Origin of the sequence: Microbulbifer sp. TYP-18, assembly GCF_040932045.1 — a bacterium.
Taxonomy (GTDB): domain Bacteria; phylum Pseudomonadota; class Gammaproteobacteria; order Pseudomonadales; family Cellvibrionaceae; genus Microbulbifer.
In genome coordinates, this window is record NZ_JBFRBC010000025.1 from 1 (window position 1) to 84,824 (window position 84,824).

Consider the following 84,824-nt stretch of genomic DNA (forward strand, 5'->3'; position numbering starts at 1 on the left):
CTTGAAGGTTCTGAGTCGGTGTGGTTTCAGATCTGCAGCGTTCCAGATTTGCCTAACCTGCCATGTGGTAACACCGGCGTACTTCGCCATCAACGAGACACTCCAGTGAGTGGACTCATGAGGAATGCGGCTCGTCGTCAATGTGAGAACACGGTTCACAATTTCGGCGTCAATTACCGACGGTCGCCCTGGCCTTGCCTGGTCAAGCAAACCCTCCGGGCCCGATTCGATAAAGCGCGTCTTCCACTTGTGGACTGTCTTGCGAGACACGCGCTGGGCCGCAGCCACGTCCATCACTGGCATGCCTTCCGACAGAGCCAGAATAATCTTCGCTCGGGTAATTTGACCCTGCTGAAGCGAGGTGCTGCGAATCCAGCTTTCCAGGATCGCTGCATCATGAGCGGTAATTGTAAAAACGCCAGGAGTATCCATGGGGCAAGTATACATGAAATCAAATTACGTAACCTTATTTTCCGCATGGCCCACTAGCTGGTCTGTCAAACCTGCTTCGCAGTCAAAAATATCTTCTGGCTTAGGGCCAGTGCACCTGGAATCTGCTGAGAAGTAGATTCCAGGTGAAAAAACAAACAATCTCAGAGTTGTTTTGGTCAAATTCAGGCCCGCACCAGAAAATACTGATACTGCCGTAGCGATTGTTGAGTTATTCAGACGTTCCCTAGAGTAAAAAGCCCTGTCTGATCAATCAAACAGGGCTTCTAATATGAATTAGTTCAGACCAAATCTGACACATCCTCTTGAAAAGAAGGGGTTTACCGGTTTTGATGAAGGTGACCAAACCTGAAACCAAAACCAAGGATAAACCCCATGATCCATACTAATGATCGCATCATTAAACACAAGACCGGGCTGCTCAATCTGGCGGAAGAACTCGGCAATATCTCCAAAGCCTGAAAGATGCTCGGCGTGTCGCGAGATACCTTTTACCGGTACAAAGAGGCGGTTTCCAGTGGCGGCGTGGATGCGCTGCTGGAGAAGAATCGACGGGTACCAAACCACAAGAACCGCGTTGATCTCGCAATCGAAGAGGCGGTGCTCTCTTACGCCGTTGAGGAGCCCGCTCACGGCCAGGTACGAGTGTCCAATGAGCTTCGCAAGCGCGGTGTATTTGTTTCATCGAGTGGGGTTCGCAGTATCTGGCCAAGACCCGATTTGGCCAACTTCAAGCTTCGACTTAAAGCACTGGAAACGAAAGTGGCTGAGGAAGGCCTGATTCTGACAGAGTCCCAGGTGCAGGCCCTGGAACGCAAACGTCATGACGACGAAGCCTGTGGTGAGATTGATACCCAGCATCCGGGCTATCTGGGGTCACAAGACACCTTTTACGTCGGGACATTCAAAGGCGTTGGCCGCGTGTACCAACAGACCTACGTTGATACCTATGCGAAGGTGGCGCACTGCAAACTGTACACAACCAAAACGCCTATCACCGCTGCGGACCTGCTGAATGACCGAGTGTTGCCGTTTTATGCAACTCAGGAGCTGCCCGTACTACGCATCCTGACTGACCGTGGTACCGAGTACTGCGGGAAGCTGGAGCAGCACGATTACCAATTATACTTGAGTGTGAATGAGATCGAGCACACGAGAGCCAAAGCTCGCCACCCGCAAACCAATGGCATCTGTGAGCGCTTCCATAAAACGATTCTCCAGGAATTCTACCAGCCCTCATTACGACGCAAGATATACGAGTCGATCGAAGAGCTACAGGCAGATCTGGACGAATGGCTCGCTTACTACAATAATGACCGCACGCACCAGGGTAAGAAGTGTTGTGGCCGAACTCCAATGCAAACGCTGGAGGACGGCAAAAAGATCTGGATGGAAAAGTTCGTAAACTGAGCCTGACCTGACAGAGCAGCTTCTGAAAAACCGGTAACTGTCAGATCAGGTATGAACTACTACATCTAATATATCGTTTGTGGCAACTATGAAGCTCCCCCAAGCCAACTTTGGCTAACCGTTAAACCGCTCATTGGCACTTGAGCGATATAGAGTACCTTATCCAGTATGGCGAGCTTCCGACGTGAGCAGACCCCACTCCTCAGAAAGCGCCATAGATCCACTTTGTTACCAGAATCACAGGCAGAGGTTCTAGCCATGTCCCAACCAAAATTAACAGGTCTACAGGTTGGGGCTACCCGGCGACCGAGTGGGGGAGCTTGACATTTTAACTCGGGCAAATATACATAAAATCGAGTAAAATCAAGGGGTTGAGTAGAGTTACAAAATGTTTAACGCGGATCTCTATGGTAGACCCGAGCGGACTTGAACCGCTGACCTCTGCCATGTCAAGGCAGCGCTCTAACCAGCTGAGCTACGGGTCTCCTTCACCGCTCCCGGGAAGTGGCGGGGCTGCAGAGGACGCGAACTTTAGCACCAGAGTCCGGCCTTTTCAACAAGGGCGGAAGACTTTTCGCCCCCGATTTTCCACCGGCCAGTGGGCCAAACCCGAAGCCTGGCGCTCGGTGAATCTGGATTCACCCAATAGTCGAAGTGTCCGATGCCTACTGCCCCGCCTCCTCCTTCAGACGAATCAGCTCGTCTCGCAGTTTGGCCGCGGCCTCGAATTCAAGGTTCTTGGCATGGTTGTACATCTGCTCTTCCAGCTGTTCAATCCGGTTCCAGCGTTCCTGATCTGAGAGCGGCTGCGGTTCCACGTCATACCGCCCCTTGTCTTCGGCAACCTTGCGTCGACTTCGGCCCGGTGTGCCGGGGGCAACCGCCCCCTCCATAATATCCGCGACACTCTTGCGAATACCCTTGGGAGTGATGCCGTGCTCCTTGTTATAACTTACCTGTTTTTCCCGTCGGCGCTTAGTCTCATCCAGTGCACGCCTCATAGAATCCGTAACATTGTCCGCATAAAGAATGGCCCTGCCATCGAGATTGCGGGCTGCGCGTCCAATGGTCTGGATCAGTGAACGATCCGAGCGCAAAAAGCCCTCCTTATCCGCATCAAAGATAGCCACTAGGGCCACTTCCGGCATATCCAGTCCCTCCCGTAGCAGGTTGATACCCACCAGCACGTCAAACTTGCCGATGCGCAGGTCCCGGATAATTTCCACACGCTCGACAGTATCAATATCCGAATGCAGATAACGGACCCGAACATCATTGTCGCTCAAGTATTCGGTAAGGTCCTCGGCCATACGTTTGGTCAATACCGTAATCAATACCCGCTGATCCGCATCGGCACACCGCCGAATTTCCGACAGGCTGTCATCCACTTGAGTGGATGCCGGTCGCACTTCCACCACCGGATCCACCAGCCCTGTGGGCCGCACCACCTGCTCCACCACCGCGCCAGCATGTTCATGCTCGTAAGGGCCCGGTGTGGCAGAAACAAAAACCGTTTGTGGCGACAGCTTCTCCCACTCTTCAAATTTCAGCGGCCGGTTATCCAACGCCGATGGCAGGCGGAAACCATATTCCACCAAAGTCTCCTTGCGCGATCGGTCGCCGCGGTACATGCCGCCAATCTGCGGTACCGTGACATGGCTCTCGTCGACAAACAGCAAGGCATCGTGCGGCAGGTAATCAAACAGTGTCGGTGGTGGCTGGCCGGCAGCTCGCCCGGAAAGATAGCGGGAATAGTTTTCCACACCGTTGCAGTAGCCAAGCTCCTGCATCATCTCCAAATCGTAACGGGTTCTTTGCTCCAGACGCTGCGCTTCCAAGAGTTTGTCATTCTTGCGGAGCTGTTCGAGACGCTGTTGCAATTCCTCCTTAATCTGATCAATAGCTTTAAGGATGGTTTCCCGGGGAGTTACATAGTGCGACTTGGGAAAAATGGTGATACGGGGCACCTTCTTGAGCATTTCCCCCGTTAAGGGATCAAAAAGCGTCAGCTCTTCAATCTCCTCATCGAAAAGTGATACCCGCACCGCTTCCAAATCCGAATCCGCTGGGTAGATATCAATCACATCGCCACGCACACGATAAGTGGCGCGCCGAAAGTCAGTATCATTGCGAGTGTATTGAAGCTCCGCCAGGCGCCGCAGTAAAGTCCGCTGATCAACCAAGTCACCCCGATCCAGGTGAAGCACCATCTTCAGGTACTTGTCCGGGTCACCCAGGCCGTAAATAGCAGATACCGTAGCCACAACAATCACGTCCCTGCGCTCAATCAGTGCCTTGGTGGCCGAGAGCCGCATCTGCTCGATATGTTCGTTGACCGACGCATCCTTCTCGATAAAAGTATCTGAAGAGGGTACATAGGCCTCCGGCTGGTAGTAATCGTAATAGGAGACGAAATACTCCACCGCGTTCTTGGGGAAAAACTCCTTAAACTCCCCATACAGCTGAGCGGCCAGCGTCTTATTGTGGGCCATAACGATTGCTGGCCGTTGAAGCTCCTCTACCACATTGGCCATTGTGAACGTCTTTCCAGATCCGGTCACACCCAGCAGTGTCTGATGGCTGAGACCGTCCCCAATGCCCTCGACCAGGCTCCTGATAGCGGACGGCTGGTCACCCATAGGCGTGTAATTACAAACTACTTGAAAAGGACGCGAATCCATAATTGTGTCAGCCTGATCACCGGAAATACGGTCCCGGATTGTAGGCCTTCTGGCCCCTTGACGACAATTCCCACAAAGACAGGTTGCGAAGGTCCCCCATAGGGATAGCGATATGCTCTTCCTGCCCCTGGATGAGTGGCCTTAAAAATGGCTAAAGTATCGACAAATCAAGGAGTTAAAGTTGAAAAAAAGAGTTGACCTACCCAGCCCCCCTCTATAAGATACGCGCCATCTGAACAGCCAAGCTGCTAAGAAAATCCGCCTTAGCTCAGTTGGTAGAGCAAATGACTGTTAATCATTGGGTCGCTGGTTCGAGCCCAGCAGGCGGAGCCAAAAAATGCTTGTAATTCAATGAGTTACAAGTCAAAAAGGCAACATCAATCGCTTGATGTTGCCTTTTTTCGCTTTAGCGTCCACAATGTGTCCACACAGCTTCAGCCTGTTAAAGGTCTACGCCCATATTGACGGACAGATACGAGGTAGCTCCCCTCGACCTCCCTGTAGCGCTTGAATCCACGCCTGCTCATCTACTAAAAAATTTAATGCAAAACACCATCATTCCCCGGAAAGCCCCGTTGCCCCTGACCTGAGGCTATTTTGGGCTGTGAAAAACCTTTTCAAAACTCTTCATTTTTCTTCAATTTGTGAAATCCTGAAAATCGCTACAGCTCACGGCTGGCGAGGATTTGCGGTGTTTTCCGATTTCACTGGCTAAGGAAAAGCGCAAAACCGGCAGGCGTGGGGAGGAGTGATCGCCGGGCTTTTTGGGGATTTCCTTATTGTTGGGTTAAGCGTCAACTACTTAGTTAAGTATTTGAATTTTCGAGACTTGTTCGATGTGGCGGAGTAATAAATCTCCACCGCTGGCGGTAAAATGCAATGAAAAGAAATGAAATCAAGATAGCTCCAGCGGCTCGCCGGTGTAGTGCGTAGAAGTCGCCCTTTCCACCGGCCGTACTGACAGCGGATGAGACATTCATCTCGAAACTTGCCATTGAAGCTCTCGATGTAACCATTCTGCATCGGTTTTCCTGGCTGAATCAGCTATAACTCAACGCCGTTGTAGTATGCCCATTGGTCGAGCACCTTGCTGGTGAACTCCGGTCCCTGGTCCGTCCTGATGGCCTTAGGATAGCCACGAAACGAGGCAATGGCATCTAGCGTCCGTGCACCCTGTGGCCCCGATATGCCATTGGCCACCGGGATGTCGGGGCACTCCTTGGTGAAGTCATCGATGATCGTCAGGTATTTGATACGGCGGCCACTGGCCAGAGCACCCATTACAAAGTCCATCGACCAGGTATGGTTCGGAGCCTCTGGAAGTAGCAGAGGCTGTCGTTCAACCATAGTGCCTTTGCTACGCCTACGCTTGCGAACCCTAAGTCCCGCCTCGCTGTATAACTGATAGACCTTCTTGTGATTCACCTGTAAGCCCTCCCTGCGCAGCATCTGGTGCACTCGATCCTCCGGGACTGATATCGCATAGATGCGCGGGATAATCCGACGAGTGAACAGGCCATACGTTCCGAGATAGTCGTTTCCAACTGTAAGGTTCGCACGGCCTCGCGCTTGTTCTCGACAGTTAGTACTTTCGGTTGAGAGCAGCCTTGAGCGCTTCCTGATTGAGCATGGACTCCGCCAGCAGCTTCTTCAGACGGGTATTCTCTTCTTCAAGAACCTTGAGGCGTCGGGCTTCAGCCACCTCCAGGCCACCGTACTTCTTCCGCCAGGTGTAGAAGGTGGCATCTGAGATGCTGTACTTGCGCAGAGTTCCTTGACTAGGATGCCGACCTCGGCCTCCTTGAGGATCGAGACAATCTGGTTGTCCGAATATTTTGATTTCTTCATGTCGGCCTCCTGACCATAGCTTGTCAGAATGCGCTAAGTTTGAAACTGTTTACTTATAGGGGAAGCTTACGCATGACACAGTAGTTGTCGTAATAGCCATGGAAGAAGCGCTGCTCCTGCTCGTCATATACTGGGATATCGGTCGCATCAAAGTCCAGGGTGAGTCGCCGTGGCGGTTTGCTATGCCTGACAATGAACTGGTCCAGCAACACTTTGTGTAGCTCTACCGCAACAGATCGATCCTGCCCCTGCACGAAGCGGCACAGGGTGGCGGTACTGGCAAGTGTCTTCGTGCGCTAACACCCGGCTTGCAGGGCTGTATCAAATCGCAGCTGATCGTGATCGTTGAGATCTCCATACCTAGCAGCAATCGCAAGCAAACGCTGTCGCACCAGCTGTTCGGCCTGGTGAGCAACTGAGGAAATGCGACAGGGATCAATAACGACATCGGCCACCGCATGGGATAGGCCAAGGCAGCGATCGCATTCAGGAAGCAGCAACAAGCTGGCATTGGAGGTTAAATCTCCACCAGTGAAATCTGCGGTGATTTTGCGACGGGAAAGGGATGAAAAACGGATCTCAGGCTGGTAGCATTTGGTCACGGTGGAATTTCTTATCAGACTGTTTTAAGCACCAGCGATGATATGAATTAGTTCAGACCAAATCTGACACATCCTCTTGAAAAGAAGGGGTTTACCGGTTTTGATGAAGGTGACCAAACCTGAAACCAAAACCAAGGATAAACCCCATGATCCATACTAATGATCGCATCATTAAACACAAGACCGGGCTGCTCAATCTGGCGGAAGAACTCGGCAATATCTCCAAAGCCTGAAAGATGCTCGGCGTGTCGCGAGATACCTTTTACCGGTACAAAGAGGCGGTTTCCAGTGGCGGCGTGGATGCGCTGCTGGAGAAGAATCGACGGGTACCAAACCACAAGAACCGCGTTGATCTCGCAATCGAAGAGGCGGTGCTCTCTTACGCCGTTGAGGAGCCCGCTCACGGCCAGGTACGAGTGTCCAATGAGCTTCGCAAGCGCGGTGTATTTGTTTCATCGAGTGGGGTTCGCAGTATCTGGCCAAGACCCGATTTGGCCAACTTCAAGCTTCGACTTAAAGCACTGGAAACGAAAGTGGCTGAGGAAGGCCTGATTCTGACAGAGTCCCAGGTGCAGGCCCTGGAACGCAAACGTCATGACGACGAAGCCTGTGGTGAGATTGATACCCAGCATCCGGGCTATCTGGGGTCACAAGACACCTTTTACGTCGGGACATTCAAAGGCGTTGGCCGCGTGTACCAACAGACCTACGTTGATACCTATGCGAAGGTGGCGCACTGCAAACTGTACACAACCAAAACGCCTATCACCGCTGCGGACCTGCTGAATGACCGAGTGTTGCCGTTTTATGCAACTCAGGAGCTGCCCGTACTACGCATCCTGACTGACCGTGGTACCGAGTACTGCGGGAAGCTGGAGCAGCACGATTACCAATTATACTTGAGTGTGAATGAGATCGAGCACACGAGAGCCAAAGCTCGCCACCCGCAAACCAATGGCATCTGTGAGCGCTTCCATAAAACGATTCTCCAGGAATTCTACCAGCCCTCATTACGACGCAAGATATACGAGTCGATCGAAGAGCTACAGGCAGATCTGGACGAATGGCTCGCTTACTACAATAATGACCGCACGCACCAGGGTAAGAAGTGTTGTGGCCGAACTCCAATGCAAACGCTGGAGGACGGCAAAAAGATCTGGATGGAAAAGTTCGTAAACTGAGCCTGACCTGACAGAGCAGCTTCTGAAAAACCGGTAACTGTCAGATCAGGTCTGAACTACTACAGCTTAAGGATTGTGTAGAAAAGGAGCATCTTTTCATTTGAAATTTCTATTTCATTCTAAATTTATAGACCATAAAAAATTGACATAACTTTCACTGTAACCGCTATTAGCTTCATCACTATTTTACAATCAATCCAGCATTTTTTTGGAGGAATAGAATCCCTTTCACTCCCCAATCACCACCCTCAGATTGACCGTACGCTGGATGCATTCCATACGCCAGACCCCTTTGTTCACTTCTTCATTCTCGGTGCCCTCGGCCACAGCACTGGCCTGTAGGGTCTCCACCTTGCCGGGGGTTTGCCAGGGGGTGCCGGTGGTATTGTTGCGCACCTGATTGTCCGTGGTGACAAAGGCACCAATCATCTTGTAGGCAAACTGATCGGGGCTGCCATCTTGGTCCAAATCGATAGGATTTCGCACCTGTGAGATTCGTACAATATCGCCGGTATAGATGCCGCTGGTCAACTCATAAAAGTGTTCATCTTCTCCGGCGTTGCTGATACCACTTGCTTGAATATATTCGACCATACGGGCTCCCTCAGGGCTTGTGCGGTTGGTTATGGGTAATCACCCGGTGCTGTGGATCAATACCAGCCGCATAGCTGATTCCACCCACACTGATCTTGTACACGGTGCGCAGGCCGGTGCACTCCACCTGGGTGACGATTTCCCAGGTCAACGGCTGGTCTTTGTGCAATACACCCAGCAGGACACCCCGGGTGTTCTGGGCTTCGTAGACGATACCCTCGCGGTCGAACACTTCGGAGTTGTTACGCATTTAAGCCACAATTTCCAAGATGGTGAAACTGAACACAAAGCGCCAGCCGAGCCGACGCTGTTGTTTGAACGAGCGGAACTTGAGCTGTACATCCCGGGGGGCATCCGGTGCGGCCTGGGTGCCGAAAGGATCGAAACTAAAAAACTACCCAGCTCCGCAGCTGGCGGCAAAGCTGTCCCAAACGGCAAGGCCAGCGGCACTGAGTTTGATGGGTGCCGCCTGGCACTGGTATTCCCGCTCTATTCGATACACAGTGTGCTCGGTGTAGCCGGATAATGCCTTGTGTTCCTTGCCCTCGACCCTGGGCGCACCACCCTCGTACTGTTTCAATACAGCTTTCAGGGTGCTGGGGTCTGTGGTGCCCAGGCGTGCGGGTATAAACTGGATAAACGTAATTGTCTCAAGCGACAGCCATAAAAAAACCGCCCGGAGGCGGTTACGGAGTGAAGTGAATTAGTTCAATTCATGGGGAGCAGTTTGCATTTAGCCTACATGCTTGCTTGATAAAAGCTTTGGTTTGATTGGGTTCAATGTCTTTTTCAGAGGTGAATTTTAGATGCCGACGGAATTTTCCTTTTCCTTCAAGAAGGCCATCCGGATCATCAAATTCTGCGCCCTGACCGAACTCTAAGGACAGGTGGTTCTTGTAAATGAAAATCCCACCGACCAGTCTTTCATTTTTAGCAAATACAAGCCCACCATACTTAATTCCCTCAGCTAAATCCTGCCCACAGGATCCAAATAATTTGCGTAGTTCTATAAGGATTCCATGTAGATTGGCATTGGAAATAGCGATATCTTGAATAAATTCTTCAACGTTTTTAGCCATAAACTTTCTCTTTTTTCTCTATGCTTTAACGCTTGACTCGATGAGCAGGCCCCAATTATTGACTATCTCCTTCACATCGTCTACAAAACGACTGATACCATTATTAGCTTGAATGATGATCCAAGCTTGTACCACTGTCTTCAATGAACTATTGGTGACAACTTAGTTGATATCGGCGAACCTGGCGCCTTGATCAACACGAGTCTTCTCAAAAACACCTCTGGTACTCATGCTGGATAGATAGATTTCACTTTGCCCTTGCGATTTGGGATAAATCCGATAAATACAACTACCCCTTTAATTCCTGAGCTTGGCGGGAGTTGCGACTAAACAGCACCACATCCTGCTCTTCGAGCAAATTATGAAGCTGATCCATCACCAGTGCACCATGCTCGCCAATCACGTCCCCGGCGATATTAATAACCAGCTGTCCCTTCGGTTGCTGCGGTTCGTCGTTATTGGCAAAGGTATCCAGGCGTGCAGCAGTGGCGCCATTGGTAGTGGGCAGGGGTGCGGCGCTGCCGCCACCACTCACACTGGCTGCGGTGCCGCCACCCGAGAAATTGGCACTCTTGATTTGCGCAATCTGGGTGGCGCCGGCTGCAGCCATCGCAATCGCTGCCGGAATACCCCAGGGATAGCCGCCGCTGTTGTGGTAAGACTCGATGATTGCCGACGGCAACGTAGCCACGGCTTTGGCCAAGCTCAGGGCCTTTTGCAGTTTGAACAGTTTTTTGCTGCCGGTGTTTGAAACTCCCAGCATCATGTCGAAGGCACCGCTCACCGCCTTCCTGCGCGCCTTGCTGGTGGCCTGCTCCAACTTCTCTCGCTCCTTTGTATGCTTTTTTTCTAGTTGAAACAGTGAGCGCTCGTATTCATCGTGGGCGATCAGCTTGCTGGCATAGGCCTGATCCAAAATCGCCATTTCCTGATCCTGCTTGACCTGCAGCTGTTCCAGTTCCGTAAGCCAGGACAGCTGGAGCGTTTCCAGGCGGGTGGCGATACGCTGGCGTTCGGCATCGGTCAGACCATCGGGGCCAACTTGGTTGCCTTCCCCTTCACTGAGGGACTGCACTGCTGCCTGATAGCGGGCCGTTTCCCGCGCGGCATAGTCTTCCCGTAGCGCTTCGATGGAGTCGAAACCCCGGCGGCGCAGTTCCTCTTCGGCAATCTGCAGGGCGGCGATCTGCTGCAAGCGCTGTTCGTGGTCCAGATCGATTTTGCCGCGCTGGTCGGCCAGGAAGCTGTCCAGCTGCACCAACTGTGCCGCCCCGGCATCCTGTTGGCGTTTGAGTTCGTTCTCGGCCCGGGCCCTTTCCACCGCCTCTCTTTCCAATGCCGCTTTGAATTCAGCCTGGGCCTGTTCTCTAAAGCGCTGTGGATCCGGCTTGCCCAAGTTAGCAAGCTTGCGATTGGCGCTATCGAGCTTTTGGTTCAGGGTGTCGATCTGATCATTGAGCTCGCGCACACGGGGATGTTCATTGCCCAGTGCCGCCTGAAAGCCAAAGCGGGTGCCTTCCTTGGTGCCCCCATCGCGGAGCAGGTCCCGTTGTTGGGTGAGCTGTTTTAACTGGTCTGCAAGGTTATCCCGGTCGGCCAGGACCTTCTGCTCACGGTTGATGCGCTGGGCCTGGGTCAGGGCTTTCCAACTGCGGGTCAGTTCATCGATCCTGCTGGTGAGGCTTTGGGCTTTTTGTTCGGTCGTGGGCTGTGCGGCATTCCAGGCCACCATGGAGGCCACTGCGATGGTAATAACCCCTACGGGCCCACCCAGGAATGCGTAAGCGGTTTTCAATCCGGTGGCGGCCACAGCAGCGGCGCGGGTGGCCGCGGTTGTGCGCCCGATCACCTGTCCCAGTACATTAGTTTGCACGGTGGTTTTGTAGGTGGCCGCATTCAGCAGCGCCATCTGGGTTACCTGAGCGCTGACGGCACCGGCAAAGCGTCCACCCAATAAGATCGCCAGTGTGGTCACCGCAGTTTCCAGTCCCTCAGCCACACCACGCCCGTTGTTTAACACACCAGTTAATTGCTGGATGGCACGGGTGGCGAAGGCAGTGGAGCCGGTGGTCTGGCTAAAATCCTCCAGAAACTCCTGCCAGGATTGCCCCAGGGAATCCACCGCACCGGTCAGGCCACCGGCTTCGCCGGCACCGGCGCCGCCCACCTGCTGCGCCAGCTTATCCAGAATCAGCCGCTGGGCCTCGGCCGCCCGGCCCGCTTCCTCCATGGCTTTAATCTGTTGCTTTTCCGCCTCGGTAAAACTGACCCCGGAACGGCGCAGCATGGTCAGGCCGATACTGGGTTCTTCCAGCGCCTTGCCCAGTTGCAGCGCCGCGCTCTTGGCATCGCTACCCATCACCGCGGCCAGATCCTGGGATAACCGAATGGCGCGGTCGAAGGTCTCGCCCTGTACGGTTCTGAAAGTGAGCAGTACCCCCTGAGCCTGGCGGATACCGCTGACACTGGCCAGGGTATTGCGGGCCACAGAGCGCGCCTGCTCATCCAATTGTTGGGCCGTACGCCCCGAGACGCCGCCGGTGGCTTTGAGCAGGGCTTCGATCTTGAGCTGCTGCCGCTCCATCTCCTCGCCGGCACGGATGCTCTTGTACAGTACCGCGGTCGCACCGGCCACGCCGGCACCAAACACCGCCCAGGCCCCGGCACCGCTGTGCAAAAAACCGCTCAGGGCGCTGACGCGACCGGAAACCCCACCGAGGGGTCCATCGATGGAAGCCACCCCTTGAGCCGCCCCGCGCATGGAACGGGAAAAGGCATCGCCGGCGGCACCGCTCTTTTTAATCTCCCGCGCCAGCATTTTGTTGCGCGCAGTGGCCTGGGCCATCTCGCGCTTGTACTGGTCCGAACGCAGTTCGAGCTTGGCCACCATGGTGGCCATGGACGCTAGTGTTGTCATGACTCAGGCCATGGATTTCCAGATTGCGATTTGATCCTGCACGGATTTGGGTTTGCGGTTTTCCGGCAGGAAGTCGGATGGCTTACCGCCACAGGTACCGGCGGCGATATGGGCCAGCTGCCACTGCTGGACCTGGGACGGTAAGGGGCGCTCCCGATAAACTTCGTACCAGTGGTCCAGCTCGGTCGAGCTCATGCTGCGCAGCATGTTGAAGTAGTCGGGGCGATTGAAATCACGGGCCAACTGCCGGGCGAAGACAAAGCCCGGCACTAGCCTTTTTTTACTTCGTCCTCCATACCCTTCGCATCCGCTTCCTGTTCTGGCTCTACCAGTAATCCGGACAACTTGGCGGCGGGGAGATAGAGCTCGTCGATACGCGCCAGGGGCACGGCCCGGCGCAGCTGTGTATGCAGTGTTTCCAGGGACTCCTCCCGCCCGGGTTTGAGGGCATAGGCCACCAGCAGCAATTTGCTGTCGGTATCCTCGCGGCGAAAGGCCCACAGCTCTCCCAAACGTTCGAACACCGGCGGTTGCACCTCGCCGTCCTTGGGCATGGCGATACTGCCCGTGGTTTTTTCCAGATACTCACAGCGGTCATAGGCACTGAGCTCATACAAATCGAACTCCGTATCGCCGAGACTATGGGTTTCCCGTTGTAGCAGCGGGGTTTCAAAAAAGCTCATGGCTCAATCTCCAGGCATAAAAAAACCCGCAGAAGCGGGTTTATCTAGTCGATTTAAAACTACTAAGAAGTCAAATTAATTACCATTCTACTGAACAAATAATACACATATTCGATCAAATAAACTCCTGCAGCGATACCTAATAGCAGCGGAATTACCGAGTATTGTAGAAAATAAAAATCCACCACATTCAATCTAATGCTGTTCAATATTAATAACAAAATCCCAATTAACAGGCCAATCGAAAAAACTCGATATCGCGATACTTTTAACCTTCTAGAAAATTCAAACCCCAGCACTCCGGAAGCTATCCCCTGGACAAAATAACTTCTTATATCCAAATACCTATCAAGATGAGCTGGCAAATCAAAGATGTCCGAAGGGCTAATATAAAAATAAATACAAGCCATTGCACCGCTCATAATAACCAACAAGACCAGGTTGCTTTTAGTGGTATTTAATTTCATTGCTATCCGCCCGCTTAGGCCTTTAATGCTGTTTTACTTCTTTAGAAAAATCATTCAGCTAAGATAGATTATGGCAATTACTTTCTCTGAGCTTTTTTAACGCAAATCTACCTCTTTCTGATACTGGGCTTGCGCTATCTAAAGAAAATTTTTGCGCAAAGTAATAGGCATTATCTCCAAGGTTTTCTAAATTCCGTATCAAAAATTCCGCTGAGATGCGCCTTACAAAAGAGGAGCGATCTTCTGATGATTTTTCCAACAAATTCATTAGCGATACAGGTATATCCAGTATTCTTTCAGAAAGGATCAGTTTCCGCTTCCATTCACTACGATAAATATCTTTCCACTCCCATTTCCAACCCTCAATCCACACCATACGTCCTTCAAAAAGACTGCGGTATGCTTTAGCCCTAACTGAGGGCTGAATTGCACGCTCTGCAATTTCGAAAAGGTTACTATCAAGAGTTGTTGTCCGGCCAAGCTGAGCGAATACAGACGGCATTGGTCCAGAGGTAGAAAATATCAGTTTTTCCTTAAAGGGTTCTGATACCTCTTCTACAGAAGCTATTCGTAATAGAGCACGTTTTCCAGCCTCTTCAATCCTCCCCCAGGAATTCCAATTTGAAAAGGCAACACAAAGAGCTTCTACAACGTGGCTTGGTTTCGTTTTTTTAGCTATTATAGGAAGTTTTTCTATCGCAGCCTTGCGCACCTGTGGAACCCAATCATTTAACCTGCGCAAAGCCATAGAAAAGAAAAACGCGTTTGGTGCTCCTTCTGATATTGCTCTTAGGGCCCTCTCGCGTCTGTAACCATCCCAGCTAATCAAATCTAGCCAAGTCAGCAGTTCACGTCGTTTTAACCAGAATCTAAGTCTTTTCCGGGTACTACGTTCCAGAACCATCTCATATTCAGAGCGAATTAATCTTTCCCAATAATTGAATTTTGACAAAGGGAGTTGAGATGTGGCGTCAACAAGTGCAGCCATATCAGTAACACTCGTATCTCCTGATTTCACCACATATGCAAAATTTTTTACTGATGAGGAAAGTTGTTCTTTAAGGTTCGCCACCGCACAAAGCCGCTCTTCTCTTTCGTTATATGATATTCCATAGCACCTCCATTATGCTGATTATCACTTCAAATGTACATTTTCACCAGCCATCTGAATCAGAATAATTTTAGTTCACTCTAATCACTTTCTCTGGACTTGAGCCTCCCATCGCCCATCCAGTCAGCTCCCAGGGGTCACCGCAGGCTTACCAGATATCTTAAACTTCACTGTGCGGGTGATCTTGGCATCCTTTGGGGAGGCTTTCCCCCAGCCGGTGATATGACCGACAAAGGCCACTTCGGTCCCCTCGGGATAGACCACCTTGTAATAGACATTGTCGTCACCATCAAAATCGGCCCGCAGCGCCTGTTGGCCGGTGTCGCCCGGGTTCCAGATAAAGGTACAGGACACCTCGCCGGCATCCCGCAGGCCCACGGGATCAAAGTCCATATAGCCACTGGTGCCGTCGATGGGGGTTACATCGTCCGAAGCCCGGGACTCCTCGCCCGGATCGATATCCAGCAGACCGGCGACCTGGGTGTAGACAGAACCATCATCGCTGCGGTGGAATTGGGTTTTATAACCTTGGGCCATGATCTTGGTCTCCATTGTTGGTTGAGAGGATTTCGGCCTGATCGGCAGTGCTTGTGGGCTTGGCCTTGTTATTGCGGTCCCTGCCCTTGCTGGCTACCTCAACAGCCTTGGCCCGGCCAGTGCCGATCAGCTGGTTGGCCTCGCCGATGTCCAGTGCCAGTTCTTTGCCCACCGACGCGGGTTTGCCGGCAGCCATACAGGGTTTGGTGATTTGCACTTTTTTCAAGGTGTCGTTAGCCATGGTGGTGGCCTCCGTTATTCACTGTCGGTGGAATAGCTAGCGGAATAGACCAGCCGCACTTCGCCCAGCGGCTGCTCGGCATCCAGGGCAAACTGGGTCTGGCTGAGCAAAAATCGCTCGGCACCCCCGAGTGCACTGTCTGTCAGCGCGGATTCAATATCGGCGGCGGCCTGGTCCAGTGCGGCATACACATCGCCGCGGCTTTTCACCACGGCGGATACGGTGATTTCCAACTGCCGCTCGGTACCACCGTACAATTCGTGTTGAATAGCTTCAGTGGCAAAGCCCACTACCAGGGCCGGCAGACTGGCCGCGTCTATCTCTTCGGTGGTGCCGGGGGCGACCAGGGTGTAGCCCTCCAGGGTATTTAAGGCGGCATTGACCGCGTCGCGGATCGCGATACGTTGGCTCATATCAGGTCTCCGCGACGACACGGCGCACAGTGCCGTCGTCTTCAAGCAGGTGCCGCACTGTGTACTCGACACCGGCCAGGGTGACCAGGGCACCCGGCTTATGGACACCCACCTCGCTGACCAGCAAACTCAGCTCGAACCGCGGCACCCGCACACGCTCCTCGGCAAACTCATCGACACCCTGATCCCGAATTACCCGACAGGTCTGAGGCTCGCCACCGCTGCCGGCGTCATAGACGGCAGGCTTGCCCCAGCGCTGAAAATTGCGTTCGGCCACCCGTTGCTCCAGATTCACAGCGGTTCCAATTACGGGTTAGCGACGACGCCGGGCACACCGGTAAAGCACACCGCCAGGGCGGTGGCGCCGGCACCGGCGGTCTGCGCGGCAAAGGCCGTAGGGCCGGTAACGTCTCCGGCAGCCGCTGCCGCGGCGTTGTCGTCGAAGGCACTTGCAGAGATATCCCAGGTAAGGGATTCGCCCTGTTTGATATCGGCGGCGGAGACTTTAGGAACCACAAAGACCCCACCGATTTGCACATTGCCGGGTTCACCATTGGCGATATCCGCCAGCGCGATACCCAACACTGCCCCCATCACCACCACGGAACCCGAGGTGATATCGGACCCTGTGTCATTCATAAAAGAGAGTACCTTGCCCTGCTGCTCGTAGTTCTTTGCCATAATCATTTCTCCCGCTGGGATTTAGGATTTGCAGAATAAAAATAAGAGGAATAAAAAAACCGCAGATTGCGGCTTTGGTTTTGGAAGCGGCGAAGAATTACTGCTTGGGTATCTTGACCATGCCTTTGCTGTCCCAGGCTTTAGTCGCGGCATCCATGCGCACCTTGAACTCGACGCCGTCAATACTCCAGCCGTTCTGCTGTTCCAGCACCGGCGCCTGTTGCCCATCCAGGTAGAGCACTTCGATGGTGTCGTGCATGGCGGGACTGGTGGCCAGGTACCAACCGTTGTGGCCGCTCAGGCGCGCATCGGATATCACTCTGGCGATACCCCGCACACTGTTGGGCACGGTGTTGTTCTTGCTGTTGGCACCGACTTCAAACTCGGATTCCAGGGCAACCTTGGCCTGGCCCTCGTCGGCCACATCACAGATCAGGAAGCCGGGCCGCAGGTTGAGTGTGGCATCGCCGTCTTTCTGTTTGGCCATCTTGACCCGGGCGGCGTCGATACTGGCGGTATTGATACCGCCGGCGCCGGCGATATTGCCGTGGTCGCTATGGAATAAGTTCTTGCCGTCCGCCATGACGGGGTTGTTGAGGAATATACCGAACACCAGATCGCCGACGGTGCGGATGGCAGCGCGGCCCATCTTCATGGGAATGCGGGTGAATACGCCCAGGTCGTCGTTGATAATGGCCTGGCGGGTGATACTGAACAGCTTGCCGTAGGTGGCCAGCATGGCGGTCTCGGCACGCTCGCCCATGGTGACGTAATGGAACTCAGCGCCTTCGGCCACCTTGGTCAACGTGGGGAAAGAACCCAGATCGGTGCGGGTGGCAATCTTAAAATCACTCAGATTGCCAACGCCGGTGAACTGCGGAAAGACCTCCGCGGCTTCCTCGTAACCTTTGAGCATGGCTTTGTTGGCGGTATTGGCCAGCACGCTGCCGAAATCGCTGGAGGTGTGGGTAAAAGCCGCTGCCACCAGGGCCATCTTGTCCATACCGGCGATATCGATACGGCGGGACTGCAGCATCAGGCGGGCAATCTCCATCATGGTGTAGCCGGCCAAGCCATTGCCCTCCGCCCGTTGTTCACCAAAGGCACGCATGGCGATGGCATTCTCCGCATCGGCCCGCATGCGCTTTAACCCCTCACCTTCCTGTACAACCAGGCCATAGCTCTGTACAGGGGTTGCAGTTTGTTTGCCGAGGGCCTCTAACAGCCTATCCTTGGCTTGAGAGACGTCGCACTGCATATCGTCCAGGCAGGACTGCAGAATGGCGTTGTGGGCTTCGAAGCCTTTAAACACTGCGCGGATGTCATCCTTGCGCTTTTTTTCGTCGGCCACAAACTGTGCCTGTGCATCAGCGGCAATCTGGGCTTTTATTTCCGGTGTGACCCCGTTGTCGGCGGTTGCACCCGGCGTGGCGGGGGTGGATTTAGGCATGATGGTAGCCTCCTGTTTTACGGGTGGGGTGCCTGCAATCGCAGACGGGAATCGAACTTCACTTGAGTTCTGTGTGAAGAGCGCACGCACCGGCTCGGGCGCATGGTTAAATTGCTGCAGACATTCACCGCCAAAACAGGCGGCCATCTCAATTTCGGCGGTGGTATCAGTGGCGAAGCCGGCGGCCACGGCTTCCCCTCCGGTGTACCAGGTTTCTTCGTTCATCACCTGGCTGACTTCGTCATCAGTCATGCCGGTGCGGGAGGCATACAGACTGACCATGGTGGTCTTGACCTTGGCCAGCAGACCCTTGGCTTTTTCCAAAGCCCGCTCGTCACCCCGGGTGGCGATACTGGGGTTGTGCACCATGAAGTAGGCGTTTTCCGCTATATGCACGGTGTCCCCAGCGAGCGCGATGACACTGCCCATGCTGGCGGCAATTCCTTCAATCCAGGTTTCCACTTCGGCGCTGTGTTCCCTGAGCAGGTTGTAAATGGCGGTGCCATCAAACACATCCCCACCGGGGCAGTTGATATGCAGATTGATCTTGCTGAGCTTGCCGAGCGCTTTTAACTCTTTGGCAAAATCCTTGGCAGTGACTCCCCAGTAGCCGATGGTGTCATACACATAAATATCGGCGGTGTTGTTGGCGGCAGCAGTGATGCTGTACCAGGATTGCTTTTTAGGCATGGTGCCTCCTATTCGGATTCAGGTGCGGATTCAGGTTCGGAATCAGTCTGTTTTGTGGGAACTGCGGGGCGCTTGGTTGGTGTGGTGATGCCGCTGGCTTTAAGTTTTTTCTGCCAGGCGGCGGTCTGTCTGAGCACATCCTCGGGCTTTTTGCCGCGGCGACGGATGGTCTGCTGGGGGCTGGCGAGAATATTTTCCAGCAGGGTTTCATCGGCACCGGCTTCGCGGCCCGGATCGATCCAGGGCATAACCGGGGTAATAAAGTCGAGATGCAGCAGGCTTTCAGGATCCAGGTCGCCGGGTAGTTTGAGTACCTCGGTGAGTAAACTCATCTGCACCCAGCGACGCACCACCGGCTCGACAATCTCTTCGCAAAACTCCAGGCTCAGGGTTTCATAGGCGGACCACTGTTCCACCAGTTCCTGGCGCTGGGCGCTATAAGTACCGTTGTAGTTTTTACTGATGCTGCTAAAACTGGCCAGGGTGCCCGCAGCGGCCATACGCTGCATGGTTTCCAAAAATGGCGTGAGCAATCCACTGGGGCGGTTGCTCTGAATGGTGCCGACGGATTCACCGGGGCGCAGGTCGTCGTAAATGGCACCAGCGCGAATAGAGAGGGTGCGGTTGCCTTCCTCGGTCCACTTTTCATCTTCTTCGTATAAATCGGGACTGCCCTTTTGAATAAAGCCCACCATGGCGGAGGCGATCTTGGCGGCAACGCGCTCGTTCTCCTCATAGTCCTTGATATCGTTGAGGCGGTTCATGACCGCGGCGAAGATAGAAACCCCACGGGTCTGGTGCAGGCGGCGCACAAATTTCAGGTGCTCGATATGCCCGGCACTGTGGCGGCGGCGCTTCATACGCCAGTTCAAGCTGGCACCCGGGTGCTCGTCATAGAGCCAATAGGACTTGGCCTCGCCCCAGGCTGATTTCTCCACGCCCTGTACGATGCGCTGGCCGGGATCGTTGTAATCCACCGGCAGAAAATCCGGCTCCAGGCACTCAATGCTGTAGGGCACACCGGTAGTGTGTTTTAGACCTGGCACACTCCCCTGCAGATGGCGCAGCAACACTTCGCCATCGCGCAACCAGGTATTGCACAGCAGCCGCTGGGTTTTGGCCCAACTGAACTGCCTTGTGCACTCGGGGCGCCGCTCCCACTGCTTGAAGGCTTCATTCATCTGGCCAGCGAAGTCGTCGTGTATCTCGCCGGTCAATGTCTTGGGCTGAAACTCCACGGTGATCCCCCGCGGACCCACCACATTGTTGACCAGTGTGCTGAGGATGCCGAAGGCGAAATCGTGGTTTTGCTCCAGGTGCCGGGCCATGCCGCGCAGGGTTTCCACATCCCCTTCGGCCACCAGGTCCCCACTGCGGTTATCGGTGGGGTTCTTGCGCAGCCGGCTGGGTTTGGCGGCCTCATAGGCGGCGGCGACCCGCAGCGCCCTTCGCGCCTGCACCCGGCGCAGGCCAGCCACGGGCGAGAAAAACCCGATGAGGGAATCCAGTGTGTTCATGAGCTGAAGTTCGCTAAAGCGGGGCCGCCGCTTTTTCTTCCAGTGGCCCGTAATCGTTCCTGCAGCGCCCGACGCTCCCATTCCTGGCGACCATCGCGGATCTCTTGCAGGTTCTCTGTGGCAAAAGTACGGCCATTGATGGTGGTGCTCTTGCCGGCCAGTACATCCTTCTCGGCCGCCAGATAGAGGTCTACCATGGCTTGCGCGGATTGGGTCATGTCAGTCGTCCAGCAGTGAGCCCGCCGGCTGCGCCGGTCGCCGTGGTTGGCTGGGCGCGGGCTGCGGTTGCTCGTTAAGTTGCTCGTGCGGTTGTGCGTTAAACAAGGTGCGCTGGCCGAGACAAGATTCGATCTCGGACCATTTGGTGTCGGTCAGTTTGTGCATGCCTTTGGCGTGTGCCGCATGCAGGGCATAGACTTCGGTATCGAGGCCTTCGTTGGGCTTGCCGGGGCGCGGTTGCCACAGCAGTTTGCCGCGATGCTTTTTACTGGGTGCTTTGACTTCCGCGGTGACCTGCTCCCAGTAGTCCTGGCGCACATGCCTACAGCTGTGCATATAGGCGCTGGTACCCAGCAGGCGTTTGGCAATCAGGTCCTTGGCTTTGTGAGTGCCGACGATATAGACCCGTACACCAAAGCGATCCGCCTTGGTCCGCCGTTTTGGGTTGGCATAATCCACCTGCCGCGGCTGGGTAAAAATTTCCTTGGTGCCCAGGTCATTGCTGTCGCCCTTGATGGCCATCACCAGGGTGCCGCGGTACCGCTTGGTGCGCGTTCGGACCCAGTGGTACACCGCATTACTGGTGGCACCGTCGGATGCGTCGATGCTCACCGAGGCGGCGCGGATTTTTCCAAAACGCTCGTGCTCGAAGGCCTGAAAGACCAACTTGTCCAGAGCAGCCCAACAGTCGTCACGCTTGTCGGCGGTATCGCCGTCGATCTCACCCCAGTACAACTGCCAGCTTTCCTCGTTGCGGCCAAAGGCGCGGAGGGTGATGGCCAAGCGGTTATGCTGAACATCGATGCCGGCTGTTACCAGCAGGCCGCCCGCAGGACAACATAGCTCAGGGTAATCCTCCGCAGCCTCCTGGAGCTTCTCGTGATCCAGCAGTTGATTGGCGGCATACTGATAGGGCCGCCCCAGCTTGTTGTTCTGAAACACAATGCGGGCGGACTCATCCCCAGCCCTGGCTTCGTGCTCGGCTTCCAGATAATCCCGCACAACGCTGGCCAGGCCGGTACCGGGAATACAGACATAGAGCTCTGACAGCTCCATAAAGGTTTCTATGGGTTCAATTTCACCGGCTTCGAAACCCTCACCACACTGGGTTTTGACCCAGCCGGCGAAGGGATCGCCGCTGTCTCGCGCAGCCTTGCAGGTCTGCAGGATGTTGGCTTGGCGCCGATAGTCATCCCAGGCACTCCCGCAGTGTGGACAGCTGTACACGGCGGTATCCGGCTGGTGCAAACCAAATACCGGGTGCGGAGTACCACCCTCCTTTTGCAGCCAGCTCACGTTCTCCCAGTCCAATAGATGCGACTCACCACAGTCATGGCAGGCCACCGGCAACACGCGCATGGTGCCGAGCTTGGTGTAGTGCTCCACTTGGGATAAATCGGCCACCGCCGGGGTGCCGCCAATCACCAGCTTTTTATTGCGCATACGTTTGAGGCGTTCACGCAAATGGCGAATGGCATCGCCCTGGTCGCCGACATCCTTGTTGGTATCGTCCGGCTCCTCCACGTAGCCACGCTTGGCCGTGGTGGACTTGACGTTGGAAACCGAGTTGGAACCCACCGTGCGGACTTCCCCACCCGGGAACACCTTGCGCGTGGCGGTGCTTCCCGATTTACGGCTGGTATTAACTTCGACCACACCCGCCACCTTCGGCGAGCTCTCCACGATCTTCACAAACTTCTCGTCCATGAAGTTGCGACCCTTCGCATCTTTGGGGAAGAGCATCAGCACCCGGGCCGGATCCGTCACCGCCACCTTGCAGATATCCGCCGCCAGCAATACCGTCCAGCCGATCTGCGCCGCCTTTTGCATCACCACCATCCACGACACCGGGCTATCCAGCGCGTGCATCACCCCCCAGAAATAGGGCACAAACTCCACTCGATAGGGGCCGGGGTTATCGCTGTCTTCCGGCGGCAGACGAATATGTTCTGGCAGCCACTCGATCAGAGGCAGCTTAGGTTGTGGTATCCAAGTTCCCCGAATCTCCTGTACCAGCCGCTGCAGGTTCAAACCCGTAGTCGCCAATAGCTCTGAGGGCAGCGTCAATATTGGGCTGCAGAGATTCACGCTCGATGGTAATGGCATATTGGCTTTCGATCGCGGTAACGATACCGTCCACCGCGCCTAGAAATTCGTTCTTCCCGACTGAGGCCCATTCCAGCATGGCTTTGCGCACGGACTCCGTATCGAGAATCAACTGATCCTCCCGGTAGAGCTCGCGCATTTTTAGCTGCGCATTGACCTCCGCCTCCTGGGCCTGCGCCATATCTTTGCGCTCACGGGAATTGCTGGGCCGCCGGCCAGCGGCCTCAATGCGCAACCGCTCGCAATACGCCAGCAGCCAGGCTTCGTAACTTGCCCCTCGAACCAGCACACCGGCTTCCACATGCTTGTTGATGGCTGGCTGCGACGTCCCAACCAGACGGGCAAACCCGGACTGAGTCGCCTTATCGCCAAGCACAACAGAATCCGCCAAGGTATAACCCCCTATGCAATTTGAGAGCGCTGTTAAAAAAACGCGGTCCGAACTCCCCGTGGGAAGGGTTTTCAGGAGGACCCGTTGGCGTGTGATTTAACGCTGACGCGCGGTCGCCAGCGCCTGCTCCATCGCTTTGCCCAGCTCTGGCAGCAGGTGCCGTTGGGCAACACTCCGGGCAATCTTGAAGAATGGGAAGCGCTTTCGGTACTGGGGTCTCTTGCTCACAAAGATCAGAACTGGCCTGACCGATCGGCGACGCCGATAACCCACCCGTTGCCATACACCCCAGGTGTCCTCGATCTTACCCACAAAGTAACCCTTGGTTGCCCCCCGCTTTGAGCGGCTGCGAGTACTGTTGCTGGCATTCTGCATCGGGTCCGAGCTAGCTCTAACCTGGGACAGGATCTTACTGTAGGTGCCGGCGGTGATATTACCGTGCCGGTTGAGCTTGGCCCCCTCACCCGGGACCACGTACATCCTTGCAGGCAATAAGCCGGCATGGCGTAAGGCCCGCTCAAACCGCTTCACATTACGATTGGTGCCAAACACCGCCGGCGCTAAATACTTACTGGGTGGGGTGCCCTTAGTGGCCTGGTCCCGAATAAAGACTTTGGCCACCCCAGTGCGCTTGGTGGCTTTCTCCACCAACGTCGCATTTAGTGTCAGTCGGGTGGGATTGGCAAATACCCGGCCGATGGCCGCACGCTCCTCCCCACGAATACGGAAGGCCACATTGTTCAGTGCCACAGCCCCGGCAAAGGGCAGCTGCCGTTGTACCGCCCGGGAGGCCCGGTCAAAGGCCGAGGCGTCGAAGCTCAGCTTCAGCTCAGCCACCCGAATCACGCCCTTGCTGCTGTCTGGCCAGCTTGTGTCGCTGGTGGCTGTAGTACCAATTCATCACAAAGGAGGCGACCGCTACCAAAGCACAGATAAAGCCAATGGGGTTTTGGACAAACAAGCTGTAGAGGCTGCCAATGGCACCGGCGGTTACCGTAGTGGCGTGGCCAGCCTTCTCGGCCAACTCTCGCATCAGGTCGTGAACGATCATGACTGTTTCCATGTCTTGATGGCTTTTTCAGCACTGCGGCCCACCACATAACCACCCAGGCCGATCTTTACGATCTCCAACAGTGCCAACGTCTGCTCCTCACTAAGGTTTGGTGCAGTCCAACCTAACCAATGCGCCACCACGAGACTGACAAACGTCAGCATGGCAATAGGACGCCAGCAACGCTGTAGCCAGCTATCACCACCCGCTTCCGCCGTAATCACACTGGTCGCGGATTCCAACTCCTTGAGTTCCATCGCAATCAACTGGCGATCGATCTCAGCCTTGAGCCTATTCGCTTCGGACTTGTCCGGGAACGCCTTATCAATGGCCTTGCCAATCAGACCAGAAATAGCACTAATTGCACCTAGCATCAGTAGCTCCAGATTGTAGGACCTGGATAATTTAGCTTTCTCCAGGCATAAACAAACCGGCTCAGGGGCCGGTTTGTTTATTTAGGTATCAAATGTTGCAGCAGGTGCAACATATCCTTATTTGTTAGGCATTACGCTGCCTTGTATGACTCTGTTACACATGAGTTTTCTAAAAGATTTTTGAATGTGGCCATTAACCCTATAACCTCACCAACCATTTCAAAGAAATCTCTAACCTCTACTTCCATAGATTCTCCATGTGCCACATGATTTCTTCTACCTACCAGCTTTAAATCAATGATATTTTTTTTTGTTTCGAAATGATCATAATTCAAGCCTAAGCACCAAATAATTTCTTTAAGTACATTAGTTGAAAGATTAGATTTTGTATCAACAACATTTTTTACGGGAAATCGAGCTCTCGAAGTTTGATTATCAATAATGTACCTAGTTACTTCAGCAAATGCAGAATACTTGTTTGACTCACTAGCCTTATCAATTTTCCCTCTAACCAGAAGAGTTACAAAATTACTTCTTAGCTCAGAGATATTGTGTCCTTGTGCTGCAACATATTGTAAGAAATATGTACCTGACTTTTTAACAAAGCCTTCCCAGTGAGCATATAACAAAGCCACACCAGCCCTACAAAGAACTCTCTTTCTTAATTCAGATATTGTTGTATCTTCAATTAAACCTCTTAATTCAGAAATTTCTCGTAGTCGCCAAACATGATCTTGGCTAATTTTATCAACTAGATTTTCTTTGGTTCTAATTGCCGTCATTGAAGACCTCTCGCCCGAAAGGAAGAATTCTCGGTAGTCGTCTAGTTGCCGTTATCCCTGAGCCCGACCATTCGGTATACCTTAAATCACTCCAAATACCAGCTGCTGTATCAGGAATTTTTTTTAATTTGTTACGGTTTGCAAGATTGTAACCCAGGCCATAAGCTACAACTTCGAATTGTGACAACAAAAAACCACCTGTGAATTTTTGTTTGGAAACGTTGTATCGCTTGAATGATTCTTCATTTAACTCATTCTGTAGAAGGTCAAATGTTTGCATGAATAAATTTTCCCACATAGCTGTGTCAAAAGCATCATCAACAGCTATAGTTCTCATTTTTTCTGTGATAAATATCCCCACATCACTTAACTGCTCTAACTCCCCTTCTTCAATGAGGGTGAAAATTAGGAAACGAAGTGCTAATTCTAGGTCATAAGACTCTTTCAAAGGCCTGTCGCTGAGAGAAATACATTCTTGGAATGGCTCATATGATGCAAGCCTTTGGAGCCAAGTATAAAAATCTCTATTGATCATGACCAATATACAGTTACGAACTTCCTGCGGGCTCAAGTCAGAACCACCTGTGTTCAAGCGTTGGAATAAATCATACTTAGCAGTTTCGTCACTCTCTTTTAGAATAATACTTACATTAATTTTTGATCTCTTAATAATTAATCTAAGTTCTTGACTAAACGAGTTGTCTTCATCCTCAGGGCTGTTCCACTTTTTTCCTTCAAGACTGGGTAGATATTTCGTACCAGTAAGAGTTAATGGGTCGATCGTATTCTGGTTCTCATCTTCTAGAATTCCCATAAACTGATAAATTGTTGATAAGCGTTGCAATCCGTCAACTACATCCCATATTCCATCTTTCCTTTGGCTTACAAATACTGGAGGGATAGGTATCCCTAATAGAATTGACTCAATCAAATTTGTTTTTTGGCTATCGCCCCAACGATAGAAACGTTGAAATTCAGGATGAATATCAATTTCTTTACTTTCATATAAAGAAGCCCACTCACTTATAGACATCGCATAGCCATCGGTGCGAATTTCTTTTCTTTTTTCATTTACTTCATCAATTAATGACATTCTATTTCCTTTTCATAAATCTAGGTTGTGAGGGTGCCTAACATTTAAATACTGATTTCCTTGATCAGTATTTCTGGATAAATTTCGCACAAGATTCTCAAAAATTCTCTATAAATCAGTCAAATACAGCAATTTTCCACTATCGTCACATATGGAAAAATGGTCACTCTGACCAGTATCCCAATAAACACCAAAGAATGTAACCCCCTGTATTCATTAGTTTTTTAGGAGAAATAAGCCTCCCTGAAAAAATAACAGTTACAGTGATCGAAATTCACCCTCCCATTTGGTCACATTATCTATGGGATCACCCTCACAAAGCTGCTCACCATGGTGCCGCGAGGGCCGATAGTGACCTCGCGGCAATCCGAGCACTGGGTTAGACGGTAGGCAGTGCAACTCATTCTTGCCACGCCCTTCAAGCACTTGTGCACGGCGATTCAGCTGTAGCAGGAATTCGAGTGCGTATACGCGTGCTGCAATGCGCCCCACAAAACAAATTTTTTTGAAAAATAATTAGCGGTAGAAAGCGGAAACTATGGGGCCAAGGATTACTGCCCAGCTTGAACACTGAGCCCTCTACACGTCCCCCTCAATAACTCCATACAGTAGGCCGGGTCCGCTCGCCCGGTACGGGCTCAAGGTCATCCATGTGGATGAATCGGCCGCCATGAGCGCCTTTCTGCTTCACGCCGATACCGGTAAACCCTTCCTCCTGCGCGATACTCAGCAGCTCATAGGCCCGCCCACCAGCAACTGATACATCCACCGCCTGCCCCGTGGTGTGCGTCATGGTGGAGCCGATCTTGGCGCAGTGCGCGGGGCAGCGATAACCCGAGTTGATCACCATCGGTTTGGCAAACCGCTCCCTCACCCTGATCAATCGGTGCAAGGTCTCATCTGAGAAGTGGTTTTTGCCACAACAACGGCAGGCCAGCTCAGAATCCGAGAAGTAGGGATTGTTGAACATGGCAGTCACCTAAAAGAAACGGCGCCCGGAGGCGCCGCAAAGTACAGGATGGATTCCCAATGACCAAGAACGAAAAACCCGGCTCGAGAGCCGGGTTCCTGTTTACCCACCTATTGCGTAGGTTACCTGAATTCAATCACTTCATTGTCACGCTGTCAATACTTTTTTAGGAAACCCGTGGCAGTGCACCGAGAAAAATTTCCGCATTGAACAGCACATGCACCCCATCAATGCGCCGGTACAGCGTCGACTTGGAAATACTCAACTTCTTCGCCGCCTGGTCATGGGTCAGATACGGCGGCAAATAGAACAGCCGCACTGTATCGCCAAGATCCCGCGGCAACGCCAGAACGAACTCCTCCACTTCCAACACGTCCGAATCAATCGGGATAACGTGCCCGCCCTGACCCGTTCCAGATACGAACACCCCGCCGTTGGCCTGTAGGCGCCCCAGTAGGCAATTGCTGCTCACGCCGCCCTCCATCGCTGCCGCCCACTCCTGGAACCGCAAATGCACACGCTCAATCATCACACCCCCCCTCTGGTTTCACCCATATCACCTAACCCGTATACCCCCGTATAGGGCCCGTACATCAAAAAAAGCAGGTATACGGCTCTACAGCCCGCATGGTTACTGCACTTTCTCAGTGTCCCGTATACCCGTAGGGCAAATTGCTGCCCCTCGCGCGAGAAAAAAATCTTCGAGTCCACCAGCTGGGGAACCGTCACGGGTTACGCGCGCGCGGGCGCGCGCGATATGGCTATACAGGTATACGGGAACCGCAAAAACGCCAGCAACGACGCGGCCTGCAAAGCCGTATACTGTATATCCGTCATGTACGGGCCCTATACGGGGGTATACGGGGCTCATGTCGGCTGCTCCTCATGGAAGGCCCCGATCTCATCGCGGAACGTCCTCACGCACTCCGACAGCCACTCCTTCTGTGTTTTCCCACCTGGTGGCGCGTGCATCAGGAAGAAGGTACCTTGTACCCCCTTCTTGATTCCCCTGCCGAATCCACCAGGGCTGTCGTACTCAAGCCGGTTCTTTTTCTTCACCCTGGTCGCCATCGCCTCTGAAAAGCGGTTCATATCCATCTGGTGAAAGCCCCCCGCCCTGCACCACTTGCGGTACACATGGTAGAGATCACCGCTGAGGCAGGTGTGGAAAGGCGCATCGGTTTCCTTCGACTCCCAAGCCCGATAAAACACCTCCCAACTGGGCAGGCCGAAGCTGATCAATCGTTCTTTGGCCTCGGTCATTGGCGGCTTGGTCCGGGTATGGAAATCCCCCAGCTTCTGGTCCAGCAGCCAGCCGTAGAAGGCCTCCGCGCCGCCGCTCTCCAGCTCCTCACCCACACCCTTCTGCAGTTCCAGTGGCAGCGTTTTCTCCGGCCACACCACCAGGAATCGCCGATCTCTAGGCTCCACCGGGAATGGCAGCACCTCATTGGAGAGAAAGGCGCTATTCATATAGTTCGCCTCCTCCCACCCGCTGACAAATTTCTTCTCGATGCGGGTGGTGGCGCCGGTAATCATCTGTTTGATGTTACCCGTCTGGGAATACTTCTTGTCCCGGGAAAAGATTTCTTCAAACACACCCCACAGCAGACTCGACTTCCAGTCCGTATAGGTACTCTCAATCTGGTGCTGACCCAGGGTCGCACTGTATTCCCCGTAGACCCTGCGCATCACCACATCGAAGAACAGCGACTTTCCCGACCCATGCACATCAGAGTGCACCAGCAAGGCCGTATCCATCTTTGAGCCCACATACTGCAACGGGTAGGCCAGCCATCGCACCATCCACCGCCACACCTCGTCATCACAGTTGCACAGGTGCCACAGCAGCGCGCGGATATTCCGGCATTTATCCAGGTCGCGCACCGGATTCAGGGGTAGCCGCTGGAAGGTATTGATATGCGTCTTGGGATCCGCCTTGCGGGTAGGGTCAAAAACCACGTTCTTTTTTGGCACCATTTTTCGGTCAGGATGCCGGTACCAAATGTCATAGGTATCCGGGAAGATATGTTTTATCACCTTAAGCGGGTTGCGCTCCCAATGCTTGCGGTCCCACACCTCCTCCGTGCCCTCCAGCAACGTGAATCGCCGCAGCATCTCGCCGACTCCCCCTGCCCCCTTCTGGGCGGCCTGGCGCGCAGCGACGAACTGGCGCACGTCCTGCTCCAGCACCTTGCGCTTTTCCGCGGCATCCATGAACTGCTTCGCTACGGCGGCGCCAACTTCGGCCCGGAAAGCCGTCGACTTCAGCTCCCGGTGCAAATGCTCGTCCCACACCTTGGTAGTGCCGGATATCAAGGCAAAGCGCTTGCGTGCATCCTCAAGTGTAATTTCGCGCGCCTCTGCGATCAGTGAGGGTGCGGGAGATTCCGGCGGCGGCAGATCAACAGCCGCGGGCGCCTCATTAGGTGGGGAGCGGGGGAGGAAGGACACATTCTCCATAAACACATCGAACTGGCGGCGGACTTCCGCTAGGCCGTGCGCCACGTGTATATCGTTGAAATCCAGATTGGTCTTTTTCTTATCGGCACTCACGCGACCTTCTCCAGCTCTCCATTTAGCGATGGAATCCAAACGCCACCGCCCACGGCTTTCGCCGCCTCAGTGGCCTTGGTGATGCCCGGGTTGCCCTCAGTACCGCAGTCATCGTCCGCAGCGAACACCATATGCTGCTCCGGGTAGCGCTCCCGCAGCTGCATCGCCACCGACATCAGGTTGCCGCAGTCGAAACAAACCACAACCGGGCATTCGTAGCGCTCGCCGATCGTGGTCGCTTCGCGGATGCTGGCACCGGTTGCATAGCCCTCTACAAGAATCAACGGCTTGCCCGGATCCGGCTTGCCGATCCAGTAAAAGAGCCCTGACTTGCGCCCGTGCCGAAGGAACGTCTTGCTGTTTTCCGTCAGTACCTGCAGATTCCAGATCTTGCCGTCGATATCCATTAACGGCAGCGCCGCATGCTTCTTTTTGAAAAACTGGATTTTGATGCCCTGGCGCTCACGCTCCTCCTTGGGCATATCGAAAATTGGCTTGATCTTTGCCCAGTCCGTGAGCATCTTGACCTCATTCCCACGCTCCACCAGTAGAAGTGGCCCGGAGAAGAAGCGCAACCCGTAAGCCTTTACTTTCTTGCGGCCCAGGTAGGGGCTACGCCCCATTGGCTTTAGATTGGCCCATATGGACTGCGCTATCACGGCGATACGTTCAGACCAGGCCGTCTCCTCCGCTGCCTGCCGTTCAGTATCCAACGCCCTCTGGCGTTCACGTGCTACGCGCTCCTGAGCGGACTGTTGCTTTTCTTTCGCAGTTAGCGCCCGACGCTCAAATACAAATCCGCATTCCCTGGCCAGGGAAAACAGAGTGCCAATACCAATACCACCGCCGGCCTTAAAACTTTTCCAGCTAGACTTTACGGAAGCGCAGTTGTAGTTATCGGCTCCCTGACTCCAGCAATCCCAAAGATCAAAACCATCGTCACCAAACTCCGACTTGATGGCCATACCCACCTTGATCCAGATATCGCGCTCATCCGCCCTGTCCAGGAAATCCAGCGCTCGACGCACATCCTCCAGCGTACATTGATCGTGCATGGTTCAAATCCCCCTAAGGCGGAACCCCACTGAATGCAAAAAAAGAGCCTTGTTAATCGCTATGCAGCACAGGCCATAATCGGCAGCTCACGAAGTAATTCCTTTGCCTTTCGACGCGCTTTTGGCAAATTGAAGCGGGGCGGCCATCGTCTCCGGCCACAGGTATCCAGCCAAACCCGCAGGAAAAGCTCCGCATCGAATACCGGAATTTTCCATGACTTCTGCAGGGGTTCCGGTAGCCGGCGACCGTGCCTTTTGGCTACAGATTCCAGGTAGCGGAGTTCATCCGTAGTGGTCCAACCCCGAGACTGATTTAGTCTGGTCATAAGTCCTCCTGAGACCTCCCATATTTCACTGGGCAGGTTCGTCATTGCGCGTTGAAATGGCCGTCTCTCCGGCTGTCGCACCACTGTGCAGGTGTCACGCTCCCCGGTATCCTGAAAGCTCCCAAGCCAACAACTAACAAGAAAGAACTATGAAAGACATCAAAATCAATTTGGACCTCACAGAGGTGGTCGCCATTCAGGATGCAAAACTTCAAGGTGTTTGTCTCGCCCTGGTCTGTTTAATCCTAGAACTTTGTAAGACCGAAACGGTGGATCGAGAAAATCTTTACAAGCGTATGAGTTCGGTAATCCGCAACTCAAATAAGCATAAACACGAGGAACAAGTACGAACGTATATTGAAATCATCCGCAGCTTTATTTCCCCTGATCAAAAAATGTCAGACGGGGTTGTCGTCAACTTCCCAGAACCGGCCCCTGAGACCCCATGAGGGATTTCAGCCTTTTGGCAACCTGCTGAGCGTTCTCTCCCTCTTCTTCTGCACTAACAGCAAACAGAGTCTGATCCATGCTAGCGAGGTGGCCAGAAAGGCATTCGGCCACCATTGCTGCGCCCTTCTCTGATGTTAAGAATTCCTCAACTGCATTCTGCACGTCTTGCTTATCCACCCTTCTCCCCCTGTATGAAATTCCATAGGTATAGGCCGATTAACCGAACCGCTTTTGGTTGGCAGACTGGGCGCTCCACCAATCCGGAGGCGTCATAATGATCGTTGTACTGCTATCACCTACCAATCCCAGGCCGGTCAACTTGCCTGCTGGACTTCTTCAACTATTGGGAAAGCTATCTGCTCCTCTAAAGGGCCAAAAATATCCGGCCTCAGATCATAGCGAGTGACAGCACCGCTGGTTGCCTGCTCAATTCTTCTACAATGGCGAGGAGGGACTTTCCGAACCCCTTTACACCACTGCGATACACATGCTGGCGGAATCTCCAGCATGTCAGCTATTTTCTTCTGTGTTCCGACCAGGGAGACGGCCTTGGCGATAGCGTTCATACATTTACGATAGCGTATGCTATCGATCTTGGCAATAGCAAACATCAGTTTACGTTTTGCTAATATCTGAAAGAATTGCAAGATGGATATAAGCGAGATCAGGCGGGAAAATCTCCGCCAACTTGTCAACAAACACAAAACTACCGCTGAGTTCGGCCGCCGATTTGGGGTGGACCCCACCTATATTTCTCAACTACTGAATAAGCATCGAAATTTTGGGGAAAAGGCCGCCCGAAAGATGGAGGAGAAGCTGCAACTAAGTAGCTTTGACCTCGACAAGCCGCATAGGGAAGATTTTGCCGTCAAAGAGGAGGCGGAGACGTACCACTCCAACGTGGCTCCTGGGCCCAGAATTCGTGGCAGGGTCCCATTAATCAGTTGGGTGCAGGCCGGTGACTGGGAGGAGATTGTCGATAATTTCCGACCTGGCGAGGCTGATGAATGGCGCGAAACCTCCGCTCGTGTAGGTCCACACGCTTTTGCATTACGCGTCAAAGGAGATTCGATGACGGCCCCAACTGGAATCTCTATTCCTGAGGGTTCTGTAGTAATAGTGGATCCTGACGCAGACTACTCAAGCGGTTCCATCGTCATTGCTAAGCTAGTGGACACACAAGAAGCCACTCTTAAACGTCTAGTAATTGATGGCCCCAATAAGTACCTAAAGCCACTTAACCCAGCTTACGCCCCCATCCCTATAAATGGCACTTGTCGCATTATCGGGGTAGCTAAAAAGGTAGAGCTTGACCTGTAAGCAATGGATGGCTGCAGGAAACAGCAAGTCGTAACTCCGCACCCTACCCCGCACTAGATCAACTAAATACACCCCAAATCCTGACCAAATTCAACATGATGGTCGCCTTTTTGCCAAAATGAATAGCAATTGCTATTGTATTATCTGATAGCGTTTGCTATTTTTCTTAGCAACAAGGAGAACAGCCATGCACATCACTAACTTATTCCCCATGCAGCAAGGTCCTATAGAGGGATCCAGGTGATGAAGTACAAGCCACTGGCTCCGCGCCAGGCAGAAGCCCTAACCCACCGGGCACGCGGCCTTTCTTATGCTGAAACGGCCGCCGCTATGGGGTGTTCTGTCGCCAATGTCGACAACTTGTTGAGCGAGTGTTTTTTTAAGCTCCGCGCCCGCAACAGCACCGATGCGGTTGCCAAGGCTATTAAGCACGGCCTGATTCAATTTGCCCTGTTGGCAGCAGTCATTGCCGGTGCGGGACCAGACGCCAACGAATTGATGCGCACCCGCTTCCAACGTCGCCCCACCATCAGAACCACCCGTATCCGCAACCGGGAGAACCTGGCATGACCGCCACTGTGTTTATACACCCGACCGCAATGAACGAGCGCAGTATCCAGCGAATTCAGCGTTGTACCGGCCACATTGTAGTTATCGAGGGCAACGGTCGTCGTGTGCGCTTAATACCTTCACCGAGGCGACAGTCAACACACAATGATTGGCCACCCATCAATCCTTTTGGTGGAGATGCCGCATGACAACCTTTACCGCGGCCGCTAGGAACGCCGAAGACCCCCAGTTGACAGCGATCAGAGAACAGTGCAATGCTTACCCCGCTCCCGCAAAATCGGGAGCCGGGATTGAGACCCCGTATTTCGAAGGCGCCAGGAAGACGCCTCTAGCAGTATGCGTCTTTTTTTATGCGCGAAACCTTGTAGTTATGGTGGGGTATTCGGGGGGCCTTCGGGCCCGCCGTTTCCTTCGAGCGGTAGTCTCAACCCGTCTACCCCGCCGCCCTTCCGAGATTGAGACCTCCTGGGTGGCGGACAATCCGCTATCGAAGGAGGCTGCCATGCCTAATCCCTCTGTCATTCCGTTTGACTTCCACTCCCATGCTGTACGCGTCATAGAAGTTGATGGCGAGGTCTGGTTCGTTGCTACCGATGTGGCGGCGGCGCTGGAGTATGCAACTGCTAAAGATTTAACCCGGAACTTGGATGATGATGAAAAGGGTGGGCACATTGTGCCCACCCTTGGTGGCGCTCAGGAAATGAACGTCATCAATGAATCCGGTCTATACCATGCGGTGCTCAAGAGCCGCAAACCCAAGGCACAAGAGTTCCGCCGCTGGGTTACTTCGGAAGTCCTGCCCGCTATCCGAAAAACCGGCGGCTATCACTCCCCTCAGTCTACCGATGTAGAAAAATATGCCCTGCTAAATGCAATGGTGGCTCAGATGCGCCTGGCAGATGATCCGGTCCTGGTGCCTTGCATTGCCCTAATGGAGTTTGCCGCCCGTTGCGATGCAATGATCAAGATGAATCGTAACGCCGCTGCGCTGGCTGAGCACCTCGTGCGGGATCTTAAAAAATTCAAGGCCATCACCGGGCGCGGGCTACTCCTGGAGGATGGCGTATGAACCGCAATCAACCACAGCCCGCGTCAGGGCTCCGCACTCAACAAAAAGCGGTGATCGGTCAAAAGCACGACGAGGGCAAACCCCGCTGGGAGCTTCTGCCCTGGAACGGCATGGAAGAGGTCGTACAGGTACTTACCTATGGTGCCGAAAAGTACGCCCCGGATAACTGGCGCCAAGTGCCCAACTATCAGAGTCGCTACACCGCCGCCGCCCTGCGCCACATCAGTGCCTATATGCGTGGTGAAGAACAAGACCAGGAGACCGGCCGGCATCACCTGGCACACGCCACCTGCTGCCTGCTGTTTCTACTGGAACTGGGTTCCAACCCAGCCCAACCGGTGCCCCGCCATGAATGAGTTCTCGCAGCTACTGGAGATCGTTGCAGACCTCAAAAGCACTGTGAAAGGGCAGCAGCTGCAAATTGAGAGTCTGCGCGAGCACATTGCCGAACTTAGTGAGGCAGTGCATGGCGAAGCAGAAATCAACGCAACCGAGGATCAAGCCGCATGAAAAAGGAAAAGATGCTCACCCTCACCCAGGCCGCGCGCACGGTCGGTATTGGTAGAAATACCTTGCTACAGAAACTGCGTGACAATGGCCTGCTCTGCGACCAGGCACCGATGCGAAACTCACCAACAAAACATGCTGTTGAAGAGCAATTACTCTTCCCCAAGTGCACGCAATACTTGCGCGGCTCGGTACAGGTACAACACATCACCGCATTGGTCACGGCCAAAGGCATGGTGTGGATTCGCAGCCTGATCGATTCTGAAGTTACAGAAAAAGCAGCCAATAGCAACTGAGAGCTTCTATAGCGCACCGGCGCTTTCAATCAGAGGTAATTATAAGTCAGTCGAATTTTAAATTAAGGAGAAGGACATGTACGTTCATATGCAAAGCGAACCCGGACTTTGGACCGTTGGATTCTATACACCAGATGGTCAGTGGAAGCCGGAGTCAGATCACTCAAACCAAGAAGATGCAGCCAATCGTGCAGCTTTTTTGAATGGCGGCAGTCCTGAGAAACAAGAACAGCCCGAAACCAAACACTACTACCTGCAACTGGACAATAACCCATTGTTTGTTAGTGGACCAGAAACAGCAATTATCATCCTTGGGTATTCCCCCACGCATGAAGATAACAGCTTGCGCCTCATTTTGAAGGGGGACCACTACAAGGAATTAGCCAAGCGACAGGACAATGGCGGATTTGAAGCCTGCCTTGCATATTTTGAGGAACACATTGACCAAGCCTCGCCCTACAGTGAACACCATATCCCTACCAACAGAAAAATAATCACCAGGGTCAAAGACGATTTTGGTTCACGGTAGTGGTAATACATTTTATCCAGCGCCCCGGCGCACTCAGTCAGCAGTAACCGTTAGGGCCGCCAGTACGGGGCCCATTTTTAACCGGAGGACATAATGCAAAAGCCGAATGTCAAAACCACCACAACTGAAAGCGCCGGCAACCTTGAATGGAGCAGCACCCTCTTGGACGGTGCTGCCGTCACCTACGAGGCAGCCGAGAACGCCGTGACTGAGCTAGGCAATGGCTGGCGCCTGCCCACGCTCGACGAGCTCGAAACCCTGGTAGACCGCTCCTGCTACGATCCGGCCATCGACACCGAAAAATTCCCGGACACCCGCAACCAAGCCTACTGGACCAGCACCCCCTTCGCCTGGAATGAAACTGCTGTTTGGGTGGTCAATTTCAACCACGGCCATGTCGACATCGACCACCGCAGCCACTGGGCCTGTGTTCGCGCGGTTCGCACCGGTCAGGGAAATGAAAAATGAGCGGCGTAAACGCAATAAAACTGCCGGCCTGCCTGCTTCGAGCAGCTGCGATATTCAGGGCAAAAGATGACGCCCGGTATTACTTAAACGGGATACATATAAACCCAGCGGGTTTTATCGAGTCCGCTGATGGCCCCACCGCATTTCGGGGTGAGTGTGAGAAGGCCACGCTTTTGAGTGAGCCATTGATCCTGGATATTAATGGGAATATTCCAAAGGTTGCCGATACCACCGAGTTGGTCCCGATTTCCGAGGATGAGGGCTTTCTGTGGTTCTTTAAGGCCAACGGCAAACTGGTGCAGAGCAATGGTTTTCCTATACGCCTTTGGACCCGCATTGTGACCGAAGGTCGGTTTCCCGATCTGGGGGCGCTTATAGATAAGCACGAGCCGGCACCGGCCAAGCGGGTACAGTTCAATACCAGCTATCTGGTGAGGCTAGAAAAAGCAGCAAGAGCAATGGGGTCTCCATACTCATCGGCCATCTTTGAGCTTGCCGGAGAGCGTGGGGCTGCGGCGGCCACTATTCGAGCTAAGGGCCACACAGCCAAGGTGCTGGTGACGACGATGCGACCATGAAGGGCCCAGCACAGTGATTACACAGAGCCGAAAATATGGCAGCGTGCGCAAGCGCAGTAGGTTAGCCGAGCCCCAAATGGGCTTTGAATTTCACGACGAGCTAATTGTTGACAACTTCGCCGGCGGTGGTGGAGCCAGCGAGGGGATCGAGCAGGGGTTTGGCCGTCCGGTGGATATTGCCATCAACCATGACTCCGAAGCGATTGCCATGCATCAGGCAAACCACCCACACACGCGGCACTACTGCGAGAGTGTGTGGGATGTGGACCCTCGCAAAGTAACCCGGGGCCGGCCCGTTGGGTTGGCGTGGTTTAGTCCCGACTGCAAACACTTCTCCAAGGCCAAAGGCGGCAGGCCCGTAGAGAAAAAGATCCGGGGCTTGGCCTGGGTTGCTATTCGCTGGGCGGCAACCGTTCGCCCGCGCGTGATTATGTTGGAGAACGTCGAGGAGTTTCAGACCTGGGGGCCATTGGATACCGCAGGCCGCCCCTGTAAGGAACGCCGAGGCCAAACATTCCAGCAATGGCGGCAACAGCTTATCGACCTCGGTTATCAGGTCGAGCACCGCGAACTGCGCGCCTGTGATTACGGTGCGCCTACCTCGCGCAAGCGCCTATTTTTGATAGCCCGCTGCGATGGCCGCCCAATTGTCTGGCCCGAGCCTACCCACGGTGAGGGGTTGATACCCTACCGAACTGCGGCTGAGTGCATTGACTGGAGTATCCCCTGTCCAAGCATCTTTGAGCGTAAACGCCCGTTGGCAGAAAACACCCTGCGCCGTATTGCTCGCGGAATCCAGCGATTTGTGATCGACAATCCCGCGCCCTTTATTGTGCGTCTCGGCCACACCGGCTGGGGCCGTGACGGTATGCAGTACCGGCTAAACGAGCCACTGACCACTATCACCAGTAAGCAGGAGCACTGCCTGGTAGCGCCCTATATCCAGCCTTACTACGGTGATAAAGGGGGCCGGGCTCGTGGTCGCACCATGGATCAGCCGCTGGCCACGCAGACCACGGAAAACCGCTTTGCACTGTGCGCCGCTTTTCTCGCCAAACATTACGGCGGCAACTACACCGGCCCAGGCTGCGACCTGCAGCAGCCGATAAGCACTGTCACCGCCACCGATCACCACGCGCTGGTGACTAGCCACCTCCTGAAACTGCGCAACAACTGCGACGGCCAGGACTTGCGCGAGCCAATGCACACAGTCACCACGGGTGGGCACTTCGGCGAGGTGCGCGCTTTCCTTGTGAAATATTTCGGCACGGCAGTAGGTGCAAACCTAAATGATCCTCTGCACACAGTTACCAGCAAAGCCCGGTTTGGCTTGGTGACAGTTCACGGCGAGCCTTACCGCATCGTGGATATCGGTATGCGAATGCTGGCACCGCGAGAACTCTACCGCGCCCAGGGCTTTCCCGAGGATTACATCATAGACGCCACTCACGAGGGCAAACCCCTATCAAAGACCGCGCAGACCCGCATGTGTGGGAACAGTGTCAGCCCAGCTGTGGCTCGCGCCCTGGTGCGGGCGAATTGTGGTGTAACCGTTCCCGAGCAAGAAAGGAGCGTAGCGTGAAACTCTTGCAATGCCCGTTTTGTGGGGACGATGCTGAACTAAATGATTATGACGGAGGCTATTGGATAGAGTGCACTGGTTGCCATGTATTCACAGAACCCACGCTAGCCGATGAAACGGATTTGTTGGTGGAGAAGTGGAATTCACGCGTAAAGGGATTAACTAGCGTCCAGACAGCCGCACTCAAATTATTAAAAAAGCATGGTTCTCTCGACTACAACGAAGTCCGGTACAGTTTTTATGTATCTGGGAGTGTCAAGCATGACCGTAACCGTATACAAATGGGAACCGCAAAGGCGCTGGTAAGGAAAGGACTAGCCAAAGTATCCAGAGAAAAGCCCTTTAGAGGGAAGGCTAGTATCGACCAAATTTCCAGTACTAATGCAGATTGAGTGGAAATGCACATGAGCGATAAATTTAAAGAGCGCCCCATCTTATTCAATGGGCCAATGGTTCGCGCGATTCTGGAGGGTAGGAAAACTCAGACGCGCCGCATTATAAAGCCACAACCATTTAATGGTGCCAGTGGTGAATCCGCCATAAAGCAGATAGGTGGCTTGAGAGATGAACAAACGCTATCCCAAGTGATGACTTCCGCTTGGCAAGCAGGGTTTGTAGATACTACCTGTCCTTGTGGAGAAGAAGGCGACCGTCTGTGGGTGCGGGAGACGTTCAGGCTCTCTACACACAACGACTGCCCGCACTATGAACCGTGTAATTGCCGATCTGGCGTACCTTTCTATCGTTCTGACGCGGAGATCGGTGAAGAAAAGTGGAAACCCTCGATCCACATGCCCCGCTGGGCCAGCCGTATAACCCTTGAAATTACCAATATTCGAGTCGAGCGTTTGCGGGAAATGAGCCAAGAAGACGCTTACTGCGAGGGCGTCACTAGGGAATTGAGGAATAGCTTTGGCTATGCGTGCGATGAATCGGAGGAGATATTCAATACACGCCAGTCTAAGGAAACATTCAGTTTTCTTTGGGAATCAATCTATGGGGATGGCAGCTGGGATGCCAACCCCTGGGTATGGGTTATTGAATTTAAGCGAGTGGAGGAAAAGCCATGACAGAGATAGTTAAAGGAACCTGTAGCCGCTGCGATGGCCCTGTAACAGTACCGGCTATCTGGCTAGGTATAAATCCACCCACCCCGTCCTGCAGGAGGTGCGGAGCAGTTCCTGCAACGCCTTACGGTAAGGTTATTCCAATGGTAAATCCAACACCCAAGCAACCCTTACCGTGGTTAGTTGGAAAGTAGGAGCGGGGTTGATGCTCCAATCAATTGTAGGATGAACTATGAGCGAACTCCTAGAAGAAGATCAGCTGAAGGCTTGGCTTAATTGTGAGCGTCGCAAAGACTTAATACGTTTGCTGAACAGGGCCAGAATACCGTACGTTGTGGGTATTGGTGGCTGCATAGCAACATCGCAAGGTGCAATTGACGGCACGCTACTGAAATCTGTAGAAGCCCAAGACTCAATATCTGAATGGGACAATGTGAGGGTTGGCAGATGACTCGCGGGCGAAAAAAAAATGGAGAGTTCGCATGGCTCCCTCGGCACTGCACAGTAAAACGCGGGAAGGTCATCTATCGGAAGTATGAAAAAGGGCAATGGTTCGCCCCAATTCTAATATGTACTGTGGATGAAGCACGCGGTTCACAAGCTTTGGTCTATGATCGCCTCGCAGCAATACTCGGAAAGCAGGTAGCACATGATCTATTCTGGCTGCTTAAGCAGTACCATAAAAGCCCACAGTACCGCGAGCTGGCCCTAAGTACACGCAAATCCTATGAAGGGTACCAACGAACAATCTGCAACTTCCCTGTCAGTAATGGCCGACTTCTCGGAGAGTTCCCGCTCGATAAACTTAATACTCGCCACATGCGGGGCTATCTTGACACATACCCGAGCAAAGTTGCTGCAAACCGGCATATTCAATATCTCTGCGCAGCTTTCAATTGGGGTCGTCAGCGCCTGTCACCAGTCAAGTTTAATCCTTGTGAGGGTGTAACCAGAAACAAGGAGACCTCGCGCGATCGCTATATTGAGGATTGGGAATACGCTTTGGTTTACCAAGTCGCAGCAAGTATGCGCACGCCTATCTTTGCTCCAGCAATGGAGCTTGCCTACCTATGTCGCGCACGCCGTGGAGAAGTATTTGCTTTTACAGAGTTAGACATCCAGCGGCAGGGGCTATTCCTACGTCGTGGAAAGGGTAGCAAGAATGAGATCACGGCCATGAGTGATCGCCTCCAGGCCGCAATAGCTAATTGTCGCAAAATTCACCCAGAAGCCCCTGATAGGGGGTTTCTATTGCACCGTAAAGATGGCACTGCTTATACCAAGAATGCTCTCGACAGCGCCTGGCAGAGACTGGTGAAGAAGGCACTTGAGACAACCTGGGCTCTACCCGCGGCCCTGGCGGATGAGGCGAGACAAGATGGCGCAGCAGCATCGAATGGTAAGTTCTATTTGACCGAGGCTTTTACCTTCCATGACATCAAAGCTAAGGGGATCACCGATCACAAAAACAACGAGGGTGGCCATCGCAGCAAGAAGATGGAGGCCGTTTACAATCGCAAAGCCAGAGTGATTCCTGCGACAAGATAACCTCAAAACTTGTCGAATGTAACCTACTAGGTTACACTGAATCATCAATAAAGGACAAAAAATGATCAAGAGCTTTAAAAATAAAGGGCTCGAGGAGCTGTTTAACCATGGAAGATCTAGCCGAATAGACGCACGTCCAGCGATTCAAAAGAAGATGCGTGCGATCATGCACGCTATTAACAGTTCGACAAATACAGAAGAACTGCGTAATGCCGGCAAAGGGGTACATCCCTTGAAGGGTAGGAAAGGGAAAAACTTCGGCGATTGGGCAGTGTGGGTGACAGGCAACTACCGCATCACGTTCAATTTTGACGGAACTGATGCCCATATTCTGGACTACGAGGACTATCATAGCTAAATCTGCTCAAAACTTGCTTCAGACACGCGACAATCGGATACGGTACGGAACTATGACTATCAAAAGAAAAGTTGCCCCAATGTCGGCTGGTGCTACGCTGAAATACTGGCAATTTGCGGACTTGGAGCTATCCCAAGACGAAATTGCTAAACGTCTGGGAATATCACGTAAACACCTTTCAGAGGTACTAAACGATAAAGCACCACTAAGTGAAGAACTGGCAGTTCGAATTGAAAAAGTGTTCGGATTTTCAGCAAAGGTACTGATGCGTATAGAGATGGATTACCGCCTCTATCATATTCGCGAGAGAGATGATGCCAAAAAACCGGTAAAGGTCGCCAGGGCAAGTAGACCGGCTCTAGAGCCAGCATAAAATCTACCCCCTAAGACCCCAGAATTATTCAAGACCAAAATGAACGCCAAATTGGCCAAAACGAATCAGAACCAGGGGAGCTGTAAAAGTGTACAATCCCCATGGTGCAAAATCAGAGTTATAGGTGGGTGAAGCGAGGGGTTACGTAGGCGCTGTCGGTGCAAAATATCAGCCTAACTCATTGATTCCATTAGGAATTATGTGGGCCTACGAACCAGGCGGTCGGAGGTTCGAATCCTCCCGAGCGCGCCAGTAAAATATAACAAAATCAAAAAGTTATAGACGCTAAAAGGCGATATCAATTTAGTTGGTATTGCCTTTTTTCGTTGAAGAGTCCACATTGTGTCCACGCAAGATTAAAAACGACTGACAACTGAAAGCTTAAGTAGAAGCTTTAATCCAGCCTGAAAACCTTCCAGAAGCTCCACGGATTGCATTGTTTTTTGCAGACTCTCCGTGGCTCTCCTGAATTAGAACGGCTTTAACCAGAGCTTAACTTTTTGAGCTGCAGGTCCATATTTGTGTTTGCTCAGCAAGGGCCTGGGTCAACAAGGTTAAATTCTTATCGATGATTTATTCGAATTAGAGTGGGCGGACATTATTTGCACATGGACCTTTTTGGCCTTGGCCTATTTCATATTCAACCTGCTGCCCATCGTTGAGCACAGCAAAGCCACCGCCACTCTTAATTTCTGAATGATGGACAAATAAATCTTTGCTTCCATCCTCCGGGGTAATGAAGCCAAAGCCTTTATCTGCATTGAACCACTTAACCACACCTTTATTCATAATCTGCTCTGTTATTTAGTGGTGAGCCGTAGAGAATTTTCTACTCACGAATTCACCATTGTTAAAAAATAAACCTTCCATCTGCAAAACCTGTGTTTTTCAGCGAGGTGATCACTTTCACCGGCTTTACCATTACTGATTGTCTCCCAGATACGGCTTGATTGCCAGCCGGAAAGTTAAACTAGGCGCCGCTTACCTGATTTTAGATCCGTAGAGAATGGTCAAAATTCTGTTGACGACCTTTGAAGAGCGAGCAAGACTAAGAAAATACCTCAAACTGGCAAGCGCGAGCAGGAGGGACATAGCCTCCTGTCAGCGCATGTACAGGTCAGTTCACACATTTTCTTAAAACGTATACAGTTGCACGTCATCCCAACCGACTCCGGATTATTAACCCGGCAACCAAATTATTTTCCGGGTTAATAAATAGCAGCAGTAAAATCTTACCCACCGACAGTGTCGTGGTTGCTGGCAATCAGCTTTTATTTTTACTAAATCCTGGAAGCTTGCCAGTAACCCACCCAGCAATAGATAAGAGAAATGGTATTCCTAATAACAATCCTCCACTCCTCCCTATCTTATAACCAATCTCATACTGTGATAGTTCCGGATGGGATTGACTAACTGTAAGGTAGGCAATCCCAAGGCCTATCAGGAAAAAAAGAAAATACCAGAAAATGAAAAAGAATATGTCTCTCAAGTCTCTCATATGCTTTGAGTATACTTAACGTCTATCTTTGGTCGGGCTAAAAGGCCAGCCTAACTTCCAGAGGGAGAGCAACTGCCGATTAATACTTATTCGAGGAATAAATCCCCCGATTATTATACCGCTAATAATAACCGTTAAACCGACACCACTCTACCCTTATATAGTTGTTCTGGTTTCCAACTCGATCGCCGTGGTAAAACCCTGGCCCCCGACAATGTGGCGGCAGCTGGCAATCAGCCAGTCGGTTTGGTCGATTTCCGCTTTGAAGCCTTCGAGCCGCACCGGCTGTTCCGGGTAGAGGTCGGCGCGGCCCAGGGCCAGTTGGTAACTCATGGTGGCCAGGCTGCGCTGGATGCGTTGCCACTCGGCTCGGGCCGCCTGCTTGGCTTCCTGTTCGCTGGCAAAGCTTTCCTTGAGTTGTTTTGCATCGTCACCGTCCCCCACCAACACAGTTTTGCGCTCGGCGTTTTCGCTGTCATGCCAGTCGGCGCGCACGCCGGTGTAGCTGTCGCGGTCGGCGATATGGTAGCGGTGGCGGTCGCCATCGCTGCGACGAATCGTGGCAGTGGGCAGCGGCTGGCCGCTGGCATTGGTCCCTTGCCCCACGGGAAAAAACAGCAACCGGCCGGCCTTGATGGTGGCGACGGCGTCGTGGCGCCTGCCGAGGCGGGTTAGCAGGTTGGCGTCGCTTTCGGTCTGGTCCAGGTGGGGAATGGCTATCTGGGCCAGGTCAGCGGCGATGCGCGGGGTAAGTTGGTGTTCGCCGGCGAGGGTTTTCAGGATTTGGCCCAGGGTGGTCTGATCCCAGCTGCGCTCGCGGCGGTTGCGCAGGGCGGCAGTGAGGTCGGCGCTGCGGGCGCGCAAGGTGAGACGATCGGGAGCGCCGCTGTGCTCGATTTCATCGACACGAAAACGGCCTTTGTTCTGCAGGCCGCTGTCCTGCCAGCCCAGGGCGACGGTGAGTTCTGCACCGCGTTCGGGCAGCGCCAGACGGCCGTCGTGATCCTGCAGCCGCAGGGTGAGCTCGTCGGCTTCGCCACCGCGGTGTTCGCTGAGGCTGAGTTCAATAAGACGCGGGGCCAGGGTGTCGGTGAGATCGCGCCCGTCCAGGGTGACACGCCAGGCGGGTATTCTGTGGCCGCTCATAATCCGTCCACTTGTTTGAGCTGCAACTTAAATTCAATGCGCCGGGCGCTGCCGTCGGCAAAAAACAGGCTGCGACTTTCCTGCAGGGAATCAATCACCCAGGCACCGTGGACATGGCCATTGCCGTCCACCAGGGTCCAGGCTTGTCCCCGGTCGGCCATGTCCCGCAAAGTATCGAGGGAGGCGGGGTCGCCGGTGAGGTCGGGGGCGATTAATCCGCTCAGGGTAATGGTGTCACTGCCGGGGCCGAGAAACTGGGTGGCGGCGCGGGCGCCGATGCGGTCGCTGCCGGCATGACGCCAGGCGGTTTGCCGCTGCAGATCCCCATAGGCGGCGGAGGACAGGGAAAAGGCGAACAGGCCCAGGCTCATCATCATTTTTTTTTGCCTCAGTCGTAGTCGTGCAGGCTGGCGCGACGGCGGGCTTGGTGCTCCCGCTGCAGGTTTTGGATTTCCTCGCGCACCAGGCTTGCGATGGCCGCGGCATCCATACCGGGGGCGGGATAAATATTGATGGTGACCGGCCCGATGGACGCTTCCGCGGGGGCCTGGCGCTGGGCGGAGAGCGGCGGGCGCTGATCGATGGCGACGGCGGGCATGGTGGTGGCGGCGATAGCGAGGCCGGCACCGAGGCCGCGCAGGCGGCGGTTAAAATGATCCAGTTGACGCAGGGGTTGGTTCTGCCGTGTGTTTAGGCCGCGGCTAAAACCGTCCATGGTGTCGCGACCAAAGCCGGCAAAAACCCGGCTGGGGGAACGGATGCCCAGCTTGTCCTTAAAAAATTCGATGGCGCTGCCGGCGGCGCCGGTGATGACATTTTTGAGGTCACCGATTTTGGCTTTGATGCCGGCCACCAGGCCGTCGATCAGCGCCCCGCCCCAGGCCATGAGTTTGTCCGGCCAGCCGCCGAGAATATCGTTGATGATGGTCCACAATTGCGCGAATCCCGCGCGGATGCGGTTGCCGTCCCCGGTAAAAATCCCGACGATCACCTCCCATACAGCGCCAAAATAATGGGTGATCCCCTGCCAAAAGACCCGCACGCCCTGAACCAGTTCGCCCCACAGGCCGGCAAAAAATGCCCTGATGGGTTGCCAGTATTTCATCAGCAACAAAGCGGCGCCGGCGATGGCCAGCAGCACCCAGCCGATGGGATTGGTGAGCAGAAAAACGAACAGGGTTTTAAAACCGGCCAGCAGCGCGGGAATGACACTGGCCTTGAGCCATAACAGCAGGGTTCCCAGGCCGCTGAACACCGGCGCGGCGGCAGCCATGGCAATACGCAGGCCGGCGGTGGCCATCATCAGGGCACCAAAGCTGAACACCAGGGCGCCGCCCAGGGTGAGCAGTACCGCGAAAATGGCGGCGATGGTGCCCAGCACTTTCGTCAGTTGCGGATAGGCTTTGAGGGCCTCGCCGGTGCGGCGAACCAGGCCGGTAAACATGCTACTGACTGTGCGCAGGCTGGGCTCCAGGGATTTGAACAAAGTGATGCCCAGATCCTGGGTGGCGGACTGCAGGGATTTGAGGTCGCCCCCCAGGTTGTCCATTTTGACTTTGGCCACCCGCTCGGCGGTGCCGGCGACGTCGTGCAGTTGCGCCGCGTATTGACTTAGCGCCCCCTGGCCTTCGCGGGTCACCAGGTCGGCCATGCCGGCGCCGGCGCGCTGGCCAAAAATCTGTTTGAACAAGGCGGCGCGATCGGCGCTGCCGATGTTTTTGGTGGCCTCGCCCACGTCGGCGATGATTTCGACAATATTGCGCAGGTCGCCGTTGGCGTCCGCGGCGCTGACGCCGATGGAGGCCAGGGCTTTGCCGGACATGCCGGCGGTGTCGCCCACCCGGTTGAGCACTTCGCGCAGATTGGTGCCGGCCATGCTGGACTGGATGCCGATATTGCCCAGCAGGCCGGCCATGGCGGCGGCGGTTTCCAGGTCGACGCCCATGGCCCTGGCCTGGGGGCCGACGTATTTCATGGTTTCGCCGAGCATTTCCAGGTTGGTGTTGGAGGTGACGGAAGTGGCGGTGAGCACGTCGGCGACGCGCTGGGTGTTTTTGGCTTGGATGCCGAAAGCGCCGCTGATATTGGAGACGATATCGGCCACCTGGGGCAGCGCCATGTCCCCGGCCAGGGCGGTGTTGAGCATGGCGGGCATGGCGTCGCGAATGGCCTGCGGGGTAAAACCGGCCTGGGCCAGAAACACCTGGCCCTGGGCCGCCTCGGTGGCGGTGAAGGCGGTGGTGGCGCCGAGCCGGCGCGCCTGGGTTTCCAGCATTTTGAGGCGCGGGTCGTTTTTTTCCAGGCGGGTTTTGGCCTGCACGTCGGAGATGGCGGTGGAAAAATCCAGCCCCGGCACCAGGGCGGCACCCATGCCGCGCAGGGTGCGCTGTCCCAGGAAGGCGGCGCCGGCGCCGTGCAACAGGGCGCTGCGCCCGCCCTCGTGCAATCGCCGCGCACTGGCCTGGGCGCGGGCCAGTTGTTCCAGCCGCGCTTTTTGCAATTGCATGGCGCGGTTGGCCTTTTGGGTCTCGGTACGCAGGCGCCGCTGTTCCTGCACCAGGTCGCGGGTACTGACCCCGGCGCTGCCGAGCCGGCCGCGCAGTTGCTGCAGTTTGCGGATCTGCTGCTGGTGGCTGTGTTTGAGCTTGCCCGCCGCTTTCTGGGCGCGCTGGAAATCCCGGCGCAGTTGCCGGCTGGGATTGCTGGTGTCGCGGATTTCCCGGGCCAGTTCATTGACCCGCTGCCGGGCGGACTGCAGGGCATTTTGGGAGCCGCGCAGATCTCTGTTCAGGCTGCGAAAACCATCCAGCGTTTTTTGGGTCTGGTTGAGTTCCTTTAAACGCTCGCGGGTTTCGCGCAGGGCTTTGGCGGTGCCGGTACTGCCCTGCATCACCTGACGCAGGGGTTTGGTGGCTTTGTTGACGGTGCTGAGCAACAGCTGCAGGCGGAGGTCGGCCATCTCAGGCCACCCCCGGACGCGGGATCAGTGTTTGTCGTGGGGATTGCCGAACCAGCGGCCGCCGCGGCGCACAAAGCCGGCCCAGAACAGCAGCAGGCCGAGGCACGCCAGTAGGGCGATGCCCAGCAGCAGGTACAGAAACAGCATGATGATCAGGTCCATGACCGCAGTATAGTGGGCTCACTTTTCACTGCCACTCCGCTTTCTGGCACGTTCGCGCCATTGCATCAGTTCCTGCAGATCCATCTGCGCCATGGCCGCCGGTGACCAGTGGAATATTGCGGCAATATCCGCCATGGCATCGTCTACCCAGTTGGGTACCGGTCCATCCTGCGCGCGAAAAAACCCGCGATCTCACCGCCCAGGGCCAGGAGGTCGCCGGGTTCCAGCTCCGCGACGTCCTGTTCGGTGAGAGTGGGCGCGCTGATACGCGGCAACAGCTTCTGCATGGAAATCACATCCAGGTTGGCGATATCGATCAACGCCAGGCCGCGCAGTTCTCCCGCCTTGGGTTTGCGCAGGGTGATCTCTTTAATCACCTGGTCGCCGCGCTTGATGGGGTGTTCCAGCGTTACCGGTTCGCTGGTTTGCGCTGTTTGTTTGCTGCCGGCCATAGGGCCCCTCCTCTGTCAGTGGTTTGGCGATGGTTTTTTACAGGCCGATGGCGCGGCGCTGCTGGGCCAGGCGGTCCGCGCCGTTGACGTTTTCCACCAGGTTCAGCAGATCGATTTCAATCACGGTGCTGCCGTTGATGCTGAGCTTGTAGTAGCTGCAGGCGGTGGTGACACTGAACTCGGTGTCCTCGCCGGCCTGGGCGTCGCCAAACTCGATTTCCGAGTGGCGGCCGCGGATCACCACTTCCACCGCGTCCACCGCGCCGGTGTCGTCGCGCTGGTAGGCACCGGCAAAACGCAGTTGCACGCCGTCGTGGCTGGTGATGCCGTACTGTTCCAGCACTTCGCGCATCAGGCCGCCGTAGGTGGCGGACAGTTCCAGCGCTTCCTGGCCGTGGTCGATTTTGACCGGGCCGCTCATACCGCCGCCGCGGTAGTCCTCCATGCTGCGGGTGAGCGTGGGCAGAGTGACGCTGTTGACCTGGCCGAGATAGGAATTGCCATCGTTAAACAGGTTGAGGTTTTTGAGTTTGCGGGGCAGTGCCATGATAAGCGCTCCTGTTTTTTCCCTAACCGCTGACGCGGTCGGCGAAGTCGGCCAGGTATTGATCGGTGATGCGCTGTTGCAGCAGCAGGTTTTCCAGCGGCGGCACCGGGGTGTAGTCGTAGTCGATCACCAGCCGGCCGTCGGCCAGGCTCTGGCTGGTGTTGGCGTTTTCGTCGTACCAGCAGCGGGCATCGATCAGGGCGCCGAGGGTTTTGAGCTGGCGGAACTTGGCGTTGATGCCCTCGATAATGTCTTTTACCAGACTGGGGTGCATGGGTTTGTCGACAGCCCAGGCGACGCTTTCGGCGATGGTGTCCGCCAGCACCTGGGCGGTGCGGGTGGCGGACTCGAAGGCGAACAGCGGATCGTCCGCACAGGTGCGGGAACCCCAAAAACGAAATCCGTTGTGATTGACCAGGGTGGTGACGTCGGCGGCATTTAAAAAACCGGCGTCGGTGTTGGGATCCTGCAGATCCCAATGCACGTCGGCACTGATTCCGGTGACACCGCTGACGACGACATTGGACAGGGTTTTGTGCCAGCCCTGTTCCTGATCGATGCGCGCGCGCAGGCCGAGGGCGCGGGCGGTGGCAAAATCCGGGCTGTTGTCGCTGCCGTCCCAGGCGAGGAAGTCGGGCCAGATAATCATCAGCTCGCGGTCGGAGAAGTTGCCGCGATAATCGCTGACCTCTTCCTTGGTGACACTGGGACCGGCGCTCACATAGGCCATGGCGCGCAGCTTTTTCGCCAGCACACCCAGGGCGGCGGCCACCTCCTGGGTGTCGAGTCCTGGGCAGCCCAAAATACGCGGCGTGACTCCCAGCTGTCCCTGGGCGGCCAGCAGCGCCTGCAGTCCGGTGTACTGGCCGTCGACGCTGCCACCGATCACATTGGTGCTGGTCTCGGCCGCGTCCAACCCTTCCTCCACCCGCACCGCCACCACCAGGGGACTGGCCTGGTCGGCGATGGCATTGAGGGTTTTGGCCAGGGTGCCGCTGGTGCCGGCTTTTTCGAGGGCGCCCTGCACGTCGGTGATCAATACCGGTTTGTTCAGGGGAAACATTGTCTCGTCCGCGTCGACGGCTATGGCCACCAGGCCGATCACGGCAGTGGAAATGGTGCGGATGGGACGCGCGGCTTCATTGACTTCGACAACGCGGACGCCGTGGTGATATTCAGTTGCCATAAGGCCCTCCGGTTTCCGTGCCCAAGGGCACGGTGATTTGTGTGGGGACGCGGTCGACGGTACCTTCCAGCCGCAATAAAAAAGCGCCGTCCCTGTCCAGGGTAAAAAGTTGTACCCGGGTCAGGCGCAGGCGCGGCTCCCAGCGCATCAGCGCCATGGCGGTGGCGCCATAAAGGCGCGCGCGGGTGGCGGTGTTGAAAGGCTGGTCCAGCAGTTCCGGAATCAGCGAGCCGTAGTCCCTGCGCATCACCCGGCTGCCCAGCGGCGTCTGCAGTATGTCGGCGATGGACTGGCGCAGATGCGCTTCCCCCTGCAGGGCGCGGCCGTCACTGGCGCTGGTGCCTTTCATTGCAACGGCTCTCCACTCAGACCGCCACCGGGGGTGACGCCAGTGGTCTTGTGATGCGCGAGGCTCACGCCCTCGCCCTTGACGTCGCCGGTGGCCTCGATACCGCCGTCCACTTCGACTTCACCCTTGATGCCGGTAGCGCCCTCGATCTGTGTGGCGCCGACAATTTTGGTATCGCCATTCACCGTCAGGGGACCGTTCAGGGTCATGCCGCCGCCGGCGGTGATCGCGGCGCTGCCGCCTTCGGGCAGTGTGGCGCTCAACTGGTGTGCCTCGTGGTCGTAACGGATTTCCGCACCGTCCGGATAGCGCACCAGGTGGCTGGTGCCGACGTTGTCCGGCGCCGGATTGGCCTGGGAATACAGCCCCCGCAGCACCAACCCCTGCTGCAGATCACCGCCGGGGGAAAGGAGCAATACCTGCTCGCCGATTGCGGGGGGATCCCACTGGGTGGTGGCGCCGGCGCGCAGGCTGATCCAGCGCAGCGGCGCGGTGGCGAGCTCGCCGGATTGAACCCGACAGCGCGCCTCCCGGTGCTGCACCTCAACAATGGTGCCGAGGCGGATCAGGTTGGCGAGCAGGCGGTACAGTTGGGTGTGGGATTCCATGGGGGGGATGGTGCGGCACCGGCGCGGCCACCGCAGTGAGGCGGGTTTGTAGCGGGGGTGATTACAAGTCGGGGGCCCTGTTGCGCATTTTACCCCAGGGCTTGGCAATATGTTTTAACCGCGCATTGATATTGGGCAACTGTCTAACCCGGAGATTGCAACACTACCTATTTTTCGCACACGTAAAAGCTGGCCCAACTTGGGAAGTCACCGTAGGACCCCTTCAAGGCTGGAGGGCTTACTGATTATCATTTACAACCCCAAAGCTGTAACACACAGCCTCTAGCGTATTCAAATCTAATATTGTATGCGCTGCATATTTTATAATTTTAGTATCAGGTGATACTGCTTGCTTGAATTTGAAACTACCACTATTTGAACCATTAGGTTTTTCAAAGCTCATCTTTATTTCTAGCACGCCATCTTTTTCATAGAAAGTGGGCGCGCTAACAGCCCAAAAGCTATCAGCTATCATTCCCTCGAAAAAAATATTTGCACCACTCTTTTTAACGCAAAAATTGGAAAATTGTCTGAACTCGATAGTATTTACTTCACATCCCAATAAGAAGATAAAAAAAACGACAAATATTCTCTTCATATTACAATCCCGGAAAATTGTTCGAATTTCTTATAGATTCATTTAGGTTGTCAGGGTTACATGGAAACCCACATGACAAACTCGACCCAGTTACTTGATTATACACATCAGTAGCATAACCTGAACAAGGTGAACCATAACTCCAGGCATCTTCCCCTTGATCACTATATTGGTTTATTAGATTTAGCAATAATGCTTCTTGGCTATCATTAATGTAAGAAGTTTGCGATACCAGATTTAGGTAATTTGGATTATACAGCCAGCCATCTTCTAACCCTATATGAAGCCCATTCCCTTGACCATTTGGATTATTCCCCCAAGTACCGGATGTAATGGGATTTCCATACGATCCATCCGTTTTTAATGGTGTATATGATAACCAGCTATGCCCTGCAACTAGATGACTTCCTGACGTGGCGCCATTGTTATGGCTAGCGATAGTCAGTAATCCGTCCAACCCTAGTGGATCAACCCACATCATTGGACTACCGCTTACATAGGCATAGGTATTCAATCCTCCACCTAATCCAATCGGATCACTCTGAATATAGCGCCCCAATGTGGGGTCGTAATCCCGATAGTAGTTGTAATAGTGCGGTGCTTCCTCTCCCTTGATCTGTCCCGGAAAACGCAGGTTGACCGTGGTCGGATTGGTATCGCTGTCCGGATCATTATTCGGTGCCAAGCGCCCAAAGGCATCGCTGTCCCAGCGCCAGACAATGGCTTCGCTGCTGTTGGTACCGATACGCGGGGTGTTGAGGTGGTCTGTGTGCAGGTAGGTCAGGGTTGTGCCCTGTACCTGGCCATCGTTGTAAGTGACCTCGACCTGTGCGACCGGCATGGTGTCCCGGTAGATATAATCAATCCGGCTCTGGATGTCGGTGCCGTTGCTGGCGTACCTGGTTTCACCCAGGTATTGGCCGCCCAGGCCATAGTGCAGCAACGAGTCCTCGGTCTTGTCGGTGCGTACCCGCTGGCCGATGGCGTTGTAGTAGTAGGTACCCTTGAGTGTGCCGTTTTCGGTATAGGTCTTGAGACGGTTGGCGTGGTTGTAGCTGTACTGCTGTTGTCCTCCGTCGACGCTGGTGGTGTTGCCAGCGGCATCGGTTACCCAGGGCTGGCTGTCTCTTTGGGTGAGGCGGTTGGAGGTAGTCTCGTGGCTGTAGCTGGTGGTGCTCAGGGTGCCACCGGTGTTGGTGGCGTCCTTCTGGGTGCGGTTGCCCACCGCATCGTACTGGTAGTCGTTCTGGCCGGCGATATAGCCTTCGCCGGTGAGGCGGTTCAAATTGTCGTAGACAAAGGCCCTGTCTTTGCTGGTATCCAAGCTGTCGGCGATACCGGTGATGTTGTTGGCCAAGTCATAGGTATAGAAGTCGGAGCGGACATTGCCGATGCCGCTGGCGGTGACGGTTTCCAGGCGTCCGTCCAGGTCGTAGCTATAGCTCTGGGTGATGCCGTTGCCATAGTCCATGGAAGAGATACCGCCATAAGGCTGGTACTGGATATTGCTGACCAGGGTCTGGGCCGTGGCCTGGGCATTCTCCCGGCTGGTGATGGCGTTGATTCGGCCCAATGTATCGCGGCTGTAGCTGACAATACGGCCGGAGGGATAGGTGATACTGGTGACACGACCCAATGTGTCATAACTGTACTGGGTGCTGAAACTCCAGCTGGCGATGGTGTCGTCCTGCCGGGTGATACGGCCCAGGTCGTCGTAAGTGAGGGCGGTAGCGCCGGCATCGTTGCTGAAACCGGTCAGCCGACCCACGCCCTGGTTGCCGTTGTCGGTGTTGTCGTAACTAAAGGTCGCGTTCTCGGCGGTGCTGCCGGGATAGGTGATGGCGGTGAGGCGGTTGAGGGCATCGTAGCTGTAATTAGAAACTATACCGCGCGCATCGGTGCTGGATGTGCGGTTGCCAGCGGGGTCGTTGTCGTAGCTGGTCACGCCGGTATCGGGACTGGTGAGTTTGGTGAGATTGCCGAGGAAGTCGTACTCATAGCTGGTGGTATTGCCACGCTGATCGGTGACCGAGGTGATACGGTCGGCGCTGTCGTAGGTGTACTGGATCTGATTGGTGTCCGCGTCAGTGACAGTCTTGACCCGGCCCAGGGCATCCCGGGTCTCTCCGGTGGTGTTTTGGTTACCGTCGGTGGCGGAGACGCGATTACCATTCTTGTCGTAGGCGATGGAGGTGTTTTGGCCGTTGTTGCCATCCACATCGATCAGGCGACTCAGCTCGTCGTAGCTGCGGCTGACGGAGCGCACCAGTGTGGTGCCGTCGGCGGCATAGATCTTTTCCTGCAATACATTGCCGGCGGCGTCCAACGTATATTCCATCCGCTCGCCCAGGGCATTCTCCACCGCGGTGAGACGGCGGGCGTCGTCGTATTCAAAACTGATGTCGGAGCCGTCCGGGTAGGCGATATTGGTGACCTGCCCTACGCCATCGTAGGTGTAGGTGGTGACCTGATCGCCGGAAGCCGCCTTGGCGGTGGCGGTTTTCAGCCAGCCGCGGGGGGTATAGGTGTAGTGGGTTTGCAGGCCATTGGCATCCTCTATTCTGAGAGCCTGGCCGGCGGTATCGTATTCGAGCACCGACTCCACCTGGCCCAGGGCATTGGTGGTGCTGATGCGGCGGTTGTTGGCGTCATAGCCGTAAGTGGTGATGTCGGAGACATCGGTGCGCGGGCCGTTGGCGGTTTCCATCTTGCCCGCCGCGGTGTAGGTATAGGACCAGTTCTGTTGTGTGACGGCCGCGCTGGTGCCATGGGCCACCAGCAGGCTCAGCGCCCCCGCGAGGACGGATTGGGTATAACGCATAACAATTCCTTTCTACTTATTGTTGTTCAGCAATCAAAAATCTCTGACCGATTGATCCATTCAGCCACTCAAGGGCTGGGCACGGGTGTGATCTGCTTGCTCAATTGGCGGCCGGCGCTGTCATAGCTGTAATCGGTTACCGATTCCGCTGTGGTGATCTTGGTGGGCAGGTTCAAAGTGGCATGCCACTGGGTGGTGATCACTTTGGCCTCGGGGGTGCCGGCCGCCTCGGTGCGGGTCAGCTCGCGCCCCAGGTTATCGCGGGTATAGGTGGTGGTATTCCCCTCCCAGTCGGTTTCGCTGGCGATAAAACCATTGGCGTCGTAGGTATAGCCTTTGTTGGCGGCGGCACAGTTAGCCGAAGCTTCACCATCGATGGAGGTGATACGCTTAACGCCGTTTACATCCCCATAGTGATAGGTGGTTTGCTTGCCCAGGGCATTGGTGAGACGGCGTGTATTGGCATCCACATAGGCCACATCCACCGACTCGGCACCACTGTTGTGTTCGGTGCGGATGGCCCGCCCCTGATCGTCGTAGGCAAAACTGCTGTAGATCTTACCGGTTTCATCGGTGACACCCGTGAGCGCATTGGGGAAGCGACTGTCCTCGTAACGGAAGACCCGCTGCGGCGAAGTACTGCCGGGAAAAGTGATGGACGCCAACAGTCCGTTGCCATTGTAGGCGAACTGGTACACGGAATTATCGTTGCGGGTGATCTGAGTCAGGTTGCCGTCGGTGTAGGCCAAGGTAACACTGTTGCCATTGTCGTCGGCGATGGTTTCCTGCTGGATACCGCCGGTATCGTAGCTATAAGTGATACCCCGGCCCTGTTCATTTTCCACGCGCAGAATACGGCCGGCAGTGTCGTATTGCTCGGTACGGGCATCCACCTTCAGGGTCCAGCCGGTATGCTGTTGGCTGGCATCCAAATTCCGGGTTACCTGCCAATCACGATTGGCCTCTGCAACGAAAGTACCGCTCTCGTCGACAAAATGCAGATCACTGCCATTGGGGCGATAGGCGATCAGTCGCTCTGTCACACCATCGGGCAATGTGTAATGGGCCAGGAAATAGCTATGGTTGTGGCGCCAGTGCTCTGTGGCGCTACCGGTATATTCCAGGGTTGGATCTCTGTCCAATGGTAAGGAAATAGGCTGCTCGCCGGCAGGCAATGGCTGCTCGGTATGTATCGTGGTTGCGCCGCTAACGCCGGCACCAAGGCTGTACCCGGCGCCGCTCTTTTGATGATTGCCAAAGCTGTTGTAGCGCCAGGAGAAAGTCAGCGGGAAATCCCCTTCCGCCTCGAAAACGATTTCTTCCTGTCGTTTGTGGCCATTAAAAAAATTGATTGGATTGCCGGCCAGATTATCGCAGTTTTGCGGTTCAGGTGGAGCTACACAGTCTCGCGCAACACTGTCCCAGGGATTATCGGCTGGGCACTCTTTTTCACAGAGGCCGCTGTCAACGCTATAAGTGGTTGGAGGCTGACAATCTGGGATTTTTTCACATTGGATATTATAAGGAGCAACTTCTTGCCCACTTGTTTGAATATATCCATCTTTACAAGAATATTCATGCGGAGTAATAAACGAGCCTACGTACGTCCCGATCACTTCTCCATTAGCTGGATTAATAAACTGCATTTCGACTTCCATGTAATAAGTTTTTAAAATATAATATGTACCGTTTGAAATGTATGTATTTGTAACCCCAAGAATAGTGCACTCACGATTAGCGAGAGAGTCACATCTAGCTGCACATTGTTCAGCCACTTCATTGAATGTAAACCCTACAATTGGAGGTAAGATTGGATTTGTATGACCTGAGAAATTGCTACAAGTATCAACAGCGTTCATAAAAGTTTCTGAAGCAGTTGAATTCATACAGAAAAACAAAGTCGAAATTATGATGTATTTGACTTTGTTCAAAGCTAGATTTTTTAACCAAACAATTTTTTTATTCAAAATTAAACCCAATCTATTTATTTTATATAAAAAATCTATAAAGTAGATCTTAAAAAGATTTTTTGCGCGAATAACGAGTCTTGCTTTTTAGGAAAATTCTATAATTATTTATTGTGAATTCGACTTCAAGTAGAAGCTCGCGGTTTCAACTAATTACTTTTTCAGCAATAACGACTCGTTAGCTATTTATCTCTCCTTAGCTATCAGCCCCTGATTGTCGTTGGAGTAGATTGCAGAATTTCCTTTCCTATGCATCTTACTAATGGCAAAGCTCTCGCTCACTATCGTGGAATTGATTAATATTCTACCATCGAAATATTGAAAGATAGTTCATACGACTTGTCACCGAAAGTCAATTACAGGTCATTACATCCAGAGCATAAGGTGAATTGCATCACACTTATTAGAGCCATAGCGACAATGCGCTTGTCCAGATACTCCTCTTAAGTTAAAGGCGGGATTTACCGCCTGTAGCCGCTATCAGAGAGGGCCGCCCCCAAGGCAGGTGGCCTTGACCCGTACCACTTTGTCGATCAGCCAGCTGCCGTTCTTTTTGCGGATGCGCACGCGCACATCCGAGAGTTTGGTGATGGTGGGCTTGTGGATTTGCGATTGATGCGCCGTTACGCCGATAGTGCGTGAGCCGTTGATTGTGTACACCGTGGCCAGGTCGCAGTTGCCGTAGGTGAGCTGGGAAGAACTGGAATCAAAACGCACCTCAAAACCATCGCCAACGGTGCTGCTGACAGGCTCCACATAGTTGGCGCCACCACGCGCGGAACCGTTGCGATAGATCCCCACATAGGCGTGTACATAAGACGGCGCGACATCGATATTCTCGTGGTCCACAATCGCCGCCGGGTTGAGCCGGTAGTGGGTAAAGTTGACGGTGATATTGCCGGTGTAGATGGAGGCCCCGCTGCCATCGGTAATTTTGCAGCGATACACCGAGGTGGTATTGACGCCCCCGGCGCTGCGCGCAAAGGTGGTGGCGGCGGCCCCCTGGCTGTTGACGGTCAGTGTGGTGCCGCTGACTTTCTGCCAGGTATAGGTATAGGGCGCCTCGCCGCCGCTGACACTGGCGGTGACCGAGTCGCTGGTCAAATTTATGGAACCGGTGCCCGCGCCTTTTTTACTGGAGCTGCTGCGGGACAAGGTGGCATTGCTCATGGGCGTGTAATAACTGGCGGTGCCCGTGGCCGCCCAGAGGGTGTTCAGGTCTGCGCCGCTGGCCAGTTTGATCCCGGTGGACGCGGCCGCGCTGCCAAAGGACAGGGGTGCATAGCGCTGGTTCAGATCCCGGCCGTCGCTGGTCTGGTAGCCGGTGGCCGCCGGTTTGGTGCCCTGGACATAGGGATCAAAAACACTGTCCAGGTCGCTGCCGCTGCTGGTCTGGTAGCCGCTTGCCATGGTGTACGCTAATTCAAGTCGGGTATGGGTTTATCCCCGGCGGGGCTGAATTCTTTTTTCTTTTCGTCCCGGTCGGCCAGGGCCGCGGCCAGCGCGTCAAAATGCCGCTGCGCCATGGGCTCGTAGCAGACACGCGCGGACACCGGCAGGGTGCCGCCAAAGTCCATTAATACCTGACGGATAAAATCCAGTTGTTCCCGACATTGCATGGCCGCTCACTCCCCCTGGGCTTCGTTGTAGAGTTTGTCGAAGGCGTTTTTGATCAGCAGCATCAGACCCGCGGGGGTGACGCCGCCGAGATCCACTCCGGTGACCGGGTCATTGAGCCCGCTGGCGAAGGTGCGGGTGCGGATATCGGCGAGATTTAATTCCAGCACCTGGCCGCCGACGGCGTCGGGCACCAGGGGTTGCCACTGCCCGGCGACGCACAGGTGTTCGCTGGTCTGAAAGGCGATGCTGGCGCTGTCGTCGGCGGGATTCCAAAACAGGTGGACCTCTGTGGCCAGGCGTTCGGCCAGGACACCGGGGGCGATTTCGCGCAGGCGCGCGTTGGTTTTAGGCATGGCCCTTCTCCAGTTTTAACAGTCGCGAATCCAGCAGCTGCAGCCAGCCGACCACGGGAGCGAGCATCTGGTCGTAGTCCATGGCGGGCAGGCTACGCCCGTCGTCCGCCACCGGCTCCGACAGCAGGGGTTTGACCTCCTCGGCGACAAAACCCAGGCGCGGGCGCTGGTCGCGGCAGATATTTTGACGGTATTGGTAGCGCACCGGGCGCAGTTTGCGCAGCACCTCGAATCCCAGCTGCAGTGGCCGAATATTTTTTTTCGTGAAGCGGGAGGAATAAACCTTAAAACCACCGTTGGCCTGCACCTGCTTGTCGAAATAGTGACGGCTGGCGGGGGTGTGATGGTTGCCGGAATTGGACGTGATGTTGTTAAACGTGACGCTGGCGCCCAGGGAGGCTTTGGCATCGAGCGCGGCTTGCAGGCCGCTGATCTTGCTGGTGGACAGTGTGGGAATACGGGCGGCGTTAAAGGTGCCGCTGGTGATTTTACTGGCGCTCAGCGAGGGAATGCGCGCTGAGCCCAAGGTGCCGGTGGTGATTTTGCCGGCATCCAGCGCGGGAATACGGGCGGTGTCAAAGGTGTCGCTGGTGATTTTGCTGGCGCTCAGTGGGGGGATGCGCGTCGCACTGAAGGTGCCGGAGGTAATTTTGCCGGCATCCAGCGCGGGAATACGGGCCACAGCAAAAATGCCGCTGGTGATGGAAGCGGCGGCGTGGCTGTGGGCGGCGGGCGGGTAACTGAGCGGCTTGTCGGTAAAGTTCTCCCAGTTGAGGTAGTAGCTGCCCTCCTCGCCATCCAGTTTGTCCGCGTGAAGGCCATTGCCGGGGCCCTGGTTTTGGGTGGCCGCGTCCCCCAGTCCCAGGTGTTGGCGCGCCCCGTCGGCGTCGTCCTGGGCCAGCAGGGTTTTGCCAAAACTTTTGGGGGCGCCTTGTCCCAGGCGATCATCCAGCGCGGCCTTGACGCCCCTGGGTGTGGAGGCGCGGCTGGCGTCCGCACCTTCTATCTGTTCCGCATCGGTGGCCAGCTCCGCCACGCCGGGGGTTTCGGTGGTGGCCGGCGGGTTGATCCAGCTGGTGTCGCCAAAACTCAGGTCGGTGGCATTTATGTCGGTAAAACAGACGTCCGCGGCCAACAGCAGGGTGGCCTGGGTGGATTTTTCCAGTATCACGCCGCTCTGGCCGTAGACCGCGAACAGGGTGCCGTCCTGCAGGTAGAGGCCGAAACCGCGCAAGGTATAGGTGTCCGGTCCATCGTCGCGGATGATGACATGCAGGGTATTGTCGGCCACCGCGTTGCCGGCAAAAGTATCCAGTTGTTTGATCTCACCGGGCAGCTGGGTCTGGGATGCCTGCGGCACAAACACTTCGGCGGTGACACCGATGCTGGCGATGCGCACCGGCAGCGTGCCGGTGTTGTCCGCATTGATCAGCGCCTGGCGGCCGGCGTCGGTCACGATGATCTGCAATCCGCTCATAAAAGCTCCTCAGACCGCCTGCAGTTGCAGGCGGCGGTAAACGGCGGGCCGGGCCGCGGCCGCAAAACCGATACAGCCGCGGGCCTCGACGCCCTGGGTAAAACTCCAGTGGCTGCGCACGGGCTTGGTGCGCTCCACTTCCGCGATCACGTCGTCCACGTATTGGGCGCTGGCCTCCTGGCCGCCGGAGCCGTTGAGGGTGAGCCACATCGCAAAGGTGTGCGGCGCGCCGGGCGGATCCTGCTGCCACCACTCGCTCAGTTGCACGGCGCCGCCAAAACTCTGCACCACTGTGCAGACGGAATAGGCGGTGCCCTTGGTGCGCTGAATCTGGATGGCGTTGCGGATACGCTCGCGCTTCACCTGTTCCGGCCAGTAATCCTTCCAGGCGTCGATGGACAGGGCCCAGGCGAGCCAGGGCAGCAGCTCCGCCGGGCAGCTGTCCGGATTCCAAAGTTGCCGCAAGGGCACCGGCACCTCGGCGATGCGCGCGGTGGCGGCTTCCAGGGCGCGCTCGACATCGGTGGCGTTGGCGGGCAGCAGGCTGGCCACGAGGCTATTCGTCCACGCCGCCGTGGGTGACGGTGGCGGCGGTGCAGTGGGTGGCCTGGGTGCGGCTGACGACGATATCGGCAGTGGGCTGGGTGAGCGCCACCCGCTGCACCCCCTGCACATGCAGGGCGGCGTAGAGACCGGACAGGGTGACGTCGCGGCCCAGGCGGTGGCTGTCTTCGATATAGGTTTGCAGCTGCGCCCGAGCCTCGGCCAGCACCACCGCGGCGCCGGGGCCGGCGTAGGTGTAGAGGGTGGCCTCCACCACATAGGAAATTATTTGCGCGGACTGCACGCTCACCCGGTCGGTCATGGGGCGCACATGGTCCGCCTGCAGCACCGCGGCCACGCTGTTCAGCAGGGCCGTGCCCGCTGTGCCGTTACCGTCCCGGGCGAGGATGGAGACCACCACATCGCCGGGGCTGGGGCTGGTGGCGCTGGCATCGAGGACACCGGGATCGGCGCCCAGGGCGTGATAAATATAGGCGCCCTCCGGGCCGGCGACACTGAACCCCTCCGGGGCCAGCTGGATGCGGCGGCGGAATTCGGTGTTGGATTCCACGGTGGGGTCGATACCGTTCACCGGGTCGCCGGGGTCCAGCACCAGACGCTGGACCCCGAACAGCGCGCCTATCTGGTCCAGGTCCGCGTCCTCGGCGTAGGCCAGCATCACGGCGCGGGCGGCGTTGTTCACCCGCTGACGCAGCAGCAGTTCCCGGTAGGCGGCCACCTCAAGAATTTTATAGGCGGGGTCGGCTTCGGTCAGGGCGTCGAAGGTGGTGTCGCGGCTCTGCAGGTCGGACAGCATGGCGCTGAAGATGGACTCGAAATCGAGCGCTTCCACGACGTCCGGCTCCGGCAGCCGGGAGAGATCCACAGCGGTAAAGGTGTTGGCCATGCCCGCGATGGTGCGCGAGCGCCGGCATGACCGCAGTGGCGGCGGCTTGTAGCAGTGCTGGTTACAAAGTATATTTGCTCACATTGATCTGCAAAGCTACGTCAGATTTCTGCCAGAGAAAACTGCTATCCCACTGAGTTTTATGGGGCTCCAAAGTGATCAAAATAAAAGAAAATTTCTGGGTATGAAGTAATTACTCTGGGGCAGTTTTTTAAATAAACTATTACGTAAAAACACAAAAGAGAAATATATGAAAAAGGGTTTAGGATTAGTAACCATTGCAACAGTAATATCAGCCTTTTCGAGCACAGCTAGCGCGGCGCGGGTTTGGGGAACAACACTTACTGAATGGACTTTGGAGCTTAATAATGGTGTTGCATACATCACCTCCCCTCAATTCTATTCAAATTGCTCCTTCAGTCGAGGACAAATCAATATGGATGGCACCGAGTTTAATAAAGCCCAATATGCTTATGCTTTGTCTGCAAAAGCAAGGGGTAAAAAGCTAGCGTATGTTATCGATGACGAGGAAACCACTTGCGTCATCACTGCGTTGCGGGAAATGGATTGACTAATTACATAGTGAGCAATTAAAAAATGCTTTCAACTTGCAGCAATATACTTTGCAGTGGGAGGTAGTTTATCGGGCCAGAGCTGTCACCTGAATACTGTGGTGTAGCCCTGGCCCGACTGACCGCCGAAAATACGGTCTTTCTTAGGCTCAAAATCCCCTAGAAAATCACCCGATATTACTTAATTCGCAAAACATCATCCTTTGCATCACCAACAAAATCCCGAACAACGAGATCACTTATAGCATAGGTTGAGTTCCCTATCGGCTGCCAAGACCCAACTCCACTTTCTGACACCAGCCACTTTCCGTTCTCCGAAATTAAAATATCACCTTTTTTATCGCCCACGACATCCCCAACATTCAATTGACCAACTAGTGATTGCGAGGTAGCCAATGGTTGCCAGTTTGGGGTACCCTCCGATGCGTACCATCTATATCCCGTGGCCATAAAAAAGTCATCGCCATTTGCACCTATTATATCTGTCACCAAAATATCATTAGGCTTTACAGTGGACGCTCCCAAAAAAGTCCAGCTTGACTGTCTCCCATCAGTCGCAAACCATTGTGAGCCCGACATATAAATCACATCATCTTTAGCGTCACTTATCACGTTGGCAAATACAAGATCATCAAGTGAATAGCTAGAGTTCGCTATACTAACCCAGGATTTTGCTGCACTTTCAGATACCAACCACTGGCCATTTTCTATACTGAATACATCTGTTTTCTCATCACCAATAAGATCCGCAAACCTCAAGTCAGAGATGGCGCGCGCAGACTGGGCTAATGGTTGCCAAGGTTTAGTGCCAGCATCAGATACGTACCAACGACCTTGAAAGCTGGTGAATACGTCAATTTTTTCATCTCCAACAAAATCGCCATAACGAAGGTTCTCTTTAGCAATCCGGCTAGCATTTATCATCCTCCAAGACTTTGAAGCAGATTCTGAAATCATCCATCCCCGTGTATTTCCCAAATTACTGGAAACATAAAATCGGCCACTCTCATAAACTTGAACTGCCGATTCAGAACTGGTTTTTGGAAAGCTGTTATAAGAAATAAATGCACCAGTATCAGGAATCCCACGTATCACAACATTTGGATAATCAGTTAAGCTAAATGAATTGTGATGAATACGAATTAGATCACCACCATTTTTGTATCCGCCTTTTCCACCATTTTGTCTGTGCATATCAAAATTGTGGCTGTTCCCCCCTGGACCCACCAAATTGTAACGAGCTTCGTAAGTTTGCCCGGGGTCACCAGATCCAGCAATATCATGACGATTAAAGTCAAAATAGTTCGCCTCAACTAAAACATTGCTATCGCCATCCACCAATACACCATATCCAAGTCCTTTTCTTCGATTGTGATGGATATAATTATTCTTAACGATTACGGATAACTCACCCAAACCATTACCGTATCCTCTCTCTGTTCCAACGCCATAGTAACTAAATCCGGTTATTTCATTATTGGATACTATAACTGGATTTTGAGCAGTAATCTGATTATCTTGAACGTATATTCCTGCTATAAGTGGCTCATCATATGTACTCTCTAGATAATCCCTGATCTCAGGATCTTGACCATCTAATCGCAACCCTGTGACCGTAATCCCTTCTCCCAGCGCATTAAACATAATGTCATTGCTACCACTATGCGCTTTAGTGATTTTTCCTCCAAGTGATCCGTCACGCCCTCGACCACTGCAAATTGTAATATTTGCAGGAATATCAATGGTGCCAAGCCCAGTCAAGTCTATTGTGGCATCATCATCGATGTAGATAACATCTCCGGCAACCGCGTTATTAATGGAATTGATAAATTCCCCCAAAGTACTGACAACTGGCTTGTTACTAATACAATAGTCGTTGTAACCTTGCCCCCCACCAATAATGGATGCCCCTGCCGTCAAATAATATTGGGAGGCACCAAGGTCCTCAAGAGCAAAAGCTGAAGGAATGGAAAAAGAAAAAACCGCGAAAATAAGATTTTTGTAAATTGATTGCATGTCACAATGCCTTGAAAATTTATAAGTTTTCGACGACGCTAAGCTTAACACAATTAATAAGTAAGGCGCCCATTCAAACGAACCTGTATATGCTTACGCGGAACTCTAGCTGAGGCATATGCTCTACTGATAAAGCAAGTCCTAAGCTTTGCCCTTGCTCCTTTTTACTTGAGTAATAATTAACAAATTTGGTACTAAGGTCTTAATCTAACCGAAATATACGCGCCGTACACCTGAGTAGAAATTGCTTAAAAGCAATCTCAAAAGGAATTCATGCCCTCGTAAGAAAATAGCATCAAAAAGTACCGGTATAGACGCCTGAGACTTCGCCCGTCTTGGTTCCCATCAATCAGCGAGGTGCTTCAACAACAAATCCCGCACCAATTCCTGATCCGCGTGGCTAAAACCCAGAAGCTGTCGCTGCGGATACTCGATACCCTTCTCGCGCAGGCCATAGTGGTGCACCCTGGCCACCCGGGCGGCGCGGCCCAAAAAACCGACAACGGCGCCGTCCGCCGTGGATTGGACCCGGAGGTGTTGAGCGTTGCGTAGCTTGGGGAACATTTTGCGGCGGCGTTTGAGGCGGTTGGCCTTGCCGCGCAGCTCGCGGGTTTTGCGCGGCGCAAAGGCACTGCCGTCGGGGTTTTTCTGTTCGGCGATGCGCTGGCGTTGGCGGCGGCGCACCTGGGTGCCGATACTGCGCGCCAGCTTGCGCTGCTCGGCGGGCGTCAGTTTGGCCAGCAAGGGCGCGGCCCAGGTTTCCAGCTGCCGCAGCGGGTCAGACACTGTTTTGTCCGCCCTCGATATCCCACTCGGCGATCAGCTGGTCCCGCAGGTAGAGTTTCCAGTGGGTGGCGGGCCAGGGCGCTGCCTCCTGGGGCTCCGGATAGTGTTCGACACTAAAACCCCCGGCCTCCCGGGGAGTCACGCCGACGCGCTCGGTGAGGGGGATCTCGAAGGAGAGGTCCATTTTATCCCGGTCGAGTATGTCCGCCTCAAAACGGATCTGTTCCCGTTGATTGGGGTTCTGAAACAGTTCCGGCTGCTGCTCCCGCAGCCACACCAGCAGCGGCACCACCAGGGCATCCCGGTGGCCGGCATAGTCGGTGACCAGCAGGTTGAGGGTATAGCGGTACTCGAAGGCGAAACCCGGGGCGCCGGTGCTCACCAGGTTGCCCCTGTCGATAAACACCTGCAGCGCATCGGGGTTGCGCCGCAGGTGCGGGACGGCTTCCAGAACAAAAGCCCGCAGGCTGTCGGGCTTGATCATTTAAGCAGGTCCGCGAAGGCGCCCCTGATGCCGGTGACCAACAGGGTGCAGGCGGAGGTGATAACAAACAACAGCAGCGCGCGGCGGGTCCAGGTGCCGATTTGCTCGCTGGCTTTGCGCTGGGTGCGCAGGTGGGCAAAATCTTTTTGTGTCTCGCGCACGTCGACGGTATCCACGCCCAGTTTTTGCAGTAGATCCTCCACCGCCGTGCGCGCCGCTTCCCTGCTCGCTTTCCGCATCAGCGCTTCCATTTGCTGTTCACTCAGGTTCATTGTCATCCCTGCCCTTTGCCGAACATCCGTTTTCCGGCCCAGGCTTCCACCGCGGTGCGCAACATGCGCCGAAAGCCAAAGGTGTCGATATAAATGGCCGCCAGTGCCCACCAGTAATATTCCGGGGTGGCCTTGAGGGCGGTAAAGCGGGCCATCACCGCCCGCTGCAGATCACCCGCCCGGTAGTGTTCCGCAATCACCAGTTCATACAGTGGGGCGATAAACAGGAGCACCACCGGCAGTGTGGTGAGCAGTAGCAAAAAGTCATCTTTCCAGCCGCGCTGCCCCACGCTTTCCAGATCCATGGCGGCGGCGTGGTTGTCACCCGTCTGCGCGCGTTGTATGCGCGCGCTGTTGGAAGCCTTTTTCAATTCCAGTTCGCCGCGTCGCTCTTCCGCCTTGACCGCGCGGCGGTGTTTTAGGGTCTCAAACAGGCCGCCGAGCAAAAACTTTGCGGCGCTGGCAATGACTGTTGCACTCACAGGTCGCCCTCCTCGATCAGGGTGTAGGTGAAGCGGTTGCCCCACAGGGGTTCCGCGCGCCGGCACAGGGCCATCAGCAGATTGAAATCCAGCGGGTCGGCCAACACCTGGCAGCCGGCGCTCCAGCGGTCCACCTGTTGGCTGTTTTGGTGGGCGGACGCCCGGTGACAGTTGATCCCGAAATAGCCGCCCTCGATGGGGGCGTCGGTATCGAGTATCCGGTCGCGATTGCTGTCCCGATAAACCCGCACCGGCCCGCGCTGCACCAGTGCGGTGTAGCTGCCCTGGTGTTTGCCGATCTGCCACAGGCCCGGGTACTGGCCGGGCACCAGGATGGCGGTGCCCTTGACGTTGGCGGGCTGCTGGCGCCAGTACAGGCCCGGGTCGGTGGTGGCGGGAAACAGGTAGCAATGCGGCGCGCCGTTGAGACGAAACGCCACGGCCAGGTGGTCGTTAAAGGTATTGGCGCTGGTGTCGGCTTTGCGGATGCCCACCAGGTTCAGGTTGTAATCACCGCGGTCAAAAAATCCATAGGCTTTGCGCGTCATCACGCTTTGCAATTGGGCATAATCGGGTAACTGCATCATCCTCTCCTGTTTCTCTCCTCCCGCAGGGTCCGGCATTCGCCACGGCGCGATCTGTCCATCAGTCCCAGAGCTGTACCAGTGGTTGCTGTTCCGCCGCGGCTTGGGACGGTTCCGGCAGTGTCACCGAAGTGCCGTTGGGCAGCAGCGGCCCCAGTTCGGCCAGGGCCGGGTTGAGGGCCAGCACCTGTTCCAAAAGTCCGGCGGTGCGCCCCAGGTGCCGATGGCAGAGAACATCCAGTGTGTCCCCCTGCAGGGCGCGCACGCGCATCAGATCAGCTCCACGGTGCTGCGGGACAGCCCGAGGATTGCACTGATGGCCCAGCGGGCGTTGCGGCGCTGTTCGTCGATGCCGGGGCTGAGGTCGTCGGCGCGATCGTGGCCGGCGCCGGTGCTGTCGTGGTCGCGGTAGCGCTCGGTCAGATCCGCCTTGACGGTGCTGTACACAGCGCGGCGGTAGAGCATCAGCAGTTGGCTCTCCCCGCCCATCTGGGTGCCGGGCACCTGTGCCAGGCTGCTGTAACCGCTTTCGATTTGTTGGCTTTGCCAGTCCCGCAATTCTCGGTTGACGCTGGCCATGGCGTAGAGACAGGCTTCCCTGAGCCGCTGCTCGGGAATATCACCGTGAATCCGCACACTATCGCGCAGGTGTTCCTGGTCGATATCCGGGAACCAGCCGTCATTGCCAAACGGCTCGCCGCTGGTGGGCTGGCTGTCCGGGACATTGACGACAAGTGGGTTCATGGGGTTGTTCCCTGCTGCCGGCGAAGTCGGCGGTGGGGGGCGGAGCCCTGGAATCGCTGTGCGCTATCGCGGGCTCCGCCCCGCCGCCGGGCGCGGTGGGTCGCTCGGTTCAGCGGCGGGAGAGCAATCGCTCAATCAGTCCCGCCGGTGGTTTTTTTTAACGCGCGTTCCAGCTTTTCAATGTCCTTTTTGACACCGACGCGGTCGTGCAGACTCAGGGCGCGACGCAGGTGTTCCAGCGCCGCCTGGGGATTTTCTTCACTGAGCAGCAGACCGGCGGCCTTGTGCAGTTTGGCGCGGGCCTGGTCGGGCATGTCGCGCTGCCTTGTGAGTTGATCCGCGTTCAGCACCACCGCCAAGTCGAACGCCTGGCCGGCACCGAGGGCGGCCAGCGCGGCTTCGGCAATCTCTTCGGCGATCACGGTGGCGGTGTCGCGCTGGTACTGGTCCGGCAAGGTCAGATTGTGGGCCAGGGCATAGTCGGCGATCCGCAGTGCCCACCCATAGTCACCGGTGTCGATATGCCACACCAGCGCGGTCATCAGCACATCGTCCTGGGCGCCGTCTCCGCCCTCCAATGTGCCGGCAATCCAATCGTGATAACGGGGCAGCAGCTGGCGCTTGAGTGCCACCTTGCGCTCCACGGACTGCACCTGTTTTAGCCGCCGGCGATCCTCTGTCAGCTGCATCAACATTCGTTCGTAGGCGTTGGCGTGGTGGCTATGGCTGTTCTCGGTAGCGGCCTGCGCGGCGAGGGTGCGTTCATAGTGGCGCTGGGCTGGGCTTGTCATGGGGTACTCCGCTTGCTGTCGATTTGAAAAGCGCCCGCCGGCGCAGCTGAGGCTATCGATTGGCTGCCCGGCTACTGGATAACGATATTTTCCACCAGGCAGCCGGCCCCAAAATCCTCGACCACATAGGCGTCGTTGGAGGATTCGTAATTCTCGATCTGGTCGCGCTTGGCATTGTCCACCAGGGTGCGGCGGCGCGAGCTCTCCTGCCAGTAGACGGAGAGGTTGTCGAAGCGGGTGATCAGCAGTTTGTTGTCCGGAAAGCCCGGCACCCGCGCGGCGGGCAGTCCGCCCAGACGTTTCTGGCTGAGGATAATGTCCGCGGCCAGTTTTTCGGTGGGGGCTTCCTGGGTGCTGACCAGGGGAAAATATTTGTCGTGCAACAGCCTGCGCCCACAGATCACCACCAGTTCGGTGTCCTCCTGATACCAGGGATCCAGCAGGCTGCCGGTGGCGTCGTACACCAGGGCATCGAGGTTTTTGTAATCGCCGTCGGCGCCGACGCTGATCTGGCCGGAACTCTCAACCACTTCCGTCATCACGCGCTCTGCGGCCCGCTCGCGGTAGTGCTGCAGCCAGCCTTTGTTGACATCCTGCAGCAGCGGGTTGGCGACCGGGTCGGAGGTGGCGGCGCGGCTGAGGCCGTTAAATCCAATCAGTATCCGGTCCAGGGCCTGGCGGCGCAGTATGGCGTCGCGCACCCGGGTCTGGAAATCGGGAAACTTGGCCCAGGCGTCCAGCTTGGCATAGGTGATATGGGTGTCCGAGTTGGTCTGCTCGCAGCGATAGCGCTGCGCATCCAGTGTGCTGGGATCCTTGGTCTGGCGATCCTGGTCGGCGGTGTTGGTGGTGCTGGCGATGGGACTGCCGATACCCAGGCCGAGCTTTTCCCCTTCCTGTTCCCGCACGCCGATGACGTTGATGCGACCGAGGAATTCGGAGGATTCCTGCATCTTGGTTTCCAGGGTTTGCTGCACCGAGGGGTCGACGGCAAATTTCTGTGTGGCCTTTTCCACGCCGTTGAGCCTGGCGATCTGCTCCAGGTAGGCGTTGTAGATTTTGCGGGTTTCGTTGCGCATCTTCTGTTGCTCCTAAGTGCCGCAGCGGATTCCGATGGATTCCACCGCGGCGTTCGGGTTTTTCCGGTCAGCAGTCGGTCAGTGCCTGGCCGTCGCCACCGGCGGCAGCGGGACGCCGGCCGGCCGGGTTTTCGGTGTGATCGATTTTCTTTTCCAGCGCCGCGGTCTGGTCGCGGGCGGCGGCGAGCTGGGTGGCGAATTTGCGGCACTCTTCCCTGAGTGCGGCAACTTCGTCCCTGAACTTTTCCAGTGTGTCCACCGTGTTGCCCGCCACTTCTTCGACGGCGGCTTCCATGTTGGCAAAGCGGGTGTCGTCACTGCGGTTTTTCTGCTTGAACAGCTCGCGGATGCGGGATACCAGTCCCTCGCCCGGCTCTTCCACTTCCTGAAATTCCAGGGTGACTTCGGTGGCGGCGGTAAACAGATTTTCCGGACGCTGTTTGCGCGCGGAGAAGGGATTGGCATCCGGGTGCTGCGCGGAGAATTCCAGCATGGAGGTGCCGAGGCTCGCGGGAGAGTCGGTGACCGCCATGCCCACCAGGTAGGCTTCGCCACTGCTGGCGAAGTTGGGATCAATTTCCACCGAGGAATACAGCTTCTGGCGTTTCTGGTTCATCTGCACCAGGTCTGCGGTGGGATCTATCTGGCCGAACAGCGCCATTTTCCGTTCGCCGTCGATGGTGACCTCTTCCGCCTTCACCGCCAGGATATCGCCGTAGGCTTTAAAAGGGCCGTCGGGCAATATGCCGCGGAAATGCTCCAGCCAGATCCGCGCGCCGTATTTTTCCGGATCGAAGTTGGCCGCCATCTGCTCGATCCATTGGCGCTGGATGGCGCGGCCGTCGGTGGTGTCGCCCTCGACGGCGATACGAAACCATTTGGAGTTGTATTTCTTTGCCATGGGGTGGCCCTGTGTCAGTTCCGGCTAAAAGCGGTTGTGGCTGATAGTCGGGAGCCGCGCCGCCTGTCTCAATGCGCGCGGCTTGTAACGGCGCCGGGGACAAAGGGGGCAGAGCCCGGCGGTGGCAAACGGCGGTATAGGCTGCCGGCATGTTCATCACCGCCCCCACCACGGATCCGCGCCGGGCCGCCCGCAGCCTCTACTGGCAGGGCTGGCGCACGCGGGATATCGCCCGGCACCTGGACCTGCCGCGCACCACGGTGGAGAGCTGGAAGACACGCGATCGCTGGGGCGAGGCGCCGGCCATAGAGCGGGTGGAAACCTCCCTGGAGGCGCGCTTGATCCAACTGATTGCCAAAGAGCCCAAGACCGGCACCGATTTTAAGGAAATCGATCTGCTGGGCCGGCAGATTGAACGGCTGGCGCGGGTGCGCCGCTATGCCCGGGAAGATGGCCACGAGGGCGACCTGAACCCAAAAGTGGCCAACCGCAACACCGGGTCGCGCAAACGGCGCCAGCGCAATGCCATGACGGAGGCGCAAAAGGAAAAACTCCTCACCCTGTTTCGCGACACCCTGTTTGAATACCAGCGCGACTGGTACGGTGCCGGGCTGCAACACCGGATCCGCAATATCCTCAAGTCGCGGCAGATCGGCGCCACCTGGTATTTCGCGCGGGAGGCGCTGGCGGATGCCATCCACTCCGGGCGCAATCAGATTTTTCTCAGCGCCAGCAAGTCCCAGGCCCATGTGTTCAAACAGTACATGGTGCAGTATGCGGCCGAGGCGGAGGTGGAGCTCAGCGGCGATCCAATGATTTTGCCCAACGGCGCCCACCTGTATTTTCTCGGCACCAATGCGCGCACGGCGCAGAGCTATCACGGCAATCTGTACTTCGACGAATATTTTTGGGTGCACAAGTTCCAGGAGCTGCGCAAAGTCGCCTCGGGCATGGCGATGCACAAAAAATGGCGGCTGACCTATATCTCCACACCCAGCGCCATCACCCACGACGCCTATCCCTTCTGGGCCGGCGAACTCTACAACCGCGGGCGACCCAAAGCGGAGCGGATCGCCCTGGATCTCAGCCACAGCGCACTGGCCCCGGGGCGGCACTGCGAGGACGGACAGTGGCGGCAAATCGTCACGGTGGAGGACGCCCTGCGCGGCGGCTGCGATCTGTTCGATCTGGACCAGCTGAAACTGGAATACAGCGCCGACGAATGGGCGAATCTATTGCTGTGCCAGTTTATCGACGACACCGAGTCGGTGTTTCCCCTGGCGATGATGCAGCGCTGCTTTGTGGACAGCTGGGAAATCTGGGAGGACATCAAACCCTTTGCCCTGCGCCCCTACGGCGCGCGCCCGGTGTGGATCGGTTACGACCCGGGCCTGGACGGCGACGGTGCCGGCTGTGTGGTGGTGGCTCCGCCGGCGGTGCCCGGCGGCAAGTTCCGGGTATTGGAAAAGCACCGCTGGAAGGGCCAGGACTTTGAATCCCAGGCGAAGCAGATCCGCGCAATGACCGAGCGCTATGCGGTGGCCTACATCGCCATCGACACCACCGGCCTGGGCACCGGGGTTTACCAGCTGGTGCGCAAATTCTTCCCCGCCGCCGTTGCGCTCAACTACTCCCCGGCGGTGAAAACGGAACTGGTGCTGCGCGCACTCAACGTCATCGGCAACGGCCGGCTGGAATTCGATGCGGGCTGGACCGACCTGGCGCAGTCCTTTATGCAAATCAAAAAAACACTCACCCCGAGCGGCCGCCAGGTGACCTACCAGGCCGGGCGCAGCGAGGCGACCGGCCACGCGGAACTGGCCTGGGCCACCATGCACGCCCTGGGCAATGAACCCCTGGGCGCCGGCAGCGAGGATAACTACAGCAGCGGTTTTATGGAGATCTATTCATGAGCAGAAAGAGACGGCGCAAGCCAGGCCCCGGCGCTTCAGCGGCAACGGCAGCAGCAGCGGCGACCCCGGATACCGGCACCCGCATGGAGGCGTTTAGCTTTGGCGAGCCGGTACCGGTGCTGGACCGGCGCGAGATCCTGGACTATGTGGAGAGCTGGTACAACGGCCGCTGGTATGAGCCGCCCATCAATCCCCACGGACTGTCAAAAAGTTTTCGGGCCAGCCCCCACCACAGTTCCGCCATCTATGTGAAACGCAATATCCTCGCCTCGACCTTTATACCGCACCGGATGCTGAGCCGCGCGGCCTTTTCCCGCTGGGCGCTGGAATACCTGATTTTTGGCAACGGCTATCTGGAGCGGCGCGACAACCTGGCGCGCCAGCCACTGCACCTGCAGCCGGCACTGGCCAAGTATGTGCGCCGCGGCCAGGATGAACAGTATTTTTTTGTGCAGGGCTGGCAAGAGGAGCACGAATTTCCCGAAGCTTCCATCTTCCACCTGGCCGAACCGGATATCAACCAGGAGATCTACGGCGTGCCCGAGTACCTGAGCGCCCTGCAGGCCGCCTACCTCAACGAATCCGCCACCCTGTTTCGCCGCAAGTATTATCTCAACGGCAGCCACGCTGGTTTTATTCTCTATGTGAGTGATCCCGCCCAACAAAAAGAGGATATCGACAATATGCGCGAGGCCCTGAAGCAATCCAAAGGCCCCGGCAACTTCCGCAACCTGTTCCTCTACAGTCCCGACGGCAAAAAAGACGGCATCCAGGTCATTCCCATCAGCGAGGTCGCGGCCAGGGATGAGTTCCTGCACATCAAAGACGCCAGCCGCGACGACGTGCTCGCCGCCCACCGCGTGCCACCGCAACTGATGGGGATTATTCCCAAGAACAAAGCCGGCTTCGGCGACGTGGAGAAGGCGACCCGGGTGTTTAACGAGAATGAACTTAAGCCTTTGCAGGCGCGCTTCGCCGAGCTCAACGAATGGATTGGTGAGGAGGTGATCCAGTTCCAGCCCTACCAAGTCGACGTCGGTCCCGAGCCGTCCCCCCAGCCCGCCTAAGCCGTCCTCACCGCTCTCGCTCCTTTTCCTCCCCGGCCGCACCAGGCGGCCTTTTTTCCCATCCGCCACCGACCGCCCCTGGCCTGCCGCAGGCCTGCGCCGCCCCGGCGCGCGCAGTCAGCCCCACGCCTCGCCTGCGGACTTAATGTGTTGATTTTGACTTGCTGGCGGAAGTCAGCCCGGCCCAGCTATGGCGGGGGCTGCAAGGGAGTTGGCAATAGCTTGCGGGCGACGCAAAACGACGCAGGCTCGGGGTGCCCCAAGGGCACCCATAGCGACTGGATCAGTGGCGTACAATTCTGGGGGACAGAGGGATATTCACGTCGGGGTTTGGCTTGGCGCTCGGGGATAGCGTGTGCAACACCGAGAGTGCGGCGACGTAGGTGTGCCCGCATTCCACATCCGTGCACTGGAAATAAATTTCCCGATACAACGGTGTGATCTGCTGACTGGTCCGCGCCCGCGCCTTGGCGCCGCAATGTGGACAGCAAAGTCCGATGCGCATGGGGGTCATATCCATGACCGGCTTGGCGTGAGCTGTATCGTTTGCCTGTGTTTCCATCACTGAGCCCTCGATCGGTTATCCGGGACAATTTTACCAAATAAACCCGCAACAGGCAGCCGAGACCTGAATCACATAACAGCAGGGAAATCCATTTTAGATGCCCCAGGGACCCCGTATAGCTAAACGCTCTTCCTCAACTAAGCGCCTAGTCTGTCCTGCAAACTGGATAACTCCGCTTTCCCCTCCGACTCCAACCACACTAGTCGCTCGTCAATAAGGTGCAGAAGCGCCACTTGCGCCTCATCAGGTGCATCCAGATTCAGCGCACAGAGCGCCAAACGTATATCCTGCACAGCTTGAATAAAGCAGAGGTAACGTTGTTCGACTAATGCAATTGCTTCTATTGACACCTTGGCTGGCTGAGTAACACATTCGGATTCGGGCATGCTGATGAACTCCGTCTCAGTGATCAAGTTCCTAGCTTCTATGCACCAATACGGCCCTCCTATTTAGCAGTAAATTGCCATATCTGTATAGCTAAAAACCCGGATTTCCAGATTTCGCCATAAAAGAACCCGGAAGTTCCAGACTTGTCCACAGTTGGCCATTTTTGGCCCTGATTTGCCATTCAATTAATTGAGAATTCATGACCGTAAATAATGTATTTTCATGATTCGTTGACAACTAATTAGTTAGTATGCAGCCTATACATAACCAAATCATATTGCAAAAATAAGTACTCATAAAGCTCTGATGAATATTCGCTATTTAGAAAAATAAATAACGTAATGCCCAAAATTGGCATTAGTGGAACTAAAACAGCACTTAATCGACTAAAAGGCGCAATCTCTAAATATGCAATTTCATTGACCCTTGGGTTTACCCTGGCATTAACAACGTCACCAGGACGATATTTATTCGTAAGATAAGCCTCGTACGCTAAACTAGGAAATAAGTCATAGCCTCTTAAGGCCGGAGTTTCGGACTTATACTCCTTACCTTCAAATTTATAATTGAATGAAATTATCGCCTCAATCATTTCCCTGCCATTGAGATCCAGCTGATTCAATAGTCTAGAATGAGTGATTTCTCCAGCCACTATAGGCCAATTAGCGAACGTTTTACGCAGTCTCAAGTAAACTATAGTTTGGAAGAAGCCAAACAAAATCATCAGTGTCGGGATAACTAATTGTAGGAGTTTGAACGTCATTACTTCAGATGCCTAGATTTCACGCTTAGCGGGAGCTTTCTTTATGCACATTTTCAGAGGAAATTAGGGCGAAGTGACCTGAACATGCCCCCGCACAGAGTGATATCCATATTCAACAGTTTCTTAAGCGCCTTAGATGTAGTCCACCTTGGTACCCAGAATGTGATCATGTAAACAACGCTTATCTTTTCTGAAAATTATCAATTTGTTAACAAGATCTAAAGGAAGAAGCATCCCAAAAAACACTTTTAGCAAAGGCCGGAAAATAATGAGAGTGTTAAAGCTCGGAAGATTTCCTTGTAAATCTCTTATTGAAATTCCTAAAATCTTCTTTCCTATTGTTTGTCCTCGATCAATTAACAATGAGCCATTTAAAACTAAAAATGAAAGACATACATATAGTATGGAAAACAAAGAAAAAATGATGGGATTGCTTTCTGAGTATTTTGGAGCCAGGAAAATTGCAATAGGTAGAAATGCGGCACTAACTATTGCTCCATCAATTATGGCAGATAATAAGCGCTCCCATCGACCTGCAACACCAACTTTTGGAATAGGAATTTCTTCTGGGTGAGATAGCTTTCTTTGTTCTATCCTATCCAAAATTTCTTGAGCCCTTTCCGGGTAAACTTTTTTATTAACCCCAAAATATGCTTCTTGAAGCTGTTGCAAATTGTATTTTCTAAAATCTGGACAGTCAGCCATCTTTATTACTTGTATGTTGCTTAAAATTTATACAGAGATCCCCACGGCTACTATTATCCGGATTACACTCACGAAAGCAATTCTGCGCCAGATCTTCAATATCTATTCGAACGAGTCGAATTGCGCAAATTCTGTACAATCCGCCAAATTAGAAAAACGGTCACCGCGACCGCTATCCCGAAATATATAAACTCTCGTAAGTCCATGTATTGAAGCGCTTATTGGGCACAATCCCGCCTTTCTTCAAAACAACGGATGCGATGATTGAATTTCTTGTACAAAAAAAGCAGCCTTCGTCGACTTTTCCGAAGCGGGTTCTGATGGAAATATTTGGAACCCTCACAGATGGCCGCATAAAGTTGAGTCGTCATGGTTTCGTTCCTCTCAATGCAGCGCCCGCTGCTGCGGATCGGAGATTGCCATCACATCGCAGGCAAATGTCGCCAGGCGGGCGTTGATCAGAGCAAGTTCGTCGGTTTCCAGTGGAGACAGTGATCGGCATTCCCTTTGCGCCCACAGTTGCTCGCGGCGTCGCACTAGAACTCGCAGCTGACAGAGCAGATCCGGATAAATTTCGACCCGGATCTTAAGCATTTGCATGGCAGCCTCCTTGCAGTTCCCGGTTTAGTACCTGGAGTTGTTTGGCCCGCGCCTCGTGATCCGCAAAGATGTCCTGGGCGGCGCGCAGCTCGCGCACGGCTTCATCCCTACTCACCGTGGTGGTTTCCGGGCAGGCGATAAGTTCGCGGCACAGGGCCAGCGCCAGGCGCACTAGCCGAGCCTCGGCCAGATCCAGCACAAATACGGTCTTATCTGTGTTGTGTTCCATCTCGATTCCCTCCAGGGGTGAACAGTGCCACGGGCGCTGCCCGCGTGCGGTATAGGCGGCCTCGCGGGCGAGACAGCCAAACAAAAGTTCGTCCTGCACCAGCCCGGCCCAGCTGGATGCGCCGCGCACCGCGCTGTTGTCCAACCAGGCGTGATAGACCTGGATTTCCCCCACCCGGTGGTACAGGGGCAGCAGGCGCTGGTTCACAACTGCCTCCTGTTGCTGGTTGAAATACGCTTTTCGGGTGTGCACGCCAAAAAAACCCGTGACATCTGTGACAGGGCAGGAAAATCAACTTTAGGGCCAGTATTTATGCGGGTTGCAGGTATGCTGACTTGTCTTATTTTTTCTGTGACAACTTGTGACAGGGTTTTGGGGAATTTCCCTGCAGACCCCGTGGCTACTGGCTTTGCGGGCATTTCTGGTTGTCTTATTTTCTGAGACAAACCTGTGACATTGCACAAGACCCTTGTCACGGGCTGTCTTGCTTTTGTCTTGGATTTGTCACAAGCCTTCATGCCACTTAACTCCATGTTTTAATTACTATTTCTGACTTATTTTTCCCTTGTCACAGGTTGTCACGGGTTTTTCTAGGGGTATCACCCCCGCGCGGCTTCCCTCCTTGTAGGTCAAAAAAAACACAAAATTGAAGCTCATCGCTCTACCCCGCCGTATTTGTGAAAAATCCAACACCAGAGCCTGCTGCCTTGCTCCCGCTTAGATCGAACCTGCTTGTAGCCGGCAAACTGGTAGCGTTGACTGGTAGGCAGCAGCTGCTTGAGATCGGCCACTGGCACCAGTTCCTGGCCGCGTTTGCGGCAGTGCTCCAGGTACTCGTTGAGGTTGATGGCGATTAAGGCGGGATCGATGCTGTGGTTCAGGCGTTCGATTTGATTAATGCGCTCGCCGTCCTGGTCGTCGACGTACATCACCTGGTCATTAATAAAGTGGTAGGCATCCCAGAACTGTTCAACGATGGGGTGGTCGCTGTTGAGGCGGCGCTGGCGATCGCGGGCACGCTCCTGCAAATATTCCTGCACCTGACTGCGCAAATCGCCATTAAATTCACGTAGCAGCACCTGCAGGGCGTCCACCGCAGCCATCAATTGCGCGTGGCAGTCGATCACACGGCCCTGTGTAATCCCGCTGTCGGCACTGAGGGTTTCCCGGTGCCGATCAAAGGCGGCAAAAAAACCGGCCAGCCATTCGTTTTCCCGGGTCAGTGCGGTGTGCAGGTAACCGGCCAGGTTTTCGACCGGTTCCCGCTTGAGGCGGTCGGCCAGGGGGCGGCTCTCGGGGCGCTTGTGAGCGGTGGTGCAGTGTAGGTGCACGATGCGGGAGAGCATGGCCGCGGAGGCCTGCACGGTGGTGTTCTGGCTGATGACCAGGGTCCCGCGAAACAGGCGGTCATGGGTTTTGTTGTCATTGGTCTTGACGCCGCGGGTGTCGATCACGCCGTCCAGGTCAAAGACCTTTTTGAAGAGATCCCAGTCGAAGGGCTTACCCGGCCGGCCGCCGGCACCGGTGCTGATTTCCCGGTCGCTTTCAATCACCACCATGGGCAGATTGCTGACCTTGCCCAGGTGTCGGCCGTAGCTGGATTTGGAGGTGCTGAGCATATCCACCCCTTCGTAGTTGTCGCGGCCCAGCAGTTTCCATAGGAAACGGATCAGGGTGGATTTGCCCGCGTCCGCTTCACCGGTGAGTTCCAGGAAGTGAAACGCCTGGTGCTGCTCTTTGATCTGGCGGGCAAACAAGCTGGCGGTAAAGTAAGCCAGGGCGGCAATGCCGTTGAGGTGAAAGACCTTGACGAAATCCGGCCACCAGCTGCCGTTGAATTGGTCGCTGTGGTGCACCGGCATATCTTCCAGGGTGGTTTTGATGGCGGTGTCGCCCAGCTGCAAAAAGCCGTGCGCGTTGGCGGGCAGCAGCTGGCCCTGGCGATAACCGAAGCCGGGAAAGATGTAAGCGCGGGAATCCTCGTCATAGCCCATATGGGGCAGGGTGGTCACACGGGCGACTTCCCCGTCCAGCCAGCGGGCCTTGAGGGTTTTTAAATCGCCGGCCCCGCCTTCAAAGCTGCCGCCGTCGGTATGGGACAGCAGGGCAAGGCCAAAGGCGCGGGGATCGGAGAGGGCATTGGGTGAAAAGGCTCCCAGGTAATTGCGGCTGCTGTTCGCCTTTTTAATCTGGAAGAAATAGCGGCGCTCGCCAGTGAGCCGGTCGATCTCGGTGTATTGGAAGCTGGGCACACAGTTGGAGATCTCCCACACCTTCGCCGCCTGGTTAAAGGCATCCCAGCTTGAACCCCAGGCGAAAGGCTCTCCCTCGCTGGCTTTGTTGAAATCCTCCAGGGAGAACCGGGCGGAGTAGAGTTTGTCGCGGTGCTCTATGACCGTCTTGCTGAACGGTTTCCACCCATACAAGGCATAGGCTTTCTTTTTCGGAGTCTCGGCGATAAAGATCCGTCCCCGCCACTGGCATTCCTCAATGGTGGTATCGTTGAGCCGCTTTTCCCGATACAGATCATCCCAGTCTTTGTAGCTACCGGTCAGTGCCACTTCCACTGTCTCGCCCTGGTCGACCAATTCCCGGTGGTACTTGACCAGGTGCTCGTGCGCACCGGGTTCATCGTCATAGGCCAAACACCAGGTTATCCCCTGGCCCGCAGTTTCCTGGATCAGTCCCCTCGGCAGATTGGAACAACTGAAGGCGGCCACGGCTTTGTATCCCGCCAGGTACATGGCGATACAGTGGAAAATACCCTCGACAATAAAAACCTTGTTCCCGGGCTCAATGACCTGCGGCGGCGGCGCCCAGTGCTTTCCGGCAACACTGGTACCAGACTTGAAGCGCGCCTTCTTGCCCCCGGCCTTTTGCATATGGGCCTTGTCGATGATGCGCTGCCAATAGTCCTGCTTACCCTCGAAAAGATAAAACCGCACCGTCTCGGCCCAGGTGCCATCAGGCAGTTTGTAAAAACCCTGGTCGAACCAGTCCTCGATATCGGCGGTGGGAAAGCCGCGGTTGTGTGACAGATAGGCCCTGGCGGTGGCCTTGGGGTCTTCGTCGCTGGAGGGGAAGCGCTTGGAGAAGTTTTCAAACAGGTCCGGATAGCGATCCCGAACCCGCTCCCGATAACCGCACTTGTCCTCGCGATCACAGCGCAACGTGATCGGCTTGTCGGCACTGATCCAGACCGTCTTGCGTTCGCAGTCCGGACAGATCCCCTGGCGGTAGGTGTTGGATGTTTCCTTGAGCACCAGGTTGAGTGACTGGTCCCGCTCCAGCGCCGCCACCACATCCCGGTTGATCTGGCTGTAGTCCATGACGCCGACTCCGATTATTGCAAGGATATTTCGGTCTCGTCGGTTTCAAGACACCGATGGGCGATTCGGATCACGTTGATCATCCGGTAGCGCCCTACTTTCACTGTTGGGTAGTAACCCCTTTGCACTTGGCGTCGGACGGTTGGCAAGGTCAGCCCTGTATCTAGCGCGAATTGCTCCATGGAAGATACGGGGGACTTGACGGGCGGTGGGTCTAGTTTCTCAGTCACTGTTCGAACTCCATTACTCTTGTTAGGGTTGTAATGGAGTGTATTTAAGACCCATAACAACGTTATATCAACACTTTAAATAGTTCATTTACATTTTAAGGCGCATAAAACATCTTATTTCAAGTTATTGGAGCGCTTTTTCTTGTAATAGTGATGCTCAGTAGGATAAATTTCGCGCGAAAGTGGTAATAAAGGAGCGCAAAGGTGAGAGAATCACCGGAAAATAGCGCCGGGGGACGGCTGCGGATCATTCGTGAAACGTTGGGGTTTACTCAACCTGAATTCGCGGAAAAACTTGGACTCAAGTTCCACCAAATTCAAAATATAGAATATGGACGACACCGAATTACCGAGGAAGTGTTCGCAACCGTAGGTAAAAATATGCCAGAGTTGCTGCCATGGGTGGCCTATGGCGGACAAACCGACATTGAGGTGGTGCGAAAAAGCGATAATCCTCTCTGTAAGCTGATAGCTACCCGAATCGATATCGGATTAGCTGCTCCTGCGTTTCTGAAATCTACGCACGATGGCAATCAAGAAAACTGATAGCGGCCGTTGGCAGGCTGACTGCCGACCCCAGGGACGCGACAGTAAGCGGGTACGTCGTACATTCAACACTAAGTCCGAGGCTGTACGCTGGCAGCGCGCCCAGCTTGCAGCCGCTGACAGAGGTGAATGGGTGCCACCTCAGCGAGACAATCGGCAACTTAGTGAGCTGGTAAAGACCTGGTATGACTTACATGGACATACACTAAAGGGGGGAAGAGAACGGCAAGATTACTTGCTTGCCTTGTGCCAAATGATGGGTGATCCCGTCGCAAGCAAAGTCACCTCGGAACTCTACACCGAATTCCGCAGAAAGCGACTGGCTGGCGGCCTAGAAACAACCCCTGGGGGAAGGGGCAAAAAGCGAAAATCTTTGCCGTGCACGGAAAACACCTGCAATCATGATCTGAGCTATTTCAAATCCATGTTTAACGAGTTGATCCGCTTAGATAACTGGCGAACAGAAAATCCCTTAGCTAAATTACGCCCTCTTAAATTTGACCAAGCGCAACTGACATTCCTAAGCCTTGAGCAAATCCAGAGTTTATTGTCAAAGCTGACGGAGAGCCGGTCAAAATATGTGCTCCGGGTAGCAAATATCTGCCTCGCCACGGGCGCTCGCTGGGGCGAAGCAGAAAGCCTGCGTGGTGAGCAGATACGCAACAACCGCATCACTTACGCAGGCACGAAGAGCGGCAAAACCCGAACAGTCCCAATTTCGAATGAGCTGGAAGCAGAGATATTCGCTGATGGGCCTCGCACAGGCCCTCTCTTCCAGGACTGTTATAGTGCCTTTGTACGCGGGCTGGAAAAGAGCGGTATTGTACTGCCCAGGGGACAGTGCACTCACGTATTAAGACACACTTTCGCCAGCCATTTCGTAATGAACGGCGGAAACCTGCTAACCCTAAAAGAAGTGCTAGGCCACACGGATATCAAGATGACGATGCGATATGCACACTTGGCACCAGAACACCTTGAGGATGCCGTCACCAGGAACCCCCTGGCCCACATACAGAACAGGCCAAGATGTCCACAAAGTGTCCACGTGGAACAACGTCCAAAGGGTATAAAGGAGCTTGAAGGCTAGATTTCATGCGGGTTTGCAAGCCGTTAGAATCCATTGTACACTCTCTTCCAAGGACTACGAACCAGGCGGTCGGAGGTTCGAATCCTCCCGAGCGCGCCAGTAAAATCAAAGGCTTACATCGGAAGGTGTGAGCCTTTTTTCGTTGCGATACCAAATAAAAGAGCAATCGCCTAAAAGCTGTATAATAATCCAGTATCAATAAACCCTCTGATTTTCACAAAAAAATCATTCAATTCTTATTTCTAAAAGCCACTCGCCACTATAAGAAAATGAAAAGAATTATTCTTACCCTGCTTTTACTTCCTACCCTCGCTATCGCTCGCCCCATAGAAGTAGTCTCAGTCTACGATGGGGATTCCTTCACCGCCAATGTTCCAGGATGGCCCGATATAGTAGGTAAGCGAATCGGCATCAGAGTCAAAGGGGTAGACACCCCGGAGTTACGGGGCAAGTGCCAGGCTGAAAAGGAACTGGCACGAAAGGCCAAGCAATTCGCCGCCACCCTGCTCCTGGTGCCCAGGAAGTTCGCCTTGAGGAGATAGAGCGGGACAAGTATTTCCGGCTGCTCGCTGAAGTATGGGTCGATGGGCAACGCCTTGACCAGCTGCTCATAGGTGCTGGTCTCGGCTACGAATACCATGGTGGCAAGAGGCGAAATTGGTGCACTTAATTAAGGAGCTGGTTGCCGAGACACATCCCCTTCCCCGTCATTTGAAGCAGCATAAACGAGGCCGCCAAGCGCCGCACACATCTCATCTGCAATGACCCGCACCATTTCTCGTCGCGGTTCAGGTCTCGGACATTGGAACGCCCATTCCAAGGCATCGTTGAGGTGTTCTACCGTTTGCAATAGGTCTTTGCGCGTCGACATCATCCTTATTCTCCGCTCCTGAATTGCTAACAGTCTCTTTTATGAGAGACCCTCTCGACTTAGACAATGCATCTGCTGGCAGAAATGTGGCATTCCGATGAAGAAGTATGACGAATTCTAGTAAATCCAGGCTTTGCTACTGGAATAACGATCTAATCCCCCCCATTAACAACACCTTTTTGTCAACAATTTCACTGCAAATTTAAAACCAAACTCCAATTCTTGCCGTTACCACATACAAATCTAATGATATCTACAATCATCGCAAGCATTTTTTTCTTAATTCCTCCTTTAGAAACAATATGTTATGGAAACTTTCTATAATCGATTTTTCTGCAAATAATAATAGAGTAATGAGGTGTCGGACCTGACCCATAACATTGCCAAAAGGTTAAAAGAGGCACGAAAGCAGCGGGGATTGAGGAGTGCGGAGTTAGGTAAGCTACTCGGACTATCCGCTTCTCAAGTCTCCAAGATCGAAAATAGTCAACAAAAACTACCTGTGGAGCTGTTACCCACCTGGTGTGAATCTGTAGGTATCAATTTGGCTGTAGTATTTGGAGAGGAATATGCTCACCATTTCTTGAGCGTACCTTTCCCTCCGCATATTGCCCAACTATACGTCCAGTTGCCATCGAACTGGCAAGAACACCTGCAGCAGATGGTGGCAAGCCTCCATAGGCTCTACCAAAAACACAAAAAAGCTATGATTAAATTTGCAAAACTAAAAAGTAGTCTAAGATAAATCGGCTACCGAGCTAGCTACACATAACTTTAGCTGGTAAGCTGATAGATTCCAATGAGTATTACCGACACTCTCACAACCAAACGAGCTGTATAATAATCATAAGGAAAGGATTATGAAATTTAAACCCATTACCCTGCTATGTTCATTAATTGCCTCACTTGTCAGCGCACCCAGCTTTTCCCTTGAAGTAAGTCTAACGTGGTACGCTTCAGCTTTAGGAAATAATGTCGTAACTGAAACCTCGGCAGGTTGTATTGACCGTGACACAATGTGGGAAAGACATGTTATTAAAGCCAATACCTGGAATGGCCAATGGGGCTTATCCGGCGATAGAGAGTGGACCTTTGCTATTTTCAACTCTCAGCGTCCTGGCGCATCTTTAGACAGCCCAGAATTTGTGCTTGATACCAGTCGGTTACATGATGCCTCCGGCTCAACCTTAGATGCCCAGGGTAATGATATTTCAGTGACGTTTTATGCCATACGCCCCTATGAAGATATGACCGCTAGAAGGGAAATAACTAATATATCTCCTTCTACCACAATAGGTTTTTTCAAACTGGATGCGGAATGTGATTTTTATTAATGGATTTATGTCAATACTTAATACATAACATTTGATAGTTAGAATCAACCCTTCGCCAAGGTTATTATGGTAAAGGGTTGAAGCTTTAAATAAGAAAGCAGCCAGGCTGGCGATATGGTGTCTCTTACACAGATGGAGCAGGGATCACACCCCACCCTGCTCGGCGAGTTCCAGGGTGGGGTGCTAGGGACATCCCCGTCGGAAATCACATGGTTGACGTAAGTCATTGACTTTTGGTAGCGATGGTAAGCCTGGAGGTAAAGAAGAGCATGAGCGTGATATTTACTATGAATCAACAGCTGGGAACTGCATAACAAAGTAAGGCATAGGGCACAGCTAAAGCTGCGCCGACTCCCTTATTTACTATGAGTATACAAAGTGTGGCACTTAGCCCGCGAGGTAAAAGTCCTTGCGCAAGCAGTGAAATGGATAATGAGCAATTGGCTCTTTAATAAACTTTTATAATCTAATCAGACACAAGAGGTAGGTTTGAGAGTAGTTCACCTAGTACTGACAGCTGCTATTCCAGCTAATGCCTATGCGTGTTTTATTCAACCTGAAGGATTAGCCGAACAGCACGTGTCAGAATTTTTCCTTTTATTAGGAAGCTCTGCAACGATTCTAGCTCTGACCCTTTCCATACGTTATTTAACAAATAAGAAACGCCTTTGGGTACCAATAATAAGCGCACTAGTTTTAGGGTACATTCCTGTATGCATGTACATTCTTTTCATGGCAGGTGTCGCAGGTCCCGGAGGTGCTTGCGGTAGACCTGAACTTTTACAGGCAGGGCAAACGCTCTTAGTTAGTTTTGTTGCTATCTTGGTGTACGAGATTTTTAAATATTGGAGAGCTAAACAAGCCAATGAACCATAACAAGTTACTGAAATACGTTTCGGTTGCGAAAATCGTGCCCTTGACCGGGCAGCCTACACTAGCTTTCGGCTGCCGTTAACAAAGCGCTAACTTCATAAGGCATTAAGATTGAGCACTAGGGAACGTCTGAATAACTCAACAATCGCTACGGCAGTATCAGTATTTTCTGGTGCGGGCCTGAATTTGACCAAAACAACCCTGAGATTGTTTGTTTTTTCACCTGGA

General features: G+C 54.6%; 98 protein-coding genes, 2 tRNA genes and 2 pseudogenes. 30 read left to right on the top strand and 72 right to left on the bottom strand.

From position 1 onward, the window contains the following. The coding region (locus ABVT36_RS15885) for a helix-turn-helix domain-containing protein (protein WP_368457415.1) at positions 1-432 on the bottom strand (432 nt) is incomplete at its 3' end. 483 nt (positions 433-915) lie between these two features. On the opposite strand from ABVT36_RS15885, the gene ABVT36_RS15890 reads away from it, so the two are divergent. Beyond that, entirely contained in the window at positions 916-1,860 is a 945-nt protein-coding gene (locus ABVT36_RS15890; protein ID WP_368457416.1) for an IS481 family transposase, read from the top strand. A gap of 408 nt (positions 1,861-2,268) precedes the next feature. On the opposite strand, the gene ABVT36_RS15895 is transcribed toward ABVT36_RS15890, so the two are convergent. Both ABVT36_RS15895 and uvrB read right to left on the bottom strand, forming a co-directional pair. Then, positions 2,269-2,345, bottom strand: a tRNA-Val gene (locus ABVT36_RS15895). A gap of 180 nt (positions 2,346-2,525) precedes the next feature. Further along, complete coding sequence (uvrB, locus tag ABVT36_RS15900; RefSeq protein WP_368457417.1) at positions 2,526-4,541, bottom strand: excinuclease ABC subunit UvrB; 2,016 nt, start codon at positions 4,539-4,541, stop codon at positions 2,526-2,528. 257 nt (positions 4,542-4,798) lie between these two features. Here uvrB and ABVT36_RS15905 point away from each other — a divergent pair. Continuing rightward, positions 4,799-4,874, top strand: a tRNA-Asn gene (locus ABVT36_RS15905). 636 nt (positions 4,875-5,510) lie between these two features. Here the strand turns inward: ABVT36_RS15905 and ABVT36_RS15910 are convergent. Both ABVT36_RS15910 and ABVT36_RS15915 read right to left on the bottom strand, forming a co-directional pair. Beyond that, positions 5,511-6,389 (bottom strand): annotated as a pseudogene (locus ABVT36_RS15910) (DDE-type integrase/transposase/recombinase); the annotation flags it as partial. 53 nt (positions 6,390-6,442) lie between these two features. Beyond that, a pseudogene (locus ABVT36_RS15915) lies at positions 6,443-6,991 on the bottom strand (transposase). A gap of 236 nt (positions 6,992-7,227) precedes the next feature. Here ABVT36_RS15915 and ABVT36_RS15920 point away from each other — a divergent pair. Then, the gene (locus ABVT36_RS15920) at positions 7,228-8,172 is read left to right on the top strand and encodes an IS481 family transposase (protein ID WP_368457416.1); all 945 of its coding nucleotides are present in this window, start codon (positions 7,228-7,230) and stop codon (positions 8,170-8,172) included. A 228-nt stretch (positions 8,173-8,400) separates the two neighbouring features. On the opposite strand, the gene ABVT36_RS15925 is transcribed toward ABVT36_RS15920, so the two are convergent. From ABVT36_RS15925 to ABVT36_RS16060, 28 genes are all read right to left on the bottom strand, one after another. Next, positions 8,401-8,766 (bottom strand): hypothetical protein, encoded by a 366-nt coding sequence (locus ABVT36_RS15925; RefSeq protein WP_368457418.1) that lies wholly within the window; start codon positions 8,764-8,766, stop codon positions 8,401-8,403. Positions 8,767-8,776: 10 nt separating this feature from the next. After that, positions 8,777-9,016 carry a hypothetical protein gene (locus tag ABVT36_RS15930; protein WP_368457419.1) on the bottom strand — a complete coding sequence of 80 codons (240 nt, stop codon included), beginning with the start codon at positions 9,014-9,016 and terminating at the stop codon, positions 8,777-8,779. Positions 9,017-9,160: 144 nt separating this feature from the next. Further along, positions 9,161-9,346, bottom strand: coding sequence for a hypothetical protein (locus ABVT36_RS15935; protein ID WP_368457420.1), 186 nt, complete (start codon positions 9,344-9,346; stop codon positions 9,161-9,163). Between the two features lie 133 nt (positions 9,347-9,479). After that, on the bottom strand, positions 9,480-9,845 hold the full coding sequence (locus ABVT36_RS15940) for a DUF1801 domain-containing protein (protein WP_368457421.1): 366 nt from the start codon (positions 9,843-9,845) through the stop codon (positions 9,480-9,482). 289 nt (positions 9,846-10,134) lie between these two features. Further along, a complete protein-coding gene (locus tag ABVT36_RS15945; RefSeq protein ID WP_368457422.1) occupies positions 10,135-12,762 on the bottom strand; it encodes a phage tail length tape measure family protein in 2,628 nt (875 codons plus the stop codon). Positions 12,763-12,765: 3 nt separating this feature from the next. After that, on the bottom strand, positions 12,766-13,032 hold the full coding sequence (locus tag ABVT36_RS15950) for a phage tail assembly protein T (protein WP_368457423.1): 267 nt from the start codon (positions 13,030-13,032) through the stop codon (positions 12,766-12,768). Continuing rightward, the gene (locus ABVT36_RS15955; protein ID WP_368457424.1) at positions 13,032-13,445 is read right to left on the bottom strand and encodes a hypothetical protein; all 414 of its coding nucleotides are present in this window, start codon (positions 13,443-13,445) and stop codon (positions 13,032-13,034) included. The genes ABVT36_RS15950 and ABVT36_RS15955 overlap by 1 nt, the downstream gene beginning before the upstream one ends. 62 nt (positions 13,446-13,507) lie before the next feature. After that, positions 13,508-13,912: a hypothetical protein gene (locus ABVT36_RS15960; protein ID WP_368457425.1), complete on the bottom strand. Its 405-nt coding sequence runs from the start codon at positions 13,910-13,912 to the stop codon at positions 13,508-13,510. A gap of 58 nt (positions 13,913-13,970) precedes the next feature. Continuing rightward, a complete protein-coding gene (locus ABVT36_RS15965) occupies positions 13,971-14,984 on the bottom strand; it encodes a hypothetical protein (protein WP_368457426.1) in 1,014 nt (337 codons plus the stop codon). A gap of 162 nt (positions 14,985-15,146) precedes the next feature. Beyond that, complete coding sequence (locus ABVT36_RS15970; RefSeq protein WP_368457427.1) at positions 15,147-15,560, bottom strand: phage tail tube protein; 414 nt, start codon at positions 15,558-15,560, stop codon at positions 15,147-15,149. Beyond that, positions 15,544-15,801 carry a hypothetical protein gene (locus ABVT36_RS15975; protein WP_368457428.1) on the bottom strand — a complete coding sequence of 86 codons (258 nt, stop codon included), beginning with the start codon at positions 15,799-15,801 and terminating at the stop codon, positions 15,544-15,546. The genes ABVT36_RS15970 and ABVT36_RS15975 overlap by 17 nt, the downstream gene beginning before the upstream one ends. A 14-nt stretch (positions 15,802-15,815) precedes the next feature. Next, entirely contained in the window at positions 15,816-16,214 is a 399-nt protein-coding gene (locus tag ABVT36_RS15980) for a hypothetical protein (protein ID WP_368457429.1), read from the bottom strand. A 1-nt stretch (position 16,215) separates the two neighbouring features. Continuing rightward, a complete protein-coding gene (locus ABVT36_RS15985) occupies positions 16,216-16,509 on the bottom strand; it encodes a hypothetical protein (protein WP_368457430.1) in 294 nt (97 codons plus the stop codon). A gap of 11 nt (positions 16,510-16,520) precedes the next feature. Further along, the gene (locus tag ABVT36_RS15990) at positions 16,521-16,895 is read right to left on the bottom strand and encodes a capsid cement protein (RefSeq protein ID WP_368457431.1); all 375 of its coding nucleotides are present in this window, start codon (positions 16,893-16,895) and stop codon (positions 16,521-16,523) included. A 97-nt stretch (positions 16,896-16,992) separates the two neighbouring features. Then, complete coding sequence (locus ABVT36_RS15995; RefSeq protein ID WP_368457432.1) at positions 16,993-19,035, bottom strand: ClpP-like prohead protease/major capsid protein fusion protein; 2,043 nt, start codon at positions 19,033-19,035, stop codon at positions 16,993-16,995. 8 nt (positions 19,036-19,043) lie between these two features. Then, on the bottom strand, positions 19,044-20,552 hold the full coding sequence (locus tag ABVT36_RS16000) for a phage portal protein (protein WP_368457433.1): 1,509 nt from the start codon (positions 20,550-20,552) through the stop codon (positions 19,044-19,046). After that, positions 20,549-20,770 (bottom strand): primosomal replication protein PriB/PriC domain protein, encoded by a 222-nt coding sequence (locus ABVT36_RS16005; protein ID WP_368457434.1) that lies wholly within the window; start codon positions 20,768-20,770, stop codon positions 20,549-20,551. Before ABVT36_RS16005 ends, ABVT36_RS16000 begins: the two co-directional genes overlap by 4 nt. Position 20,771: 1 nt before the next feature. After that, positions 20,772-22,802: a terminase gpA endonuclease subunit gene (locus ABVT36_RS16010; RefSeq protein ID WP_368457435.1), complete on the bottom strand. Its 2,031-nt coding sequence runs from the start codon at positions 22,800-22,802 to the stop codon at positions 20,772-20,774. After that, positions 22,747-23,268 carry a hypothetical protein gene (locus ABVT36_RS16015; protein ID WP_368457436.1) on the bottom strand — a complete coding sequence of 174 codons (522 nt, stop codon included), beginning with the start codon at positions 23,266-23,268 and terminating at the stop codon, positions 22,747-22,749. Before ABVT36_RS16015 ends, ABVT36_RS16010 begins: the two co-directional genes overlap by 56 nt. 96 nt (positions 23,269-23,364) lie before the next feature. Next, on the bottom strand, positions 23,365-24,105 hold the full coding sequence (locus ABVT36_RS16020) for a hypothetical protein (protein ID WP_368457437.1): 741 nt from the start codon (positions 24,103-24,105) through the stop codon (positions 23,365-23,367). Then, on the bottom strand, positions 24,098-24,319 hold the full coding sequence (locus ABVT36_RS16025; protein WP_368457438.1) for a hypothetical protein: 222 nt from the start codon (positions 24,317-24,319) through the stop codon (positions 24,098-24,100). Before ABVT36_RS16025 ends, ABVT36_RS16020 begins: the two co-directional genes overlap by 8 nt. Beyond that, a complete protein-coding gene (locus ABVT36_RS16030) occupies positions 24,316-24,693 on the bottom strand; it encodes a 3TM-type holin (RefSeq protein WP_368457439.1) in 378 nt (125 codons plus the stop codon). Before ABVT36_RS16030 ends, ABVT36_RS16025 begins: the two co-directional genes overlap by 4 nt. Before the next feature lie 131 nt (positions 24,694-24,824). Continuing rightward, positions 24,825-25,475, bottom strand: a complete 651-nt coding sequence (locus ABVT36_RS16035) for an MAE_28990/MAE_18760 family HEPN-like nuclease (protein ID WP_368457440.1) — start codon at positions 25,473-25,475, stop codon at positions 24,825-24,827. Continuing rightward, positions 25,462-26,568: a DUF262 domain-containing protein gene (locus tag ABVT36_RS16040; RefSeq protein WP_368457441.1), complete on the bottom strand. Its 1,107-nt coding sequence runs from the start codon at positions 26,566-26,568 to the stop codon at positions 25,462-25,464. Before ABVT36_RS16040 ends, ABVT36_RS16035 begins: the two co-directional genes overlap by 14 nt. Before the next feature lie 592 nt (positions 26,569-27,160). Further along, positions 27,161-27,538 (bottom strand): D-Ala-D-Ala carboxypeptidase family metallohydrolase, encoded by a 378-nt coding sequence (locus tag ABVT36_RS16045; protein ID WP_368457442.1) that lies wholly within the window; start codon positions 27,536-27,538, stop codon positions 27,161-27,163. 166 nt (positions 27,539-27,704) lie between these two features. Next, positions 27,705-28,010: a hypothetical protein gene (locus ABVT36_RS16050; RefSeq protein WP_368457443.1), complete on the bottom strand. Its 306-nt coding sequence runs from the start codon at positions 28,008-28,010 to the stop codon at positions 27,705-27,707. Between the two features lie 395 nt (positions 28,011-28,405). Then, a complete protein-coding gene (locus ABVT36_RS16055; protein WP_368457444.1) occupies positions 28,406-30,094 on the bottom strand; it encodes a DUF5906 domain-containing protein in 1,689 nt (562 codons plus the stop codon). Continuing rightward, positions 30,091-31,149: a PriCT-2 domain-containing protein gene (locus ABVT36_RS16060; RefSeq protein WP_368457445.1), complete on the bottom strand. Its 1,059-nt coding sequence runs from the start codon at positions 31,147-31,149 to the stop codon at positions 30,091-30,093. Before ABVT36_RS16060 ends, ABVT36_RS16055 begins: the two co-directional genes overlap by 4 nt. A gap of 475 nt (positions 31,150-31,624) precedes the next feature. Here ABVT36_RS16060 and ABVT36_RS16065 point away from each other — a divergent pair, with 475 nt between their 5' ends. Next, a complete protein-coding gene (locus ABVT36_RS16065; protein ID WP_368457446.1) occupies positions 31,625-31,924 on the top strand; it encodes a hypothetical protein in 300 nt (99 codons plus the stop codon). A 315-nt stretch (positions 31,925-32,239) separates the two neighbouring features. Here the strand turns inward: ABVT36_RS16065 and ABVT36_RS16070 are convergent, their stop codons facing one another. Further along, a complete protein-coding gene (locus ABVT36_RS16070) occupies positions 32,240-32,536 on the bottom strand; it encodes a helix-turn-helix domain-containing protein (protein ID WP_367151223.1) in 297 nt (98 codons plus the stop codon). A gap of 37 nt (positions 32,537-32,573) precedes the next feature. Between ABVT36_RS16070 and ABVT36_RS16075 the strand changes: the two genes are divergently transcribed. The 16 genes from ABVT36_RS16075 to ABVT36_RS16150 all read left to right on the top strand — a co-directional run bounded on the left by ABVT36_RS16075 (position 32,574) and on the right by ABVT36_RS16150 (position 42,190). Then, positions 32,574-33,245: a LexA family protein gene (locus ABVT36_RS16075; protein WP_367151224.1), complete on the top strand. Its 672-nt coding sequence runs from the start codon at positions 32,574-32,576 to the stop codon at positions 33,243-33,245. Positions 33,246-33,488: 243 nt separating this feature from the next. Further along, the gene (locus ABVT36_RS16080) at positions 33,489-33,815 is read left to right on the top strand and encodes a response regulator transcription factor (RefSeq protein ID WP_368457447.1); all 327 of its coding nucleotides are present in this window, start codon (positions 33,489-33,491) and stop codon (positions 33,813-33,815) included. 502 nt (positions 33,816-34,317) lie between these two features. After that, a complete protein-coding gene (locus ABVT36_RS16085) occupies positions 34,318-34,884 on the top strand; it encodes a Bro-N domain-containing protein (protein ID WP_368457448.1) in 567 nt (188 codons plus the stop codon). Continuing rightward, positions 34,881-35,240 (top strand): dATP/dGTP diphosphohydrolase domain-containing protein, encoded by a 360-nt coding sequence (locus ABVT36_RS16090; RefSeq protein ID WP_368457449.1) that lies wholly within the window; start codon positions 34,881-34,883, stop codon positions 35,238-35,240. The genes ABVT36_RS16085 and ABVT36_RS16090 overlap by 4 nt, the downstream gene beginning before the upstream one ends. Beyond that, the gene (locus ABVT36_RS16095; RefSeq protein WP_368457450.1) at positions 35,233-35,394 is read left to right on the top strand and encodes a hypothetical protein; all 162 of its coding nucleotides are present in this window, start codon (positions 35,233-35,235) and stop codon (positions 35,392-35,394) included. Before ABVT36_RS16090 ends, ABVT36_RS16095 begins: the two co-directional genes overlap by 8 nt. Beyond that, positions 35,391-35,687 (top strand): phage antirepressor KilAC domain-containing protein, encoded by a 297-nt coding sequence (locus ABVT36_RS16100; protein ID WP_368457451.1) that lies wholly within the window; start codon positions 35,391-35,393, stop codon positions 35,685-35,687. Before ABVT36_RS16095 ends, ABVT36_RS16100 begins: the two co-directional genes overlap by 4 nt. 76 nt (positions 35,688-35,763) lie before the next feature. After that, positions 35,764-36,216, top strand: a complete 453-nt coding sequence (locus ABVT36_RS16105) for a hypothetical protein (protein WP_368457452.1) — start codon at positions 35,764-35,766, stop codon at positions 36,214-36,216. Between the two features lie 93 nt (positions 36,217-36,309). After that, complete coding sequence (locus ABVT36_RS16110; RefSeq protein WP_368457453.1) at positions 36,310-36,684, top strand: DUF1566 domain-containing protein; 375 nt, start codon at positions 36,310-36,312, stop codon at positions 36,682-36,684. Continuing rightward, positions 36,681-37,262 (top strand): hypothetical protein, encoded by a 582-nt coding sequence (locus ABVT36_RS16115; protein ID WP_368457454.1) that lies wholly within the window; start codon positions 36,681-36,683, stop codon positions 37,260-37,262. Before ABVT36_RS16110 ends, ABVT36_RS16115 begins: the two co-directional genes overlap by 4 nt. A gap of 76 nt (positions 37,263-37,338) precedes the next feature. Then, complete coding sequence (locus ABVT36_RS16120; protein ID WP_368457455.1) at positions 37,339-38,844, top strand: DNA cytosine methyltransferase; 1,506 nt, start codon at positions 37,339-37,341, stop codon at positions 38,842-38,844. Then, a complete protein-coding gene (locus tag ABVT36_RS16125; protein WP_368457456.1) occupies positions 38,841-39,236 on the top strand; it encodes a Lar family restriction alleviation protein in 396 nt (131 codons plus the stop codon). Before ABVT36_RS16120 ends, ABVT36_RS16125 begins: the two co-directional genes overlap by 4 nt. Before the next feature lie 12 nt (positions 39,237-39,248). After that, complete coding sequence (locus ABVT36_RS16130; protein ID WP_368457457.1) at positions 39,249-39,914, top strand: hypothetical protein; 666 nt, start codon at positions 39,249-39,251, stop codon at positions 39,912-39,914. A gap of 229 nt (positions 39,915-40,143) precedes the next feature. Further along, a complete protein-coding gene (locus tag ABVT36_RS16135; protein ID WP_368457458.1) occupies positions 40,144-40,362 on the top strand; it encodes a hypothetical protein in 219 nt (72 codons plus the stop codon). A 125-nt stretch (positions 40,363-40,487) separates the two neighbouring features. Beyond that, on the top strand, positions 40,488-41,459 hold the full coding sequence (locus ABVT36_RS16140; protein ID WP_368457459.1) for a hypothetical protein: 972 nt from the start codon (positions 40,488-40,490) through the stop codon (positions 41,457-41,459). A gap of 61 nt (positions 41,460-41,520) precedes the next feature. Beyond that, positions 41,521-41,817, top strand: coding sequence for a type II toxin-antitoxin system RelE/ParE family toxin (locus ABVT36_RS16145; protein WP_368457460.1), 297 nt, complete (start codon positions 41,521-41,523; stop codon positions 41,815-41,817). Positions 41,818-41,869: 52 nt separating this feature from the next. Next, positions 41,870-42,190 (top strand): HigA family addiction module antitoxin, encoded by a 321-nt coding sequence (locus ABVT36_RS16150; RefSeq protein ID WP_368457461.1) that lies wholly within the window; start codon positions 41,870-41,872, stop codon positions 42,188-42,190. 582 nt (positions 42,191-42,772) lie between these two features. On the opposite strand, the gene ABVT36_RS16155 is transcribed toward ABVT36_RS16150, so the two are convergent. From ABVT36_RS16155 to ABVT36_RS16220, 14 genes are all read right to left on the bottom strand, one after another. Then, positions 42,773-42,979, bottom strand: coding sequence for a cold-shock protein (locus ABVT36_RS16155; protein ID WP_367150003.1), 207 nt, complete (start codon positions 42,977-42,979; stop codon positions 42,773-42,775). A gap of 865 nt (positions 42,980-43,844) precedes the next feature. Then, a complete protein-coding gene (locus ABVT36_RS16160) occupies positions 43,845-44,834 on the bottom strand; it encodes a phage late control D family protein (protein ID WP_368457462.1) in 990 nt (329 codons plus the stop codon). Further along, complete coding sequence (locus ABVT36_RS16165) at positions 44,831-45,211, bottom strand: phage tail protein (RefSeq protein WP_368457463.1); 381 nt, start codon at positions 45,209-45,211, stop codon at positions 44,831-44,833. The genes ABVT36_RS16160 and ABVT36_RS16165 overlap by 4 nt, the downstream gene beginning before the upstream one ends. Before the next feature lie 11 nt (positions 45,212-45,222). Next, positions 45,223-47,793: a phage tail tape measure protein gene (locus tag ABVT36_RS16170; protein WP_368457464.1), complete on the bottom strand. Its 2,571-nt coding sequence runs from the start codon at positions 47,791-47,793 to the stop codon at positions 45,223-45,225. Positions 47,794-47,817: 24 nt separating this feature from the next. Then, positions 47,818-47,955, bottom strand: a complete 138-nt coding sequence (locus ABVT36_RS16175; protein ID WP_367152051.1) for a hypothetical protein — start codon at positions 47,953-47,955, stop codon at positions 47,818-47,820. Between the two features lie 18 nt (positions 47,956-47,973). Next, the gene (locus tag ABVT36_RS16180; RefSeq protein WP_367152053.1) at positions 47,974-48,090 is read right to left on the bottom strand and encodes a GpE family phage tail protein; all 117 of its coding nucleotides are present in this window, start codon (positions 48,088-48,090) and stop codon (positions 47,974-47,976) included. Positions 48,091-48,098: 8 nt separating this feature from the next. Next, positions 48,099-48,407 (bottom strand): phage tail assembly protein, encoded by a 309-nt coding sequence (locus tag ABVT36_RS16185; RefSeq protein ID WP_367152055.1) that lies wholly within the window; start codon positions 48,405-48,407, stop codon positions 48,099-48,101. Between the two features lie 37 nt (positions 48,408-48,444). After that, complete coding sequence (locus ABVT36_RS16190; RefSeq protein WP_368457465.1) at positions 48,445-48,954, bottom strand: phage major tail tube protein; 510 nt, start codon at positions 48,952-48,954, stop codon at positions 48,445-48,447. Positions 48,955-48,976: 22 nt separating this feature from the next. Next, positions 48,977-50,140, bottom strand: a complete 1,164-nt coding sequence (locus tag ABVT36_RS16195; RefSeq protein ID WP_368457466.1) for a phage tail sheath protein — start codon at positions 50,138-50,140, stop codon at positions 48,977-48,979. Further along, entirely contained in the window at positions 50,130-50,489 is a 360-nt protein-coding gene (locus tag ABVT36_RS16200) for a GPW/gp25 family protein (protein WP_368457467.1), read from the bottom strand. Before ABVT36_RS16200 ends, ABVT36_RS16195 begins: the two co-directional genes overlap by 11 nt. Then, positions 50,486-51,097 carry a phage baseplate assembly protein V gene (locus tag ABVT36_RS16205; protein WP_367152504.1) on the bottom strand — a complete coding sequence of 204 codons (612 nt, stop codon included), beginning with the start codon at positions 51,095-51,097 and terminating at the stop codon, positions 50,486-50,488. The genes ABVT36_RS16200 and ABVT36_RS16205 overlap by 4 nt, the downstream gene beginning before the upstream one ends. Before the next feature lie 238 nt (positions 51,098-51,335). After that, entirely contained in the window at positions 51,336-51,695 is a 360-nt protein-coding gene (locus ABVT36_RS16210) for a hypothetical protein (protein WP_368457468.1), read from the bottom strand. 1 nt (position 51,696) lies between these two features. Then, positions 51,697-54,516, bottom strand: coding sequence for an RHS repeat-associated core domain-containing protein (locus tag ABVT36_RS16215; protein ID WP_368457469.1), 2,820 nt, complete (start codon positions 54,514-54,516; stop codon positions 51,697-51,699). Between the two features lie 68 nt (positions 54,517-54,584). Then, positions 54,585-55,658 carry a hypothetical protein gene (locus ABVT36_RS16220; protein ID WP_368457470.1) on the bottom strand — a complete coding sequence of 358 codons (1,074 nt, stop codon included), beginning with the start codon at positions 55,656-55,658 and terminating at the stop codon, positions 54,585-54,587. A 45-nt stretch (positions 55,659-55,703) separates the two neighbouring features. On the opposite strand from ABVT36_RS16220, the gene ABVT36_RS16225 reads away from it, so the two are divergent. Continuing rightward, the gene (locus tag ABVT36_RS16225) at positions 55,704-56,189 is read left to right on the top strand and encodes a hypothetical protein (RefSeq protein WP_368457471.1); all 486 of its coding nucleotides are present in this window, start codon (positions 55,704-55,706) and stop codon (positions 56,187-56,189) included. 774 nt (positions 56,190-56,963) lie between these two features. On the opposite strand, the gene ABVT36_RS16230 is transcribed toward ABVT36_RS16225, so the two are convergent. From ABVT36_RS16230 to ABVT36_RS16255, 6 genes are read right to left on the bottom strand one after another with little or no spacing between them, the layout of a single operon-like run. Next, entirely contained in the window at positions 56,964-57,893 is a 930-nt protein-coding gene (locus tag ABVT36_RS16230) for a hypothetical protein (RefSeq protein WP_368457472.1), read from the bottom strand. 8 nt (positions 57,894-57,901) lie between these two features. Further along, positions 57,902-58,102 (bottom strand): hypothetical protein, encoded by a 201-nt coding sequence (locus tag ABVT36_RS16235; RefSeq protein ID WP_368457473.1) that lies wholly within the window; start codon positions 58,100-58,102, stop codon positions 57,902-57,904. A 6-nt stretch (positions 58,103-58,108) separates the two neighbouring features. After that, the gene (locus ABVT36_RS16240; RefSeq protein ID WP_368457474.1) at positions 58,109-58,456 is read right to left on the bottom strand and encodes a hypothetical protein; all 348 of its coding nucleotides are present in this window, start codon (positions 58,454-58,456) and stop codon (positions 58,109-58,111) included. Continuing rightward, positions 58,449-59,933 carry a tail fiber domain-containing protein gene (locus ABVT36_RS16245; RefSeq protein ID WP_368457475.1) on the bottom strand — a complete coding sequence of 495 codons (1,485 nt, stop codon included), beginning with the start codon at positions 59,931-59,933 and terminating at the stop codon, positions 58,449-58,451. The genes ABVT36_RS16240 and ABVT36_RS16245 overlap by 8 nt, the downstream gene beginning before the upstream one ends. Before the next feature lie 9 nt (positions 59,934-59,942). Then, entirely contained in the window at positions 59,943-60,485 is a 543-nt protein-coding gene (locus ABVT36_RS16250) for a phage tail protein I (RefSeq protein WP_368457476.1), read from the bottom strand. 4 nt (positions 60,486-60,489) lie between these two features. Beyond that, the gene (locus tag ABVT36_RS16255) at positions 60,490-61,383 is read right to left on the bottom strand and encodes a baseplate J/gp47 family protein (RefSeq protein WP_368457477.1); all 894 of its coding nucleotides are present in this window, start codon (positions 61,381-61,383) and stop codon (positions 60,490-60,492) included. A gap of 250 nt (positions 61,384-61,633) precedes the next feature. Between ABVT36_RS16255 and ABVT36_RS16260 the strand changes: the two genes are divergently transcribed. Beyond that, complete coding sequence (locus ABVT36_RS16260) at positions 61,634-61,954, top strand: hypothetical protein (protein ID WP_368457478.1); 321 nt, start codon at positions 61,634-61,636, stop codon at positions 61,952-61,954. 178 nt (positions 61,955-62,132) lie between these two features. Here the strand turns inward: ABVT36_RS16260 and ABVT36_RS16265 are convergent, their stop codons facing one another. The 11 genes from ABVT36_RS16265 to ABVT36_RS16315 form a co-directional block, all read right to left on the bottom strand. Beyond that, positions 62,133-63,971, bottom strand: coding sequence for a hypothetical protein (locus tag ABVT36_RS16265; protein WP_368457479.1), 1,839 nt, complete (start codon positions 63,969-63,971; stop codon positions 62,133-62,135). 345 nt (positions 63,972-64,316) lie between these two features. Continuing rightward, a complete protein-coding gene (locus tag ABVT36_RS16270; protein WP_368457480.1) occupies positions 64,317-64,757 on the bottom strand; it encodes a phage virion morphogenesis protein in 441 nt (146 codons plus the stop codon). Continuing rightward, positions 64,750-65,241, bottom strand: a complete 492-nt coding sequence (locus tag ABVT36_RS16275) for a phage tail protein (RefSeq protein WP_368457481.1) — start codon at positions 65,239-65,241, stop codon at positions 64,750-64,752. The genes ABVT36_RS16270 and ABVT36_RS16275 overlap by 8 nt, the downstream gene beginning before the upstream one ends. Beyond that, a complete protein-coding gene (locus ABVT36_RS16280) occupies positions 65,238-65,513 on the bottom strand; it encodes a hypothetical protein (protein ID WP_368457482.1) in 276 nt (91 codons plus the stop codon). The genes ABVT36_RS16275 and ABVT36_RS16280 overlap by 4 nt, the downstream gene beginning before the upstream one ends. 2 nt (positions 65,514-65,515) lie before the next feature. Continuing rightward, positions 65,516-65,995: a hypothetical protein gene (locus ABVT36_RS16285; protein WP_368457483.1), complete on the bottom strand. Its 480-nt coding sequence runs from the start codon at positions 65,993-65,995 to the stop codon at positions 65,516-65,518. After that, positions 65,992-66,579, bottom strand: coding sequence for a hypothetical protein (locus tag ABVT36_RS16290; protein ID WP_368457484.1), 588 nt, complete (start codon positions 66,577-66,579; stop codon positions 65,992-65,994). The genes ABVT36_RS16285 and ABVT36_RS16290 overlap by 4 nt, the downstream gene beginning before the upstream one ends. Positions 66,580-66,640: 61 nt before the next feature. Continuing rightward, on the bottom strand, positions 66,641-66,850 hold the full coding sequence (locus tag ABVT36_RS16295) for a tail protein X (RefSeq protein WP_368457485.1): 210 nt from the start codon (positions 66,848-66,850) through the stop codon (positions 66,641-66,643). Further along, entirely contained in the window at positions 66,850-67,323 is a 474-nt protein-coding gene (locus tag ABVT36_RS16300; RefSeq protein ID WP_368457486.1) for a head completion/stabilization protein, read from the bottom strand. Before ABVT36_RS16300 ends, ABVT36_RS16295 begins: the two co-directional genes overlap by 1 nt. Positions 67,324-67,454: 131 nt before the next feature. Beyond that, positions 67,455-68,114: a phage terminase small subunit gene (gpM, locus tag ABVT36_RS16305; protein WP_368457487.1), complete on the bottom strand. Its 660-nt coding sequence runs from the start codon at positions 68,112-68,114 to the stop codon at positions 67,455-67,457. A 71-nt stretch (positions 68,115-68,185) separates the two neighbouring features. Beyond that, positions 68,186-69,193 carry a phage major capsid protein, P2 family gene (locus tag ABVT36_RS16310; protein ID WP_368457488.1) on the bottom strand — a complete coding sequence of 336 codons (1,008 nt, stop codon included), beginning with the start codon at positions 69,191-69,193 and terminating at the stop codon, positions 68,186-68,188. Positions 69,194-69,260: 67 nt separating this feature from the next. After that, a complete protein-coding gene (locus ABVT36_RS16315; RefSeq protein WP_368457489.1) occupies positions 69,261-70,094 on the bottom strand; it encodes a GPO family capsid scaffolding protein in 834 nt (277 codons plus the stop codon). 149 nt (positions 70,095-70,243) lie between these two features. Between ABVT36_RS16315 and ABVT36_RS16320 the strand changes: the two genes are divergently transcribed. Further along, positions 70,244-72,007, top strand: coding sequence for a terminase ATPase subunit family protein (locus ABVT36_RS16320; RefSeq protein ID WP_368457490.1), 1,764 nt, complete (start codon positions 70,244-70,246; stop codon positions 72,005-72,007). Beyond that, a complete protein-coding gene (locus tag ABVT36_RS16325) occupies positions 72,004-73,074 on the top strand; it encodes a phage portal protein (RefSeq protein WP_368457491.1) in 1,071 nt (356 codons plus the stop codon). Before ABVT36_RS16320 ends, ABVT36_RS16325 begins: the two co-directional genes overlap by 4 nt. Before the next feature lie 283 nt (positions 73,075-73,357). On the opposite strand, the gene ABVT36_RS16330 is transcribed toward ABVT36_RS16325, so the two are convergent. The 7 genes from ABVT36_RS16330 to ABVT36_RS16360 all read right to left on the bottom strand — a co-directional run bounded on the left by ABVT36_RS16330 (position 73,358) and on the right by ABVT36_RS16360 (position 79,652). Continuing rightward, entirely contained in the window at positions 73,358-73,636 is a 279-nt protein-coding gene (locus tag ABVT36_RS16330) for an ogr/Delta-like zinc finger family protein (protein ID WP_368457492.1), read from the bottom strand. A 140-nt stretch (positions 73,637-73,776) separates the two neighbouring features. Then, complete coding sequence (locus ABVT36_RS16335; protein WP_368457493.1) at positions 73,777-74,025, bottom strand: hypothetical protein; 249 nt, start codon at positions 74,023-74,025, stop codon at positions 73,777-73,779. Positions 74,026-74,267: 242 nt separating this feature from the next. After that, positions 74,268-74,789 carry a DUF3592 domain-containing protein gene (locus ABVT36_RS16340; RefSeq protein ID WP_368457494.1) on the bottom strand — a complete coding sequence of 174 codons (522 nt, stop codon included), beginning with the start codon at positions 74,787-74,789 and terminating at the stop codon, positions 74,268-74,270. A 132-nt stretch (positions 74,790-74,921) separates the two neighbouring features. Further along, positions 74,922-75,494, bottom strand: coding sequence for an RDD family protein (locus ABVT36_RS16345; protein ID WP_368457495.1), 573 nt, complete (start codon positions 75,492-75,494; stop codon positions 74,922-74,924). Positions 75,495-75,878: 384 nt separating this feature from the next. Next, complete coding sequence (locus ABVT36_RS16350) at positions 75,879-76,094, bottom strand: hypothetical protein (RefSeq protein WP_368457496.1); 216 nt, start codon at positions 76,092-76,094, stop codon at positions 75,879-75,881. After that, a complete protein-coding gene (locus tag ABVT36_RS16355) occupies positions 76,081-76,530 on the bottom strand; it encodes a hypothetical protein (RefSeq protein WP_368457497.1) in 450 nt (149 codons plus the stop codon). Before ABVT36_RS16355 ends, ABVT36_RS16350 begins: the two co-directional genes overlap by 14 nt. 446 nt (positions 76,531-76,976) lie before the next feature. Beyond that, a complete protein-coding gene (locus tag ABVT36_RS16360; protein WP_368457498.1) occupies positions 76,977-79,652 on the bottom strand; it encodes a hypothetical protein in 2,676 nt (891 codons plus the stop codon). 434 nt (positions 79,653-80,086) lie between these two features. On the opposite strand from ABVT36_RS16360, the gene ABVT36_RS16365 reads away from it, so the two are divergent. From ABVT36_RS16365 to ABVT36_RS16390, 6 genes are all read left to right on the top strand, one after another. Further along, complete coding sequence (locus ABVT36_RS16365; protein WP_367151384.1) at positions 80,087-80,428, top strand: helix-turn-helix domain-containing protein; 342 nt, start codon at positions 80,087-80,089, stop codon at positions 80,426-80,428. After that, positions 80,409-81,518 (top strand): tyrosine-type recombinase/integrase, encoded by a 1,110-nt coding sequence (locus ABVT36_RS16370; RefSeq protein ID WP_368457499.1) that lies wholly within the window; start codon positions 80,409-80,411, stop codon positions 81,516-81,518. The genes ABVT36_RS16365 and ABVT36_RS16370 overlap by 20 nt, the downstream gene beginning before the upstream one ends. Positions 81,519-82,008: 490 nt before the next feature. Next, positions 82,009-82,188: a thermonuclease family protein gene (locus tag ABVT36_RS16375; RefSeq protein ID WP_368457503.1), complete on the top strand. Its 180-nt coding sequence runs from the start codon at positions 82,009-82,011 to the stop codon at positions 82,186-82,188. A gap of 559 nt (positions 82,189-82,747) precedes the next feature. Further along, a complete protein-coding gene (locus tag ABVT36_RS16380; RefSeq protein WP_368457500.1) occupies positions 82,748-83,134 on the top strand; it encodes a helix-turn-helix domain-containing protein in 387 nt (128 codons plus the stop codon). A 115-nt stretch (positions 83,135-83,249) separates the two neighbouring features. Beyond that, the gene (locus tag ABVT36_RS16385; RefSeq protein WP_368457501.1) at positions 83,250-83,723 is read left to right on the top strand and encodes a hypothetical protein; all 474 of its coding nucleotides are present in this window, start codon (positions 83,250-83,252) and stop codon (positions 83,721-83,723) included. A gap of 489 nt (positions 83,724-84,212) precedes the next feature. Further along, positions 84,213-84,599 (top strand): hypothetical protein, encoded by a 387-nt coding sequence (locus ABVT36_RS16390; RefSeq protein ID WP_368457502.1) that lies wholly within the window; start codon positions 84,213-84,215, stop codon positions 84,597-84,599. Positions 84,600-84,824: the final 225 nt, after the last annotated feature.

What these genes read in the sequence shown, in the direction of transcription:
- ABVT36_RS15890 (WP_368457416.1), top strand. Translation starts at nt 916, where the DNA reads ATGCTCGGCGTGTCGCGAGATACCTTTTACCGGTACAAAGAGGCGGTT.
- uvrB (WP_368457417.1), bottom strand. Translation starts at nt 4,541, where the DNA reads ATGGATTCGCGTCCTTTTCAAGTAGTTTGTAATTACACGCCTATGGGT.
- ABVT36_RS15920 (WP_368457416.1), top strand. Translation starts at nt 7,228, where the DNA reads ATGCTCGGCGTGTCGCGAGATACCTTTTACCGGTACAAAGAGGCGGTT.
- ABVT36_RS15925 (WP_368457418.1), bottom strand. Translation starts at nt 8,766, where the DNA reads ATGGTCGAATATATTCAAGCAAGTGGTATCAGCAACGCCGGAGAAGAT.
- ABVT36_RS15930 (WP_368457419.1), bottom strand. Translation starts at nt 9,016, where the DNA reads ATGCGTAACAACTCCGAAGTGTTCGACCGCGAGGGTATCGTCTACGAA.
- ABVT36_RS15940 (WP_368457421.1), bottom strand. Translation starts at nt 9,845, where the DNA reads ATGGCTAAAAACGTTGAAGAATTTATTCAAGATATCGCTATTTCCAAT.
- ABVT36_RS15945 (WP_368457422.1), bottom strand. Translation starts at nt 12,762, where the DNA reads ATGACAACACTAGCGTCCATGGCCACCATGGTGGCCAAGCTCGAACTG.
- ABVT36_RS15955 (WP_368457424.1), bottom strand. Translation starts at nt 13,445, where the DNA reads ATGAGCTTTTTTGAAACCCCGCTGCTACAACGGGAAACCCATAGTCTC.
- ABVT36_RS15960 (WP_368457425.1), bottom strand. Translation starts at nt 13,912, where the DNA reads ATGAAATTAAATACCACTAAAAGCAACCTGGTCTTGTTGGTTATTATG.
- ABVT36_RS15970 (WP_368457427.1), bottom strand. Translation starts at nt 15,560, where the DNA reads ATGGCCCAAGGTTATAAAACCCAATTCCACCGCAGCGATGATGGTTCT.
- ABVT36_RS15975 (WP_368457428.1), bottom strand. Translation starts at nt 15,801, where the DNA reads ATGGCTAACGACACCTTGAAAAAAGTGCAAATCACCAAACCCTGTATG.
- ABVT36_RS15980 (WP_368457429.1), bottom strand. Translation starts at nt 16,214, where the DNA reads ATGAGCCAACGTATCGCGATCCGCGACGCGGTCAATGCCGCCTTAAAT.
- ABVT36_RS15990 (WP_368457431.1), bottom strand. Translation starts at nt 16,895, where the DNA reads ATGGCAAAGAACTACGAGCAGCAGGGCAAGGTACTCTCTTTTATGAAT.
- ABVT36_RS15995 (WP_368457432.1), bottom strand. Translation starts at nt 19,035, where the DNA reads ATGCCTAAAAAGCAATCCTGGTACAGCATCACTGCTGCCGCCAACAAC.
- ABVT36_RS16000 (WP_368457433.1), bottom strand. Translation starts at nt 20,552, where the DNA reads ATGAACACACTGGATTCCCTCATCGGGTTTTTCTCGCCCGTGGCTGGC.
- ABVT36_RS16005 (WP_368457434.1), bottom strand. Translation starts at nt 20,770, where the DNA reads ATGACCCAATCCGCGCAAGCCATGGTAGACCTCTATCTGGCGGCCGAG.
- ABVT36_RS16025 (WP_368457438.1), bottom strand. Translation starts at nt 24,319, where the DNA reads ATGATCGTTCACGACCTGATGCGAGAGTTGGCCGAGAAGGCTGGCCAC.
- ABVT36_RS16030 (WP_368457439.1), bottom strand. Translation starts at nt 24,693, where the DNA reads ATGCTAGGTGCAATTAGTGCTATTTCTGGTCTGATTGGCAAGGCCATT.
- ABVT36_RS16035 (WP_368457440.1), bottom strand. Translation starts at nt 25,475, where the DNA reads ATGACGGCAATTAGAACCAAAGAAAATCTAGTTGATAAAATTAGCCAA.
- ABVT36_RS16040 (WP_368457441.1), bottom strand. Translation starts at nt 26,568, where the DNA reads ATGTCATTAATTGATGAAGTAAATGAAAAAAGAAAAGAAATTCGCACC.
- ABVT36_RS16045 (WP_368457442.1), bottom strand. Translation starts at nt 27,538, where the DNA reads ATGTTCAACAATCCCTACTTCTCGGATTCTGAGCTGGCCTGCCGTTGT.
- ABVT36_RS16060 (WP_368457445.1), bottom strand. Translation starts at nt 31,149, where the DNA reads ATGCACGATCAATGTACGCTGGAGGATGTGCGTCGAGCGCTGGATTTC.
- ABVT36_RS16065 (WP_368457446.1), top strand. Translation starts at nt 31,625, where the DNA reads ATGAAAGACATCAAAATCAATTTGGACCTCACAGAGGTGGTCGCCATT.
- ABVT36_RS16070 (WP_367151223.1), bottom strand. Translation starts at nt 32,536, where the DNA reads ATGTTTGCTATTGCCAAGATCGATAGCATACGCTATCGTAAATGTATG.
- ABVT36_RS16075 (WP_367151224.1), top strand. Translation starts at nt 32,574, where the DNA reads ATGGATATAAGCGAGATCAGGCGGGAAAATCTCCGCCAACTTGTCAAC.
- ABVT36_RS16080 (WP_368457447.1), top strand. Translation starts at nt 33,489, where the DNA reads ATGAAGTACAAGCCACTGGCTCCGCGCCAGGCAGAAGCCCTAACCCAC.
- ABVT36_RS16085 (WP_368457448.1), top strand. Translation starts at nt 34,318, where the DNA reads ATGCCTAATCCCTCTGTCATTCCGTTTGACTTCCACTCCCATGCTGTA.
- ABVT36_RS16090 (WP_368457449.1), top strand. Translation starts at nt 34,881, where the DNA reads ATGAACCGCAATCAACCACAGCCCGCGTCAGGGCTCCGCACTCAACAA.
- ABVT36_RS16095 (WP_368457450.1), top strand. Translation starts at nt 35,233, where the DNA reads ATGAATGAGTTCTCGCAGCTACTGGAGATCGTTGCAGACCTCAAAAGC.
- ABVT36_RS16100 (WP_368457451.1), top strand. Translation starts at nt 35,391, where the DNA reads ATGAAAAAGGAAAAGATGCTCACCCTCACCCAGGCCGCGCGCACGGTC.
- ABVT36_RS16105 (WP_368457452.1), top strand. Translation starts at nt 35,764, where the DNA reads ATGTACGTTCATATGCAAAGCGAACCCGGACTTTGGACCGTTGGATTC.
- ABVT36_RS16110 (WP_368457453.1), top strand. Translation starts at nt 36,310, where the DNA reads ATGCAAAAGCCGAATGTCAAAACCACCACAACTGAAAGCGCCGGCAAC.
- ABVT36_RS16115 (WP_368457454.1), top strand. Translation starts at nt 36,681, where the DNA reads ATGAGCGGCGTAAACGCAATAAAACTGCCGGCCTGCCTGCTTCGAGCA.
- ABVT36_RS16120 (WP_368457455.1), top strand. Translation starts at nt 37,339, where the DNA reads ATGGGCTTTGAATTTCACGACGAGCTAATTGTTGACAACTTCGCCGGC.
- ABVT36_RS16130 (WP_368457457.1), top strand. Translation starts at nt 39,249, where the DNA reads ATGAGCGATAAATTTAAAGAGCGCCCCATCTTATTCAATGGGCCAATG.
- ABVT36_RS16135 (WP_368457458.1), top strand. Translation starts at nt 40,144, where the DNA reads ATGAGCGAACTCCTAGAAGAAGATCAGCTGAAGGCTTGGCTTAATTGT.
- ABVT36_RS16145 (WP_368457460.1), top strand. Translation starts at nt 41,521, where the DNA reads ATGATCAAGAGCTTTAAAAATAAAGGGCTCGAGGAGCTGTTTAACCAT.
- ABVT36_RS16150 (WP_368457461.1), top strand. Translation starts at nt 41,870, where the DNA reads ATGACTATCAAAAGAAAAGTTGCCCCAATGTCGGCTGGTGCTACGCTG.
- ABVT36_RS16155 (WP_367150003.1), bottom strand. Translation starts at nt 42,979, where the DNA reads ATGAATAAAGGTGTGGTTAAGTGGTTCAATGCAGATAAAGGCTTTGGC.
- ABVT36_RS16160 (WP_368457462.1), bottom strand. Translation starts at nt 44,834, where the DNA reads ATGAGCGGCCACAGAATACCCGCCTGGCGTGTCACCCTGGACGGGCGC.
- ABVT36_RS16165 (WP_368457463.1), bottom strand. Translation starts at nt 45,211, where the DNA reads ATGATGATGAGCCTGGGCCTGTTCGCCTTTTCCCTGTCCTCCGCCGCC.
- ABVT36_RS16170 (WP_368457464.1), bottom strand. Translation starts at nt 47,793, where the DNA reads ATGGCCGACCTCCGCCTGCAGCTGTTGCTCAGCACCGTCAACAAAGCC.
- ABVT36_RS16175 (WP_367152051.1), bottom strand. Translation starts at nt 47,955, where the DNA reads ATGGACCTGATCATCATGCTGTTTCTGTACCTGCTGCTGGGCATCGCC.
- ABVT36_RS16180 (WP_367152053.1), bottom strand. Translation starts at nt 48,090, where the DNA reads ATGGCGGATATTGCCGCAATATTCCACTGGTCACCGGCGGCCATGGCG.
- ABVT36_RS16185 (WP_367152055.1), bottom strand. Translation starts at nt 48,407, where the DNA reads ATGGCCGGCAGCAAACAAACAGCGCAAACCAGCGAACCGGTAACGCTG.
- ABVT36_RS16190 (WP_368457465.1), bottom strand. Translation starts at nt 48,954, where the DNA reads ATGGCACTGCCCCGCAAACTCAAAAACCTCAACCTGTTTAACGATGGC.
- ABVT36_RS16195 (WP_368457466.1), bottom strand. Translation starts at nt 50,140, where the DNA reads ATGGCAACTGAATATCACCACGGCGTCCGCGTTGTCGAAGTCAATGAA.
- ABVT36_RS16200 (WP_368457467.1), bottom strand. Translation starts at nt 50,489, where the DNA reads ATGAAAGGCACCAGCGCCAGTGACGGCCGCGCCCTGCAGGGGGAAGCG.
- ABVT36_RS16205 (WP_367152504.1), bottom strand. Translation starts at nt 51,097, where the DNA reads ATGGAATCCCACACCCAACTGTACCGCCTGCTCGCCAACCTGATCCGC.
- ABVT36_RS16210 (WP_368457468.1), bottom strand. Translation starts at nt 51,695, where the DNA reads ATGAAGAGAATATTTGTCGTTTTTTTTATCTTCTTATTGGGATGTGAA.
- ABVT36_RS16215 (WP_368457469.1), bottom strand. Translation starts at nt 54,516, where the DNA reads ATGCGTTATACCCAATCCGTCCTCGCGGGGGCGCTGAGCCTGCTGGTG.
- ABVT36_RS16225 (WP_368457471.1), top strand. Translation starts at nt 55,704, where the DNA reads ATGTATCGTGGTTGCGCCGCTAACGCCGGCACCAAGGCTGTACCCGGC.
- ABVT36_RS16230 (WP_368457472.1), bottom strand. Translation starts at nt 57,893, where the DNA reads ATGGCAAGCGGCTACCAGACCAGCAGCGGCAGCGACCTGGACAGTGTT.
- ABVT36_RS16235 (WP_368457473.1), bottom strand. Translation starts at nt 58,102, where the DNA reads ATGCAATGTCGGGAACAACTGGATTTTATCCGTCAGGTATTAATGGAC.
- ABVT36_RS16240 (WP_368457474.1), bottom strand. Translation starts at nt 58,456, where the DNA reads ATGCCTAAAACCAACGCGCGCCTGCGCGAAATCGCCCCCGGTGTCCTG.
- ABVT36_RS16245 (WP_368457475.1), bottom strand. Translation starts at nt 59,933, where the DNA reads ATGAGCGGATTGCAGATCATCGTGACCGACGCCGGCCGCCAGGCGCTG.
- ABVT36_RS16255 (WP_368457477.1), bottom strand. Translation starts at nt 61,383, where the DNA reads ATGGCCAACACCTTTACCGCTGTGGATCTCTCCCGGCTGCCGGAGCCG.
- ABVT36_RS16260 (WP_368457478.1), top strand. Translation starts at nt 61,634, where the DNA reads ATGAAAAAGGGTTTAGGATTAGTAACCATTGCAACAGTAATATCAGCC.
- ABVT36_RS16265 (WP_368457479.1), bottom strand. Translation starts at nt 63,971, where the DNA reads ATGCAATCAATTTACAAAAATCTTATTTTCGCGGTTTTTTCTTTTTCC.
- ABVT36_RS16275 (WP_368457481.1), bottom strand. Translation starts at nt 65,241, where the DNA reads ATGATCAAGCCCGACAGCCTGCGGGCTTTTGTTCTGGAAGCCGTCCCG.
- ABVT36_RS16280 (WP_368457482.1), bottom strand. Translation starts at nt 65,513, where the DNA reads ATGAACCTGAGTGAACAGCAAATGGAAGCGCTGATGCGGAAAGCGAGC.
- ABVT36_RS16290 (WP_368457484.1), bottom strand. Translation starts at nt 66,579, where the DNA reads ATGCAGTTACCCGATTATGCCCAATTGCAAAGCGTGATGACGCGCAAA.
- ABVT36_RS16295 (WP_368457485.1), bottom strand. Translation starts at nt 66,850, where the DNA reads ATGCGCGTGCGCGCCCTGCAGGGGGACACACTGGATGTTCTCTGCCAT.
- ABVT36_RS16300 (WP_368457486.1), bottom strand. Translation starts at nt 67,323, where the DNA reads ATGAACCCACTTGTCGTCAATGTCCCGGACAGCCAGCCCACCAGCGGC.
- gpM (WP_368457487.1), bottom strand. Translation starts at nt 68,114, where the DNA reads ATGACAAGCCCAGCCCAGCGCCACTATGAACGCACCCTCGCCGCGCAG.
- ABVT36_RS16310 (WP_368457488.1), bottom strand. Translation starts at nt 69,193, where the DNA reads ATGCGCAACGAAACCCGCAAAATCTACAACGCCTACCTGGAGCAGATC.
- ABVT36_RS16315 (WP_368457489.1), bottom strand. Translation starts at nt 70,094, where the DNA reads ATGGCAAAGAAATACAACTCCAAATGGTTTCGTATCGCCGTCGAGGGC.
- ABVT36_RS16320 (WP_368457490.1), top strand. Translation starts at nt 70,244, where the DNA reads ATGTTCATCACCGCCCCCACCACGGATCCGCGCCGGGCCGCCCGCAGC.
- ABVT36_RS16325 (WP_368457491.1), top strand. Translation starts at nt 72,004, where the DNA reads ATGAGCAGAAAGAGACGGCGCAAGCCAGGCCCCGGCGCTTCAGCGGCA.
- ABVT36_RS16330 (WP_368457492.1), bottom strand. Translation starts at nt 73,636, where the DNA reads ATGGAAACACAGGCAAACGATACAGCTCACGCCAAGCCGGTCATGGAT.
- ABVT36_RS16335 (WP_368457493.1), bottom strand. Translation starts at nt 74,025, where the DNA reads ATGCCCGAATCCGAATGTGTTACTCAGCCAGCCAAGGTGTCAATAGAA.
- ABVT36_RS16340 (WP_368457494.1), bottom strand. Translation starts at nt 74,789, where the DNA reads ATGACGTTCAAACTCCTACAATTAGTTATCCCGACACTGATGATTTTG.
- ABVT36_RS16345 (WP_368457495.1), bottom strand. Translation starts at nt 75,494, where the DNA reads ATGGCTGACTGTCCAGATTTTAGAAAATACAATTTGCAACAGCTTCAA.
- ABVT36_RS16350 (WP_368457496.1), bottom strand. Translation starts at nt 76,094, where the DNA reads ATGCAAATGCTTAAGATCCGGGTCGAAATTTATCCGGATCTGCTCTGT.
- ABVT36_RS16360 (WP_368457498.1), bottom strand. Translation starts at nt 79,652, where the DNA reads ATGGACTACAGCCAGATCAACCGGGATGTGGTGGCGGCGCTGGAGCGG.
- ABVT36_RS16370 (WP_368457499.1), top strand. Translation starts at nt 80,409, where the DNA reads ATGGCAATCAAGAAAACTGATAGCGGCCGTTGGCAGGCTGACTGCCGA.
- ABVT36_RS16385 (WP_368457501.1), top strand. Translation starts at nt 83,250, where the DNA reads ATGAAATTTAAACCCATTACCCTGCTATGTTCATTAATTGCCTCACTT.